108 protein-coding genes, 1 other RNA gene and 1 other annotated feature (2 of these 110 running past the window's edge) are annotated in these 115343 nt (G+C 53.8%); of the genes, 49 read left to right on the plus strand and 60 right to left on the minus strand.

What is annotated here, in order from left to right:
- The 4 genes from copA to ybaK form a co-directional block, all read left to right on the plus strand.
- Positions 1–737, plus strand: partial view of a copper-exporting P-type ATPase CopA gene (gene copA / locus F3J38_RS07645; RefSeq protein WP_167136498.1) — the 3' portion only. 1768 nt of this gene lie to the left of the window's left edge; only the last 737 of its 2505 coding nucleotides appear in the window; its start codon lies beyond the left edge, outside the window; the stop codon is at positions 735–737.
- Between the two features lie 71 nt (positions 738–808).
- Positions 809–1606 carry a TraB/GumN family protein gene (locus tag F3J38_RS07650; protein ID WP_167136499.1) on the plus strand — a complete coding sequence of 266 codons (798 nt, stop codon included), beginning with the start codon at positions 809–811 and terminating at the stop codon, positions 1604–1606.
- Positions 1607–1650: 44 nt separating this feature from the next.
- The gene (locus F3J38_RS07655) at positions 1651–1812 is read left to right on the plus strand and encodes a hypothetical protein (protein WP_167136501.1); all 162 of its coding nucleotides are present in this window, start codon (positions 1651–1653) and stop codon (positions 1810–1812) included.
- Positions 1813–1836: 24 nt separating this feature from the next.
- Positions 1837–2316: a Cys-tRNA(Pro)/Cys-tRNA(Cys) deacylase YbaK gene (gene ybaK / locus F3J38_RS07660; RefSeq protein ID WP_167136503.1), complete on the plus strand. Its 480-nt coding sequence runs from the start codon at positions 1837–1839 to the stop codon at positions 2314–2316.
- Here the strand turns inward: ybaK and F3J38_RS07665 are convergent.
- Complete coding sequence (locus tag F3J38_RS07665) at positions 2313–3182, minus strand: LysR family transcriptional regulator (RefSeq protein WP_167136505.1); 870 nt, start codon at positions 3180–3182, stop codon at positions 2313–2315. The genes ybaK and F3J38_RS07665 overlap by 4 nt on opposite strands.
- 90 nt (positions 3183–3272) lie before the next feature.
- On the opposite strand from F3J38_RS07665, the gene F3J38_RS07670 reads away from it, so the two are divergent.
- Positions 3273–3704: a multidrug/biocide efflux PACE transporter gene (locus tag F3J38_RS07670; RefSeq protein WP_167136507.1), complete on the plus strand. Its 432-nt coding sequence runs from the start codon at positions 3273–3275 to the stop codon at positions 3702–3704.
- An 84-nt stretch (positions 3705–3788) separates the two neighbouring features.
- On the opposite strand, the gene ushA is transcribed toward F3J38_RS07670, so the two are convergent.
- A complete protein-coding gene (gene ushA / locus F3J38_RS07675; protein ID WP_370661719.1) occupies positions 3789–5498 on the minus strand; it encodes a bifunctional UDP-sugar hydrolase/5'-nucleotidase UshA in 1710 nt (569 codons plus the stop codon).
- 204 nt (positions 5499–5702) lie between these two features.
- Here ushA and F3J38_RS07680 point away from each other — a divergent pair, with 204 nt between their 5' ends.
- Both F3J38_RS07680 and ybaL read left to right on the plus strand, forming a co-directional pair.
- Positions 5703–6899: an MFS transporter gene (locus F3J38_RS07680; RefSeq protein ID WP_167136511.1), complete on the plus strand. Its 1197-nt coding sequence runs from the start codon at positions 5703–5705 to the stop codon at positions 6897–6899.
- 221 nt (positions 6900–7120) lie between these two features.
- Complete coding sequence (ybaL, locus tag F3J38_RS07685; protein WP_167136512.1) at positions 7121–8809, plus strand: YbaL family putative K(+) efflux transporter; 1689 nt, start codon at positions 7121–7123, stop codon at positions 8807–8809.
- A gap of 50 nt (positions 8810–8859) precedes the next feature.
- Here ybaL and F3J38_RS07690 read toward each other — a convergent pair whose 3' ends face one another.
- The 4 genes from F3J38_RS07690 to F3J38_RS07705 form a co-directional block, all read right to left on the minus strand.
- Positions 8860–10161 carry an inosine/guanosine kinase gene (locus tag F3J38_RS07690; RefSeq protein WP_167136514.1) on the minus strand — a complete coding sequence of 434 codons (1302 nt, stop codon included), beginning with the start codon at positions 10159–10161 and terminating at the stop codon, positions 8860–8862.
- 57 nt (positions 10162–10218) lie between these two features.
- The gene (gene hemH / locus F3J38_RS07695) at positions 10219–11178 is read right to left on the minus strand and encodes a ferrochelatase (protein WP_167136516.1); all 960 of its coding nucleotides are present in this window, start codon (positions 11176–11178) and stop codon (positions 10219–10221) included.
- 192 nt (positions 11179–11370) lie between these two features.
- Positions 11371–12015, minus strand: a complete 645-nt coding sequence (gene adk / locus F3J38_RS07700; RefSeq protein ID WP_167136518.1) for an adenylate kinase — start codon at positions 12013–12015, stop codon at positions 11371–11373.
- A gap of 151 nt (positions 12016–12166) precedes the next feature.
- Complete coding sequence (locus tag F3J38_RS07705; RefSeq protein WP_167136519.1) at positions 12167–12997, minus strand: DUF6024 family protein; 831 nt, start codon at positions 12995–12997, stop codon at positions 12167–12169.
- A gap of 190 nt (positions 12998–13187) precedes the next feature.
- On the opposite strand from F3J38_RS07705, the gene F3J38_RS07710 reads away from it, so the two are divergent.
- The gene (locus tag F3J38_RS07710) at positions 13188–14057 is read left to right on the plus strand and encodes a LysR substrate-binding domain-containing protein (RefSeq protein WP_167136521.1); all 870 of its coding nucleotides are present in this window, start codon (positions 13188–13190) and stop codon (positions 14055–14057) included.
- Positions 14058–14163: 106 nt separating this feature from the next.
- On the opposite strand, the gene htpG is transcribed toward F3J38_RS07710, so the two are convergent.
- From htpG to F3J38_RS07740, 6 genes are all read right to left on the minus strand, one after another.
- On the minus strand, positions 14164–16032 hold the full coding sequence (gene htpG / locus F3J38_RS07715) for a molecular chaperone HtpG (RefSeq protein WP_205298186.1): 1869 nt from the start codon (positions 16030–16032) through the stop codon (positions 14164–14166).
- Positions 16033–16238: 206 nt separating this feature from the next.
- Positions 16239–16844 carry a recombination mediator RecR gene (gene recR / locus F3J38_RS07720; RefSeq protein WP_007886897.1) on the minus strand — a complete coding sequence of 202 codons (606 nt, stop codon included), beginning with the start codon at positions 16842–16844 and terminating at the stop codon, positions 16239–16241.
- Positions 16844–17173 carry a YbaB/EbfC family nucleoid-associated protein gene (locus F3J38_RS07725; protein ID WP_031377860.1) on the minus strand — a complete coding sequence of 110 codons (330 nt, stop codon included), beginning with the start codon at positions 17171–17173 and terminating at the stop codon, positions 16844–16846. The genes recR and F3J38_RS07725 overlap by 1 nt, the downstream gene beginning before the upstream one ends.
- 52 nt (positions 17174–17225) lie before the next feature.
- Positions 17226–19232, minus strand: coding sequence for a DNA polymerase III subunit gamma/tau (gene dnaX / locus F3J38_RS07730; protein ID WP_167136523.1), 2007 nt, complete (start codon positions 19230–19232; stop codon positions 17226–17228).
- Positions 17823–17884: a sequence feature (DnaX frameshifting element), on the minus strand. (Overlaps the previous gene by 62 nt.)
- Before the next feature lie 263 nt (positions 19233–19495).
- Positions 19496–20047 carry an adenine phosphoribosyltransferase gene (gene apt, locus F3J38_RS07735; RefSeq protein ID WP_167136525.1) on the minus strand — a complete coding sequence of 184 codons (552 nt, stop codon included), beginning with the start codon at positions 20045–20047 and terminating at the stop codon, positions 19496–19498.
- Between the two features lie 153 nt (positions 20048–20200).
- Positions 20201–20581 carry a DUF454 family protein gene (locus F3J38_RS07740; protein ID WP_167136527.1) on the minus strand — a complete coding sequence of 127 codons (381 nt, stop codon included), beginning with the start codon at positions 20579–20581 and terminating at the stop codon, positions 20201–20203.
- 57 nt (positions 20582–20638) lie between these two features.
- Here F3J38_RS07740 and priC point away from each other — a divergent pair, with 57 nt between their 5' ends.
- Genes priC through rsmS form a run of 3 tightly spaced genes read left to right on the plus strand, consistent with a single transcriptional unit; the run spans position 20639 to position 21612 of the window.
- A complete protein-coding gene (priC, locus tag F3J38_RS07745; protein ID WP_167136529.1) occupies positions 20639–21151 on the plus strand; it encodes a primosomal replication protein PriC in 513 nt (170 codons plus the stop codon).
- Positions 21152–21202: 51 nt separating this feature from the next.
- Positions 21203–21448: a GlsB/YeaQ/YmgE family stress response membrane protein gene (locus F3J38_RS07750; RefSeq protein ID WP_167136531.1), complete on the plus strand. Its 246-nt coding sequence runs from the start codon at positions 21203–21205 to the stop codon at positions 21446–21448.
- Positions 21449–21456: 8 nt separating this feature from the next.
- The gene (rsmS, locus tag F3J38_RS07755; RefSeq protein ID WP_167136533.1) at positions 21457–21612 is read left to right on the plus strand and encodes a pleiotropic regulatory protein RsmS; all 156 of its coding nucleotides are present in this window, start codon (positions 21457–21459) and stop codon (positions 21610–21612) included.
- Here rsmS and acrR read toward each other — a convergent pair.
- The gene (gene acrR, locus F3J38_RS07760; protein WP_167136535.1) at positions 21609–22247 is read right to left on the minus strand and encodes a multidrug efflux transporter transcriptional repressor AcrR; all 639 of its coding nucleotides are present in this window, start codon (positions 22245–22247) and stop codon (positions 21609–21611) included. The two genes, rsmS and acrR, sit on opposite strands and share 4 nt — an antisense overlap.
- Positions 22248–22389: 142 nt before the next feature.
- Between acrR and F3J38_RS07765 the strand changes: the two genes are divergently transcribed.
- The 4 genes from F3J38_RS07765 (at position 22390) to ykgO (ending at position 27310) form a co-directional block, all read left to right on the plus strand.
- Positions 22390–23580, plus strand: coding sequence for an efflux RND transporter periplasmic adaptor subunit (locus F3J38_RS07765; protein WP_167136537.1), 1191 nt, complete (start codon positions 22390–22392; stop codon positions 23578–23580).
- 17 nt (positions 23581–23597) lie between these two features.
- Positions 23598–26747 (plus strand): efflux RND transporter permease subunit, encoded by a 3150-nt coding sequence (locus F3J38_RS07770; RefSeq protein WP_167136539.1) that lies wholly within the window; start codon positions 23598–23600, stop codon positions 26745–26747.
- 151 nt (positions 26748–26898) lie between these two features.
- The gene (locus F3J38_RS07775; RefSeq protein ID WP_167136541.1) at positions 26899–27156 is read left to right on the plus strand and encodes a type B 50S ribosomal protein L31; all 258 of its coding nucleotides are present in this window, start codon (positions 26899–26901) and stop codon (positions 27154–27156) included.
- Between the two features lie 13 nt (positions 27157–27169).
- A complete protein-coding gene (gene ykgO / locus F3J38_RS07780) occupies positions 27170–27310 on the plus strand; it encodes a type B 50S ribosomal protein L36 (protein ID WP_008103894.1) in 141 nt (46 codons plus the stop codon).
- Positions 27311–27354: 44 nt separating this feature from the next.
- On the opposite strand, the gene F3J38_RS07785 is transcribed toward ykgO, so the two are convergent.
- From F3J38_RS07785 to F3J38_RS07795, 3 genes are read right to left on the minus strand one after another with little or no spacing between them, the layout of a single operon-like run.
- Positions 27355–28233 (minus strand): metal ABC transporter substrate-binding protein, encoded by an 879-nt coding sequence (locus F3J38_RS07785; protein ID WP_167136543.1) that lies wholly within the window; start codon positions 28231–28233, stop codon positions 27355–27357.
- Positions 28234–28254: 21 nt separating this feature from the next.
- The gene (locus F3J38_RS07790; RefSeq protein ID WP_167136544.1) at positions 28255–29094 is read right to left on the minus strand and encodes a metal ABC transporter permease; all 840 of its coding nucleotides are present in this window, start codon (positions 29092–29094) and stop codon (positions 28255–28257) included.
- Positions 29091–29747 (minus strand): metal ABC transporter ATP-binding protein, encoded by a 657-nt coding sequence (locus tag F3J38_RS07795; protein ID WP_167136547.1) that lies wholly within the window; start codon positions 29745–29747, stop codon positions 29091–29093. The genes F3J38_RS07790 and F3J38_RS07795 overlap by 4 nt, the downstream gene beginning before the upstream one ends.
- A gap of 342 nt (positions 29748–30089) precedes the next feature.
- On the opposite strand from F3J38_RS07795, the gene F3J38_RS07800 reads away from it, so the two are divergent.
- From F3J38_RS07800 to hha, 3 genes are all read left to right on the plus strand, one after another.
- Positions 30090–30443: a hypothetical protein gene (locus F3J38_RS07800; protein WP_167136548.1), complete on the plus strand. Its 354-nt coding sequence runs from the start codon at positions 30090–30092 to the stop codon at positions 30441–30443.
- A gap of 146 nt (positions 30444–30589) precedes the next feature.
- On the plus strand, positions 30590–30967 hold the full coding sequence (gene tomB, locus F3J38_RS07805) for an Hha toxicity modulator TomB (RefSeq protein WP_034828139.1): 378 nt from the start codon (positions 30590–30592) through the stop codon (positions 30965–30967).
- Positions 30968–30991: 24 nt separating this feature from the next.
- Positions 30992–31210, plus strand: a complete 219-nt coding sequence (hha, locus tag F3J38_RS07810; RefSeq protein ID WP_034828137.1) for a hemolysin expression-modulating protein Hha — start codon at positions 30992–30994, stop codon at positions 31208–31210.
- Positions 31211–31339: 129 nt separating this feature from the next.
- On the opposite strand, the gene ffs is transcribed toward hha, so the two are convergent.
- An RNA gene (gene ffs, locus F3J38_RS07815) (signal recognition particle sRNA small type) lies at positions 31340–31436 on the minus strand.
- Positions 31437–31612: 176 nt separating this feature from the next.
- Here ffs and F3J38_RS07820 point away from each other — a divergent pair.
- On the plus strand, positions 31613–31924 hold the full coding sequence (locus F3J38_RS07820; RefSeq protein ID WP_167136550.1) for an MGMT family protein: 312 nt from the start codon (positions 31613–31615) through the stop codon (positions 31922–31924).
- Positions 31925–32250: 326 nt separating this feature from the next.
- Here F3J38_RS07820 and F3J38_RS07825 read toward each other — a convergent pair whose 3' ends face one another.
- A complete protein-coding gene (locus F3J38_RS07825; protein ID WP_167136552.1) occupies positions 32251–32808 on the minus strand; it encodes a YbaY family lipoprotein in 558 nt (185 codons plus the stop codon).
- A 205-nt stretch (positions 32809–33013) separates the two neighbouring features.
- Between F3J38_RS07825 and tesB the strand changes: the two genes are divergently transcribed.
- Entirely contained in the window at positions 33014–33877 is an 864-nt protein-coding gene (gene tesB / locus F3J38_RS07830) for an acyl-CoA thioesterase II (RefSeq protein ID WP_167136554.1), read from the plus strand.
- A 70-nt stretch (positions 33878–33947) separates the two neighbouring features.
- Here the strand turns inward: tesB and amtB are convergent, their stop codons facing one another.
- From amtB to F3J38_RS07855, 5 genes are all read right to left on the minus strand, one after another.
- The gene (gene amtB, locus F3J38_RS07835) at positions 33948–35237 is read right to left on the minus strand and encodes an ammonium transporter AmtB (protein ID WP_167136556.1); all 1290 of its coding nucleotides are present in this window, start codon (positions 35235–35237) and stop codon (positions 33948–33950) included.
- 33 nt (positions 35238–35270) lie between these two features.
- On the minus strand, positions 35271–35609 hold the full coding sequence (gene glnK / locus F3J38_RS07840; RefSeq protein WP_007886947.1) for a P-II family nitrogen regulator: 339 nt from the start codon (positions 35607–35609) through the stop codon (positions 35271–35273).
- A 259-nt stretch (positions 35610–35868) separates the two neighbouring features.
- Complete coding sequence (locus F3J38_RS07845) at positions 35869–37644, minus strand: SmdB family multidrug efflux ABC transporter permease/ATP-binding protein (RefSeq protein ID WP_167136558.1); 1776 nt, start codon at positions 37642–37644, stop codon at positions 35869–35871.
- Positions 37637–39406, minus strand: coding sequence for a SmdA family multidrug ABC transporter permease/ATP-binding protein (locus F3J38_RS07850; RefSeq protein ID WP_167136560.1), 1770 nt, complete (start codon positions 39404–39406; stop codon positions 37637–37639). Before F3J38_RS07850 ends, F3J38_RS07845 begins: the two co-directional genes overlap by 8 nt.
- Positions 39407–39430: 24 nt before the next feature.
- Positions 39431–39892, minus strand: coding sequence for an Lrp/AsnC family transcriptional regulator (locus F3J38_RS07855; RefSeq protein ID WP_167136563.1), 462 nt, complete (start codon positions 39890–39892; stop codon positions 39431–39433).
- Between the two features lie 116 nt (positions 39893–40008).
- On the opposite strand from F3J38_RS07855, the gene F3J38_RS07860 reads away from it, so the two are divergent.
- A complete protein-coding gene (locus tag F3J38_RS07860; protein ID WP_167136565.1) occupies positions 40009–41040 on the plus strand; it encodes a PLP-dependent cysteine synthase family protein in 1032 nt (343 codons plus the stop codon).
- 238 nt (positions 41041–41278) lie between these two features.
- On the opposite strand, the gene cof is transcribed toward F3J38_RS07860, so the two are convergent.
- Entirely contained in the window at positions 41279–42100 is an 822-nt protein-coding gene (cof, locus tag F3J38_RS07865; RefSeq protein WP_167136567.1) for an HMP-PP phosphatase, read from the minus strand.
- Between the two features lie 93 nt (positions 42101–42193).
- On the opposite strand from cof, the gene F3J38_RS07870 reads away from it, so the two are divergent.
- Positions 42194–43909, plus strand: a complete 1716-nt coding sequence (locus F3J38_RS07870) for an SgrR family transcriptional regulator (protein ID WP_167136569.1) — start codon at positions 42194–42196, stop codon at positions 43907–43909.
- 26 nt (positions 43910–43935) lie between these two features.
- Complete coding sequence (gene queC, locus F3J38_RS07875; protein ID WP_167136572.1) at positions 43936–44631, plus strand: 7-cyano-7-deazaguanine synthase QueC; 696 nt, start codon at positions 43936–43938, stop codon at positions 44629–44631.
- A gap of 50 nt (positions 44632–44681) precedes the next feature.
- Here queC and F3J38_RS07880 read toward each other — a convergent pair whose 3' ends face one another.
- From F3J38_RS07880 to bolA, 9 genes are all read right to left on the minus strand, one after another.
- Entirely contained in the window at positions 44682–45089 is a 408-nt protein-coding gene (locus F3J38_RS07880) for an acyl-CoA thioesterase (RefSeq protein WP_167136576.1), read from the minus strand.
- 101 nt (positions 45090–45190) lie between these two features.
- Positions 45191–45514 carry a ComEA family DNA-binding protein gene (locus tag F3J38_RS07885; RefSeq protein ID WP_167136579.1) on the minus strand — a complete coding sequence of 108 codons (324 nt, stop codon included), beginning with the start codon at positions 45512–45514 and terminating at the stop codon, positions 45191–45193.
- Positions 45515–45654: 140 nt separating this feature from the next.
- A complete protein-coding gene (ppiD, locus tag F3J38_RS07890; protein WP_167137133.1) occupies positions 45655–47523 on the minus strand; it encodes a peptidylprolyl isomerase in 1869 nt (622 codons plus the stop codon).
- Positions 47524–47760: 237 nt separating this feature from the next.
- The gene (gene hupB / locus F3J38_RS07895; RefSeq protein ID WP_034828113.1) at positions 47761–48033 is read right to left on the minus strand and encodes a nucleoid-associated protein HU-beta; all 273 of its coding nucleotides are present in this window, start codon (positions 48031–48033) and stop codon (positions 47761–47763) included.
- 213 nt (positions 48034–48246) lie between these two features.
- A complete protein-coding gene (gene lon, locus F3J38_RS07900) occupies positions 48247–50601 on the minus strand; it encodes an endopeptidase La (protein ID WP_167136582.1) in 2355 nt (784 codons plus the stop codon).
- 188 nt (positions 50602–50789) lie between these two features.
- Positions 50790–52061, minus strand: coding sequence for an ATP-dependent protease ATP-binding subunit ClpX (clpX, locus tag F3J38_RS07905; protein WP_167136586.1), 1272 nt, complete (start codon positions 52059–52061; stop codon positions 50790–50792).
- A gap of 127 nt (positions 52062–52188) precedes the next feature.
- Positions 52189–52812 (minus strand): ATP-dependent Clp endopeptidase proteolytic subunit ClpP, encoded by a 624-nt coding sequence (clpP, locus tag F3J38_RS07910; RefSeq protein ID WP_013508134.1) that lies wholly within the window; start codon positions 52810–52812, stop codon positions 52189–52191.
- A 336-nt stretch (positions 52813–53148) separates the two neighbouring features.
- Positions 53149–54453 carry a trigger factor gene (tig, locus tag F3J38_RS07915; protein WP_167136588.1) on the minus strand — a complete coding sequence of 435 codons (1305 nt, stop codon included), beginning with the start codon at positions 54451–54453 and terminating at the stop codon, positions 53149–53151.
- 301 nt (positions 54454–54754) lie between these two features.
- On the minus strand, positions 54755–55069 hold the full coding sequence (bolA, locus tag F3J38_RS07920; protein ID WP_039330055.1) for a transcriptional regulator BolA: 315 nt from the start codon (positions 55067–55069) through the stop codon (positions 54755–54757).
- Positions 55070–55336: 267 nt separating this feature from the next.
- Between bolA and F3J38_RS07925 the strand changes: the two genes are divergently transcribed.
- The 8 genes from F3J38_RS07925 to F3J38_RS07960 all read left to right on the plus strand — a co-directional run bounded on the left by F3J38_RS07925 (position 55337) and on the right by F3J38_RS07960 (position 64277).
- Entirely contained in the window at positions 55337–55915 is a 579-nt protein-coding gene (locus F3J38_RS07925) for a lipoprotein (protein WP_034828101.1), read from the plus strand.
- Positions 55916–55969: 54 nt separating this feature from the next.
- Positions 55970–57457 (plus strand): muropeptide MFS transporter AmpG, encoded by a 1488-nt coding sequence (gene ampG, locus F3J38_RS07930; protein WP_167136591.1) that lies wholly within the window; start codon positions 55970–55972, stop codon positions 57455–57457.
- Between the two features lie 440 nt (positions 57458–57897).
- The gene (gene cyoA / locus F3J38_RS07935) at positions 57898–58824 is read left to right on the plus strand and encodes a cytochrome o ubiquinol oxidase subunit II (protein WP_167136594.1); all 927 of its coding nucleotides are present in this window, start codon (positions 57898–57900) and stop codon (positions 58822–58824) included.
- Between the two features lie 4 nt (positions 58825–58828).
- On the plus strand, positions 58829–60811 hold the full coding sequence (cyoB, locus tag F3J38_RS07940) for a cytochrome o ubiquinol oxidase subunit I (RefSeq protein WP_167136597.1): 1983 nt from the start codon (positions 58829–58831) through the stop codon (positions 60809–60811).
- Entirely contained in the window at positions 60811–61428 is a 618-nt protein-coding gene (locus F3J38_RS07945; RefSeq protein ID WP_167136600.1) for a cytochrome o ubiquinol oxidase subunit III, read from the plus strand. Before cyoB ends, F3J38_RS07945 begins: the two co-directional genes overlap by 1 nt.
- Positions 61428–61757 (plus strand): cytochrome o ubiquinol oxidase subunit IV, encoded by a 330-nt coding sequence (locus F3J38_RS07950; RefSeq protein WP_084935818.1) that lies wholly within the window; start codon positions 61428–61430, stop codon positions 61755–61757. The genes F3J38_RS07945 and F3J38_RS07950 overlap by 1 nt, the downstream gene beginning before the upstream one ends.
- A gap of 11 nt (positions 61758–61768) precedes the next feature.
- Positions 61769–62656, plus strand: coding sequence for a heme o synthase (gene cyoE / locus F3J38_RS07955; protein WP_084935819.1), 888 nt, complete (start codon positions 61769–61771; stop codon positions 62654–62656).
- A 256-nt stretch (positions 62657–62912) separates the two neighbouring features.
- A complete protein-coding gene (locus F3J38_RS07960) occupies positions 62913–64277 on the plus strand; it encodes an MFS transporter (RefSeq protein WP_167136602.1) in 1365 nt (454 codons plus the stop codon).
- A 61-nt stretch (positions 64278–64338) separates the two neighbouring features.
- Here F3J38_RS07960 and adhP read toward each other — a convergent pair whose 3' ends face one another.
- Positions 64339–65373, minus strand: coding sequence for an alcohol dehydrogenase AdhP (gene adhP, locus F3J38_RS07965; RefSeq protein ID WP_176505736.1), 1035 nt, complete (start codon positions 65371–65373; stop codon positions 64339–64341).
- A gap of 36 nt (positions 65374–65409) precedes the next feature.
- Positions 65410–66930 (minus strand): acetaldehyde dehydrogenase ExaC, encoded by a 1521-nt coding sequence (gene exaC, locus F3J38_RS07970; RefSeq protein ID WP_167136605.1) that lies wholly within the window; start codon positions 66928–66930, stop codon positions 65410–65412.
- Between the two features lie 291 nt (positions 66931–67221).
- Here exaC and F3J38_RS07975 point away from each other — a divergent pair, with 291 nt between their 5' ends.
- A complete protein-coding gene (locus F3J38_RS07975) occupies positions 67222–68994 on the plus strand; it encodes a sigma-54-dependent Fis family transcriptional regulator (RefSeq protein ID WP_167136608.1) in 1773 nt (590 codons plus the stop codon).
- On the opposite strand, the gene F3J38_RS07980 is transcribed toward F3J38_RS07975, so the two are convergent.
- Complete coding sequence (locus tag F3J38_RS07980; protein WP_167136611.1) at positions 68991–69482, minus strand: YajQ family cyclic di-GMP-binding protein; 492 nt, start codon at positions 69480–69482, stop codon at positions 68991–68993. The two genes, F3J38_RS07975 and F3J38_RS07980, sit on opposite strands and share 4 nt — an antisense overlap.
- Before the next feature lie 124 nt (positions 69483–69606).
- On the opposite strand from F3J38_RS07980, the gene panE reads away from it, so the two are divergent.
- Together panE and yajL are read left to right on the plus strand one after the other, a co-directional pair.
- Positions 69607–70527 carry a 2-dehydropantoate 2-reductase gene (gene panE, locus F3J38_RS07985; RefSeq protein WP_167136614.1) on the plus strand — a complete coding sequence of 307 codons (921 nt, stop codon included), beginning with the start codon at positions 69607–69609 and terminating at the stop codon, positions 70525–70527.
- Positions 70481–71092 carry a protein deglycase YajL gene (yajL, locus tag F3J38_RS07990; RefSeq protein WP_167136617.1) on the plus strand — a complete coding sequence of 204 codons (612 nt, stop codon included), beginning with the start codon at positions 70481–70483 and terminating at the stop codon, positions 71090–71092. The genes panE and yajL overlap by 47 nt, the downstream gene beginning before the upstream one ends.
- A gap of 742 nt (positions 71093–71834) precedes the next feature.
- Here yajL and thiI read toward each other — a convergent pair.
- Entirely contained in the window at positions 71835–73283 is a 1449-nt protein-coding gene (gene thiI / locus F3J38_RS07995; RefSeq protein ID WP_167136620.1) for a tRNA uracil 4-sulfurtransferase ThiI, read from the minus strand.
- A 233-nt stretch (positions 73284–73516) separates the two neighbouring features.
- On the opposite strand from thiI, the gene xseB reads away from it, so the two are divergent.
- The 4 genes from xseB (at position 73517) to F3J38_RS08015 (ending at position 77580) form a co-directional block, all read left to right on the plus strand.
- Positions 73517–73759 (plus strand): exodeoxyribonuclease VII small subunit, encoded by a 243-nt coding sequence (gene xseB / locus F3J38_RS08000; protein WP_167136623.1) that lies wholly within the window; start codon positions 73517–73519, stop codon positions 73757–73759.
- Positions 73759–74658 (plus strand): (2E,6E)-farnesyl diphosphate synthase, encoded by a 900-nt coding sequence (gene ispA / locus F3J38_RS08005; RefSeq protein WP_167136626.1) that lies wholly within the window; start codon positions 73759–73761, stop codon positions 74656–74658. The genes xseB and ispA overlap by 1 nt, the downstream gene beginning before the upstream one ends.
- A gap of 19 nt (positions 74659–74677) precedes the next feature.
- Positions 74678–76543, plus strand: a complete 1866-nt coding sequence (gene dxs / locus F3J38_RS08010; protein ID WP_167136629.1) for a 1-deoxy-D-xylulose-5-phosphate synthase — start codon at positions 74678–74680, stop codon at positions 76541–76543.
- 62 nt (positions 76544–76605) lie between these two features.
- Positions 76606–77580 carry an aldo/keto reductase gene (locus F3J38_RS08015; protein ID WP_167136632.1) on the plus strand — a complete coding sequence of 325 codons (975 nt, stop codon included), beginning with the start codon at positions 76606–76608 and terminating at the stop codon, positions 77578–77580.
- A gap of 96 nt (positions 77581–77676) precedes the next feature.
- On the opposite strand, the gene pgpA is transcribed toward F3J38_RS08015, so the two are convergent.
- The 6 genes from pgpA to nrdR form a co-directional block, all read right to left on the minus strand.
- A complete protein-coding gene (gene pgpA, locus F3J38_RS08020; RefSeq protein WP_058961442.1) occupies positions 77677–78165 on the minus strand; it encodes a phosphatidylglycerophosphatase A in 489 nt (162 codons plus the stop codon).
- The gene (gene thiL / locus F3J38_RS08025; protein WP_167136635.1) at positions 78155–79132 is read right to left on the minus strand and encodes a thiamine-phosphate kinase; all 978 of its coding nucleotides are present in this window, start codon (positions 79130–79132) and stop codon (positions 78155–78157) included. Before thiL ends, pgpA begins: the two co-directional genes overlap by 11 nt.
- A 45-nt stretch (positions 79133–79177) precedes the next feature.
- The gene (nusB, locus tag F3J38_RS08030) at positions 79178–79597 is read right to left on the minus strand and encodes a transcription antitermination factor NusB (RefSeq protein ID WP_039330019.1); all 420 of its coding nucleotides are present in this window, start codon (positions 79595–79597) and stop codon (positions 79178–79180) included.
- Positions 79598–79616: 19 nt separating this feature from the next.
- Positions 79617–80087 carry a 6,7-dimethyl-8-ribityllumazine synthase gene (ribH, locus tag F3J38_RS08035; RefSeq protein WP_034831031.1) on the minus strand — a complete coding sequence of 157 codons (471 nt, stop codon included), beginning with the start codon at positions 80085–80087 and terminating at the stop codon, positions 79617–79619.
- 93 nt (positions 80088–80180) lie between these two features.
- The gene (gene ribD, locus F3J38_RS08040; protein WP_167136638.1) at positions 80181–81284 is read right to left on the minus strand and encodes a bifunctional diaminohydroxyphosphoribosylaminopyrimidine deaminase/5-amino-6-(5-phosphoribosylamino)uracil reductase RibD; all 1104 of its coding nucleotides are present in this window, start codon (positions 81282–81284) and stop codon (positions 80181–80183) included.
- Between the two features lie 3 nt (positions 81285–81287).
- The gene (gene nrdR / locus F3J38_RS08045; protein ID WP_034831027.1) at positions 81288–81737 is read right to left on the minus strand and encodes a transcriptional regulator NrdR; all 450 of its coding nucleotides are present in this window, start codon (positions 81735–81737) and stop codon (positions 81288–81290) included.
- 172 nt (positions 81738–81909) lie between these two features.
- Between nrdR and lysM the strand changes: the two genes are divergently transcribed.
- A complete protein-coding gene (gene lysM / locus F3J38_RS08050) occupies positions 81910–82347 on the plus strand; it encodes a peptidoglycan-binding protein LysM (protein WP_034831025.1) in 438 nt (145 codons plus the stop codon).
- Between the two features lie 15 nt (positions 82348–82362).
- On the plus strand, positions 82363–82926 hold the full coding sequence (locus F3J38_RS08055) for a SadB/YajI family lipoprotein (RefSeq protein WP_167136641.1): 564 nt from the start codon (positions 82363–82365) through the stop codon (positions 82924–82926).
- A gap of 191 nt (positions 82927–83117) precedes the next feature.
- Here the strand turns inward: F3J38_RS08055 and secF are convergent, their stop codons facing one another.
- From secF to queA, 5 genes are read right to left on the minus strand one after another with little or no spacing between them, the layout of a single operon-like run.
- Positions 83118–84086 (minus strand): protein translocase subunit SecF, encoded by a 969-nt coding sequence (secF, locus tag F3J38_RS08060; RefSeq protein WP_167136643.1) that lies wholly within the window; start codon positions 84084–84086, stop codon positions 83118–83120.
- 10 nt (positions 84087–84096) lie between these two features.
- Complete coding sequence (gene secD / locus F3J38_RS08065; protein ID WP_167136646.1) at positions 84097–85944, minus strand: protein translocase subunit SecD; 1848 nt, start codon at positions 85942–85944, stop codon at positions 84097–84099.
- Positions 85945–85969: 25 nt separating this feature from the next.
- Positions 85970–86302 (minus strand): preprotein translocase subunit YajC, encoded by a 333-nt coding sequence (gene yajC, locus F3J38_RS08070; protein ID WP_034831018.1) that lies wholly within the window; start codon positions 86300–86302, stop codon positions 85970–85972.
- 25 nt (positions 86303–86327) lie between these two features.
- The gene (gene tgt / locus F3J38_RS08075; RefSeq protein ID WP_167136649.1) at positions 86328–87452 is read right to left on the minus strand and encodes a tRNA guanosine(34) transglycosylase Tgt; all 1125 of its coding nucleotides are present in this window, start codon (positions 87450–87452) and stop codon (positions 86328–86330) included.
- Between the two features lie 30 nt (positions 87453–87482).
- Positions 87483–88553 (minus strand): tRNA preQ1(34) S-adenosylmethionine ribosyltransferase-isomerase QueA, encoded by a 1071-nt coding sequence (queA, locus tag F3J38_RS08080; protein ID WP_167136652.1) that lies wholly within the window; start codon positions 88551–88553, stop codon positions 87483–87485.
- A gap of 287 nt (positions 88554–88840) precedes the next feature.
- On the opposite strand from queA, the gene F3J38_RS08085 reads away from it, so the two are divergent.
- The 4 genes from F3J38_RS08085 (at position 88841) to F3J38_RS08100 (ending at position 93851) form a co-directional block, all read left to right on the plus strand.
- Positions 88841–89422 carry an ACP phosphodiesterase gene (locus F3J38_RS08085; protein WP_167136655.1) on the plus strand — a complete coding sequence of 194 codons (582 nt, stop codon included), beginning with the start codon at positions 88841–88843 and terminating at the stop codon, positions 89420–89422.
- A gap of 160 nt (positions 89423–89582) precedes the next feature.
- Positions 89583–90392, plus strand: a complete 810-nt coding sequence (locus F3J38_RS08090) for an inositol monophosphatase family protein (RefSeq protein ID WP_167136658.1) — start codon at positions 89583–89585, stop codon at positions 90390–90392.
- A 41-nt stretch (positions 90393–90433) separates the two neighbouring features.
- Entirely contained in the window at positions 90434–91630 is a 1197-nt protein-coding gene (locus tag F3J38_RS08095; protein ID WP_240155917.1) for a histidine-type phosphatase, read from the plus strand.
- Positions 91631–91898: 268 nt separating this feature from the next.
- Positions 91899–93851 carry an acyltransferase family protein gene (locus tag F3J38_RS08100; RefSeq protein WP_167136664.1) on the plus strand — a complete coding sequence of 651 codons (1953 nt, stop codon included), beginning with the start codon at positions 91899–91901 and terminating at the stop codon, positions 93849–93851.
- Positions 93852–93995: 144 nt separating this feature from the next.
- Here F3J38_RS08100 and proY read toward each other — a convergent pair whose 3' ends face one another.
- The 6 genes from proY to phoB all read right to left on the minus strand — a co-directional run bounded on the left by proY (position 93996) and on the right by phoB (position 101443).
- Positions 93996–95351, minus strand: coding sequence for a proline-specific permease ProY (gene proY / locus F3J38_RS08105; protein ID WP_167136668.1), 1356 nt, complete (start codon positions 95349–95351; stop codon positions 93996–93998).
- A gap of 67 nt (positions 95352–95418) precedes the next feature.
- Positions 95419–96738 (minus strand): branched-chain amino acid transporter carrier protein BrnQ, encoded by a 1320-nt coding sequence (gene brnQ / locus F3J38_RS08110; protein ID WP_167136671.1) that lies wholly within the window; start codon positions 96736–96738, stop codon positions 95419–95421.
- 402 nt (positions 96739–97140) lie between these two features.
- Positions 97141–98244 (minus strand): cobalamin-independent methionine synthase II family protein, encoded by a 1104-nt coding sequence (locus F3J38_RS08115; RefSeq protein ID WP_167136674.1) that lies wholly within the window; start codon positions 98242–98244, stop codon positions 97141–97143.
- A 165-nt stretch (positions 98245–98409) separates the two neighbouring features.
- Positions 98410–99336, minus strand: a complete 927-nt coding sequence (locus F3J38_RS08120) for a PstS family phosphate ABC transporter substrate-binding protein (protein WP_167136678.1) — start codon at positions 99334–99336, stop codon at positions 98410–98412.
- 92 nt (positions 99337–99428) lie between these two features.
- The gene (phoR, locus tag F3J38_RS08125; protein ID WP_167136681.1) at positions 99429–100739 is read right to left on the minus strand and encodes a phosphate regulon sensor histidine kinase PhoR; all 1311 of its coding nucleotides are present in this window, start codon (positions 100737–100739) and stop codon (positions 99429–99431) included.
- Positions 100740–100753: 14 nt separating this feature from the next.
- Complete coding sequence (gene phoB, locus F3J38_RS08130) at positions 100754–101443, minus strand: phosphate response regulator transcription factor PhoB (RefSeq protein ID WP_034830536.1); 690 nt, start codon at positions 101441–101443, stop codon at positions 100754–100756.
- 197 nt (positions 101444–101640) lie between these two features.
- Between phoB and sbcD the strand changes: the two genes are divergently transcribed.
- The 3 genes from sbcD (at position 101641) to F3J38_RS08145 (ending at position 107129) form a co-directional block, all read left to right on the plus strand.
- Positions 101641–102852 carry an exonuclease subunit SbcD gene (sbcD, locus tag F3J38_RS08135; RefSeq protein WP_167136684.1) on the plus strand — a complete coding sequence of 404 codons (1212 nt, stop codon included), beginning with the start codon at positions 101641–101643 and terminating at the stop codon, positions 102850–102852.
- Positions 102849–106526 (plus strand): AAA family ATPase, encoded by a 3678-nt coding sequence (locus F3J38_RS08140; RefSeq protein WP_167136687.1) that lies wholly within the window; start codon positions 102849–102851, stop codon positions 106524–106526. Before sbcD ends, F3J38_RS08140 begins: the two co-directional genes overlap by 4 nt.
- Positions 106527–106709: 183 nt before the next feature.
- Positions 106710–107129 carry a cell envelope integrity TolA C-terminal domain-containing protein gene (locus F3J38_RS08145; RefSeq protein WP_167136690.1) on the plus strand — a complete coding sequence of 140 codons (420 nt, stop codon included), beginning with the start codon at positions 106710–106712 and terminating at the stop codon, positions 107127–107129.
- On the opposite strand, the gene qhpR is transcribed toward F3J38_RS08145, so the two are convergent.
- Together qhpR and F3J38_RS08155 are read right to left on the minus strand one after the other, a co-directional pair.
- Complete coding sequence (qhpR, locus tag F3J38_RS08150) at positions 107089–108150, minus strand: AraC-like transcriptional regulator QhpR (RefSeq protein ID WP_167136693.1); 1062 nt, start codon at positions 108148–108150, stop codon at positions 107089–107091. The genes F3J38_RS08145 and qhpR overlap by 41 nt on opposite strands.
- Before the next feature lie 239 nt (positions 108151–108389).
- Positions 108390–109394, minus strand: coding sequence for a phosphotransferase enzyme family protein (locus F3J38_RS08155; RefSeq protein ID WP_167136696.1), 1005 nt, complete (start codon positions 109392–109394; stop codon positions 108390–108392).
- Positions 109395–109664: 270 nt separating this feature from the next.
- On the opposite strand from F3J38_RS08155, the gene eat reads away from it, so the two are divergent.
- On the plus strand, positions 109665–111029 hold the full coding sequence (gene eat / locus F3J38_RS08160; RefSeq protein WP_167136699.1) for an ethanolamine permease: 1365 nt from the start codon (positions 109665–109667) through the stop codon (positions 111027–111029).
- A 154-nt stretch (positions 111030–111183) separates the two neighbouring features.
- Here the strand turns inward: eat and mak are convergent, their stop codons facing one another.
- Positions 111184–112095 carry a fructokinase gene (gene mak, locus F3J38_RS08165; RefSeq protein ID WP_167136702.1) on the minus strand — a complete coding sequence of 304 codons (912 nt, stop codon included), beginning with the start codon at positions 112093–112095 and terminating at the stop codon, positions 111184–111186.
- A 145-nt stretch (positions 112096–112240) separates the two neighbouring features.
- Between mak and rdgC the strand changes: the two genes are divergently transcribed.
- Positions 112241–113152: a recombination-associated protein RdgC gene (rdgC, locus tag F3J38_RS08170; RefSeq protein ID WP_167136705.1), complete on the plus strand. Its 912-nt coding sequence runs from the start codon at positions 112241–112243 to the stop codon at positions 113150–113152.
- Between the two features lie 642 nt (positions 113153–113794).
- On the opposite strand, the gene ppnP is transcribed toward rdgC, so the two are convergent.
- The 3 genes from ppnP to F3J38_RS08185 all read right to left on the minus strand — a co-directional run.
- Complete coding sequence (ppnP, locus tag F3J38_RS08175; RefSeq protein WP_167136708.1) at positions 113795–114079, minus strand: pyrimidine/purine nucleoside phosphorylase; 285 nt, start codon at positions 114077–114079, stop codon at positions 113795–113797.
- A 104-nt stretch (positions 114080–114183) separates the two neighbouring features.
- Entirely contained in the window at positions 114184–114861 is a 678-nt protein-coding gene (locus F3J38_RS08180; protein ID WP_167137135.1) for an AroM family protein, read from the minus strand.
- A 2-nt stretch (positions 114862–114863) separates the two neighbouring features.
- Positions 114864–115343, minus strand: partial view of a DUF1177 domain-containing protein gene (locus F3J38_RS08185; RefSeq protein WP_167136711.1) — the 3' portion only. 453 nt of this gene lie beyond the right edge of the window; the window shows 480 of its 933 coding nt (coding positions 454–933); the start codon falls outside the window, past its right edge; it ends in the stop codon at positions 114864–114866.

Here is a 115343-nt window from a genome sequence, read left to right on the forward strand (position 1 = left end):
TTAGCGCTAAAGTCGCAGGCAGAACACTGTGGCTGGGGAATCAGGCACTGCTGGATGAGCAGCATATCGATTACTCCGCCGCCCAGGCCGATATTGAACGCCTGGCGCAGCAAGGCGCCACACCCGTGCTGCTGGCAGACAATCGTCAACTGCTCGGTCTTATTGCCCTGCGCGACAGCTTGCGTCCTGAGAGTAAAGCCGCGCTACAGCGCCTACATCAGTCAGGCTATCGGCTGATTATGTTAACCGGCGATCATCAGCAAACGGCACAGGCCATTGCAGCTGAGGCGGGCATTGATGAGGTGATTGCTGGCGTGCTGCCAGAAGGCAAGGCACAGGCGATTATCCAACTCCAGCAGCAGGGCCGCAAAGTGGTGATGGTTGGCGATGGCATTAACGATGCACCGGCGCTGGCGCAAGCCGATGTGGGCATTGCGATGGGCGGTGGCAGTGATGTCGCGGTCGAAACCGCAGCCATGACGCTGATGCGCAGTGATTTACACTGCGTTGCCGATGCGCTGGCGATGGCAAGCGCTACGCTGCGCAATATGCGGCAGAATTTGCTCGGGGCCTTTATTTATAACAGCTTGGGGATTCCGATTGCTGCGGGCGTGCTTTATCCCTTCACCGGGCTGCTGTTAAGCCCGATTGTGGCAGGGGCCGCCATGGCGCTGTCATCGATTACCGTGGTGAGCAACGCTAACCGTTTGTTGCGCTTTATGCCCGTTCAGCGCTGATCGCCATCTCTGCCCTGTTTTTCGGCGAGTGAAATCGCTAGCATGGATTTTTGACTCAAAAAGGACAGGGCATGAGACGGAGTCTGTGGCAAAGCCTTCAGCAGTTGACCGCTACCCTCTTCCCGGCGCGTTACAGCTGGCCGGCTATGGATATTCAGTTGGGTAATCGTCGCCTGCATCTGGCCGGCAGTATTCATATGGGCACGCGCGATATGCAGCCGCTACCCGCGGGGTTATTACGCCAACTCAATAAAGCCGATGCGTTAATTGTCGAAGCGGACATCACCCAAGGCGCATCCCCCTTTACCAATGATGATGTACATCCACCGCTGGAAACGCGGCTGGATGCTGACGTCATACATCAGCTGAATGCGCTGTGCGATACACTCTCACTGTCGCCAGACATATTTGACACACTGCCGTTCTGGCAGATCGCCCTGATGCTGCAAGCGCAGCAGGCACAGCGTCTGGGATTAAGACCGCAATACGGCATCGATTATCAATTGCTGCTGGCAGCGAAGTCGGCCAATAAACGCATTATTGAGCTGGAAGGCCCAGACACGCAGATCGCGCTGTTGAAGTCTCTGCCGCAAGATGGCCTGCCGCTGCTGCTGGATACGCTGGAGCACTGGCACACCAATGCTCGCCTGCTGCAAACCATGATCAGTTGGTGGCTGGATGCGCCGCCCAAGCAGCAGCCGGTGGCACTTCCCACCACCTTCAGCAGCGAGCTGAATGACACGCTGATGCGCAACCGCAATCAACACTGGCGGGAGTTATTGCTGGCGCTGCCGAAAGGGCGTTATGTAGTCGCGGTAGGTGCGCTGCATCTGTATGGCGATGATAATTTGCCAGCGTTGTTGAAATAACAGAGTGAATCCGTAGCGTCTCAATTTCAGGCGGATGCGTTTTATTGGTCGTGATCGGTGGGGCAAAAAAAGAAGGCCAATATCGCTATTGGCCCGTCAAAGAGGAATTTGTTTATGATTTTGGTTATCGCCAGGGTTACTGGCGCGGGCCAATTTTCGCGCAAAGTTCAGAATTTCGCCAGTATTATTCGCTCAATCTGAAATAAGAATTTTCGTAGCAAGGATCGAACATGACACCCGCTGTAAAACTGCTGGAAAAACAAAAGGTCGCTTTTACTCTGCATCCGTACGACCACGACAGCCAAGAGACCCACTTTGGCGATGAGGCAGTACGCAAGCTCAATCTGGATGCCCGACAGGTGTTTAAAACGCTGCTAGTGGCGCTTAACGGCGATGCCAAAGCGTTGGCCGTGGCGGTGACGCCAGTTACTTGCCAACTCGATCTGAAAAAAGTGGCGAAAGCGCTAGGAGCCAAAAAAGCAGACATGGCTGACCCGCAGCTGGCACAGCGCGTAACCGGCTATCTGGTGGGCGGTATCAGCCCGCTCGGGCAGAAAAAACGCCTGCCCACCGTTATCGACCAGCAAGCCGCAGAGTTTGCCACCATCTTTATCTCTGGCGGCAAACGAGGATTAGATATCGAACTGGCAGCCCAGGATTTAGCACGACTGCTGGATGCCACGCTGGCGGATGTCGCGCGGCGTGATTAGTCCGGTTGCTGGGCGCAGAGTTGGTCAATCATCCAGCGACCTGCAGGTCCAGGTGGGTTACGGCGCGACCAGATAACGTCCACAGCAATATGCTGCGGCCATCCCGGTACGGGCAACTCCTTGAGTACCTGGTGACCAAACTGCTCCACCAGCCAGCGGGGTAATACGCTCCAGCCGAACCCCTGCTCCGCCATCTCCAGCAATAACAGATAAGAGGGTGCGGACCAGACGCGTCCCGCAGGCAGAGGTTCACGGTTTTGCACCCAGGTATTGAGGCGCAAATGGCGTAACTCACCCAACTGACCTTCACTCACCTGCGCTAACTGCGACAGCGCGTGATCTTGATGCAGATAGATTGCCATCTGCGCCCCCACCTGCAAACGCGCGACCGCCAAATCCGGTGGCAGCTGCGGCTGCGCACGCACAACACCCAGATGCACCCGCCCCGCCTGCAAGAGATCCAGCGCATCGGCATCTTCGGCAATCATGCATTCAAATTCGATGTCGGGATAACGCGCCTCAAATCGGTTGAGCAGATTTTCATGGTGGTCGGCCTGCCAGAAATCGGAAATAGCCAGACTCAAACGCGGCTCAACCCCCTGTGACAGGCGCACGGCCAGTTCATCGAGTCTCTGACTGGCGGCAAGAATCTGCTGCACCTGGGCCAGTGCGCGTTGGCCTTGTTCCGTTAACACCGGTTGACGACCACTGCGATCAAACAGGGTAAAGCCAAGATCGTCTTCCAAATTGGCCACCGCGCTGCTGATGGTCGACTGGCTTTTTGCCAAGGCGCGCGCCGCGGCTGAAAAGGATCCACTGGCCACGGTCTGCACAAAGGCCTCAAGGGATTCTGGGGAGTATTTCATGGTGAACCATCGCTTTTATCGATAGGTAATCATTTTATCTTAGCATTTCACGGTGAGAAAATACGCGGCGTTACCCAAAAGGAGGTTTATATGCGTACCCGTTCGCTGAAAGAACGTTTTTGTCATGCCGCAGGATTTGAAGTGTTGGCAATTGTGACCGTTGCCCCGCTGGCTGCCTGGGTTATGGATAAACCGCTGTTTCAGATGGGCGCGTTGGCTATCATGCTGTCAACGGTCGCGATGCTGTGGAACATGATCTACAACAGCGGCTTTGATCGTATCTGGCCACCGCAAGTCAAACGCGGTCTCGGTCTGCGCGCCATCCACGCGCTGGGCTTTGAGGGCGGTTTTATTGTAATCGGTTTGCCGATTGCCGCCTGGATGCTGAGCATCTCGCTGCTGGACGCATTTTTGTTGGAAGTGGCGTTCTTCTTGTTCTTTCTGCCCTACACCATGGCCTACAACTGGATGTGGGATAAATTGCGCCACCGCTGGGTAGCGCAAAAGTCCTGTCAGGCATAAATATCGGTGCGCACCATTGCGCACCCCACAAAACGCCTGATGTCATTGTAAGGCCGCCATTCATGGCGGTCTTCATGCATCTGCTTAATTATGCGCCGCTCGCGGCCAGATCCACGCCAGGATGCTTTGCGGGTAATAGCGCTTCTTTGGTTTTTCCTCGGCTTTACCCCGCTCCTGCACCTGCTGTTCCGTCAGATGAACAATCCCGCTGGGCACGTAGTCGGCGATTTTCAGTGGTGAATGCTGGCTGACGTAATCACGCAGCACATCAGCATCACGCAGCCCGCTATGAGTGAATCCCGCATGGGTCTCGATAGAAGGATAGCCATCGCCACCACTGGCATTAAAGCTATTGGTGGCCATGCGATAGGTTTTATCCTTCTGCAACGGCTCGCCGTTGATCTTCACCTCACTCACCGTTTTGCCATCCGCGACCAGGCTAATATTGCTGAACTGCGCATAGCCGCCAGAGTTGGTTTTGATATTGGCGACCGTGGCAAGATAGTTCAGCAATTCGTCACCCGTCAGCGTGACAGAAACCACCTGATTACCAAACGGCTGCACTTGCAGCAGGTCGCGCCAGCTCAGCTTGCCCTGAGCCAGTGACGTTCTAATCCCTCCGCCGCTCATCACGGCGAAATCGGCTTTTGTGGCTGCCATCTGCGCCCGCAGGATCAGCTGCCCCAGGTTGGTTTGCTCGAAGCGCACCTTGTCACGCTCACCGACAAATACCCCGTCACTGCTGCCCACATTCACATCCAGTTTTTTCGCTGCGCGCAGTTGATAGGGTGTTAATAGCTTCATCATCGCGCTGTTTGGCGGGATCGCTTCCTGCCAGGTCAGCCAGGAGGTGCTGCCGTCCAGATTTTTCACTTCATGCTTCAAATTCACCGGGATCAGTTGGTAGTTATCCAGCGTTAACTCGCCGTTGCGGAAGGTGAAATCACCGCGCCCGACATATTTACCCCACTCTTTCGCCTGCATGATCCACACGCCGTTTTGTTGATCCGGCTGGCAAGGCTGGCCTGGCTGATAATCTTTGACGCTGACGTTCTCTTTCGCCATGCAAACCGCGTCCTGCGAGTGGCCGCCAATAATAATATTGATGGTGCCTGGCGGCAGGCTGCGCGCCAACTCTACATCGCCTGGTGCATTGCTGCCGTGCTGACCATCGTCGTAATGCCCCATGTGGGTCAACGCCACAATCACATCAGGTTTTTCAGTGGCTCGCAGTTCGGCTACCGCTTTTTCTGTCTCTTTCACCGGATCGCGGATGTCGATCTCAGCGATATTTTCGGGATTGGAGATTTTCAGCGTGTCAGTGGTGGTCAAGCCAATCACCGCAATCTTCAGCCCCATACGATTGAAAATCGCCCAAGGTTTAAACAGGCGCTGATCGGTGCCTTTCTGATAAATATTGGCGGAGAGGAAGGGAAACTTGGCCCATTTCTGCTGCTTCTGCAGCACGCTGAGGGGTTTGTCGAATTCGTGATTGCCCAGCGCCATGGCATCGTAGCCAATCAGATTCATGCCGCGAATATCCGGCTCAGCATCCAGTAAATCCGATTCGGGTACGCCGGTATTCACGTCACCTGCCGAGAGTATCAGCGCACCGCCGCCTTTTGCCTGCACGTCATAACGCTGGCTATCCATCAGCGTTTTTTGCGCCGCCAGGCCATACTCGCCTTGTGCATCAGGCCAATAGCGACCGTGATGATCGTTAGTGTGCAGAATACTAAATCGATAACTGCGATCCGTTTGCCATGCCTGTGCCAACATCGGCAGCAATAGCATGATCAGCGCCAGCCAGCGCCCTCTCCGCGGTAATGACAACAAAGCCGATCTCCTTATTCTGCGTTTTCCCACTAACCAGTGGACTTAATGTGCTTTATCTCTCTTCTGTGTCGCACAGATGGCACTTTAACTCAAGACGAAAGGCTTATAGAGTCATTCAGGTATTAACAAATTGATAACGATAAACGCACTCTCAGGATTTTTATGGCAAGTGACATCGCAACCCCGGCACGCACTCCGGGACGGACCGCTTTTGGCATTTTAGGTGCTATTAGCCTCGCGCATCTGCTCAACGACATGCTGCAATCGCTGCTGTTAGCGATCTATCCCATGCTGCAGAAAGATTTTAGCCTTAACTTCGTTCAGATTGGTCTGATCACGCTGACATTCCAGGTGACGGCCTCCCTACTGCAACCGCTCATCGGCTATTACACCGATAAATACCCCAAGCCTTGGTCACTGCCGGTTGGCATGGGCTTTACCTTGTGCGGTCTACTGTTACTGACGTTCTCCAGCACTTATCCGCAAGTGCTGCTCGCCGCTGCGCTGGTGGGCAGTGGATCCTCGGTGTTTCACCCTGAATCCTCTCGCGTGGCACGTATGGCCTCGGGTGGACGTCATGGTCTGGCACAGTCGCTGTTTCAGGTCGGTGGTAATTTTGGTAGCGCGCTAGGACCATTGCTGGCGGCGATGATCGTGGCACCTTACGGTAAAGGCCATCTCGGCTGGTTTGTATTGGTGGCCATGCTGGGCATTATTGTGCTGTTGCAGGTGAGCCGCTGGTATAGCCACCAGCATCGCGCCAGCAAGACAAAGAGCAGCGTTGTGCCGGAAAGCTCGCTGCCGCGTAAAAAGGTCGCGTTGGCAATTACCATTTTGCTGCTGCTAATTTTCTCCAAATACTTCTACCTCACCAGCCTGAGCAGCTATTACACCTTCTATCTGATGCAGAAATTTGGGCTATCGGTGCAAGCCTCGCAGTTCCATCTGTTTGCATTCCTGGGTGCGGTAGCGGCGGGCACCATTATTGGCGGTCCGATTGGCGATAAAATTGGCCGTAAATATGTGATTTGGGTATCGATTCTCGGCGTTGCGCCTTTTACCTTGCTCTTGCCACACGCGTCATTAATGTGGACCAGCGTATTAAGCGTCATCATCGGACTGATTCTCGCGTCGGCGTTTTCCGCCATTTTAGTGTACGCGCAAGAATTGATGCCGGGACGTATCGGTATGGTTTCTGGGCTGTTTTTCGGTTTTGCCTTCGGTATGGGCGGGCTGGGTGCCGCTGTGCTCGGCGTGGTGGCTGACCACACCAGCATTGAAGGGGTATATCAAATCTGTGCCTGGCTGCCTTTGATTGGCCTTTTGACCGCTTTCCTGCCTGATAACCGTCACGCCTGAGCCGCTTTTGGGGGGCAACGTTTTTTCCTCGCCCCCCCTTCACTCTGCGGAAAATCTGCCGATAGTAAGAGATAACTGAGGAAAATGCGGCTTCAGCTGCGTTTTCTTCTTATTTTTTCAATTTATTCGCTTTTCACCGCTCAAATGTTTAAACGCGGTTAGCGAATGTGCATTACACTAGGTTGTTACAAGCGGATACATTTGCACACAAGGAGACAGGCATGCATCACACAACACCGTTGATCACTACCATTGTCGGGGGCCTGGTCCTCGCCTTTCTCCTTGGTATGCTGGCGAATCGTCTGCGTATTTCTCCGCTGGTCGGTTACCTGCTGGCTGGCGTGCTCGCCGGTCCCTTTACGCCCGGTTTTGTCGCGGATACCAACCTCGCCCCTGAACTGGCCGAATTAGGCGTTATCTTGCTGATGTTCGGCGTAGGTTTGCACTTCTCACTCAAGGATTTGATGTCGGTAAAGTCGATTGCCATTCCCGGGGCCGTTGCGCAAATCGCCGTGGCCACGTTGCTGGGAATGGGGCTTTCCTGGGCGATGGGCTGGTCGTGGATGACCGGCTTGGTGTTTGGACTCTGCCTCTCCACCGCCAGTACCGTGGTGTTACTGCGTGCGTTGGAAGAGCGACAGCTGATTGATAGCCAGCGTGGGCAAATTGCCATCGGCTGGCTGATTGTTGAAGATTTAGTGATGGTGCTGACGCTGGTGCTGCTGCCTGCCATCGCCGGAATGCTGGAAGAAGGCAACGCCAGCCCAACGCTGTTGCTGTGGGACCTGATGTTGACCATCGGTAAAGTCGTCGCCTTTATGGTGTTGATGATGGTGGTCGGTCGTCGCGTGGTTCCCTGGATCCTGGCAAAAAGCGCTGCTACCGGATCTCGCGAGCTGTTTACCCTGTCCGTGCTGGCGCTGGCACTGGGGATTGCCTTTGGTGCCGTCGAGTTCTTTGATGTCTCCTTCGCGCTGGGTGCCTTCTTCGCCGGTATGGTGCTGAATGAATCTGAACTGAGCCACCGTGCAGCACACGACACGCTGCCGCTGCGCGATGCTTTCGCCGTGTTGTTCTTTGTCTCGGTCGGGATGTTGTTCGACCCGATGATTTTAGTGGAGCAACCGCTGGCGGTACTGGGCGCGCTCGCCATCATCGTGCTGGGCAAGTCCATTGCCGCCTGGCTGTTGGTGACGCTACTCGGCCACTCGCGTCGAACGGCGATGACGATTTCTGTCAGCCTGGCGCAGATTGGTGAATTCGCCTTTATCCTTGCCGGATTGGGGATTTCACTCGGTATGCTAAGCGATGAAGGCCGCAACCTGGTGCTCGCCGCTGCCATTCTTTCGATCATGCTCAACCCTATTCTCTTTACGCTGCTGGAGCGTTATCTCGAAAAAACCGAGACCATTGAAGAGCAGACCCTCGAAGAAGCGATTGAAGAAGAGAAGCAGATCCCCGTCGATATCTGCAATCACGCCGTGATTGTCGGTTATGGCCGCGTTGGAAGCCTGCTGGGGCAGAAGCTGATGGAGGCCGACGTTCCCTTGGTGGTGGTGGAGAATTCTCGTCCGCGCGTCGAAGCCTTGCGCGAGCAAGGGATCAAAGCGGTGCTCGGCAACGCCGCACGCACCGATACCATGGATTTAGCCCGTCTGGACTGCGCACGCTGGCTGCTGCTCACCATTCCCAATGGTTATGAAGCGGGAGAGATTGTGACCTTTGCGCGTGAAAAACGCCCAGATATTGAGATTATTGCGCGCGCGCATTACGACGATGAAGTGAGTTACATTATGGAGCGCGGGGCAAATCGCGTGGTGATGGGGGAGCGTGAGATTGCCAACAGCATGTTGAACGTGTTGCAAGAAGAGATTGCGCAGAACCCGATTGTGCGTGAGTGTCCGATTTAACAACGTGCGGAGATGGGCCAGGCGCGCAATTATGCGCACCTGGCGACATATTACCTATCCCAATACGACTCTTCTAAGCTGTCTTCCCGCTCTGGCAGGCCGCGCGTCAGACGCGGAGAATGCTGGTTCAGCACCTGATAACTTACCCGGTTCGCATACTTACATACCTGCGCCAACGACGAATAGGTGAGATATCCTCGCGCATGCTTACTGGAATTCGGCACATTCTGGCGGTGGAAATTATTGGCGGTAATGTCGTGCAGTAACGCCGCCAGTGCGCCATCGCCTGCGCCATTGGTGTTCATGATCTTCTCAGGGCCACCCATGTAAGGTGCGATATGCGAGAAAATCCGCAGCGGCTGCTCGCAATCCTGATGGCGCATCGCACGACTGAATTCAAACTGATTAAACTCAGCAATCGCACCCGGCAGCAGAGGATGGTTGGTTTTACGCTTGAACGCCTCTTCGGTGAACCCGGCCATGTACAATCCGGTTGGCCCGGCGGTGCAGAGCACCAGGTCCACCCAATCCAGCGCCATATTCGAGGCCAGTAATGGATCCTGCTCCCCAGTCAGAGCAAACGCTTCTTCTTCGTTCATCGCGACAATCGAGACGTGATCGCGCAGGAAATCACGCCAGAACTGGGGATTATCCTGAATGACATATTTGGTGCCCAGTGTCAGTACCACCGGGACGTTGTGCTTTTTCGCGTATTCAATCGCGCGCAGCGTGGCGGCGGGCATCGGTTCGCCCGGCTGACAGCGAACCAAATAGGAAGTCAGTACCAGTGCTGACGCCCCCGCGATCACCTCTTCGGGAATGCTCTCGGCCTGTAACTGATTCATTAAACCAGGACTGATGGCGAAGGTACGTTCGCCCTGCTCGCCAATCAGCGTAAAGCAGCGCCCAATCGCCCCATCAACACCTTGCAGATAGTTGAGATCCATACGGCTGGAGGTGTTGCACAGATAGCGATAGGCATAACCGCCAATCTGGATGTTGTTGCACATCACACCCAGCAGCACCGAGCGGTCATCAGCCAGCACCGAGTAGTTGTGCAGCGTATTACCAATGGTGCCACCCGCAAACTGATGGCTGATCAGCGCGTCACGCATCAGCTCGTTATACAGCGCTTCCGCAGTGGCATCATCGATCACCAGCGAGTGACCCGCACTCAAGCCATAACGCTGCAGGAAAGCGTCATCCACTTTGGCTTCAATATCCACCAGCGTTTGGTCAATGCCGACCACCCAACTGCCCTCTTCCTGTTCCTGCTGAATAGCCTGCAAGAGCGGATCGCGCGCGTTGACGGGGAAATAGTGTTTGGATTTGCGTTTGCCGGGAAATTTCATGATGGATGCCGTAAGGGAAATCTGACAGAGAATGATATCACACTCTCTGTCACCACTTTACCGGCGTGCGTTGACCAGTTGCACCATCATCTCGATGTGCTCGTCGTCAGCATTGAGCGCAGGGATGTATTCGAACTTCTCACCACCCGCGTGCAGGAAGAATTCACAGTTCTGCTCGCTGATCTCTTCCAGCGTTTCCAGGCAGTCAGCGGCAAAGCCCGGACTCATGACCTGAACATGTTTGATGCCTTTAGCTGGTAAACCCTGCATGGTTTCGTCGGTATACGGCGTCAACCACGGCTCACGACCAAAACGTGACTGGAAGGTCATCATGATTTTATGCGGCGCGATACCCAATGCACTGGCCAGAGCATCGGTGGTGTCTTTGCAGCGCTGCGGATAATCATCACCTTCATCCGCAAAACGCTGCGGAATGCCATGATAGGACAGGACCAACAAATCCGGTTCACCGTGCAAGGCAAATGAGCGCTCAACGGAGGCTTTTAGCGCCGCAATATAGGCCGGATGCTCTGCATAATCGCGGATAAAGGCGACATCAGGCAGCGAGCGCAGCGGTTTAAAGCTCGCGGCCAAACCATCCCAGACAGCAGCCACGGTTGAACAAGAGAACTGCGGATAGAGCGGTAACACAATCAGTTTGGTCACGCCTTGTTCAAGCAGACGGTGTAACGCGCTATCCAGGCTCGGTTGGCCATAGCTCATGCCCAGCTCAACCGGCATATCCAGACGCTGTGCCAACGCCTCTCGCTGGCGTTTACTGAACACCATCAGCGGCGAACCTTCTTCCATCCACACCGACGCATACAGTTTGGACACGCGCGGCGAACGGAAAGGCAGAATGGCGAAATTGAGAATTGGCCACCATAACCAACGCGGTGTATCCACCACGCGTGGGTCGCCAAGGAATTGTTTCAGGTAGCGCTTAACGGCAGGTGTTGTAGGCGCATCAGGTGTGCCTAAATTGACCAGCAAAACCCCAGGCTTTTCTTGCCTCATTGGTATTTCCTTGATGTCAAAACGAATGGATCAAAATCAGGGGGAAATTGTAGCGGAAATCGCGGGAGGGGAAAGCAATTGCTGCAAAAGGGCCGGACAACCGGCCCTTAATAGCACAACCCTAAAACATTCAAATGCAGGAAGGCGGCAAACGAGAGCAGCCAACGCACCTGCAAATTGAAGTATGACGGGTTAACCGAGAATACCGGCCAGCTGCGTGCTAACTTCAGCAACCTTACGGGTGCCGTCAATTTTATGATATTGGGTGTTACCGGCTTCCGCTTCTTTGCTGTAGTAAGCAATCAGCGGTGCAGTCAGCTGATGGTATTCCACCAGACGTTTACGCACGGTTTCTTCCTGGTCATCTTTACGCGTGGTCAGCTCTTCGCCGGTCACATCGTCTTTACCTTCCACTTTTGGTGGATTGTAAGTGACGTGATAAACACGGCCAGATGGCGCATGCACGCGACGACCGACAATACGATCCACAATCAGTTCGTCCGGTACAGCAAACTCCAGTACGAAGTCCACATTGATGCCCGCCTCTTTCATGGCGTCAGCCTGCGGAATGGTGCGTGGGAAGCCATCGAGCAGAAAACCGTTTTTGCAGTCTTCCTGCGCGATACGCTCTTTAACCAGCGCAATCACCAGCTCATCAGTGACCAGTTTACCGGCATCCATGATAGCTTTCGCCTGTTGGCCCAGTTCGGTGCCTGCTTTTACTGCCGCACGCAACATGTCACCGGTGGAGATTTGCGGAATACCGTATTTCTCCATGATGAATTGAGCCTGAGTGCCTTTACCTGCGCCCGGTGCCCCGAGCAGAATAATACGCATTGCGTAATTCCCCTTGCGAATCGCATTGATCAATCTGAGAAGGCCAAGAACATACCATTATGACCCGCACACCACAAGGAAACGGGCGTGCTTCCGGTGAAAGGCTTACTTTGACCTGCTTTAGCCCCCAACGCCAGCAGAGTGCTTGTTTTTAGGAATTACAGCTAAGGGTTAATACTTCTTTCAGGCGTCTTTTCAGTGTCGGCGTGGCATTTTGGTTTTTATTGACGCCCCCACGGATATTGGCGTGCAGCCGTAAACGATGATGCCCAGGCAGCAACTGCACATCCTGCGGCAGCTCGCTAAAATGGACGCCCACAGGCAGAGGAAACAACGCGAAGGGCAAGCCATGTTGCTGAATCGATTGCAGCTCAAGCGGGGCGTCCAAGCTGATGTTTTCCACACTGGCGATGTTAAAGGGCCGCCAATCGCTGTTTTCCATCATCATCAGTGCGTGGTCCAGCGCCGCGCCGAAGTTGAGACCCTGCTCGAACAAACGTAACTCACTGCGCACCAGCGTACTGAAATCACTGGTTTTTAAGGCAATCAGGATCAGGCCACTACTCAGCGCGGCGTGTTTATCCAGACGCGCCACAAACAGGCGTGCATCGCTGATTAATCGTTTATGCAGCAGGGTGGCAAAGGACTCCGAAGCATCCGTTACCCCTTGGCTCTGGCACTCCGCCAGCGGCCGCACGCGTCCTTGGTGCATATCCACGTGTTCTACCAATGCGATGTTACCCGCCGACATTGGCACGGCGGGCAATACACTGAGTTCACTGACCGGATATTGCGAAGCATAACGCGTTTGATTGCGCGCCTGTTCCTGACGGAGAAACAGCTGTGACAGTAGCACCCGTGCAATATGCAGTGAGGGAGCAAAAAAGAGGTCGAAATTTTCCAGCCGATAATGACGGGATAGCAAGCCGCGAAGTTGATCGCGCGCCGCCGCCGCCCTGGCAGTAGCATGTTGGTGATCCATCGCGTGAGATTTCTCTATTATTATGATGCTGTGTGTGGTCGCGGGTCGAGGAGTACATTAGCCGCGTTAAACACAGAGATGCCCATCCGTCAACCCGCCAGAATCTGGGGTAGAGGTTAGGCCAATGCGGCTGGACATTAAAATGATATAAACTGACAATCCCTGTTAGGTTTTTACACAGGGGATGAGTATGACCGCGCTTCCGTCGTTACGTGCACTGCACTATTTTCACCAGGCGGCACTGCACAGCAGTTTTAGCGTTGCGGCCGAGCGTCTGCATGTGACTCATAGCGCCATTAGCCATCAGATTCGACAGCTGGAAAGCTGGATGGGCAAGCCTCTGTTCGTACGCACCAATGGGCGCGTCAAATTAACCTCACACGGTGAGCGATTACTGGTGAGTTGCCAAAAGGCGTTTAGTGAACTCTCCACCACCTGCGAAAGCATTCGCACCGGCATGCGCCATCACCTCAGCGTCTCGTGCGCACCGAGTTTTCTCTCGCAATGGCTGATTCCACGCATTAGCAGTTTTTATCAACGCTACCCGGATATTGAAGTGCAGTTTCAAGCGCTGGGTGAGATCGATCAGTTGCGCAGTGAACACACCGACGTATTGATTCTTAGCTATGAGCAGTCGCCGGATGACGATATCGACGGGACGTTAATCAGCGATGATTACATCGGCCCCTTGTGCGCGCCGCAATATGCCGCGCGTTTTCAAAGCGAGCAGGATTTGGCCTCACTGCCGCTGCTGCATGCCGATACACGACTACACGCCTGGGCCGAGTGGGCGAAAACCAGCGGAGCACGCGGTAATTTTTGGGTAGGTAAGCATTTCGATAATCTCACCTTGGGCATTCAGGCGGCGAGAAACGGCTTGGGTGTGATCATGGCACCACGTTTACTGGTACGACAAGAGTTGAGCGACGGCACACTGATTGCGCCATTGGGTTTTGTGCGGGTGGATCGCGCGACCTGGATGATGACGAAAATGTCGCGTCAGCATGATGCAGAGATTACCTTGTTCCGCGATTGGCTGCGGGATCAGGCGCTGCATTAAAAAGAAAGGTCGTCATAAATGACGACCTCACAATTAATTTCACACCGAGCGAATGGGATTACGTAGGGTCGGCATTCATGCCGACCGGGTTAATCACCGTGCAGGTTTACGCCGTCAGCAATTGGTTCATGCGACGGATAAACTGGTTTGGATCGTCCAGCGTGCCGCGTTCTGCCAACAGTGCCTGGTCCAGCAACAGCTCAACCCATTCAGCAAAATGCGTTTCATCGTGGGTATCCGCCACGCGTTTCACCAGCGTATGCTCCGGGTTGATCTCGAAGATGTACTTCACTTCCGGTACGTCCTGGCCTGCCGCAGCAAACAGCTTCGCCATCTGAGTGGTCATTTCGTTCGCATCAGTGGTGACAATCGCCGGGGTGTCGGTCAGACGGTGCGTTAAACGCACCTCTTTCACGCGCTCGCCCAACAGGGTTTTCACGCGCTCAACAAACGGCTCCAGCGCTTTTTCTGCTTCTTTCTGCTCTTCGGTCTCTTCATCCGCCAGCTTGCTCAGCGAATCGTCCGCTTTGCTCACGGACTGGAAGCTCTTACCGTCGAATTCAGTCAGGTAGCTCATCATCCATTCGTCGATGCGATCGGACAGCAGCAGAACCTCAATGCCTTTTTTGCGGAACAGCTCCAGATGTGGGCTGCTCTTCGCAGCGGCATAGCTGTCAGCCGTGATGTAGTAAATCTTCTCCTGCCCTTCGACCATGCGGCTCAGGTAGTCCTCGAGCGAAATGGTCTGCTCAGCACCTTCGCTCTGCGTGGTGGCGAAACGCAGCAGCTTGGCGATCGTTTGCTGATTGGTATTGTCTTCTGCTGGGCCTTCTTTCAGCGCCAGACCGAACTCTTTCCAGAACTGCTGATACTTTTCAGCATCATCTTTCGCCAGTTTTTCCAGCATCTGCAGGCTGCGTTTGGTCAGTGCGGCACGCAGGCTCTGCGTGACGCGGCTGTCCTGCAGGATTTCACGGGACACGTTGAGTGGCAGATCGTTGGAGTCTATCAGGCCACGCACGAAGCGCAGGTAGTTCGGCATGAACTGCTCGGCCTCGTCCATGATGAACACGCGCTGTACATAGAGCTTCAGTCCATGTTTGCTGTCACGGTTGAACATATCAAACGGGGCGCGCTGCGGGATGTACAGCAGGCTGGTGTACTCCTGCTTACCTTCTACGCGGTTATGGCTCCAGATCGCCGGATCGCTGTAATCATGGGCGATATGCTTGTAGAACTCGTTGTACTCTTCATCGCTGATTTCAGACTTGTTGCGCGTCCACAGCGCCTGGGCTTTGTTGATCTTTTCCCAGGTGGTGGTGTCGTTCTCTTCGTCTTTGGTCTCAATCTCTACCGGCAATGCGATGTGATCGGAGTACTTGCTGATGACATTACGCACGCGCCATGCGTCGAGGAAATCGTCTTCGCCTTCACGGAAGTGCAGCGTGATTTCGGTGCCGCGCTCGGCTTTCTCGATTTCGGCCAGGGTATATTCGCCCTCGCCCGCCGATTCCCAGAACACCGCTTCATCGGCTTTGGCACCGGCAGCACGGGTGCGCACGGTCACTTTGTCCGCCACGATAAAGGCTGAGTAGAAGCCCACACCAAACTGACCAATCAGCTGACTGTCTTTTGCTGAATCAGAGCCCATGGACTCAAGGAACGCTTTGGTGCCAGATTTCGCGATAGTGCCGAGGTTTTCAATCACCTCGTCGCGGCGCATACCAATACCGTTATCACTCAAGGTCAGCGTGCGATTGTCCTTATCGACCGAGATACGCACGCGCAGGTCGCCGTCGCCTTCATACAGATCCGGCGTGGACAGTGCACGGAAGCGCAACTTGTCAGCGGCATCGGAGGCGTTGGAAATCAACTCACGCAGGAAAATCTCTTTGTTTGAATAGAGAGAGTGAATCATCAGGTGCAGAAGTTGTTTTACTTCTGACTGGAAGCCACGCGTCTCTTGTCCTTTCATGGTCATTGCTACCTCAACTAAATCAGGGTTGATCATATCCCCTTCATACTTCAAGCCGCAGGTGCGTTGGCACTTAAGTCAGCTCATCGGGATGAACTCGTTTGCCGCCTTCCTGCAACTCGAATTATTTTGGGTAAAAGTTGAGAAAGAAATGGGGATGATGATGAGGATTTCAAGCCGATGTCCGTGAAGACATCGGCAAGTGATTAGAATTTAATCTTGTGACGTCCGGCAAGCGAATGCGACAGCGTGGTGCCATCGACCATTTCTAACTCACCGCCAACCGGTACACCATGTGCAATGCGGCTGGCATCAACGCCATATTGCCCGCACAGTTCAGCGATGTAGTTGGCTGTGGCTTCCCCTTCCACCGTCGGATTGGTGGCGAGGATCACTTCGGTCAGGGTTTCACGCTCGAGGCGCTGCTCCAAGCGATCCAAACCGATATCCTGCGGACCAATGCCATCCAGCGGTGACAAGTGGCCCATCAGCACAAAGTAGCGCCCGCCAAACTGGCCGGTCTGCTCAATGGCGTGGATATCTGCTGGGCTCTCCACCACGCAAATCTGGCCGTTTTGTTGACGACGTGGATTGGCGCAAATAGTGCAGATTTCCTGCTCGGTGAAGGTGCGGCAATCGGCACAGTGGCCGATTTCCGACATGGCACGGGTCAAAGCCTGTGCCAGACGCATGCCACCGCTACGATCGCGCTGCAACAGCTGAAAAGCCATGCGCTGCGCCGATTTCGGGCCGACGCCCGGCAGGCAACGCAGTGACTCCATCAAAGATTCAAGCAGTGGACTGGTTTGCATCAGAACGGCATCTTGAAGCCAGGTGGCAGCTGCATACCGGAAGACACAGACGCCATTTTCTCTTTCTGGGTTTCGTCGATACGACGTGCCGCATCGTTGAAGGCCGCAGCGATCAGGTCTTCCAGCATGTCTTTGTCATCTTCCAGCAAGCTTGGATCGACTTCGACACGACGGCAGTTGTGTGCGCCATTGATGGTCACTTTTACCAGGCCAGCGCCTGATTCACCGGTCACTTCCAGCGCGGCGATCTCTTCCTGAACCTTGGCCATTTTGTCTTGCATCTGCTGGGCCTGCTTCATCAGGTTGCCCAATCCGCCTTTACCAAACATAGTCTTCTCTCTCTGCTGGGGCTGCGCGCAATGAAGCTGCGACAGCGGGTGTTCATACGGGTCGAATACTCTCTTCATCCAGATCGGCATCGAAGAATCGACGCAATGTCTGAATATGAGTATCGCTTTCAATCGACTGGCGCGCCTGCACCAGTTTCTCTTCATAAATGGCCTGACGCCACTCCAGTGGCGTCAATACCGCAGGATTATCGTCTTCAACGATGGTCAGTTCAACTGGCTGACCGGCTGACTGACTGAGCGCCTCCGCTAGCGCCTGCTTGGCAGACGCCGAATTCAGGTGACGCTGACTGCTACGCAGATGCAGTGTCACGCTGTTTTCGCCCACCTCTTTCCACGCGTTTAATGCGACCTGTTGCACCAATTTGGGCAACGTCAGTGCCGCAATTTCTGCCGCCCAAGCATCACGCTGTTGCGCTTCTTCCGCGAGACGCAGCGCTAGCTCAGGCGTTTTCTCATGCTCCAGCGCGGAACGCAAGGCTTTTGGCGTGGCCACCGGTTCAGGCTTCACCTCGACCGTTTGCTGCGCTTTCCAGCGATAGGCTTCCGGTTTGGCGGGGGCTTTTACCGCAGGCTCAGACGCGCGCTGTTGCACGCGTTCAGTCACCGTCGCGAGGCGTTCCAGCGCCGGGTTTGCCGGCCGCGCGGAACGCGCTGCCGGCTCACTCTTTTTTGCTTTGCCGGCTCCCTGACGCAGCAACTGCGTTCGCGCTTGTAAGAGCTGGCTCGTAGAGTCTGACAAATGTTCGGGGGCCGATTGCATATCGGGATAATCATCGGCCATCGGCGGCGCATCCTGCATCGGCGGAGCCATCTGCGGCTGGGCAGCCGGTGCTGCTTTCGGTGCCGCAGCGGGTGCTGATGGCGCTGCAGCGGGGGCAGAGGACGCAGCAGGTATTTGCGGCACGGCCTGCGGAAGCAAGCTTGGTCGAGCAACCGGCTCCGCAATAGTGGCTTGCGGATGGAAGGCCAGCGCGCGCAGCAGCGTCATTTCGACGCCTAAACGCCGATCCGGTGCCAGCGGCAAGTCTTTACGTCCCATCAGCAAAGTCTGGTAATAGAGCTGAACATCGGCAGGCGGCAATACGCGGGCTAAATCGCGCAGGCGCTGCGCCTGATTCACATCATCTTCGCCCAGCGAACTCGGCAAGAGTTGCACCATCGCCACGCGATGCAGCAAACGCAGCATCTCGACTAACAGCGCTTCCCACTCAACGCCACGCGAAGCCGCTTGATTCAGTAACGCCATCACCTGCTCGCCCTGACCGTCCACCAGCGCTTCAATCAGCGCCAGCGGCTGCTCGTCATCCAGGGTACCCAGCATCTGCGCCACGGTTTCACGCGTCACGCTGCCCTGCCCCATGGCAATCGCTTGATCGGTCAGGCTCAGTGCATCACGCATGCTGCCGTCTGCTGCGCGCGCCAGCAAATGCAACGCACGCGGCTCAGAGACAATTTGCTCTTGCTGCAAGATATGCGCCAGCTGCTGCTGGATCTGTTCCACATCCAGGGCTTTGAGATGGAATTGCAGGCAGCGCGAGAGAATAGTGACCGGCAGTTTTTGCGGATCGGTGGTTGCCAGCAGGAATTTGACGTGCGAAGGCGGCTCTTCCAGCGTTTTCAACAGCGCATTGAAGCTGTGACGCGAGAGCATGTGCACTTCATCGATCAGGTAAACCTTGAAGCGTCCGCGCGCGGGCGCGTACTGCACGTTATCCAGCAGATCGCGCGTATCTTCAACTTTGGTGCGCGAGGCCGCATCAATCTCAATCAGATCGACAAAACGACCCTGTTCGATTTCACGACAGTTATCGCACTGACCACAAGGTGTGGAGGTGATGCCGGTTTCGCAGTTAAGGCCTTTCGCCAGCAAACGCGCGATCGAGGTTTTTCCTACGCCACGGGTGCCGGAAAAAAGATAAGCATGATGGATTCGTCCCAGTGACAACCCATTGGCCAGCGCAGTCAGCACATGTTCCTGACCGACTACGTCAGCGAAAGCCTGGGGACGCCATTTTCGCGCAAGTACCTGATAGCTCATGTGGATTCAATCACTGGATTTTATTGAATTGGCGCAGCGGTGCGGCTAAGTGAACCGGGTTCCGCCACAAGATAAAGGGGAAAAATGCAGCTTCGCAAACCCTGTTTATTTTGGCAGTAGTCTAACAGCCACAACAGGATATGCCTATACCCGTGATACTTCGCGCTAGCGGGGTGATGAATTTTCATTGCGCACGCTCTGTCGCGGCAGGAATGCGCAATAAATTGCGCCGCTTCGGGCGAACACCCGCGGCGCAGTAGCCTTTAGTGGCCGGGGAAATTAACGAGGCTGAAGCAGTCGATGCCGATAGCATTCAGACGCGCTTCACCGCTCAGGTCGAACAGGTTGATGACGAATGCCGCATCTTTGACTTCACCACCGGCACGGCGGATCAGTTTCACAGTGGCTTCCAGCGTGCCGCCGGTCGCCAGCAGATCGTCAACCACTAACACCACGTCACCTGGCTTGATTGCGTCTTTGTGCAACTCCAGCGCGTCGGTACCGTACTCCAGCTCATAGCTTTCGCTGAAAGTTTCGCGCGGCAACTTGCCTGGCTTACGCACCGGCACAAAACCCACGCCCAGACCCAGCGCCACGGGCGCACCAAACAAGAAGCCACGTGCCTCAGTACCCACGACTTTGGTGATGCCTTTGCCACGATAGCGCTCAACCAGAATAGCGATTGATGCCGCATAAGCCTCTGGATCTTCCATCAGGCTGGTGACGTCACGGAACAGGATGCCCGGCTTAGGGTAGTCAGGAATGCTTTTGATGCTGTTTTTGATGAGTTCAAGCTGCTGAGCAGTTGCGGTCATATGTGTTACGCCTGGAAAAATATCTAATACGCGCGGCTTCTGACAGCGCCAATACCCGGAAACCGGGTTAAGCGAAGACATTTAAACAGGGAAGCCACGCACGAAGATGCCCAAATCTATGCAAATACCCGGTTAAATGCAACCCTGACGCGCTTATTCGCCTGCGTCAGCATTTTCTTCCACCACCGGGATGCGCCACATAAACAACAACAGCACACTCAGCATCACACCCAACATTATCCGTACCCACAGCATATTCACCAAGTAGATAGACACGGCAAAGGTGATAACGATCAGCAACATGGCGCGCCCCTTCGCCCCCGGAGGCATAGCCCGGTGCTGTTGCCAATGACGGATATAGCGACCAAACGGCGAGCGCCAAAGCAGCCAATGATGAAAACGCGGCGACGAACGAGCAAAACACCAGGCCGCCAGCAACACAAATGGCGTGGTGGGTAATAAAGGTAATACAATGCCCAGCGTACCCAGCACAATGGCCAGCCAGCCGAGGCACAGAAGTAAAATTCGCTGCATGCCTGATGCCTAATGAAATCGGAACTGCGCTACGTTAACACAGTCGGAATCAGAGTGATGCCCCAACCGCCCGCACATCAACGCTTACTGCTTCTCGTCGATCAACTGCGCCAGCAGATTGCGCAGCAAAGCGATGGCGCCTGTCGCCAGCCACGTTTTGACGCGCAGCTGTTTCGCTGTAAAGGGACGCGCTTAGCTGACTATTTACGCGAGCTTGAGCAAAACCTGGCTCAACTTAGCGCCCCTGAAACCGATAGGATGCGTCGCCAGTGGCTGGCGGAAAAGGTGCTGGATCAGGTTGCCGCGCTGCAACGTGAATGCCAAAGCCAACAGCTACGTCCCGCTCGAGAACGGCCGCGCAGCGATCCGCGTCAACAAAAACGCGAAGAGTACCAAGGTTACGAAACACGACTGTTGGCGATGATTGTGCAGCGTGAAGCGCATTTGGCGCGGGCCGAGACGCTGAGTGTGCAGCAACAACTGATTCGCGAGGTGGCGGTGTTACACGAACGCCTGGCACGCTGCCGCAGTGCATTGCATAAGTTGGAATTGTCCATTCAGGCACGGTAAACCTCCGCCACTTTCCTCTATACTTCTCCGAACGAATTAAGGAGGAAAATCATGACCCTTATCTTATGGATAGCCATCGGCATCGCGGCAGGCTGGTTAAAGCGCATGATGTTTCCCGGCCGACCGGGCGGTTTTGTCCCGACGCTGGTGCTGGCTGTGATCGGCGCACTGATTGGGGGCTACATCGCGACCTATTTCACTACCGGCGATCTGGCCGCACTGCATCCCGCTGGCTTTGCCGTGGCGTTGCTCGGCGCAGTGCTGATGCTGTTAGTGGCCGCAAAATTACGCATTTAGGAGTAACCATGTCATTGGAAACAGCGTCAGATGAAATCAAACTGGCGGTTGATTTAATTCAACTGTTAGAAGAGAACCAGGTGCCGACCACTACCGTGCTGGCGGCACTGGCGATAGTTCAGCGCGATTACCTGCACAAACAGGCAGCAGAAGGCGCGAATTAACGCGCCGCAGAAAGAGTCGGACTGAGCCGCAGCATATCCAGGAATGCATCGACCAGTTGTGGTGCATCCGCCGCGAGATCAAATGCCTGCGGGTTAAACAACCAATTTTCCATCATGCCATTAATGTAACTGCACATGAGACGCGCCGACTGCAGTGTGTTCAGACTGGCGGGCAACTGCCCGACCTCAATGCATTCACGCAGCACTAATTCAATCCTGTCGTAACACTCCAACAGTAAACTTTGACGCATATCTTGTAATGTCGACATTTCGCCCACGAATTCACATTTATGGAAGATAATCTCCATTAGTGCGCGTCTTTGTGGATCCTTTGCTGTGGCGTCAAGGATATAGATCAGCATTGACCGAATAACAGAAAGTGGATCACCCGGGTATTTTGTCTGATACTCAAGTTCCACATCGTCAAGCCCAGCGTCACACCGAAGCCAGATTTCATGCAATACATCGGCTTTATTTTTGAAATGCCAGTAGATAGCACCGCGCGTCACGCCGGCTGCTGTCGCGATATCCGCCAGGGATGTGGCAGCCACACCGTGTTCGGAGAAGTGTGCTAGAGCGGCATCCAGAATTTGGTGTCGCGTTTCAAGTGCTTGCGCTTTGGTTTTTCGTGCCATAGAGGACTTTTTTTACAAACTGGCAAGTTTACATACATTTGTGAATGTATGTACCATAGCACGACCCGTGTTTTAACGCAGCAATGGGTTTATCGGTTTGTGATCCATTGATCATTTGATATCGGACACTAGAGGTTTATTTATGAATAAAAACAGAGGATTAGCGCCTCTGGCGGCCGTCCTGATGCTTTCAGGCAGCTTTTTGTTAACAGGATGTGATGATAATAAATCCCAGCAAGCCGCCCAGCAGCAGCCCCCTGAAGTGGGCGTTGTCACGTTAAAAAACGAGCCCCTGAAGATTACCACTGAACTACCTGGCCGTACCTCAGCCTTCCGTGTAGCCGAAGTGCGTCCTCAGGTGTCAGGTATCATTCTGAAGCGTAATTTTGTTGAAGGAACGGATATCAAAGCAGGCGTGTCCCTGTATCAGATCGATCCCGCGACCTATCAGGCCGCTTATGACACTGCGAAAGGCGACTTAGCGCAGGCGCAGGCCAACGCGCACGTGGCTCAGTTGACTATCAAACGTTATAAGCCACTGTTAGGCACCAAGTACATCAGTCAGCAGGATTACGACACCGCGGCAGCGACTGCGGCACAAACGGCGGCGGCAGTTCAGGCAGCGCAAGCTAACGTCGAAACCGCGCGTATTAATCTGGCCTATACCAAAGTGACCTCGCCGATCAGCGGTCGCATTGGTAAATCTGCGGTGACCGAAGGCGCACTGGTGTCCAGTGGACAAACCACGGCGCTGGCAACCGTCCAGCAGTTAGACCCGATGTATGTCGATGTGACCCAATCCAGTGACGATTTTCTGCGTTTGCGCGCAGAACTGGAATCCGGTCAGCTGAAACAGAATGACGGCAAAGCCAACGTCACCCTGCTGATGCAAAACGGTAGCGCATACACTCAGACAGGCACATTGGAATTCTCTGATGTGACCGTGGATGAAACCACTGGCTCCATCACACTGCGTGCCATCTTCCCAAATCCAGACAGCCGTCTGCTGCCAGGCATGTTCGTGCGTGCGCGTCTGGATGAAGGTACTAATCCAACCGCATTGCTGGTGCCACAGCAGGGTGTGACCCGTACTCCAACCGGTCAGGCAACAGCGATGGTCGTGGGTGCAGATAACAAAGTGGAAGTGCGCAATATCACCGCTAATCAGGCATTTGGTGACAAATGGCTGGTAACGGATGGCCTGAAAGAAGGCGATCGCGTGATCACCGTTGGTCTTCAGCGTGCCAAGCCAGGTGCGCAAGTGACACCACAAGAAGTCAAAGATGATGCCAAAGCAGCACCGGAATCACAGTCTGCAAAATCATCGTCCTAAACAGGAGCCACTGATACATGGCTAAGTTCTTTATCGATCGCCCCATTTTTGCCTGGGTGCTTGCCATCATTATTATGCTGGCGGGTGCACTTGCGATTATCAATCTGCCGATTGAGCAATATCCCAATGTTGCTCCGCCGGCCGTTGAAATTCAGGCAACCTACCCGGGTGCTGATGCGAAAACGCTGCAGGATTCGGTAACTCAGGTTATCGAACAAAACATGAACGGCATCGATGGCCTGATGTATATGGCCTCGAGCAGTGACTCGTCGGGTACCTTGACGCTGACGCTGACCTTCCAGTCCGGTACCAACGCCGATATCGCGCAGGTTCAGGTACAGAACAAGCTGCAGCTGGCGATGCCATTACTGCCGCAGGAAGTACAGCAACAAGGTATTCAGGTTAAAAAGTCATCCAGCAGCTTCCTGATGGTAGCGGGCTTTGTCAGTGATGACGGCAGCATGACGCAGAATGATATCTCTGACTATGTTGCTTCAAACATCAAAGACCCCATCAGCCGTACGCCTGGCGTCGGTGATACTCAGGTGTTTGGTGCGCAGTACGCGATGCGCATCTGGCTGGATCCGCACAAACTCAACAACTACCAGCTGACGCCGGTCGATGTGATCAGTGCATTAGGCACCCAGAACACCCAGGTTGCCGCCGGTCAGTTAGGTGGTACACCGCCAGTGCCAGGCCAGCAGTTGAACGCCTCGATTATTGCGCAGACCCGTCTGACCAATACCGAAGAGTTCGGCAACATTCTGTTGAAAGTCAACCAAGACGGTTCGCAAGTCCGCTTGCGTGACGTGGCGAAAATTGAACTCGGCGGTGAAAACTACGAGATCATCGCACGCTATAACGGCAAACCCGCTTCAGGTATCGGTATCAAGCTGGCGACTGGGGCTAACGCCCTGGATACCGCACAAGCCGTAAAAGATGAGCTGGCAAAATTGCAGCCCTTCTTCCCGGCTGGCATGAAAACCGTTTATCCGTACGACACCACGCCGTTCGTTAAGATCTCGATCTTCGAAGTGGTTAAAACGCTGTTTGAAGCGATCGTGCTGGTGTTCCTGGTGATGTATCTGTTCCTGCAGAACTTCCGCGCGACCTTGATTCCAACCATCGCGGTTCCGGTGGTGCTGTTGGGTACCTTTGCCATCATCAGTGCATTCGGTTACTCGATAAACACGCTAACGATGTTCGGCATGGTGCTTGCCATCGGCCTGCTGGTGGATGACGCCATCGTGGTGGTCGAGAACGTTGAGCGTGTTATGGCGGAAGAAGGTTTACCGCCAAAAGAAGCGACGAAACGTTCGATGGAGCAGATTCAGGGCGCGCTGGTCGGTATTGCCTTGGTGCTGTCTGCAGTATTTATTCCGATGGCCTTCTTCGGCGGGTCTACCGGGGTCATTTATCGTCAGTTCTCGATCACCATCGTTTCCGCGATGGCGCTGTCAGTGTTGGTTGCGTTGATTCTGACCCCAGCACTGTGTGCCACCATGCTGAAGCCGATCAAGAAAGGCGACCACGGTAAAACCACCGGCTTCTTCGGCTGGTTCAACCGTCTGTTCGACAAGAGCACTAACCATTACGTCGATAGCGTTGGCCACATCGTTCGCAGTACCGGCCGCTATTTAGTCATCTATCTGGTGATCGTGGTCGGTATGGCGTATCTGTTCCTGAAACTGCCGACCTCCTTCCTGCCGGAAGAGGACCAAGGTCTGTTACTGGCCCAGGCGCAGTTGCCTGCCGGTGCAACCCAGGAACGTACGCAGAAAGTGCTGGATCAGGTGACGGATTACTTCCTGAACAAAGAGAAAGACAGCGTTAACTCGGTATTTACCGTTAACGGCTTTGGCTTTGCGGGTCGTGGTCAGAACACCGGTATCGCGTTTGTCAGCCTCAAGCCGTGGGATGAGCGTGGCGATGCCAGCCTGAAAGTGCCGGCAATTGCCGGACGCGCCATGCAGGCGTTGGGTCAGATTAAAGATGCGATGGTCTTCCCGTTCAACCTGCCAGCGATTATCGAACTGGGTAACGCCACCGGCTTTGACTTCATGCTGACTGACCAGGGTAACCTGGGGCACGAGAAGTTGACCGCTGCGCGTAACCAGCTGTTTGGCATGATTGCTCAACACCCCGATACCTTAGTGGGTGTGCGTCCGAACGGTATGGAAGATACGCCTCAGTACAAACTGATCATCGATCAGGAAAAAGCGCAGGCACTGGGGGTGTCGCTGTCTGACATCAACACCACGCTGGGCGCTGGCTGGGGTGGCTCTTACGTCAATGACTTCATCGACCGCGGTCGTGTGAAGAAGGTGTACGTGATGGGCCAGGCTGACTCGCGTATGTTGCCAGACGACATCAGCAAATGGTTCGTACGTAACAGCTCGGGCACTATGGTTCCGTTCTCTGCCTTCTCTTCGGCGAAGTGGCAGTACGGTTCACCGCGCCTGGAACGTTACAACGGCTTACCCTCCATGGAGATCCTCGGACAGGCCGCGCCTGGTAAGAGCTCCGGTGATGCCATGAACCTGATGGAAGAACTGGCAGGTAAACTGCCTGCGGGTATCGGCTATGACTGGACGGGTATGTCCTACCAGGAACGTCTGTCCGGGAACCAGGCCCCTGCCCTGTACGCCATCTCACTGATTGTGGTGTTCCTGTGTCTGGCCGCGTTGTACGAGAGCTGGTCGATTCCGTTCTCCGTAATGCTGGTGGTCCCGCTCGGTGTGGTCGGTGCGTTGATCTTCACCACCTTACGCGGACTCAGTAACGACGTGTACTTCGTGGTGGGGCTGTTAACCACCATAGGCTTGTCGGCGAAGAACGCCATCCTGATCGTTGAATTCGCGAAGGATTTGATGGAGAAGGAAGGCAAAGGATTGGTGGAATCAACGCTGGAAGCAGCACGTATGCGTCTGCGCCCGATTCTGATGACCTCTCTCGCCTTTATCCTCGGTGTACTGCCGCTAGCGATCAGTACCGGTGCCGGCTCTGGCGCACAGAACGCCGTCGGTACGGGTGTAATGGGCGGTATGGTGACGGCAACAGCATTGGCTATCTTCTTCGTTCCGGTGTTCTTCGTGGTGGTTCGCCGCCGCTTTGGCAAGAACAAAGCCGAGATCGAACAAGGCCATCCGGTCGAACACAAGCACTAAGTTCTAACCTGTTGAAAAGGCCGCGTAAGCGGCCTTTTTTATTGCCGTAATCCCCCTCTCCAACCAATACCCGCACTGCAATCACGGTTGCAATCAATTCTCGGCAGGTTCATACTATTGTTATAGTATAACATTACATGAGAGTGCAGTTATGAAAGCGAATATCCATCCCCATTATCGTCCTGTGGTGTTCCATGACACCTCGGTAGATGAGTACTTCAAAATTGGTTCCACCATCAAAACCGAACGCACCATCGAGTTTGAAGGTGAAGTACTGCCTTACGTGACGCTGGATGTCTCTTCTAAATCCCACGTCCATTACACCGGTAAACAGAAAGATCTCACCAAAGAAGGCAGCGCCTCACGCTTCAACAAGCGTTTTGGTAGCTTCCTGACGCGCGGTAAATAACAGGAGTTCTGGCATGCAGGTTTTAAGTTCATTACGGTCAGCGAAGACCCGTCACAAAGATTGCAAAGTCGTGCGTCGTAAAGGTCGCATTTACGTGATCTGCAAAACGAATCCGCGCTTTAAGGCGGTTCAGGGAAGAAAGAAAAAAAGGTAGGAAAGTGTCGTGATAATTGGCCGGGATGCTCCCCGGCCTTTTTTTTACTTCATGCTTTGCAGCATGATCTCTACGTTGTGTTTGAAGGCAGCAACATAGGTTGCAGCAGGGCCATTGGCTTCGGACAGCGCTTCAGGATAGAGTTCACCACCCGGCTGTGCACCCGTTTCGCTGGCAATCTGTTTCACCAGACGTGGATCGGTCTGATTTTCCATGAAGTAAGTCTTAATGTGCTCTGCTTTCAATTGCTTGATAATTGAAGCCACATCACTGGCGCTGGCTTCCGCTTCAGTAGAGAATCCAACAGGTGCGAGGAAGCTCACGCCGTAGCGCTGGCCAAAGTATCCAAAGGCATCATGGCTGGTCAGCACTTTACGTTTGCTCTTCGGTACTGAGGCAAACTCGGTTTTCGCCCAGCTGTCCAGCTTCTGCAATTGCTGAATATAACTTTCGCCACTTTTACGGATATCTGCCGCATCTTCTGGATCGGCTTTGATCAGCGCATTCATGACGTTGGTGGCGTAGATCACCCCATTTTGCATGCTGTTCCATGCATGCGGGTCAGTAATGGTTTTCCCGTCATCCACCATTTTGCGGGTGTTAATGCCGTTTGATGCCACTACGACCGTCCCTTTGTAGCCCGATGCGCTGATTAAACGATCCATCCAGCCTTCAAGACCTAAGCCACTGACAAACACCACGTTAGCCTTAGCCAGAGATTCACTGTCCTGTGGGGTCGGCTCGAAAGTGTGTGGATCGCCGTTAGGCTGAACCAGCGATTTAACATTAACGTGATCGCCACCCACCTGTTTAACGATATCCGCCAATACGGTGAAACTCGCCACCACATCCACTGTTTTTGCCATGGTCAATGGGCTGATTAACATGGCGCTAATGGCCAGACCCAGCGGTAACTTTTTCATTTATATCCCCTAATCATTTAATTATCGACGACGCAGCAGGCCGCCACATGGTCCTGTCAAAACAGAAAGTAAAAACAGTACGGCAGCACTGAGCACCACCGCCGGTCCGGCGGGCAGTGAGAAGTGCCAGGAAAGAATCAGGCCGACCAGCGCCGAGATAACGGCCAGCAGCATGGCAATCCCCAGCATGCAGGCCAGATGACGACTCCAGAAACGCGCGCTGGTTGCGGGCAACATCATCAGCCCGACCGACATCAAGGTGCCAAGCACCTGGAAACCAGCGACCAGGTTGAGCACCACCAGCATCAGGAAGACGCCGTGTACAATGGGCGCGCTCCACTTTCCCTGCGCACGCAGGAAATCCGGGTCGAAGGCATCAATGACCAGCGGACGAAAAATCACCGCCAGCATGAGTAAAGTGAAGGCTGCAATACCGCCCACCAGCACAATGGCGGCGTTATCGACGGCGAGTAGTGAGCCAAACAGTACGTGCAGCAGATCGACACTCGATCCGCGCAACGAGACCAGGGTGACGCCTAAGGCCAACGATCCCAGATAAAAACCGGAGAAACTGGCATCTTCTTTAAGATGGGTATATCGACTGACTGCGCCTGAGAGCAGTGCAACGGCCAGGCCCGCAATTAAGCCACCGATGCCCATGGCCACCAAGGAGAGTCCTGATACCAGATAGCCAATTGCCGCGCCGGGTAATACCGCATGCGATAGCGCATCCCCAACCAGACTCATACGACGCAATGAAAGAAAGACGCCCAGCGGTGTTGCACTTAATGCCAGCGCCACACAGGCCACTAACGCGCGACGCATAAAACCAAATTCGATAAAGGGTTGAATCAAAGTCACGAAGCCACCCTGCGCAGCAGCGGCGTCTGAGTGGAGTCTGCATCGTCGAGCGACAACACATCGTTGAAGTAACGCGCCACTAGCGGGCGGTCATGTAACACCACCAGCAAGGTGGTGCCCGCCTGCTGTTGCTGCTCAAGGATTGACATCAATAAGGTGACCGTCTGGGTATCAATGCCGTTGAAAGGCTCATCAAGCAGCCAGACTTTGCTTTGTTGCAGCATCAAGCGAGCAAACAACACGCGTTGTAGCTGACCACCTGAGAGCGTCGAGGGTTGGGCATCAGCAAAATCGCGCATCTGCACCGCGTCCAGCGCGGCATCAATTTCAAGACGTAGTGCGCGGTTAATGCCACCAAACCAGCCACAGCGAGGCCAGCAGCCCATTGAGACAAGTTCATAAACTGTGAGGGGAAAGCGCGTCTCTAACTCGCTGCGCTGCGGCAACCAACCTAATGATTTGCGAGGCACTTGAACGTCGCAGGTTCCTGCAACAGGCGGCAACAGGCCGGCGATGGTTTTTAATAACGTGGATTTACCCGTACCGTTCGCGCCCACCAGTGCTGTCATACTTCCGGCTTCCAGCTCGCCAGTCACGATGGGGGTCACCGCTCGTCCTTGATAGCCTCCTTGTAGTCTATTGAAATGCATCATTTTTGCATTCCCCAATAGATAGCCACCGCAAGAAAAGCGATAAGTAACAGCGCCACCAAGAGGCGACCGCCGAGCGAGAAGAGTAATCCACTGTGATTCATGGCTTTCAACCAAAAACGTTATAACATAACAATTATATTATCCGATCTCCGCCTCTCTTTACCCGGCAGAAAGTGTTTCAAAAGTTAACCATGCCAGGTGATCACGACAGGTTTCAACGGGAGTAAACAGATTGAGTGGTAAATCCCATCGCAACGATTACCTTTTCTTTTTTATTGTTGTCTTGCAAAGTTAGCGCAGAAGCCCAATGATAGATTCATCTTCCTTTTTACCGGATGCAAAATGCAGTCTATTATTCATTGTGATATTGCTGTGGATGAGGACGATTGCGAGAAGTTACAGGCTATTATCCAGGGGAATATTCTCAAAATAGCCGAATCTCTGGCTGGGGATTTACAGTGGTATTCACAAAACGCGCAATTAGTTCCGGACAGTTTTAAGATTATTTCCATTCAACCGCTCGATAACAATCGATTTAAAATGCTTTACGATTTCACGTGGAATTTATTTAATCCTTGCCTGGATTTAAATGAATTTCGTACCCAACATGAAGAAGTGTTGTTCCACATAGCACCCGGTGCACTGGTGTTTTCAGTGATAGACAATACGCGCCCCTCTCCTTCCGACGAATTGTAATATTTGGTAATTGAGGTGAGCAAAATTAATGATTGTGGATTACATTTAAGGAGTCGCTGAATTCTTTTTATTCGTGATCGCTTCCTGATAGCTTTTCCAAATCACGCCGCGCTGCGGTAACAGTGCAAGCTCTGGAGGGGAAAAAGATGGACGAATACTCACCAAAACGGCATGATATTGCCCAGCTTAAATTCCTGTGTGAGAACCTGTTTGACGAAAGTATGGCGACACTAACTGACAGCCACCACGGCTGGGTTAATGATCCTACTGCGGAAAGCAATTTACAGCTCAACGATTTGATTGAGCATATCGCGTCTTTCACGATGAATTACAAAATTAAGCACGTTGAAGATGAAGCGCTGATTACGCAAATCGATGAATATCTTGACGATACCTTTATGCTGTTCAGCAGCTACGGAATCAATACTCAGGATCTTCAGCGGTGGCAACGTTCAGCAAGACGCTTATTTAACCTGTTTGCCGAAGAGTGCGCTTTTCTCCAACAACCCAGCCATTCCTTTTAGCATCAGAGTGAGACCGGTTTATTTATGAGCAACCAAGCCTTAACCAAAACAGATTATTTGATGCGACTTCGCCGTTGTCGCTCAATCGACACCCTCGAACGGGTGATCGAAAAAAACAAGTACGAATTATCTGACAACGAACTCGCGGTTTTTTATTCAGCAGCCGATCATCGCTTAGCCGAGCTAACGATGAATAAGCTTTACGATAAAGTGCCAGTTTCAGTCTGGAAGTTCGTCCGCTAACGTTTTACTGCCTACCGATTCGTTACGCCATCGTTTTAATCAGGGAAAGATCATCAGGCAAAGGAGTGCCAGCGTTCTGCTGTGTGCTGTATTGGTTGGGATTTTTTTGGAGAGTAGAAATGGTGGAGGCCCTGCCAGCTACATCCCGGCACACGCGTCGCCTGCTGCGGCTGCTTCCTTCCGGACCTGACCGAGTTCACAAGTTAGCGTTGCGGGAGAACCAACAGGGCCCCCATTGACGAGCTCTCTTTCGAGAGCGCAGGCATTATCAAGTAAGCCCCTGGCAATTGCAAGCGTAGGCCGGGTGACCGTTGTTTTCTTGAACAGCTATCCCTTAAAACCCTGATTCTCACCCTCTCTGCATGCTAAAGTCTGCGTTTACTCGCTGAATCAGGTGCGTGCATGAACGACACAAGCAATTTTTCCGAACGCGTCTGGCAAATTATTGCCGCAATCCCCGAAGGCAAAGTCACCACCTACGGCGATATCGCCCTGCTTGCCGGTTCACCGCGTGCCGCAAGACAAGTCGGCGGCGTATTACGTCGCTTACCCGAGGGCAGCAAATTGCCGTGGTTCCGCGTCATTAATCGTCATGGCCGCATTTCACTGCAAGGCGACGATCTCTTCCGCCAGCGTGATGCGCTGGAAGCAGAAGGCATCGAAGTCAGCGATGCCGGTGAGATTGAATTAGAGAAGTATCGCTGGGAGTATTGAGCTTCTCGGTGCATCCATACTCAAGTGTTGCCGCACCCATGCTGAAGAGTTGTCTTCGTACCCAAGCTGAAGCACTGCCTTAGCAACCATGCTGAAGCGCTGTCTTCGCACCTAAGCTGAAGTATTGCCTTAGGAACCATGGCTGAAGCGCTGTCTTCGCACCCAAGCTGAAGTGCGAACAGGCAACACTGTGGAGTAAAGCGTCACACGCCAGGGATGGCGTGTGCCGAGCGATCAGGGACGAGACAGCGACTTTACGCAACAGTGTTGCCTGTTCGCACACTCCCCGCCCTGTTTTAGTCGTACACTCCCCCACCCTGCTTTTATCACATACTCGTCGGCGCAGGCACCGACGCTGAAGGCACAACCTGCGTTGGCGAGGTTGACGTCACCGTCGTCGCCGCACCCGGTTGAGTTGGCATTGCCATATTGGTGACTGGCACCAGCAACAATTCCGCTTTTGTTCCGCCCTGATTGATTACCGGCTTAACGGTGTCCGTGATAAACGCCAGCTTGCCATCAATCGCAATCGCTGCGCTCAGCAAAATTCGTGCGTTTGGCTGAATATCAGCAGGATTAAACGGCAGCACGAACTGGAACGGCGCCTGTTTCCCTTCGGTGCGCACGACATGCTGCGCCAATACTTTCGATGGCGCATCGGCGAGGGAGGCGTCGGACAGCGTCACGGTTAATACCGCATCCGGCGGCAACGCAATGCGCTGGCGAATATACACCGAACCACTAACGTTAGGCTGCGTAATCGCGGCCTGTTGCCCAGCAACGGCGGAGCCTAACGTTGGGGTGGCTACCGGCTTACCGTGATCGGCACAGCCAACCATTGCTGCCGCCAGCGTCACACCACTTATAACATGCCAGAGTTTCATCGATGTCGTCTCCTTATGAGCACTATGATTGTCGGCGGTTAATTTATTGGGTAGCTTTTCAACCGCCGATTGACCTTAATTCTGGCACAAAAATCCGGATTGCGCCCAAAAGCACTGCCAGCCCGCTGAAATCACGGCAAAATCATTGACGGAAACTGGTCGGATCTTTCAAACTGACGCGATCGGAATCATTGAGGAATCGGCTATGAGCCAGGCACTACACAACCTGCTTAACTTATTAAATCTGGAAAAACTCGAAGAGGGCCTGTTTCGCGGCCAGAGTGAAGACCTCGGTCTGCGTCAGGTGTTTGGTGGGCAAGTCGTGGGACAAGCGCTGTACGCGGCAAAGCAGACCGTGCCGGAAGATCGCATCATCCACTCGTTCCACAGCTACTTCCTGCGTCCCGGTGATAGCGAAAAAGCCATAATCTATGATGTTGAAACCCTGCGCGATGGTAAAAGTTTCAGTGCGCGTCGCGTCAGTGCCGTACAAAATGGCCATCCCATCTTCTACATGACCGCCTCATTCCAGGCACCCGAAAACGGTTTTGAGCATCAAAACACCATGCCGCAAGTGCCAGGTCCAGACAATCTCCCCTCGGAGCAAGATTTAGCACAAAAGCTCGCGGCGCATTTGCCGCTCAAACTTAAAGAGAAGTTTCTCGCTGAGCGCCCACTGGATATTCGTCCGGTGCAAATTCATAACCCGCTAAAAGGCCGGGTTGATGAACCGCTGCGCCAGGTGTGGGTACGGGCGAATGGTCAGATGCCCGACGACCGCCGCATCCACCAATATGTGCTGGGTTACGCTTCAGATCTCAACTTCCTGCCTGTAGCGTTACAACCGCACGGCAAAGGTTTTCTTGAGCCAGATATGCAGGTGGCAACCATCGATCACTCCATGTGGTTCCATCGTCCGTTTGACCTCTCAGAATGGCTACTGTACAGCGTGGTCAGCACATCGGCTTCTGGTGCACGTGGTTTTGTGCGCGGAGAGTTTTACACCCAGGATGGCACGCTGGTCGCGACCACCGTGCAGGAAGGTGTCATGCGTCAACGCGAGGCATAAAAAAGGGGCGATATCATCGCCCCTTCACATTTTTATTGTTTTAGCGCACTGCTCTTCAGCAGCCCGGCACTTACTGGTTGTAAGCGTTTTCGCCGTGGCTGTTGACATCCAGACCTTCACGTTCCTGATCTTCTGGAACACGCAGGCCAACAATCATATCTGCCAGTTTGAAGCCGATGAAGGCGACAACACCTGACCAGATGATGGTCACACCGCAGCTGAACAGTTGAACCCAAACCTGATGACCCATGGTCACGCCTTCTGCGTAGCCTACGCCACCCAGTGAAGATGACGCGAACACACCGGTCAGGATACAACCCAAGATACCGCACACGCCGTGCACACCGAACACATCACATGGGTCATCAACGCGCAGCCATTTCTTCAGCGTGGTCACACCCCAGATACCTGCCAAGCCACCGGCCAGACCGATAATCAGCGCACCACCCACACCGACATAACCACAGGCTGGGGTAATGGCCACCAGACCGGCAATGAAACCTGAGCATGCACCCAGCAGAGAAGGTTTGCCACGCATCGCCCACTCACCGAACACCCATGACAGCACCGCACCCGCAGTCGCCACAACAGTATTCAGGAAGGCCAACGCGGCGATTTCATTTGCAGAAGAAGCAGAACCGGCGTTGAAGCCAAACCAGCCCACATACAGAATCGCTGTACCGGTAAAGACCATTGGCAAGTTGTGTGGTTTGAACGCTTCTTTACCGAAGCCCGCACGTTTACCCACCAGGTAAGCACCCACCAAGCCAGCAACCGCCGCGTTGATGTGTACAACAGTACCGCCCGCGAAGTCCAGCGCGCCGTCCTGAGCCAGCAGACCGCCTGCCCACACCATGTGTGCGATTGGCAGATAAGAAAGCGTCAGCCAGACCACCACAAAGATCAGTACCGCAGAGAAGCGAATACGTTCTGCGATAGCTCCAACAATCAGACCCACAGTGATACAGGCAAAGGAAGCCTGGAACGCAACGTGAATATACTGATAGAAGCTGCCCATTACGGCTTTCAGCTCAATGTTCTTCAGCATCGCCCACTGGAAGTTACCGAAGAAAGCGTTGCCTTCGCTGAAGGCCAGGGAATAACCGTAAACCACCCACAGCACGCACACTAAGGCAAAAGTCACTGCGACTTGCGTCAGCATGGAGAGCACGTTCTTTCCACGGATGAGACCGCCGTAAAACAGGGCAATGCCCGGGATTGTCATGAACAATACCAGTGCGGTACAGATCATCATAAAGGCGTTATCGGCTTTATCCGCAACGGCAGGTGCTGCCGCCATGGCCAGAGACGGTAACAGCGCCAGGCTGGTGAGGCCCAACTTGGTCATTAGTTTATTCATTTCTTTCCATCCCATCACAATTCAGAGCCCCAGTTACAGTGCTGCTTCGTCGGTCTCGCCAGTACGAATACGAATAACGCGCTGCAGTTCTGCGACGAAGATTTTGCCGTCGCCAATTTTGCCGGTATAAGCGGCTTTGCTGATGACATCCACCACTTCATCGAGTTGATCGTCCGCTATCGCGATATCAATTTTTACTTTCGGCAGGAAGTTGACGCTGTACTCGGCACCGCGATAAAGCTCTGCGTGACCTTTCTGGCGACCAAAACCCTTCACTTCGGTAACAGTCAGTCCCTGAATGCCAATGGAGGATAAAGCTTCACGCACGTCCTCCAGCTTAAATGGTTTGATTACCACGGTAACCAGCTTCATACGTTCCCCTCCGGATAATAAATTGAGTGAGTCTCGCGGACACGTAGGGATATAAGCAAACGCTGTGCCACAAATTAAAAAAGGGGAGAAGTCAGTTGGATAGACGCGCTAAATCGCGCTTCGTTATGTGATCGAAGGCGCAGTCTGAAGATTGGGTAAAAGAATGGTGTTGCAATATTGCACTTCTTTGGTGCTTTAAGCCTCAAAGAAGTGCATCAATACAGAACAATCCGATAAATCTGCGCAAAAAAGGTGCAAATCACCCTTCAGCTTGTACAGGGATGCTCGCCGCGAGTTCATCTCCTGCTTGCTGCAGCTGATACATTTGCCAATAACGCCCTTGCGCCGCCAGCAATTCGGCATGCGTGCCGCGCTCTGCCACCTGACCACGATGTAGCACCAATATTTGATCCGCTTCGGTGATAGTCGAAAGGCGGTGTGCAATCACCACCAGCGTGCTGTGCTGGCGGAGTGCGCGCAAGGCGTGTTGAATCGCCTGTTCGGTCCCTGAATCAATGTTGGCAGTCGCTTCATCAAGTATCAGAATTTGGGGTAACGACACCAATACGCGTGCCAGCGCCAGCAGCTGCTTCTGCCCCACAGACAGATTGTTGCCCTGCTCACCCAACCGCGTATGAATACCCTCTGACATTGAGCGTGCCAGTGTGGCAAGTTGTACGGTTTCCAGCGCCTGCCACACCTGCTCTTCCGGGATATCGCGTCCCAGCCGCACATTCGCTAATAGGGTATCGGCCAGCACCACCGGATCTTGCTGCACCATCGCGACGCTTTGGCGTAACGCGTTGTGCGTTAACTGCGGTAATGGACGATCATCCAGCTCAATGCTGCCGCGCGTCACCGGGTAATAGCCCATCAACAAGTTAGCTAATGTGCTCTTTCCACTGCCGGTATGCCCTACCAGCGCCACAAAACCGCGCGCGGGCACCTCCAGATTGATATGGCTCAGAACATCGCGATTATCGCGATAGGCAAAGCTGACATCACGCAATGTAATACGCCCGGAGGCCAGAGGCTGATTATCAGCGCCATAGTCTTGTTGAGTCGCATCCATTAATTCAAAAATGCGCTCACCCGATACGACGGCCTGTTGCAGCATGGACTGCTGGGTGGTCAACTCAATCAGCGGTTCATTCAGGCGACCAAGGTAGGTAATAAAGGCATACAGCACCCCTACCTCAAAGATACCTGGGGTAGCAAAACTGAACAGCATCAGCAAACCACACAGAATCATGGCGGAAAACAGGCTAAGCAGCGGCCGCAGCAGGAAGCCGTCCAGACGTAGCGTTTCCATACGCGCCAGATAGTGTGAACGGCTGGCTTCACCCATACGCTCCCCAAAACGCGCCTGTTGGCGAAACTGTTGGATTACGCTCATGCCGTTGATCACTTCGTTGAAGCCGTTGTTAATATCCGCGAGATAGCTGCGCACACGACGGGCAATCGGCGTACTGTAGCGCTGATAAATCAGCATCACCGTTAAGACCAACGGGAAGATGACAATCGCCACCAGCGCCATGCGCCAGTCAAGTGAAAACATCGCCACCAGCATCGCACCAATCAGCGCGGCACTGCGCAGCACCGTAGCCACGACGGTCACGTAGAGATCTTTGATCACTTCGGTGTCGTTAGTCACACGCGAGATAATCTGCCCAACCGGTTGCGTGTCAAAGGCACTGAGCGGCTGACGCAACGCCGCGTTCATCACATCCACGCGCAGCTGTTGCACGACGCCAATCGCCGCCCGGTTAAACAACAGCGCCTGAAAATAGTGCAATCCTGCTGCGAGCAGCTGCAGCAGGATAAAGCACACCAATAGGCCGATAGCGATGGCCCAAGGCATCTGATGTTTCGCCACCAGGTTGTCAATAAAGTAGCTCACCAGAACTGGACCGGTGACTTCAGCCGCTGCGGCAATCCATAACATGCCGACTGCCAGCCACAATGATTTACGCCAAGGTTTGCCATAAGCCAACAGGCGTTTCAGCGTGGGCCATAACCGTTGCGATTTAGCCATAGTTTGCGCCCTCTGCCGCTTCATCTTCATCCAGTGCGGCTTCCAACTGTTGATAACGGTACATATCGCGATACCAGCCCTCTTGCGCGGCGAGGGTGTCATGATCGCCACGTTGTGTTACCGCACCTTGTTGAAGTACCAGAATTTCGTTGGCCTCAGTCAGCGCTGACAAACGGTGTGCGCTGATGATTAAGGTGCGTCCTTTACCCCACTGGCGTAGGTTATGCAGGATTTCATACTCCGTGCGGCCATCAACCGCCGAGAGGGCATCATCCAGGATCAGGATTTCGGCATTCAGTAGCAACGCGCGCGCAATCGCAATACGCTGTTTCTGGCCGCCAGAGAGCATCACGCCGCGCTCACCAACCTCAGTGTCATAGCCCTGTGGCAGACGCAAAATGTCATCGTGCACACAGGCCATCTGCGCTACGTGTTCAATCTCCTGCTGTGTGGCGTTTGGGCGCCCCAGTGCCAGGTTGTTTGCCACGGTATCGGAGAACAGGAACGGGGTCTGACTCACCACGGCCAATTTGCTGCGCCAGCTATCAAGCCTTAACTGACTGAGCGGCAGATTGTGATAACGAATGTCACCCTGATCGATATCAAAGTGGCGCTGAATTAAGCTCAGCAGCGTACTTTTGCCGCAGCCTGTTGGGCCACACAGGCCCAGCATCTGCCCTGGCTTGAGCTGGAAGTTGAGATGGCTGAGTACCGCGCCCGCATTAGCCGGATAACGAAACTCGCGGATGGCGACCTGCAATACGCCCGGTTCTGCGGGCAACACTTTTTGTCCATCTTCCACCGCTGGCGCTTCCGCCAGCAGCGCGCGGATGCGGCTCCACGCTGCACTTCCGCGCTCGACGATATTGATCATCCACGCCAAGGCCAGCATCGGCCAAATCATTAATCCGAGGTACATGACAAAACTGGTGAGTTGCCCCAGGGTAAGGCTACCGTGCCACACCATCCAGCCGCCGCCCGCAATCGCCAGTAGATTCGAGAAGCCCACGGCGATGTAAATAATGGGATCAAAACGCGCATCAACCCGCGCCACATGCAGGTTCTTTTTCCCGGTATCGCTGGCGATATCAGCGAACTGCTGAGATTGATGATCTTCCAGACCAAAGGCTTTGATCATGCGAATACTGGTGAGGCTTTCTTGGGTCTGATCGTTCAGGCTCGAGAACGCCGCCTGCGCCACTTTAAAGCGCTGGTGCAGGCGCGCGCCGTCTTTTTGAATCGCAATCGCCATCAGTGGCATCGGAATCAATGCCAGTAGCGTCAACTCCCAGCTAATTTGCGTACTCATGACGGCCAACACAACCAGCCCCATCACCAGCGAATCCACCAGCGTCAGGACGCCTTCGCCCGCAGCGAACACCACACGATCGACGTCGTTGGTGGCGCGCGCAATCAAATCACCCGTACGATGGCGCAAATAGAAAGCGGGATGTTGTCGGCTGAGCTGGCGATAGAAATCCTCACGTAACTCAACGGCTAGCTGGTAGGATGCGCCGAATAGCAGCACGCGCCAGACGTAGCGCAGCAGATAAACAATAACCGCTGTCAACAACATCACGCCGATCCACATAAAGATTTTGCTGCCGCTCAAGGTATGCTGCGTCACACCGTCAACAATGATACCTACAACATGCGGCGGCAGTAATTGCAGCAGAGCAATGACAATGAGCAAGCTGACGGCGCCCAGATATCGCCGCCACTCGCGCAGGAAATACCAACTTAACTGGCTGAATAATCGCACAAGAAACTCTCTTTCTGTGCCCGCTTAGGGCGCTACCGGCAACGCGGTGGTATATTTAATCTCTTCCATGGCGAAACTTGACGTCACATCAATCAGGCCTGGCACGCCATTCACCAGACGTTTATAAAACGCATCATAACTTTTCATGTCGGCGACCTGGATGCGCATCAAATAATCGTACTCGCCTGCCATGCGATAAAACGCCATCACTTCAGGCATCTGCTGCACTACAGCAACAAATTGATGAAACCAGTCACTGCTGTGTTGTTGAGTCTTCACAAACATAAAAGCCGTGAGCGAAAGCCCGATCTTCTCCCCATCCAGCAGTGCCACGCGCGCACGAATAATGCCATCATCTTCCAGCTTTTTCAGGCGTTTCCAGCAAGGTGTGGTGGTGAGGTTAACCGCGTCCGCCAGAGCTTGAAGCGACAGCGTGCAATCCTGTTGCAGCATCGACAGCAAAGTGCGGTCAGTTTTATCTAGCATTTGGCACTCCGGGAGAAAATTTTTCTCTTATTCGGGCATTATAACCGGATTAAAGCAACTTAATTTTCCTGCTCGTGCCTTACACTGTGCAAAATAATGATTCTGGAAATGCCGCTATGCAAACGCCTTGGGTTCGTCACGCCATCAATGAAATTAACGCTGATTTTCAACGTTCTGCGGATACCCATTTGATCCGCTTTACGCTGAATGACTTTCCCGGCATTCGCTTTTACTTAAAAGATGAAAGCACCCACCCTAGCGGGAGTTTGAAACACCGCCTGGCGCGATCGCTGTTTCTGTATGGGTTAGCGAATGGCTGGATCCGCGAAAATACGCCGATCATTGAAGCCTCTTCCGGCAGTACCGCGGTATCCGAAGCCTATTTCGCCCGTTTGCTTGGCCTGCCCTTTATCGCGGTCATGCCTGCCAGCACGGCAAAACGTAAAATCGAACTCATCCGTTTTTATGGAGGGGAGTGCCATTTCATTACCGATCCTTGCCAGCTTTACAGCGAATCAGAACGTCTGGCGCGTGAGCTCAACGGCCACTTTATGGATCAATTTACCTATGCTGAGCGCGCCACCGACTGGCGTGGCAACAACAACATCGCGGAAAGTATTTTCCGCCAGATGGCGCATGAACCTTTTCCGGTGCCACACACCGTCATTATGAGTGCTGGGACCGGGGGCACATCAGCCACCCTGGGCCGCTATATCCGCTATCAGGGGCATGACACACGTCTGTTAGTGGTTGATCCGCAACATTCGGTGTTCTTCGACTACTGGCACAGCCGCGATACCTCACTGCTTAGCGAACGCGGCAGCCTGATTGAAGGTATTGGGCGCCCGCGGGTAGAACCGTCATTTTTACCCGACGTGATAGATGAGATGATAAAAGTGCCGGATGGCGCCACGGTGGCAGCGATGTTGCAACTGGAGAAGATTCTTGGTCGTCGTCCTGGCGCCTCAACCGGCACCAACTTCTGGGGGATGATGCAGGTGGCAAAACGTATGCGTGAGAACGGCGAACAGGGTTCGCTGGTGACGCTGCTGTGTGACAGTGGCGAACGCTATCCTGATACCTACTACAATCCGGAATGGGTGGCGCAGAATATTGGTGACATTCAATCGTGGCAACGTGACATATAACCCATACCCAAAATAATTCGAATTGCAGGACAAAAGAGTCAGGTGACACTTTTGAACAGCGCTTGCGCTGGCCCGAAGGGTGAGGCCACAGGCCGAATCACGCGGCAAACGAGAGAATCCCGATGAGCTTACTGAAGTAAGTGATTCGGGTGAGCGAGTGTAGCCAACGCACCTGCAATTCGAAGTATGACGGGTATGAAATAAAAAACCGGACATCCTGTCCGGCTCACTGTAATCCTCAGCATTCGGGGGAATAATCGAGGTGTGGTGTGGCCATCCAGTGATTTAAGTAGTGAGACACTGCCTGTGTCTCGCAATGTCCAATGATCGGTAAATGGGGTAATGACGCTTTGAGCTGGTTCATGGCGTTACCCATGATGAACCCGTTACCCACCCGCTCCAACATTTCGCGGTCGTTCATCGCGTCACCAAACGCCATACAATCTGCCATCGACAAGGATAAATGCTGGCATAAGTGCGCCAGCGCCGCGCCTTTGTGGCAGTCCAGCGGCAAAACTTCCAGACAATCCCACGCTGAAAAACAGATATTGGCGCGCTCGCCTAACGCTTGCTGCAATTCTACTTTGAGCGCCAGTAGAAGCTCATGGGGCGCGATAAAGCAGATCTTAGTGACTTCATGTGCCGGCATCTGACGTAAGTCGCGCAGCTGGTAGTGAAAACCGCTCATCACATGCGCTTCCATCACACTCAACAAGGGCTTATCGGTAAACCAGCCTTCATCGTTAAAAATGTGAATCGATGCAGGAGTTTGCCAGTGAGTGTGAATCACCTCTTCTGCCACGGAAGGAGACAAATCGCAGCCAAACAGCTGTTGACCCTCCAGATCGTGAATACGTGTACCGTTACCTGAGATAAGCCAGGCAGGTAAGGTGATTTGTTCGCGCACAGCCTGAATATCCATGAGATGGCGGCCGGTAGCAAAAGCAATGGTGACATCACGCTGATGCAAAGCATGCAGGGTGTCGATAGTTTCTTTTCCGAGCCGATGCGTTGGCAGCAACAGCGTTCCGTCCATATCAAATGCCGCGAGGCGGGCCATGCGAATTCTCCTGTCTGAATGAGGAATCTACTATCGCCTGGTAATTACGGAACTAATAGTGAATACTTTTATAAAACTGTTCCGGGTTTATCTATGCGCGAACTCCATCGGGTTAATCAATTTCAACGCCTGTGGCAATTAAGTCAGGGTGAACCACAACGTTTAAGCGTTGTGGCCATGGCGCAACACTGCTTCTGTAGCGAACGCCATGTGCGAACCTTGCTTCGCCAGTGGCAAGAGGCGGGTTGGCTCAACTGGCACGGCGAGTCTGGGCGCGGCAAACAAGGCGAACTGACGTTTTTGGTCTCACCTGAACAACTGCGTCAGCAGCTTTTAACCCAACAACTTGCGGCAGGTGAAGCGGTTCAGGCACTACAGGTGCTGGACTTGCACCCCGAGAGACTGGTGAAAATGCTGCGCCCGCTAATGGGCGGTCAGTGGCAAAACCAGGCGCCAGTGCTGCGTATTCCCTATTATCGTGCCATGGAGCCGCTGCGTCCGTTGAGCCTTACCGGACGTGCCGAACAGCATTTACTACGGCAAATTTTTTCAGGCTTAACGCGCTTCCGTGGCAATGACGTGGAAGGTGACCTTGCCCACCACTGGCAGCATGATGGCAGCGGAAAAGAGTGGTATTTCTGGCTGCGCCCGCAGCTCAGCTGGCATAACGATGAACCGATACACGCGGCGCAATTAGCCACTCAGCTGCAGCAGATTATGCAAACCGTCCGTGGAGGCCGCTTACTGGCCTCCATTGAACGCATTGAAGCCCCACATCCCTTAGCTCTACGTATTCAGTTGCGTCAGAGCGATTACTGGCTCCCCCAGCGACTGGCGCATCAATTCTGTCTCCTCCCCCACCCTGACTCGCCAGAGACAGGATGCGGCCCCTGGAAACTCACGCATTTTACGCCTGAACTGGTTCGCCTTGAGAGCCATGCCCGTTGGCACCTGCAACGCCCATTAATTCAGGTGGTGGAATATTGGATCACCCCGCAGTTATTTGCGCATGGCTTGGGCACCAGCTGTCGCCATCCGGTGCAGATTGCGATTGGGGATCCCGATGAACTGGATGCGCTGCGCCCGGTGGACCACAGCATTAGCCTCGGTTTTTGCTACCTTGCGCCACGCATTTCACACCGTCTCAGTGCTGCTCAAGCCAAAACCCTGATCGCTTTAATCCAGCTCAGCGGTGTGATTCAGCAGCTCCCCCTGGATGAGGGGCTGATTACTCCGAGCCAAGAACTGCTTCCCGGCTGGCCCGTGCCGCCGATGAAAATGACCGGCGTAACACTGCCGGAAAAACTAACGCTGCACTATCATTTGCCGATTGAGTTGCACGTTATGGCCCAAGCGCTGGTGCCCTTGCTGGCTCAACATGGATGTGAACTGACCTGTGTTTTCCATGATGTGAAAAGCTGGCGCGATGATACCGACCTGAGCGAAGCCGATGTGGTGATGGGCGATCGCCTGATCGGTGATGCCCCGTTGTTCACCTTAGTGAACTGGCTGGAAAATGATCCGCTATGGCATCCGCTACGCGCCTCGGTGCTGCAAGCGCCACTCGGTGCCATCGCACAACAACAGAGCCCAGAACGACGCACCGCACTGACGCATAAACTGTTTCAGCACTTAATGAATGAAGGTCATCTTCTCCCACTGTTTAACTACCGCTATCAGGTGTTTGCCCCACCGGGTGTTGAAGGTATTCAACTCAATACGCTGGGCTGGTTTGATTTCACCCGCGCCTGGATTCCGCCACCTGCCGCAGCCGGCACTGTTCAGCCCGCGCCTGAGCCAGTACCATAGGCGCACTGATTTATGGGGAAAATAAGATGAAACGAGCCGTTGTCGTATTCAGTGGCGGGCAAGACTCCACCACCTGTTTGATTCAGGCACTGCAACAATATGATGAAGTCCACTGCGTCACCTTCGATTATGGTCAGCGCCATCGCGAAGAGATTGAAGTCGCGGCGGAACTGTCACAAAAGTTGGGTGCCAGGGCACACAAAGTATTGGATGTCACGCTGCTTAACGAACTCGCGGTCAGCAGCCTGACACGCGATAACATTCCGGTGCCCACCTACGATCCTAACGCCAGCGGTTTACCCAGCACCTTTGTGCCGGGTCGTAATATCCTGTTCCTGACGCTTGCGGCCATTTACGCTTACCAGGTAGAAGCTGAAGCGGTGATCACTGGGGTCTGTGAGACCGATTTCTCTGGCTACCCTGATTGCCGCGATGAGTTTGTCAAAGCGCTTAACCACGCCGTGAGTTTGGGTATGGCGCGCGATATTCGCTTTGAGACGCCACTGATGTGGCTGAACAAGGCCGAAACTTGGGCACTGGCGGATTACTGGCAGCAGCTCCCCCTGGTTCGCGCAGAAACGCTAACCTGTTATAACGGCGTTAAAGGTGACGGCTGTGGCGAGTGTGCTGCCTGTCATTTGCGCGCGCGTGGATTAGCTGATTATCAAGCCAACGCCTCAGCCGTGATGGCGGTAATGAAACAAAAAAGCGGCCTGAACTGATTCAGGCCGCTTCAAAGGTTGGCGTGACAAACGCCAACTTGTTATAACCCTTAATGGCTTTCCACCATCAACGCCGACAGACGGTCGCGTAACTCCCCTTCCATCGGCACTGCTCGTTGGGTGCGCAAATCAATGCAGACAAAGGTCAATGCCGCGTCAGCGACCACTGAGTTATCACTCGCTAACAGCACGCGCTGAGAAATGATGCCGCTTTTACCACTGAGCTGCGACACTTCACTCTCAATATGCAGCACGTCTCCCAGCACCGCTGGACGCCGATAGTTAATGTTGATATTCACCACCACAAATGCCAACTGCTGCTCCATCAGCCAATGAAAGGCATCAACATCTTCCAACCACTGCCAGCGTGCCTCTTCAAGAAACTCCAGATAGCGCGCGTTATTCACGTGCTGATAAACGTCGAGATGATAACCGCGCACTTTAATGGTGGTTTGCATTATTGCTCCTGTTCAGGCTGAGAATAACAACTGGTATGACCTGTTGAGCATAGCACAGCCCGAATCGGTGGCAGATTAATCCTTTAAAGTCGCGAGCCGTCTCACAGTTTCAACCGGGCAAGATTGCGCTCAACCAGTGCATTGCCAATGCCAGGAATCTCTTTGAGTTGCTCAATGGCGCTAAAGGGGCCGTACTGCTCGCGGTAATTCACAATCGCCTGGGCTTTCTTCAAACCAATGCCGTTCATGCCCGCAGCGAGTTGTTCGGCCGTAGCCTGATTGATGCTGATTTGTCCCTCTTGTGGTGTGGAAACCTGTGTCGCCTGCGTCTCACTGGGACTCTCTGCCGCAGCCAGGCCGCTGGTATAAAGCGCGCCACCCAGCGCCAGTGTGATACATAAAGCGCGAAAAGTTGATTTCACCATGCTGTGTTTCTCCTTGTGTTTGACAGCCACAGCAGAGTGTCACAGCGCCTTTCAAGGCTCAAAAGGGCAATTCCAGAAATGGAAAAGGCCGCAGAAGCGGCCTTTAGGTTATTGCAGTAGATACACTTTTTTTGTGAGGCTTACTGGTTTTGTGCTGACGCGCCGTACTTGATCTTCGCGTCTTTACGCAGATTTTCCAGCAGCGCTTCAAACGCGATCTGTGCGTTGTTCTGCGTCACGCCTTTCACCATCTCATCAATCTGCGCTTGCGGCATGTTGCCCGGGCTGACTTTATCCAGCGCCACCAGCACCACATTGCCTTGCATATCTTCACTCACGCCCCAAGACGGTTTGTTGTCCGCTGGCTGTGGCAGATTGAAGGCCGACTGTGCGATAGGATCCTGCGCGTTGCGGTCAAAGGATTTGCTGGCGCTCAGTGTTAAGCCTGCGGCTTTCAGCACTTCTTCTTTACCGGCTTTGAGATCGACCAGTAATTTGTCGGCCTGTGCTTTCGCCTGCTGGGTCGCTTTGTCGTGCTTAATGCTATCGGCGATCTGCGCTTTAACCTGATCCAACGGCTTCACTGCTTCCGGTTTATGTTCGCTAATACGCAACACGAAGGCACGATCGCCATCCACGCTGATGATGTCAGAGTTATTACCCGGCGCACCATTTTGTCCTACCAGACCACCGTTGAAAATCGCCTGCTTAACCTGATCAAAATCGAGGTCAGCCGGTACGTTATCATGGGTGAACCAATCGCTTTCAACGACTTTCAGACCAGAAGCCTGCGCTGCACCCGCCAACGATTCATTGTCATTGCTGGCCGCTTCGCTGACTTTCTGCTGCATCTTATAGAATGCATCAACCGCTTTTTCCTGCTTCACTTTTTCCGCGACAGCATCATGGATCTCGGCGAGCGGTTTAACTTGCTCAGGTTGGATGTCATCCAGGCGGACCACCAAGTAGCCAACAGAGGATTTAATCACGCCAGAGAGTTGCCCCTTCTGCGTCAGGTTGGCATTTTTCAGCTCATCAGGTGTGGTGCTCGGCTCCAGCCAGCCCATATCACCGCCCTTGCGCGATGAAATCGGGTCAATGGATTTGGTTTTTGCCAGGGTGGCAAAATCCTCGCCCTTTTTCAGTGCATCCAGTACGGCGTTAGCGTCAGCTTCAGTCTTGGTCTGAATCACGCTGTAGCGGTTATGCTGCGGCTGTGAGTAATCCGCTTTATGCTGATCGTACCAACTCTGAACATCGGCATCGCTGACAGCTTGCTGCATGCTTGCCGCGTCCATCTTGATATAGCTGACGCGGAACTGCTCTGGCGCCATAAAGCTATTCTGATGCTGCTGGTAATACTGTTTGATTTCATCGTCGCTTGCGGTTTGCTTCGCCGCCAGGGCATTGACATCAATCACAGCCTGTCGCACTTCACGCTGTTGTGACACCAGGTCTACTAACTTGCTGGTTTCGCCTTTCAGCATGAAATCGGTGTTTGCCACGGCATTAATCAGTTGCTGAGTGGCTAACTGCTTACGCAGTGCCTCAGCGTATTGGTCGGCGGTAAAGCCCATGCTGGTGATCATGCCGCTGTATTTAGCGTTGTCAAACTGACCATTGGTCTGGAAAGCTTTCTGATTAAAGATTGCCTGCTTAACCTGCTCATCGCTGATGCCAATGTTCAGATCTTTGATGTACTGATCGAGTAGCGCTTGATCAATCAGCTGAGACAACGCCTGCTGACGCATCTGCTGCATATAGCCTTCGTTGCTGGCTAACTGTGAGAACTGATCGCCCAGCATTTGCTGTTGACGGTTGCGCTCATTGTTATAAGCCTGCTCTAACTCGCCACGGCTAATTTCATGACCGTTAACTTTAGCAGCGTAGTCGCTGCCACCGCCGATCAGGTAGTTGCCCACCCCGGTCAGTACGAATGACAGGATGATCAATCCTAGAATGATCTTGAGCACGACATGATTCGACGCCGCGCGTAAATTGTCCATCATGGTATGACAACACTCCGCTGTAGTGTGAATGTAAAGCTCTAACACGATGCCATCATCGTGCAACTGCTGTTCAGGCTGGCAGTTGGCAACCATGCGGAGACAACAACCTTAGGCTATCGTCGCGCATCAAGAATAAAAAAGGCACATCAAAAATGATGTGCCCGTATGTTACATGAGAACGGCTTTTTCGTCCTCAATCCATAGAAGAAAATGCTTCAATGGATGTGTCAGCGGTCATTAATTGACGGAGTCTTTCAGTGCTTTACCTGCACGGAAGCCCGGTACTTTACCCGCTGGGATAGTAATTTCTTTGCCCGTTTGTGGGTTACGGCCAGTACGAGCAGCACGCTCACGTACAGAGAAAGTACCGAAACCAACCAGCGCGACTTCATCGCCGCCTTTCAGCGCGTCAGAAACGGAACCCATGAATGCATCTAATACACGTCCCGCTGCTGCTTTAGAAATGTCAGCGTCTGCAGCAATTTTGTCGATCAACTGTGACTTATTCACTCTATTCATCCCCTCTTTTATTATTCACATCGCACCCGCGCTTCCCGCCCGGTGCGAACGCGCAGCAAGTTATATCAAGCCTGTGGAGCTGAAACAACGGTATTCATCTTAATCGTTGATCCAACAGCCACCTAAATTAACGGCACAAAAAAAAGCTGGCAAGCACCATTTGGTCTGCCAGCTTCGCTTTTTAACGCTTTTTGCCGTTAATCACTATTTTACCGTCTCAACCTGCATACCATAAGGCGCATTTTCCAGTGCCAGGGTCAGCACTTCTTCAATACGCTTCACAGGATGAATGGTCAGATCGGCAATCACGTTCTGTGGAATTTCTTCCAGATCACGCTTGTTCTCATCCGGGATCAACACCGTTTTGATGCCGCCACGATGCGCTGCCAGCAGTTTTTCTTTCAAGCCACCGATTGGCAGTACCTGACCACGTAAGGTGATTTCACCGGTCATGGCCACGTCAGAACGTACTGGGTTACCCGTCAAACAGGAAACCAGCGCGGTACACATCGCGATACCCGCACTTGGACCATCTTTCGGTGTAGCCCCTTCCGGCACGTGGACGTGGATATCACGTTTCTCGTGGAAATCACCGTTAATGCCGAGTTTATCCGCACGCGCGCGAACCACTGTCAGCGCCGCCTGGATAGACTCTTGCATCACTTCGCCCAGCGAGCCGGTGTAAGTCAGTTTGCCTTTACCCGGTACGCAGGCGGTTTCGATGGTCAGCAGATCGCCACCCACTTCCGTCCACGCCAGACCGGTCACCTGACCTACGCGGTTTTCGGTATCTGCGCGACCATAGTCAAAGCGCTGCACACCCAAGAAGTCGTGAAGGTTTTCACCGTTAATCTTGATGCTCTTCTTGGTTTTATCCATTAACAGCGTTTTCACTGCTTTACGGCACAGCTTGGAGAGTTCACGTTCCAGACTACGCACGCCCGCTTCACGGGTGTAGTAGCGGATAATGCCGATGATGGCGCTATCGTCAACGCTGATCTCTTTCTCTTTCAGCGCATTACGCTCAATCTGTTTCGGCAGTAAATGCTGTTTAGCGATATTCAGTTTTTCATCTTCGGTATAACCCGAGAGACGAATCACTTCCATACGATCAAGCAGCGGTGCCGGGATGTTCATGGAGTTTGAAGTCGCCACGAACATCACATCAGAGAGATCGTAATCCACTTCCAGATAGTGATCGTTGAACGCAATGTTCTGTTCTGGATCCAGCACTTCCAGCAATGCTGATGCCGGATCGCCGCGCATATCGGACGACATCTTATCGATCTCATCCAACAGGAACAGCGGGTTCTTCACGCCGACTTTTGCCATTTTCTGGATCAGTTTGCCCGGCATAGAACCGATGTAAGTACGGCGGTGTCCGCGGATTTCCGCTTCATCGCGCACGCCACCCAGTGCCATACGTACATACTTACGGCCAGTGGCCTTCGCGATTGACTGACCGAGTGAGGTTTTACCTACACCTGGCGGTCCAACGAGACACAGAATCGGCCCTTTGATTTTGCTGACGCGACTTTGCACCGCAAGATACTCAAGAATGCGATCTTTCACGCGTTCCAGACCGTAATGGTCGGTATCCAGCGTTTCCTGCGCTTTCAGCAGGTCTTTTTTCACCTTGCTGCGCGCAACCCACGGCACCTGAACCATCCAATCGATGTAGCCGCGAACCACCGTCGCTTCTGCAGACATAGGCGACATCATCTTCAGCTTCTGCAACTCAGCTTCCGCTTTTTCGCGCGCTTCTGTCGGCATTTTCGCCGCATCAATTTTACGTTTCAGCGCTTCGTATTCGTCCGGCGCATCATCCATTTCGCCCAGCTCTTTCTGAATGGCCTTCATCTGCTCATTCAGGTAGTACTCGCGCTGGCTTTTTTCCATCTGCTTTTTAACGCGGTTGCGAATGCGTTTCTCTACCTGCAGCAGATCGATTTCTGATTCCATCATCGCCATCAGATATTCCAGACGTTCATTCACGTCGGACATCTCCAGCACGGACTGTTTATCAGCCAGTTTCAGCGGCATGTGCGCTGCTACGGTGTCGGCGAGACGCGCCGCATCGTCGATGCTGTTGAGCGAGGTTAACACCTCTGGCGGGATTTTTTTATTAAGCTTGATGTAGCCTTCAAACTGATTGATGGCAGTACGCACCAGCACTTCCTGCTCACGCTCTTCAATTTCAGGCGAAATCAGGTACTCGGCTTGGGCAACAAAATGGTCGCCATTATCGGCCAGCGTGGTGATATGCGCGCGCTGTAAGCCTTCGACCAGCACTTTAACGGTGCCATCGGGCAGCTTAAGCATCTGCAATACGGAAGCGACGGTCCCTACTGAGAAGAGATCGTTAATACCAGGTTCATCCGTTGAAGCCTCTTTCTGGGCAACCAGCATGATCTTCTTGTCATGATCCATCGCCGCTTCGAGGCAACGGATCGATTTTTCCCGACCAACAAACAACGGAATTACCATGTGCGGATAAACCACCACGTCGCGCAATGGCAACACGGGGATTTCAATGCGTTCAGAACGCTCAGGATTCATAGAGCTCTCTCTTAGTTTAATGTCCGCCAGGTGTATGGGTACAGCGCAATAGAAGTTTTGCAGTTAAACCCACAGGATATTGAGTATATGGGGATGCTTGGTCGACATTCAATGTCACGGGTGAGAGAAAAACAAAAGGGGAAAACATTTTCCCCTTTTTAAGATAACCACATGGTGCGATTGCTTATTTATTCGCCAGAAGCCTGAGCTTCATGCTTGCCATAAATCAGCATCGGCTCTGATTGACCGTCAATCACTGACTCATCAATCACCACCTTCTCAACGTCTTCCATTGAAGGTAGGTCGTACATGGTTTCCAGCAGTGCGCCTTCAACGATAGAGCGCAGACCACGTGCACCGGTTTTACGTGACATCGCTTTCTTGGCGATCGCCGTCAGCGCTTCATCACGGAATTCCAGCTCAACACCTTCCAGATTAAACAACGCCTGGTACTGTTTCGTCAGCGCATTCTTCGGCTCACGCAGAATTTGAATCAGCGCTTCTTCGCTCAATTCATTCAGTGTCGCCACGACGGGCAGACGACCAATAAATTCAGGAATTAAACCGAACTTGATCAAATCTTCAGGTTCAACCTGCGACAGCAACTCGCCTTCGCTGGCTTTCTGCGATTTACCTTTTACCGTTGCACCGAAACCAATACCCGATCCGGTTTCAACACGCTGGGAAATCACTTTATCGAGGCCAGCAAATGCACCACCACAGATAAACAGAATCTTAGAGGTATCAACCTGCAAGAATTCCTGCTGCGGATGTTTACGTCCGCCCTGCGGAGGAACAGCAGCCACAGTCCCTTCGATCAGTTTCAACAGAGCCTGCTGTACGCCTTCACCGGAAACGTCACGGGTGATTGACGGGTTGTCTGACTTACGAGAAATCTTGTCGATTTCATCGATGTAGACGATACCGCGCTGTGCTTTCTGCACGTCGTAATCACACTTTTGCAGCAGTTTCTGGATGATGTTTTCCACATCCTCACCCACATAACCCGCTTCGGTCAGGGTGGTGGCATCCGCCATGGTAAACGGAACATCCAGTAGACGTGCCAGCGTTTCAGCCAACAACGTTTTACCGCTACCGGTTGGACCGATCAGCAGAATGTTACTTTTGCCCAGCTCGATACCATTGCTGGTATCGCCATTGCGCAGACGTTTGTAGTGATTGTACACCGCTACCGCCAGCACTTTTTTAGCCTTTTCCTGACCGATGACGTAATCATCTAAATGATGACGAATTTCATGCGGCGTCGGCAGAGCACTGCGCTCGCGATGCGGGGCAACTTCTTTAATCTCTTCGCGAATGATGTCATTGCACAAATCAACACATTCGTCGCAAATATACACTGACGGCCCGGCAATCAGCTTACGGACTTCATGCTGGCTTTTGCCGCAGAAAGAGCAGTACAGCAACTTACCTGAACCGTCTTTGCGCTTATCTGTCATCAGCTAACCTCTTTTCGTTCTCAGACCCAATTTGGTGTACGGCACTGGCCGCACATCAACGGCCGATATTCATTCAACTCACCTGCCTACGCCCTTAACTATAGCGTAAGGGGCAGGCAGATGTGTCTTATTGGCGATGCGTCAGGATGGAATCTACCAAGCCATACTCTACCGCTTCGCTGGCGGAGAGGAAACGATCGCGCTCAGTGTCGCGTTCGATCTGCTCCAACGATTTGCCGGTATGTTCAGCCATCAATTCATTCATACGCTGTTTCACTTTCAGGATTTCACGCGCATGGATTTCGATATCCGTCGCCTGGCCCTGATAACCGCCCAGCGGCTGGTGAATCATCACACGGGAATTAGGCAGACAGAAGCGTTTGCCCTTCGTACCTGCGGTCAGCAGGAACGCACCCATCGAGCAAGCCTGACCCATACAGATAGTGCTGACGTCCGGCTTGATGAATTTCATTGTGTCATAAATCGACATCCCGGCAGTAATCACGCCGCCTGGCGAGTTAATGTAGAGATAAATGTCTTTTTCAGGATTCTCAGCTTCCAGAAACAGCATCTGCGCCACGATCAGGTTAGCCATATGATCTTCAACCTGGCCGGTCAGGAAGATCACACGCTCTTTGAGCAGGCGGGAGTAGATGTCGTAAGAACGCTCGCCACGCGAGGTTTGTTCGACCACCATTGGCACCAGCGCCATGTGCGGTGCAGTAAATTCACGATCGCCACTGTATGACATTACCGTCTCCTGATAAATTTCATTGGCAACATTCTGTACCGATATTACGTGAGGCGCGTCGGGAAAACTATGCGCTGCCCCCTCACTCCGACATAACAGGACGGTTAATCAGCCAGTCTCACTGTTTTCATGCATTCTCCCTGTATCTGGGGATGCTGCCCAGTTGTTTCAAGCATAACAACCTTTTGCTCAATCGCTAACACGGAAAAAGAGCTTAGCGAACAATTTGCCGATTAATTAAGCAAATAGAGGACAAATCTGTGTGCTTAGCCCCTAAAAAAGAAAAAGCCCGCGACTTTTCAGTCACGGGCTTAGCACTTTCGGTTAACTAAAGGATCAAGCCGCTGAGGTCTGGTTCATCAGCTCCTGGAAGTTAGTTGCTTTGTCGGTCACTTTAGCTTTCGCCAGTACCGCTTCAACAGCCTGCTCTTCCAGTGCGACGTTGCGCATGTTGTTCATCAGCTCGTTGTTCTTGCTGTAGAACTCGATCACTTCTTGCGGATCTTCGTACGCAGAAGCCATCTCTTCGATCAGCGCTTTAACGCGGTCTTCGTCAGCTTTCAGCTCGTTGATGCGAATCACTTCGCCCAGCAGCAAGCCAACAACAACGCGACGTTTTGCCTGCTCTTCGAACAGTTCACGCGGCAGCTCGAAAGCTTGCTTCTCGTTGCCACCAAAACGCTGAGCAGCCTGACGACGCAGAACGTCGATTTCGCTGTCGATCAACGCAACAGGTACGTCGATTTCGTTGGCTTCAACCAGACCATCAATCGCCTGAGTTTTCACGCGATTACGGATAGCGCCTTTCAGCTCACGGTCCATGTTCTTAAGCACTTCTGCACGCAGACCAGCAACGGAACCATCTTCAACGCCAAAGCGTTTGATGAATTCTTCAGTCAGTTCTGGCAGCTCGCGAGTTTCTACTTTCTTCAGCACGATTTCGAACTTCGCGTCTTTCCCTTTCAGGGTTTCAGCGTGGTAATCGTCTGGGAATTTCACGTCGATAGTGAAGGTTTCGCCCGCTTTGTGGCCAACAACACCTTCTTCGAAGCCTGGGATCATACGACCCTGGCCCATCGCCAGTACGAAGTCAGACGCTTTGCCGCCTTCGAACTCTTCGCCGTCTACTGAACCAGAGAAGTCGATGGTTGCGCGATCTTCAGCAGTCGCTGCAGCTTCGCTCTCTTTCCAGGTCGCCTGCTGCTTCTGCAGGGTTTCCAGCATGGTGTCGACATCAGCGTCGGTAACTTCAACAACTGGCTTCTCAACTTCGATTGCGTCCAGGCCTTTCAGCTCAACTTCTGGATACACTTCGAACTCGACCGCGTAGGTGAAATCTTCACCTTCTTTATACTCACCCGGCACGTAGTTAGGTGCGCCAGCTGGGTTGATTTTCTCTTTGATGATGGCGTCAACGAAGTTGCGCGTCATCAGCTCGCCCAGCACGTCCTGGCGAACAGAAGCACCGTAGCGCTGAGAAATGATGTTCGCTGGCACTTTGCCTTTACGGAAACCGTCGATACGGACTTTCTTAGCCACTTCCACCAGTTCTTTCTTCACTGCGCTTTCGATGCTGTCCGCTGGAACAGTAATCGAAATGCGACGGCCCAGACCCTGAGTGGTTTCTACTGAAACTGTCATCTTGTTACCTCAAAAAATCACGTGCTCGGTCAACTTCAGACACCACACATTAAATGCGCCGTATCCAACAATCGGGACAGCCTCTGCAGGCAGAACCTAATCCCTGTCACCAGAAGCGTCCCGAAGACATTCCGGAAAAATAGACGCCGCATTATAGCGGCATCGCTGGAATGAGTCGAGGCTGCAAACTCACCACTTTTTAGCGGTTTTGCTGCTTTTTTGCGCCATGGATCGCGTTTAAGGGTAATAAATGAAAAGAAAACGGCCCGCAGGCCGTTTTAAAGAAAGGATTTTGGCAGGTTTAGGCGAGGGTGCCCGCACCACGACAGTTTGGGGATGCCAGTACAGTGTCTTGCAATCCATCCCACTCTTTTTGTGTGTAGGTATGCAATGCCAGCGCGTGCACGCTTCCTGCCAACTCTTCCGTCAATTCGCCATAAATGGCGCGATGACGCTGCAGGAATCGTTGGCCGGTAAACAGGTCGCTGACAATCACGACTTTAAAGTGACTTTCAGAACCAGCGGGCACGTTATGACGGTAGCTCTCATCATGCACTTCGAGATGTGCAGGTTCGAACGCCTTACGCAGCTTTTCTTCTATTTGTTCGCGAATCATTGTTAACTCTCCTCAACGGCGAGCGCTGTGCCCATCTGTTTAAATATTAGTAGGTTTTTTGCCCATCCCGCAGGCGCACCGGAAATAATTCCAGATCTGCTGCGCATCTTAACGGGCTCATTCTTCAGGTCAACGCTGTTACGTGACCGTCTGTCCGAAAAAAGCCTTTACAATCAATTTCCACTGGCACGGGGCTTTTTTCGCCGTCGCGCAATGCTATGATGGCCGCAGTTTTGCAAACCAACCCATATGCTAACGAGAATGAGTATGTTGAAAAAACTGTTATTCCCTCTGCTGGCTGCTTTTATTTTGGCCGGCTGCGCCAGCAATAACACTACCCTGAACATTCAGCCTAAGATCCAGCTGCCACAGCAAGATCCTGGCTTAATGGGCGCGACCATCAGCGTTAACGGTGCCGATCAGCGTTCCGATCAGGCACTGGCAAAAGTGAATCGTGACGGTCAGTTAGTCACTTTAACGCCATCTCGCGATCTGCGTTTCCTGCTACAGGAAGTGCTGGAGAAGCAGATGACTGCACGCGGTTATATGATCGGACCTAACGGTGCGGTTGACCTGCAGATTGTGGTGAATGGTCTTTACGCTGATGTGACACAAGGTAACGTGCGTTACAGCATTACGACCAAAGCTGACATTTCCATCATTGCGACCGCGAAAAACGGTAACAAGCAGGTGAAAAATTACCGTCAGACTTACAGCGTAGAAGGCGCGTTTACCGCCACTAACGCGAAGATCACCAACGCGGTTAACTCAACCCTGAGTGACGTGATTGCTGATATGGCGCAGGACACCAGCGTTCACGAGTTTATCAAACAGAACGCCCGCTAATTCCTCAGCTATTCTGCCCGGCTATCTTTGGCCGGGCATCATTTCAGGTTGGTTATGACTTCTCATTATCTGCGTATTTTTACCCAACGTAATGCGGCCGTTTTGCTGCTATTGGGTTTTGCTTCAGGACTGCCGTTGGCCTTAACAGCAGGCACCTTACAGGCGTGGATGACCGTCGAGAATGTTGACCTGAAAACCATTGGTTTTTTCTCCCTTGTCGGCCAAGCATATGTGTTCAAGTTCCTGTGGTCGCCGATGATGGATCGTTATACCCCGCCGTTTCTCGGACGCCGCCGGGGCTGGTTGCTGGTCACACAACTGGCGCTCATTGCGGGCATCATCGCCATGGGTTTCATGCAACCTTCGCGTGACCTGACGCTGCTTGCCGCTCTGGCGGTGATCGTCGCCTTCTGCTCGGCTTCGCAGGATATTGTCTTTGATGCCTGGAAAACGGATGTGTTGCCGCCTGAAGAACGCGGCAGCGGTGCGGCTATTACCGTGCTCGGATACCGTCTGGCGATGCTGATTTCAGGGGGGCTTGCGCTTTGGCTGGCGGATCGCTATTTAGGCTGGCAAGCCACTTATTGGCTCATGGCCCTGTTGATGGTGCCAGGATTGATCGCCACCCTCTTGGCAAAAGAACCCGCAGCGCCCGCACGCGAACCCCACTCGCTTCGCCAGGCGGTATCACTCCCGTTAAAAGACTTCTTCCTGCGTAACAATGCCTGGCTTCTGATCACCTTAATCATCCTCTATAAGCTGGGCGATGCGTTTGCCGCCTCGCTGACCACCACCTTCCTGATTCGTGGCGTTGGATTCAGCGCTGGGGATGTCGGTTTAGTTAATAAAACACTCGGACTGCTCGCAACGATTGTCGGTGCGCTTTACGGCGGCGTGCTGATGCAGCGCCTGAGTCTGTTCCGCGCCTTGATGATCTTCGGCATCTTACAGGCCGTCTCTAACTTTGCTTATTGGCTGTTGGCCGTCACCCCTCCACATTTATGGAGTATGGCGAGCGCGGTGTTCATCGAAAACCTGTGTGGTGGCATGGGCACCGCGGCCTTCGTTGCCCTGTTAATGACGTTGTGCAACAAGTCTTTCTCCGCCACACAGTTCGCCCTACTTTCTGCGCTCTCTGCTGTCGGTCGCGTTTATGTCGGGCCTGCTGCGGGTTGGCTGGTGGATCTATGGGGATGGCCGACCTTTTATGCCTTTACGGTATTCGCCGGTGTGCCGGGGTTGTTACTACTCTGGGTTTGTCGCGGCACGCTGCTGGCCCTTCAGCAAAGCGGTGAGTTTGTGATGCGCAGCCTCTGGCCAGAGGGCTATCGCTGGACAGTGCGCTTATTTAGCGTCGGCTGTAGCCTGCTGGTGTTATGGTTGCTGGCGTTGGCGCTCAATGCCGCTGGCATTGCACAGATAGCGCACTGGCTTGCGCCGCTTTTTGAGGCTGGCATGGTGCTGGCACTGGTCGCTGTTGCGTTAGGGGTCATGCTGGACTGTTTGGCTTTGCGAAAGATGGCAAGTAACAATCTGAGTTAAGTATTCGTAATTTGCCAATCACTCAATATTTGGCTAAAAAAATAACGATGCACTCATTTTAACGAATAGCATTTTTTTCATCGCGAAAAAGAAACATTTAATTAACACCCGTAGATAATATTAAAATCCGGTGAGCAATTACTTTGTAGGAAATTCATCACCCAAATGCTACATAATTGTTAAATAAATGAGCATTAAAAGTACGGTTTATGCTTTCCCTGATTTTTCTACGGTTTCTGTCATCTGTTTTTGTTATATTGCCGCCAACTGCTTGTCGTAATTAATAATTTGTCACCCTGCGCAACATCTGTGACACCCTTAGCAAAAGGTGTCAACAGCCATCTGACACATCCTTAAGCTGGTTTACACTGCATAAACCTTCCCGTAAAATGCGCGCACACTTAAACGACAATAGAGCCCTTTGTCATTGAGGTCGTTAAATGAGACTCAGGAAATACAATAAAAGTTTGGGGATTTTGTCATTAATTGCAGGCGCTGTATTACTCAGTGGCTGTGATAGTGCGTTGTTAAATCCCAAAGGACAGATTGCACTGGAGCAACGTTCGTTGATTCTGACAGCTTTCGGCTTGATGATGATCGTCGTAATCCCAGCAGTCTTCATGGCGGTATTCTTTGCCTGGAAATATCGGGCATCAAATACTAATGCAACATATAGCCCTAACTGGTCACACTCTAATAAAGTAGAAGCTGTGGTTTGGACCATTCCGATCCTGATCATTATCTTCCTCGGTGTGCTGACCTGGAAATCGACTCACGCTCTGGAGCCAAGCAAACCGCTCGTCTCTGACGTGAAACCGATTGAGATTGATGTTGTCGCGCTGGACTGGAAATGGCTGTTTATCTACCCTGAACAGGGTATTGCAACCGTTAACCAGATTGCCTTCCCGGCAAATACTCCGGTGAACTTCAAGATCACCTCCAACTCCGTAATGAACTCCTTCTTTATTCCTACGCTCGGTAGCCAGATCTACGCCATGGCGGGCATGCAGACTAAACTGCACCTGATCGCCAATGAGCCAGGAACATTCGACGGTATCTCTGCGAACTTCAGTGGTCGCGGTTTCTCTGGCATGAAGTTCAAAGCCATTGCCACCAAAGACGATGCTGAATTCCAGCAGTGGGTTGATAAAGTTAAAGCGGCACCTAACGCGCTGACCAACATGGATGATTTCGAGAAACTGGCTGCGCCAAGCGAAAATCACCCAGTGGAATATTTCTCAACTGCGAATCCAGAACTGTTCAAGCAGGTTATTGATAAGTTCATGATGAGCCACGGGAAGATGGACATGCCAGAGCACAAAGGTATGGACATGAATCACGCCGCTGCTGCGGGAGCCGAGGAATAATACGATGTTCGGAAAATTAACACTGGATGCAGTGCCGTACCACGAACCCATTATCGTGGTCACTGTTGCTGCTATCATCTTGGGTGGTCTGGCACTGGTTGCCGCGATTACCTATTTTGGTAAGTGGCAATATCTGTGGTCAGAATGGTTCACCTCCATCGACCATAAAAAACTGGGTATTATGTATTGCATCATGGCATTCGTGATGCTGCTGCGCGGCTTTGCCGATGCGGTAATGATGCGTACCCAACAAGTTATGGCTTCCGCAGGCGAAGCCGGCATATTACCACCGCACCACTATGACCAGATCTTCACCGCTCACGGCGTGATCATGATCTTCTTCGTGGCGATGCCTTTCGTGGTAGGTCTGATGAACATCGCGGTACCGCTGCAAATCGGTGCTCGTGACGTTGCGTTCCCGTTCCTGAACAACCTGAGCTTCTGGTTTACTGCGATCGGTGTGGTCCTGGTGAACATCTCTCTGGGTGTGGGCGAGTTCGCACAGACTGGCTGGTTGGCTTATCCACCGCTTTCGGGCGCGGAATACAGTCCTGGCGTCGGGGTCGATTATTGGATCTGGAGTCTCCAGCTGTCCGGTATCGGTACGACACTGACCGGTATCAACTTCTTCGTGACCATTCTGAAGATGCGTGCGCCGGGCATGGACTTGTTCAAGATGCCTGTATTTACCTGGGCTGCACTTTGCACCAACGTCCTGATCATCGCTGCGTTCCCGGTACTGACCGTTACGCTGGCACTGTTGACGCTTGACCGTTACCTCGGCTTCCATTTCTTCACCAATGAAATGGGCGGTAACATGATGATGTACGTCAACCTGATTTGGGTTTGGGGTCACCCGGAAGTATACATCCTTGTATTGCCGGTGTTTGGTGTCTTCGCTGAAGTCACTGCGACCTTCTCTAAAAAGCGTCTGTTTGGTTACACCTCACTGGTGTGGGCAACCATCGCGATTACCGTACTGTCGTTCATCGTTTGGCTGCACCACTTCTTCACCATGGGTGCCGGTGCGAACGTTAACGCCTTCTTCGGTATTATGACGATGATCATCGCCATTCCAACCGGCGTGAAAATCTTCAACTGGCTGTTCACCATGTATCAGGGTCGCGTTGAGTTCCACTCAGCGATGCTGTGGACTATCGGCTTCCTGGTCACCTTCTCTATTGGTGGTATGACAGGTGTTCTGCTGGCGGTTCCAGGTGCGGACTTCATTCTGCACAACAGCCTGTTCCTGATTGCACACTTCCATAACGTTATTATCGGTGGTGTGGTGTTCGGTTGTATGGCTGGCGTGACCTACTGGTTCCCGAAAGCATTCGGCTTCACCCTGAACGAAAAATGGGGTATCCGTGCATTCTGGTTCTGGATCATTGGTTTCTTCGTTGCCTTTATGCCGCTGTACGCGCTGGGCTTCATGGGTATGACCCGTCGTATCAGCCAGGACATCGATCCTCAGTTCCACCCACTGCTGGTTGTTGCAGCAGGCGGTGCGGCACTGATTGCATGCGGTATCCTGTGCCAGGTTATCCAGTTCTGGGTCTCTGTACGTGACCGCGATCAGAACCGTGACCTGACCGGTGACCCGTGGGGCGGTCGTACGCTTGAGTGGGCAACCTCTTCACCTCCTCCGTTCTATAACTTTGCTGTGATCCCACATATCCACGAGCGTGATGCGTTCTGGGAAATGAAAGAAAAAGGCGAAGCGTACAAGCAACCAGAAAAATATGAAGAAATTCATATGCCGAAAAACAGCGGCGCAGCTCTGATTATCGCAGCGTTTATGACCGTATTTGGTTTCGCGATGATCTGGCACATCTGGTGGCTGGCTGGCCTTACCTTCCTGGCCACAATTGTGACCTGGATTGTGAAGAGCTTCGACGAAGACGTGGATTACTACGTACCCGTTGCTCAGATTGAGGAGCTGGAGAAGAAGCACTTTGATGAAATCAGCAAAGCAGGTCTGAAATAATGGCAACTGAAACTGTGACTAATCACCACCACGACGCCCATGCGGAGCATGGGCATCACGATGCAGGAGCCAATAAAGTCTTTGGCTTCTGGATCTACCTGATGAGTGACTGCATTATCTTCGCAACCCTGTTTGCGACCTATGCAGTTATGGTCAATAACACTGCCGGTGGTCCGGCAGGTAAAGACATCTTTGAACTGCCGTTTGTGCTGGTTGAAACCGCGCTCCTGCTGCTCAGCTCCATTACTTATGGAATGGCAGTGATTGCGATGAACAACCAGAACAAGGGTTCGGTCATCAGCTGGTTGGCATTGACCTTCCTGTTTGGTGCCGGCTTCATCGGTATGGAAATCTATGAATTCCATCACCTGATCATGGAAGGCTTCGGTCCTGACCGCAGCGGCTTCCTGTCAGCGTTCTTTACGCTGGTCGGTACCCACGGTCTGCACGTGACCTCGGGCCTGATCTGGATGGCAGTGATGATGTTCCAGGTTTCTAAACGTGGTCTGACTGCCACTAACCGCACCCGTATTATGTGCCTCAGCTTGTTCTGGCACTTCCTGGATGTGGTGTGGATCTGCGTATTCACCGTTGTCTATCTGATGGGAGCCATGTAATGAGTCATTCTGCTAACGAACATGGCGCTTCTCACGGTAGTGTGAAGTCTTACATGATCGGCTTCATCCTCTCTATCATCCTGACCGGTATTCCGTTCTGGATGGTAATGGATGGCGGCGCATCTCACGGTACCATTCTGGGTGTGGTTCTGGTGTGTGCAGTGGTTCAGGTGTTAGTACACTTGGTCTACTTCCTGCACTTAGACAGCAAATCAGAAGGTGGCTGGAACATGGTGGCCATTGTCTTCTCAGCACTCATCATTCTGATTGTTGTTGTAGGCTCACTGTGGATTATGTGGAACCTGAACTACAACATGATGGTTCACTAAAGAGTCGCGTAATGATTAAGCAATACCTGCAAGTAACAAAACCAGGAATTATTTTCGGCAATTTAATTTCTGTGATCGGTGGATTCCTGTTGGCTTCTAAAGGCAGCATTGATTACACCCTGTTCCTCTACGCACTGGTGGGTGTATCGCTGGTTGTCGCATCAGGTTGTGTTTTCAACAACGTGATTGACCGCGATATCGATATCAAGATGGAGAGGACGCGGAACCGTGTTCTGGTCAAAGGCCTGATCTCGGCGAAAGTAAGCCTGGTTTATGCAACCGCATTGGGTATTGCTGGCTTTGCGCTGCTGTATTTCGGTGCTAACCCGCTGGCCATGTGGCTGGCGGTGATGGGCTTCGTCGTATATGTAGGCGTTTATAGCCTCTATATGAAGCGTAATTCAGTCTACGGCACACTGATTGGTAGCCTTTCTGGTGCAGCGCCACCGGTCATTGGCTACTGCGCAGTCACCAACCAGTTTGATGCTGGCGCCCTGATCTTATTGGCTATCTTTAGCCTGTGGCAGATGCCGCATTCGTACGCGATTGCCATCTTCCGCTTTAAGGATTATCAGGCGGCCAACATCCCGGTTCTGCCAGTGGTGAAAGGTATCTCGGTAGCAAAAAATCATATTACGCTCTACATCCTGGCGTTTATGATTGCCACTCTGATGCTGACACTCGGCGGATATGCGGGTTACAAGTATCTGGTGGTTGCTGCGGCAGTGAGTGTGTGGTGGCTTGGGATGGCACTTTCAGGTTACAAAACCTCAAATGATAAAGTTTGGGCGCGTAAACTGTTTGTGTTCTCGATTGTCGCTATCACTGCATTGAGCGTGATGATGTCGGTTGATTTCATGACGCCGGCATCAAAAGACCTGCTGACTTACGTTTGGTAATACAGCTCCGCAACTCCAGAAAGGGCGCGAATTTCGCGCCCTTTCTTTTTGTTACCACTGCTTAATAACAAATGTTTTACCCGCCCTGCCCTGCTCCCTAAAATGAGAGCTAAATGCCCAAAATAATTCGAGATGCAGGCAGGCGGCAAGTATGTGAATCCCTGAGAGCTGACTAATGTCAGTGACCAGGGTGAACGTGCGCAGCCAACGCATCTGCGGCTTGAAGTATGAAGGGCATAAACTTACAGAGGTTGGAATGAACGACAATAAAATGACTCCAGTAGAGCTTAGGGCTACATGGGGTTTAGGCACTGTTTTTTCCCTGCGCATGCTGGGAATGTTTATGGTCCTGCCGGTGCTTACCACGTACGGTATGGCGTTACAGGGTGCCAGTGAAACCTTAATTGGTCTGGCAATTGGTATCTATGGTCTGGCACAAGCTGTATTCCAGATCCCTTTCGGTTTGCTTTCCGATCGCGTCGGTCGCAAGCCTCTTATTGTCGGTGGATTATTAATCTTTGTTCTCGGTAGCGTGATAGCCGCAATGACCACCTCCATCTGGGGTGTGATTCTGGGTCGTGCGCTGCAAGGTTCAGGTGCGATTGCCGCTGCTGTTATGGCGCTATTATCCGATCTCACTCGTGAGCAGAACCGTACAAAAGCGATGGCGTTTATCGGTATCAGCTTTGGCGTGACCTTTGCGATTGCAATGGTGGTCGGACCGATCGTGACCCATGCATTAGGTCTGCACGCCCTGTTCTGGATGATCGCTATCCTTGCCAGCCTCGGTATTGTCATCACGCTGCTGGTGGTGCCAAACGCGCCTAATCACTTACTCAATCGTGAGTCTGGCATCGTAAAAGGCAGCATTCGTGCGGTGCTCACCAATCCGAAGCTGTTAAAACTCAACATTGGTATTCTCTGCCTGCACATTTTGCTGATGTCGAGCTTTGTCGCACTGCCCGGCCAGTTTGAACAAGCAGGATTTCCCGCGTCTGAGCACTGGAAAGTCTATCTGGTGACTATGCTGGTCGCTTTTGTCGCCGTGGTCCCCTTTATCATCTACGCCGAGGTGAAGCGCCGCATGAAGCGCGTGTTCGTCACCTGCGTGGCACTGATCATCATCGCGGAGATCGTACTGTGGGGTGCGGCTGGGCATTTCTGGACCTTAGTGATTGGCGTACAACTGTTCTTCCTCGCCTTCAACCTGATGGAAGCGATTCTGCCTTCGCTGATCAGTAAAGAATCACCGCCGGGCTACAAAGGCACAGCGATGGGCATTTACTCCACCAGCCAGTTTATTGGCGTGGCGATTGGCGGCAGTTTAGGCGGTTGGATTTTCGGTCACTTTGACGCGCAAACCGTGTTCCTGGTCGGCGCGATTGTCGCAGCTGCATGGCTGTTTGTGGCGATGTCGATGCAGGAGCCGCCTTACGTCAGCAGCCTGCGTATGGTACTTAGTGATACCGTATTGGCGGTACCTAACCTTGAGAAACGTTTAAAAGCGCAACCGGGTGTCTCTTCGGTCTTTATCGTGCCGGAAGAGAAAAGTGCCTACATCAAAATAGACAGTAAAGTGACGAGCCGCGTCGAAATCGAAGCACTGCTCGCCAGCTGTTAGTTAGCAGTCATACACTCTGTGGCGGAGCGATTAACCGCACCGCCACAAACCATCACGCTAATTAAAGCGACATATCCACCACGATACGCCCTTCAATCTTACCTGCGTGCATACGTGCGAAGATGTCGTTGATGTTGGTTAACGGCTCAACCGCCACGTTGGCTTTCACTTTATGGCGACCGGCAAAATCCAACGCTTCCTGCAGATCTTTACGCGTGCCGACAATCGAACCGCGCACCGTTATCCCGTCCAGCACCATATCGAAAATCGACAGATCAAATTTACCCGGTGGCAAACCGTTCAGCACCATAGTGCCACCACGACGCATGGTGCCAATCGCCTGTTCAAAGGCTTTAGGAGAGACAGCCGTCACCAGCACGCCATGTGCTCCGCCGAAGCTTTCCTGGAAAACTTTGGCCGGATCGACATTCTTCGCATTCGCCACCACGCTCGCACCAAGGCGCTTAGCAAATGCCAGCTTTTCATCATCAATATCTACTGCCGCCACGTTCAGCCCCATGGCTACGGCGTACTGCACCGCCATATGCCCTAAGCCGCCAATGCCTGACACCACAACCCAGTCACCGGGTTTGGTATCCGTCATTTTTAGCCCTTTATACACGGTGACGCCTGCACAAAGGATCGGCGCGATTTCGTTGTAATCGATATTTTCCGGGATAATCCCGACATAGTTCGCATCCGCCAGGCAATATTCCGCGAAACTGCCGTTGACTGAATAGCCCGCATTTTGTTGTGAAAGACACAGTGTTTCCCAACTATCAAGGCAGTGCTCACAATGCCCACAGGCAGAATAGAGCCATGGCACCCCCACGCGATCGCCCAGCTTGAGGTGTTTCACGCCCTCACCCAGCGCCACAACCTGTCCGACACCTTCATGGCCGGGAATAAACGGGGGATTCGGCTTAATTGGCCAGTCGCCTTCAGCCGCGTGGAGATCCGTATGACACACGCCAGTCGCGGCGATTTTTACCAGAATCTGCCCCGGCCCGACTTGCGGTACCGGCACTTGCTCAATCACTAAGGGTTCGCCAAACGCTTTTACAACGGCGGCTTTCATGGTGGTTTTGATTTGCATATTCATCTTTCACTCTCCATTTGATCGGATGCGGACTCAGAACAGGCCCAAAGGCGCAGTGCCATAGCTGACCAGCAGATTTTTGGTTTGTTGATAGGCGCTCAGCGCCATTTTGTGCGTCTCGCGTCCCACACCCGATTGCTTATAGCCACCGAAGGCCGCGTGTGCGGGATAGATGTGATAGCAGTTAGTCCAAACGCGACCCGCCTTGATACCCCTGCCCATCCGGTATGCCAGGTTAGTGTCTCGCGTCCACACCCCCGCGCCGAGGCCAAACTGCGTTTCGTTGGCGATAGCCAAAGCTTCGGCTTCATCTTTAAAGGTGGTGATGCCAATGACGGGCCCAAAAATCTCTTCCTGGAAACAACGCATCTGGTTTGTGCCTTTGATCAGGGTTGGCTGGATATAGAATCCGTTATCCAGTTCAGCAGCGACGCTGGCGCGATCGCCCCCTGTAAGAATTTGCCCGCCTTCATCACGTGCAATGTTGATATAAGACAGGATTTTGTCGAATTGCTGGCGTGATGCCTGAGCACCAATCATGGTGTCGGTATCCAGCGGATCACCACGGCGGATATTCGCCACCTTATCCATCACGCGCGCCATGAAGGCGTCGTAAATGGATTCATGAATCAACGCTCGCGAAGGGCAAGTACAGACTTCGCCCTGATTGAAGAAACCGAGCACCAGCCCTTCCACCGCTTTATCGATAAAGTCAGCTTCGCCGTCCATCACATCGGCAAAGTAGATATTCGGCGATTTGCCACCCAGCTCAACCGTGCAAGGAATGATGTTTTCAGCGGCACACGCCATGATATGACGCCCGACCGGCGTTGAACCGGTAAACGCGATTTTGGCAATACGTTTGCTGGTCGCCAGTGCTTCACCGGCTTCGCGACCAAACCCCTGCACCACATTCAGCACACCGGCCGGGAACAGGTCGCCAATCAACTCCATCAGCAGCGTAATCGCGAGCGGCGTTTGTTCAGCCGGTTTCAGCACCACGCAGTTACCTGCAGCCAGAGCAGGAGCCAGTTTCCACGCCGCCATTAACAGCGGGAAGTTCCACGGGATGATCTGCCCGACCACGCCCAGCGGTTCATGGAAGTGATACGCGACGGTGGTTTCATCAATCTCAGCGGTACTGCCTTCCTGCGCACGCAGACAACCGGCGAAGTAGCGGAAATGATCCACCGCCAGCGGCAGGTCAGCATTCAGTGTTTCACGGATAGGTTTACCGTTGTCCCAGCTCTCTGCCACGGACAACATTTCGAGATTTTTTTCAATGCAGTCGGCCACCTGAAGCAGCAGATTGGCACGCTGTTGTACGCTGGTTTTTCCCCAGGCGTCAGCGGCCTGATGAGCAGCGTCCAATGCCAAATCGATATCGCGCGCATCCGAACGAGGGAACTGGGCAATATCGCTGCCATCAACTGGCGAGGTGTTAGTGAAATATTGGCCGCTGAGCGGCTCTATGAATTTGCCCGCAATAAAATTGCCGTAGGTCGCTTTAAAGCTGACCAAAGCGCCGGGCGTGCCGGGATGTGCATAACGCATCGCAAACTCCTTAATGTAGGGTCGTTTATTGTTAGCTGGCAGCGGCAACCTGTGGGTCAACAGATTGAACAGCCCGCTGCCATACAGACTATTGCAGCGGACGTGCCAGTTTTTTTAAGCTTGCGAATTTTCGAAAAATCGTTTTATCTATCATCAATTTATAAAACCAATAGCCCTTTTAATCGCGTGGGTTCGGTCATAAAAACTTCTCATCTGTGTTGCGTATCGCAACACAGCAGAAACCGAGCCGCTACAATGCTGCAACACTTTCGCTTAGGCATGAGGTTACCAATGCAGGGAAATTCAGCCGCGTTTGCCGTTCATTCCAATCCGCTGTTAAGCGACTCCTGGTTCCGTAGCCAGCTGTATGGTCTCGACCGCACCGCCGATGATTTTCCTCGCGTTCGCCAGGGTGAGCTGGCAGATGTACTCGCCAGCAATGCCGGCTTACAGCAGTTTGCGCAACCAGTGATCAAACATCTGGCGCAGAAACTGGCCGAAAAGCAGTCGGTGGTGATCCTCTCTGATGCCACCGGTCTGGTGCTGAATACCTTCGGCGATATGCAGTCGATGGAAAAAGCGCAGCGCTTTGCACTGGCGCCCGGTAATTTGTGGAGCGAATGCGGGCGCGGCACCAATGCCATTGGCACCGCACTGGCCATTGATGACGGCTGTGAGATTGAGGGACAGCAACATTTCCTGACGCTCAATCAAGGGCTGTATTGCGCCGCAATGCCGTTGCAAATGCCGAACGGTCAGATTGCCGGTGTGTTGGACATTTCAGGCCCAGCACACTTTCCGCATCCAAACACCTTCCAGTGGGTAAAAGCGGCAGCTAAGCAGATTGAATATTTGTGGGTTAAGCAGAGCCTGCATCCACAACAATGGCTGATGAGCCTGCACGGTGAGCCACAGGGTATTGATACCAGCGACGAGCTGCTGCTGGTGTTTTCGGATAACGTGCTGACAGCTGCCAATCGCCTGGCCATGAAAGAACTGCAGCTGAGCGCCGAACAGCTGGGCACCCTGACCTTCCAGCAGCTGTTTTTTCAGCTGGAGCAGCAAGCCAACACCCTTCCCTTACCGATTGACTATGCTCAGCAGCGCTACTATTTCCGCCTGCGCGCGCCCCATCGCGCGCACTTTGCCACGCCGAGTGAACCGGCCGTTGACTTACCTTTCTCATTGCGCCGTGATGGCGAAAAAATGGTTCGTCTGATGAATGCGGGCGTATCTCTGTGCATTCACGGTGAAACGGGCAGCGGTAAAGAGTATGTGAGTCGCGCACTGCATCAACAAAGCCGCTGGCGCGATGGCAAGTTCGTTGCCATCAACTGTGCTGCCATTCCGGAAGCACTGATTGAATCCGAGCTTTTTGGTTATCAGCCTGGTGCCTTTACCGGGGCCAGTAAAAATGGCTATATCGGTAAAATTCGTGAGGCCGATGGCGGCGTGCTGTTTTTGGATGAGATCGGCGATATGCCGTTGGCGCTACAAACCCGTTTGCTACGGGTATTGCAGGAGAAAGAGGTGGCTCCGCTGGGTTCCAGCCGTAGCTGGCCGGTGAATTTTGCCGTGGTTTGCGCGACGCATCGCGATTTGGCGCTGCGGGTTGCAGAAGGCGAGTTCCGCGAGGACCTGCTGTATCGACTGCAAGAGTTTTCCATGACTATTCCACCGTTGCGTGCCTGGCCTGATGTGCAAGGCTTTATTCATCGCTTATGGTGTGAATTGGGCGGAGCTGAACGCGATATCCAGCTTTCACCTGCCCTGCTGGAATCATTAGCACAGCTGCCGTGGCCCGGCAACGTGCGCCAACTGCGCAGTTTACTCCGAGTGCTATTAGCTCTCGCCGATGAAGGCGAAGAAGTCACTGATGTGCATTTGCCAGCCGAATATCGCCGAGCGGCGGCAGTGCCAGCGGAAGATAAGCACAGTCATGATGAGCGGCTGATCAGCGAAACGCTGCAGCGTTTTAACGGTAATATCAGTAAAACGGCAGAGGCATTAGGGGTGGCGCGCAGCACGCTCTATCGTCGTGCCGCACGCGACAAACGCGATTAATCGCGGAAGTTTTTGAACTGGAAAGGTTGTCCCAGGTTGCCGCCGCGCACCAGCGCCATGGCACCTTGCAGATCATCACGTGATTTACCTGTGACGCGCAGCTCTTCACCCTGAATCTGCGTCTGCACTTTCAGTTTGCTGTCTTTGATCAGTTTTACGATCTTTTTCGCGACATCGCTCTCAATGCCCTTCTTCAGCTTGGCTTCGACGCTCCAGCTTTTACCGCTGTGCACGATCTCCTCTGGCACTTCAATCGCTGCGCCTTCGATGCCGCGCTTCAGCAGCTTTTCACGCACAATATCCACCAGCTGTTTAACCTGGAAATCAGATTCGCTGGTGATTTTGATGGTCTCATTCTTTTCGTTGAGCTCAATGCTTGCACTCACGTTGCGGAAATCGAAACGGGTTGAGATTTCACGGTTGGCATTCTCCACCGCATTACGCACTTCCGGCAGTTCGACTTCGGAAACGATATCGAAAGATGGCATCTTTTCTTCTCCTGATACTAAAGTGACATGCATAATACGCATCTTACGGCGCTAATAAAACACGATACGCGGAAAGCTATACTTACCGGTGTGGTGAATTTGAGAACCCCTCAGCGGAGGCGAAATGAAAATTACCGTGTTGGGTTGCGGCGCCCTGGGCCAAATTTGGCTCGCCGCCCTTGCACGTCAGGGACATGAGGTTCAAGGCTGGTTGCGCGTGCCACAGCCTTACTGCTCGGTAAACGTGATTGATCCGCAGGGTCATGCCAGCAATCACACGTTTATCGCCAACGACCCACTGTTTCTTGCCGAAAGCCAACTGTTGCTAGTCACACTGAAAGCGCCTCAGGTTTCTCCAGCGGTGAAAAATTTGCAAAGCGTGCTTCCCGCCCATGTGCCGATCCTGTTACTGCATAACGGTATGGGAACGCTGGAAGAACTCAAAGAGCTTTCACAGCCACTGCTGCGCGGTATTACCACGCACGCCGCGATGCGCGATGGCACTGTGATCAAACACGTGGCGCACGGCATCACCCATATCGGTCCAACCAGCCGGGAAAGCGCCGCGCTGAGCGACATCGCCGATATTCTGCACCAGGCGCTGCCGGACGTCGCCTGGCACGACAACATTGCTTCTGCCAGCTGGCGCAAACTGGCGGTGAACTGCGTGATCAATCCGCTCACCGTCGAACATGATTGCCAGAACGGTGCGCTACGCGCCTGGCCGCAACAAATCGCGACGTTGTGTGAAGAGATAGCCTGGGTAATGGAGCGAGAAGGACAGCATATTGCGGTCGATAACTTGCGTGACATCATTTATGACGTGATCGAAAACACGGCCGCCAATACCTCCTCGATGCTGCAGGACGTCCGCGCGCAGAGACAGACAGAGATTGATTACATCACCGGCTACCTGCTGCGCCGAGCCCGCGCGCAGGGTATTTCACTGCCGGAGAACACCCGTATGTACGATTTGATTAAACGCAAGGAGTCCCAATATGAGCGCGAACGCATCGGTTCTGGTTTGCCTGGCACATGGCAGTGAAGAGATCGAAGCGGTCACCACGATCGACCTGCTGGTGCGCGCGGGGTTGAGCGTCACCACCGCCAGTGTAGAAAGTGACGGGACACGTGAGATTGTCTGCTCGCGTGGCGTACGCCTGCTGGCAGATGCCCCCTTAGTGGAAGTGGCGGATAATGATTACGACGCAATCGTACTGCCAGGAGGGCTGAAAGGTGCAGAAACGTTCCGGGACAGCCCACTACTGGTGGAAACCGTGCGCCAATTTCATCTGGCTAGCAAAATTGTTGCCGCAATTTGCGCAGCACCGGGCACGGTTCTGATACCGCACGACCTGTTCCCGGTCGGTAATATGACCGGTTTTCCGGGCTTACGTGACACCATTCCCGATAAACACTGGATGGAGCGCCGCGTTGTCTGGGATCCACGCGTCAATCTGCTGACCAGCCAAGGGCCGGGTACTTCAATGGATTTTGCGCTGAAGCTGATCGACCTGCTGGTGGATAAAGATAAAGCGCGTGAAGTCGCGTCACAGTTGGTGCTTGCGGCAGGGATTTATAATTATCAGGAATTTGAAGAGCGTGAATAAGAAAGGTCGCCAATAGGCGTAATACTTGTCAGTTAAGCATGTGATGGTAACGCAGTCTGGTGCCGCTCAGGGGCTGGCGGTCCTCGCGCCGCTGACGCGGTACCTTCACTTCACTCGTCAGCCTGACGGACCGGCGCAGACGGGACTTTCCCTGTCCCGGCTGCACCTTTCACCAGCATCCATGCTGGCTCTCCTGGCTTCCTCATTCCGTTCAGCGCTGCGAAATGCCATCCCCTGAGCGGCACCAGCCTGCTTGCTGACTTCCGTTTACGCTGTTGGAAAGGGCACGATGACACAGGCTATAGCGCTTTTACTTCCACAAAGGGCACAGTGTTTGAGGCCACAGCGCCTCTGATGCTGCAAGGGCTATTCGCAGCGCTGAGGCAGAGACGTTGTGCCAGGAGCCAGTCGCAGGGATGCGACAGGCAGTTCGGGTAGGCCAGGACGGCCGTACCCGAACGTTCCGGCCGGCACGACGTTGCAGCCGAAGGCACCGCGAAGCGGCGCGAGGACGGCCCGGCAGTAGCAGAGGTGCTGGGGCCCGCCCCAAAATGCTAAATAGTGCAAAAGAAAAGGCAGCCATTCCTAAAATGGCGACCTCATTCGTACAGGACCTTAACTGACAGGCATTACGCCAATAGGCGACCTGAGGATTTGCCCGGTGTTTTGGTCGCCATAAATGGCGACCCTACGGTGACTGAGTGCCGTTTTCGTAGGGTGCACATTCATGCGCACCGGGTATTTACGGGCGATAAACCTTCACGTTTTTAAAGCCCTGCTCATGCAGATACAGCGCCTGCAAGCGGCTCATCACACCACGGTCGCAATACAGCAGCCAGGTTTTGCCCTGATCCAGATCGCCAAACTGCGTGCTCAGCTTATAGAACGGCAGCGATTTCACTTCCACGCCTTCCAGTGCCAGCGGCTTATCTTCCTGCTCATCGACAGAGCGGATATCCAACACCACGTCATTACTGGTGAATGAGGCCACAGTCTCAACTTCAACCACTTCCTCTTGCGCCTGTGCAGCGATTTCGCGGATATCCACGTTAGTCGCTTCCTGCACCATGCGATTGAGAATCTCGAAATCGAAGTTCTGTTCTTCCGCTTCGATCTTCGCCTTCACCGCTTTCACCGTTGGACTTTTCGAAATCACACCACAATATTCAGGCATGGTTTTCGCGAAGTCTTCGGTGCCGATATGGCGCGCCAAATCGATGATGTGCTCTTTATCATGCGAGATTAACGGACGGAGAATCAGGGTATCCGATGCGTTATCGATCAAGCGCAGGTTGGTCAGCGTTTGGCTTGATACCTGACCCAAGGCTTCACCGGTCACCAGCGCCTGCACGCCGTAACGTTCTGCAACCATAGAAGCCGCACGCACCATCATGCGCTTCAGCACTACACCCATCTGGCCATCATCCACTTTTTCGAGGATCTCGCCGACCACAGGTTCAAAGTTGATCGCCACAAAACGTACGCGGTGCGAACGACCAAAACGCTGCCACAGGTAGTGCGCGACCTGACGCACGCCAATTTCGTGTGCCGCACCGCCCAGGTTGAAGAAGCAGTAGTGCACACGACAGCCGCGACGCATCAGCATGTAGCTCGAAACACCGGAGTCGAAACCACCGGAGATCAGCGACAGCACATCTTCCTGCGTGCCAATTGGGAAACCGCCCAGCCCTTCATAACGACCGGTGATCAGCAGCAGACGATCGTCTTCGATCTCCAGGTTCACCGTGACATCCGGGTGATTCAACTGCACGCGAGCCGTTTCAATATGCTGATTAAGGCCGCCACCGACGTAACGCTCAACATCAATTGAGCTGAAGCTGTGCTTACCACGACGCTTCACGCGTACGCAGAAACTCTTCCCTTCCAGACGCTCGCGGTTCAACGCCAATGTCTGCTCGAAGATATCGTGCATGTCGGTATAAGGATGATCTTCTACCGCCAAGACATGATGGATACCGGGAATGCGCGTCAGCTCATCGGTCACCACAGCGCGCAACGCTTCTTTCTTTGCGCGCACTTCGATGTGATCCCAGTGACGTACCACGGCGATCTCGTCATCGAGGGTTCGCAAGGTATTGCGGATGTTGCCTGTCAGGATTTTGATAAAGCGCAAACGCACCGACTGACTTTTGATGGTGATTTCAGGGAAGAGCTTAATGATAAACTTCATGGCGACACAGCTTCGTTGGGCAAATAAGTGCTAAAAGCATCGGCACTTAACTGGTAAAATCATATAATTACGGGTATCGCAGAGGCGCCCGCATCCGAGGCGCAAAAGTATACCACCTTTGTCAGGTGACTGCTTCTGCTACCGCAATCACATTCATTATTTTGCTAATTAATCCTCGTCGGCTACCATGACCGATTGCAAGATGATTCCCAACCTGTGAGTTGACACTGATTATGCCGAAAAAAGCCGAAGCGCCAGCCAGTTTTGAAAGCGCACTACAGCAGCTGGAACAGATTGTCAGCCGTCTGGAGAGTGGTGAACTACCACTGGAAGAGGCGCTGAACGAATTCGAACGCGGCGTACAGCTGGCACGCACCGGCCAACAAACTCTGCAACAGGCTGAGCAGCGGGTACAAATCCTGCTCAATGATGATAAAGCTGCCGACCTTGCGCCTTTCACGCCGGAAAATGAGTAATGGATTTCGTTAACTTACTGAACGCGTACCATGAACGCGTCAATCTGGCGTTGACGCGTTTAATAGATCCACTTCCTTTTCAGAGTTCTCCTCTGGTGCAAGCCATGCAATATGGGGCACTATTAGGCGGTAAGCGTCTGCGCCCCTTTTTGGTGTATGCCACGGGCGAGATGTTAAAGGCCGATGCGGCCAGCCTGGATGCACCGGCAGCGGCCGTAGAGTGCATTCATGCTTACTCTCTGATTCATGACGATCTGCCGGCGATGGATGACGATGCGTTACGCCGCGGGCAGCCAACCTGCCATATTAAGTATGGCGAAGACACGGCGATTCTCGCCGGTGACGCGTTACAAACCTTGGCGTTCTCGATTCTAGCCGATCAGCCAATGCCGGGCGTTGGCCCGCAAGCCCGTATTGCGATGATCTCTGAGCTGGCACAAGCCAGTGGCGTAGCTGGTATGTGTGGCGGTCAGGCACTGGATTTGGCGGCAGAAGGCAAAAGTATCGACCTCGCGCAACTGGAGCAGATCCACCGTCATAAAACCGGTGCGTTGATTCGTGCCGCCGTGCGCCTTGGCGCCTTGGCGGCGGGCGAACAGGGGCGTGCTGCTTTACCGATACTGGATACCTATGCCAACGCCATCGGACTGGCGTTTCAGGTACAAGATGACATTCTTGATGTGATTGGTGATACCGCCGTGTTGGGCAAAACCCAGGGTGCCGATCAGGCGCTGGGTAAGAGTACCTATCCCGCATTGATGGGCCTGGATAATGCCCGCACTAAAGCCGCGGATCTGTATCAGGAAGCGCTGGGCGCACTGGAAATTCTGGCGGCACAGTCTTATAACACCACCGCCTTACAAGCACTGGCAAGCTTCATAATTGAACGCGATAAATAACTTTCATAATGAGTCTCTGATGAGTTTTGATATTGCAAAATACCCGACACTGGCGTTAGCAAGCACGGTTCAGGAATTACGTTTACTGCCGAAAGAGAAACTTCCGGCCCTGTGTGACGAGCTGCGTCAGTATCTGCTGGATAGTGTGAGCCGTTCTTCCGGCCACTTTGCTTCGGGTCTGGGCGTCGTCGAACTAACAGTCGCGCTGCATTATGTCTATAACACCCCGTTTGACCATCTGGTGTGGGACGTTGGCCATCAGGCTTACCCGCACAAGATTCTGACCGGACGCCGCGATCGTATTGGCACCATCCGTCAGAAAAATGGCCTGCATCCGTTCCCGTGGCGCGGCGAGAGTGAATATGACGTGCTGAGCGTCGGTCACTCTTCGACCTCAATCAGCGCCGGTCTGGGCATGGCGGTTGCCGCCGAGCGTGAAGGTAAAGGCCGTCGTACTGCCTGTATCATCGGCGATGGTGCCATCACCGCAGGCATGGCGTTCGAAGCCATGAACCACGCGGGTGACATCAAACCGGATATGCTGGTGATCCTCAACGATAACGAGATGTCGATTTCGGAAAACGTTGGCGCCCTCAACAATCGTCTGGCACAGATTCTTTCGGGCAAAACCTACTCACGTCTGCGCGAAGGCGGCAAGCGCGTGTTGGGTGGCCTGCCCCCGATTAAAGAGCTGGTGAAGCGCACCGAAGAACACCTGAAAGGTATGGTGGTGCCAGGTACACTGTTTGAAGAGCTGGGCTTCAACTACATCGGTCCGGTAGATGGACACGATGTACTGACGCTGGTGAGTACGCTGAAGAACATGCGCGACCTGAAAGGCCCGCAGTTCCTGCACATCATGACCAAAAAGGGCAAAGGCTACGCGCCCGCCGAGCAAGATCCGATCGCCTGGCATGCGGTACCGAAATTCGACCCCGCCAGCGGTTCTCTGCCCAAGAGCGCGCCAGGTTTACCGAGCTATTCCAAAATTTTCGGCAACTGGCTGAGCGAAATGGCCGCTGACGATCCGCGTTTAATGGCGGTCACTCCAGCGATGCGTGAAGGCTCGGGTATGGTGAGCTATTCCCGTGACTATCCGCAGCAATATTTCGATGTGGCGATTGCCGAGCAGCACGCGGTGACATTTGCCGCAGGCATGGCGATCGGTGGTTATAAGCCGGTGGTGGCGATCTACTCGACCTTCCTGCAACGTGCCTACGATCAGCTTATTCACGACGTCGCGATTCAAAAACTGCCGGTGCTGTTTGCTATCGATCGCGGCGGCATTGTCGGCGCTGACGGTCAGACACACCAAGGTGCCTTTGATATCGCCTTCCTGCGCTGTGTACCCGAGATGGTGATCATGACGCCAAGCGACGAAAACGAATGTCGTCAGATGCTCTATACCGGTTATCACTATCAGGACGGTCCGAGCGCCGTACGTTACCCGCGCGGCACGGGCACCGGTGCCACGCTGGAGCCGCTGGCCAGCTTGCCGCTGGGCAAAGGCATTGTGAAACGTCGCGGCGAAAAACTGGCGATCCTTAACTTCGGTACGCTGTTGCCGGAAGCCCAGGCTGCCGCTGAAGCGCTCAATGCCACGCTGGTGGATATGCGTTTTGTGAAGCCACTGGATGAAGCCTTGATTGCCGAACTGGCCACCAGCCATGATTCGCTGGTGACGCTGGAAGAAGGTGCCATCAAAGGCGGAGCCGGTAGCGGCGTCAATGAATACGTGATGGCGAAACGCCTGCGTGTTCATGTGCTGAACCTGGGTCTGCCAGACGAGTTTATTCCGCAAGGCACTCAGGAAGAAGTTCGTCAGGATTATCAGCTGGATGCCGCCGGTATTCAGCAACAAATCACTGACTGGCTGGCGCAGTAATCCCCTCCCCGCTCCTGCTGCTATGCTTAGGGCATTCCTAACGCATAAGAGCAGGAGCTCCAATGAAAACCATTCGTTTAGGCCAAACCGACTTACAGGTTTCGCGTCTCTGTCTAGGCTGCATGACTTACGGCGATCCGATGCGCGGCAACCACGCATGGACACTGCCCGAAGAGAGTAGTCGCCCGCTGATCAAGCAGGCACTGGACGCTGGGATTAACTTTTTCGACACCGCCAACAGTTACTCCGATGGCAGCAGCGAAGAGATTGTCGGACGTGCTCTGAAAGATTTTGCCCAACGCGATCGCGTGGTGGTGGCGACCAAGGTCTATTTCCCGCTCAGCAACCTCTCTCAAGGCCTGTCCCGTCAAAACATCCTGCAATCCATCGATGACAGCCTGACGCGTCTCGGCATGGACTACGTCGATCTGTTGCAGATTCACCGCTGGGATTACAACACGCCGATTGAAGAGACGCTGGAGGCGCTGAATGAGGTGGTGAAAGCCGGTAAAGCGCGCTACATCGGCGCTTCTTCCATGCATGCTGCGCAGTTCGCCCAGGCACTGGATCTGCAAAAGCAGAATGGCTGGGCACGTTTTGTCAGCATGCAGGATCAGTACAACCTGATTCAGCGTGAAGAAGAGAACGAAATGCACCCGCTGTGTGAACGTGAAGGCATTGCCGTGCTGCCGTGGAGTCCACTGGCGCGCGGCAAGTTGACGCGTCCTTGGGGGGAAACCACCGCGCGTTCGGTATCGGATAACGTGATGGATAAGCTTTATACCGGCACCGAGGAGAACGATGCCGCGATTGCAGAACGTCTGGCGACCATTGCCGCCGATAAGGGGGTAACCCGTGCCCAGGTTGCGCTGGCGTGGTTACTGCATAAACCGGTGGTGACCGCACCGATAATCGGTGCATCGCGCGAGCAGCAGTTTGCCGAGTTGGTCAAAGCGGTGGATGTCGAGCTGAGTTCAACGGATATTGCCGAGCTGGAAACGGTGTATCAACCGCATCCGGTGGTAGGATTTGAGTAGTAATGAAAAACCAGGTCGCCATAAAGGGCGACCCTAGGATGTTAGGTTTGCTGCTTGGGTAACCCGTAGGGTGCGCATTCATGCGCACCTGCCGCATTAAAGCACCAGCCCCAATCCATACAAAATCACTGCGGAAATCACGCCCGCGATAATGTCATCGACCATGATACCCATTCCGCCATGCACATTCTGATCGAACCAGCGAATCGGCCAGGGTTTCCACATATCGAAAATACGGAAGATCACAAAGCCCGCCAATACCCACTGCCAGCTCATCGCCGGAATCGCCATCAGCGTGATCCACATACCGATAAACTCATCCCAGACAATGCTGCCGTGGTCGTGCACGCCCATGTCTTTGGCCGTACGATGACAGAGATAAACACCGACGCTAATGCCGATCAGCACCAGCAGCGAATAGATCTGCAACGGCAGAAACGTCATCAACCACCAGAAGGGGATTGCCGCAATCGAACCCGCGGTGCCTGGCATAATTGGGCTTAGCCCGCTGCCAAAACCAATCGCCAGCAAATGCCATGGATTACTCAGGCGCAGGCGGCTTTTTGCCACATCTTTACTTCGCATCAAAGTGATCAAATCCCTTGAGATTTAAACGGCGCGGTTTGCCATTTTCCAGCAGCGTCAGGCCATCGGCTTCCGGTGCAATTTGCCCGATACAGGTATAAGGCACGCCCAAATGACCAAGCGCCACATCCAGTGCTCCACGGTTGACTTCTGGCACGGTAAAGCACAACTCATAATCTTCGCCCCCGCTCAGCGCCCAGTTCAACACCTGTTCCGGCTCAAAATGGTCACGCAGTGCCGCTGAGAGTGGCAAGGCCTCCAGATTGAGGCGCGCGCCCACGCGGCTGGCCGTGAGAATATGGCCGAGATCGGAAATTAAACCGTCAGACACATCAATCGCAGATGTCGCCAAATTACGCAGCGCCTGGCCCTGCAACACACGTGGCATTGGGCGCAAATGGCGTTTAATTAGAGCTTCATGCACCGCCGGATCGCTTAAACGATGATGATGCTGCAGCAACGAAAGACCTGCCGCACTGTCACCCAGCGTACCAGTGACAAAGATCCAGTCCCCTGGTTTTGCGCCAGAGCGTTTCAGAGCCCGTCCCACGGGCACCAGGCCGTGAATACCCAGCGTCAGGCTGAGCGGCCCGCGCGTCGTATCGCCGCCTATCAGCTGCATGTCGTAGTAATCCAGCAGCTCAAACAGGCTATCGCTAAACGCTGCAAGCCAGCTTTCGTCGACTTCAGGCAGCGTGATCGCCAGTGTCAGCCACGCCGGATCGGCGCCCATCGCCGCCAAATCACTGAGATTGACGGCCAGTGCTTTATAGCCGAGATCGGCAGGATGGATATCACGTAAGAAATGCACGCCCGCCACCAGCGTATCGGTGCTAATGGCCAACGTCTGTTTTTCGGGCACGTTGAGTAACGCGCAGTCGTCACCAATTCCTTTCTCCACATCGCGGCGGGAGCTGGTGACGCGGTTAAAGTAACGTGCGATCAGTTCGAATTCACCACAGGACATAAGTCAGGTCTCAATGAAAAAAGGCCGGTGAACCGGCCTTTAGCATTATTTTTTGTTGGGTCGAATTTGCGGGGCGGCTTTATCCAGCACACCGTTGACAAACTTGTGGCTGTCTTCAGCGCCAAACACCTTAGCCAGCTCGATGCCTTCGTTGATGGCCACTTTATAAGGCACATCAGAACGTTTGCTCAGCTCATACAGCGAAATACGCAGAATGGCTTTTTCTACCTGACCCAGCTCTTCCAGCTGGCGTGACAGGTAAGGCTTCATCAGACCGTCCAGGTACGCGCTGTTAGTCGCCACACCGGCCAGCAATTCGCGGAAATAGCTAATATCGACGTCTTTGACGTCTTGTTCCGCCAGAAACTGGTATTCCACATCGGCAATGTCGTTGTTCGACAGCTGCCAGGAGTAAAGCGCCTGGACAGCGCACTCACGGGCGCGACGACGAGCAGCAGGTTTCACAAAATTCCCCTTCCAAAAATCAGGCTTTGATGGCTTTCAATACGTTAATCATTTCGAGTGCAGTCAGGGCCGCTTCGGCGCCTTTATTACCTGCTTTAGTGCCGGCGCGTTCAATCGCCTGCTCGATGTTTTCGGTGGTTAACACGCCGAAAGTCACCGGAATTTCGCTGGTCATCGCCACGTTGGCAATGCCAGAACTGGCTTCACCTGCCACATATTCGAAGTGGGCGGTGCCGCCACGGATCACGGTTCCCAGCGCAACGATCGCGTCGTGCTTACCGGCTTTCGCCAGCGCACGTGCTGCCAGAGGCAGTTCGTAAGCGCCTGGAACCCAGACCACAGTGATGTTTTCTGCTTTAACCTGGCCAATACGCTTCAGCGCATCGACCGCGCCATCCAGCAGGCTGTCATTAATGAAGTTGTTAAAACGCGCAATAACGATGGCAATGTGAGCATCAGGCGTGGCAACAGGAGCTTCGATAACTTTCATACATATCCTTTGGGTGTTTGATTTATGGCCCCGCAGAAGGGGGCGGATTCTATCATACTCTTCGGCGACGCGCTCAGGCTTTTCAGTTGTTGCTCAAGCCGGTGTCAGGGTCAGTCGCAGGTCCGCGCCAACCCGGCGCACATCGCTGAACTTCAGCTCTGGCGCATCAGCCAATTGTTCCAGTCCAGGCAGTTCACACAGGCCGCGCGCAGCGTTGCCCAGCAGCTTCGGTGCCATATAGACAATCAGTTCATCAACCAATCCCGCCTGCAACAGCGCACCGGCCAAGCTGGCCCCTGCCTCAACCCACAGGGTGTTGATCTGACGTTGCCCGAGTAGCATCATCATCGCCACCAAATCCAGCTGTTCACCGCGCAAAGGCACGGCAATCTGGCTAACGCTTTGCGGCCAGGACTGCTGGTCAATGTCACTGCGCATCAGCCAGGTTTCGCCAGGCTGCCTCATCACGCGATGTTGTGGCGTCACGCGCTGCTGGCTATCAATGATCACGCGTACCGGCTGGCGCAGTGCGTTTTCGTCCAACTGCTGGCGCACATCCTCGCCTAATTCGTTCCAGCGCACGGTCAATGAGGGATCATCTGCCAGTACGGTGGCACTGGAGCTAAGGATAGCCGAACTCTGGGCACGAAAACGTTGCACATCGCGCCTTGCGGCAGCCGAGGTGATCCACTGACTTTCGCCACTGGCCATCGCGGTACGCCCATCAAGGGATGCGCCGAGTTTAAGTTGAATCCACGGGAAGCCAGTGCGCATGCGTTTCAGAAAACCACGATTCAATGCTTCAGCTTCGCTCATCATTAAACCGTGGCTGACTTCAATGCCGGCCTGCTGCAAGCGATACAATCCGCGCCCCGCCACTTGCGGGTTTGGGTCTTGCATCGCTGCCACCACGCGGCTGACGCCTGCGGCAATCAACGCATCGCAGCATGGCGGTGTCCGGCCATGATGACTACAGGGCTCAAGCGTCACGTACGCCGTGGCGCCTTTGGCTTTTTCTCCGGCCATGCGCAGCGCATGCACTTCCGCATGCGGCTCACCGGCACGGTGATGCCAGCCTTCGCCGACAATCTCGCCGCCACGCACAATCACGCAGCCAACATTAGGATTGGGTGTGGTGGTAAAACGTCCGCGACGCGCCAGTTCCAGCGCGCGCGCCATGTAGCGTTCGTCAGTCATGGCTTAGTCCTGTAAGCGGGCGATCTCTTCGCCAAAATCACGGATATCTTCGAAACTGCGGTATACAGAAGCAAAACGGATATAGGCGACCTTATCGAGCTTCTTCAGCTCTTCCATCACCAGATTACCGACCAGCTTGCTGGGAATTTCGCGCTCGCCAGTGGCCCGCAGTTGCGTTTTGATGTGGTTGACGGCGTTATCCACCGCATCGGCGCTCACCGGGCGCTTCTCCAGCGCCTTCATCATGCCGCTGGCGAGCTTATCTTCGTTAAAGGGTTCACGCACATCGTTGCTTTTCACCACGCGCGGCATCACCAGCTCAGCCACTTCAAAGGTGGTAAAACGCTCATGGCACACCAGACACTGGCGGCGGCGACGCACCGATGAACCTTCACTGACCAGGCGAGAATCAATCACTTTGGTGTCCACAGCGGAGCAGAAGGGGCAATGCATGACGTTTCCTGTCGCGAGATAAATAGGCCACACAGTGTAGCGCGATCTTCAAAGCAACTGAATACACGCGACCGAATCACCGCCCGGCTCACAGACGCAGGATGTCACGCTCTGTAAACAAGAAAAGCCACTAAGCTTAAACAGCCAATCCGGCACATTTGCAGGAGGTCACATGGGTCTGTTCAATTTCGTGAAAGAAGCAGGTGAAAAGTTATGGGATGCCGTCACCGGCGCTGACGATCCCAGCAAAAAACTACAGGATCATATTAATCAACTCGGCTTACCGGACAGCGATAAAGTCAAAGTCGATGTGCAAGGCGACACCGTTACCGTGAGCGGTGACGGCATTTCACAGGAGCTGAAGGAGAAAATCCTGGTGGCCGCCGGTAACGTGGCAGGGATTACCAAAGTCGATGACAAGGTCACCGTGACCGACAGTGCACCGGAAGCGGAATTCTATACGGTGAAAAAAGGCGATACGCTCAGCGCGATTTCCAAGCAGGTTTATGGGAATTCCAATGAATACAATAAGATTTTTGAAGCAAACAAGCCAATGCTGACGCATCCTGATAAGATCTATCCTGGCCAGGTATTACGAATTCCGAAATAACAGAAAGGACAATGCATGACGATCAGGACGTTTTGGGCACCTGCAGCACTCTCGCTGCTGGTTCTCAGTGGTTGCAGTTCAACGCCGACTTCACCGCAGGTCAAAGAGTTACATCAGGAAGTCAGTCAGCTTAATCAGCAGATGCGTAAGTTAACTAATCAGGCAACGGCCCTGGAAATTCAGGGTCAGCTTAATGGACAGTCAACCCAAGGCGCATGGCTGTTACCGCAGGCCAACACGCCAGTGGAGCTTCAGACCCAGTTAGGCAAATTGCGCTTATCGCTGTCCCGAGTGGTGGGTGAAGCCGGTGGCAGTCATGCGGACCTGAATATCCGTTCCACAGATGATCAGCCGATTCCAGCGCTTAGCGCTACTGTCGTGTGGGGAGAATTGGACCCAGCCAGCGGTAAACCGCTGAATGCGGAGAGTCTGAGCCAGACGATCCAGGTTGAAGCGAGTTTGATGCCACGCAGTTCCGTAACGGTGCCTCTGCGCTTGAGTGGACTGACGCCGGAGCAACTCGGCTATGTGCGCGTGCATGATGTGTTGCCTGCACCGGAAAAATCGAAAGCGCCCTGATCGTCGAGAATATGGCGCACTCACCATGGATGGTGACCCTATGGAGATGTAGCATTGTTCTGTTGTGGAACGCTCATCACATGAGGTAAACGTGCAGAGATACCGTTGCACGTTAGAGTTCACATGAATGCGCACCAAACAAAAAAAAACGGGCTACCCATGGGCAGCCCGTTTTCATATCACTCAGCGTATCAAGGCAGGATTGAAGGCTGATCTGCGCCCTCTTTCTCGACTTTCTGCACCAGCATATGTTCACGTTTCATACCCAGTTTCAGCGCCAGAGCAGAAGAAACATAGATAGAAGAAACGGTACCGATGGTGACGCCGATCAGCATGGTCAACGAGAAGCCTTTCAGCAGCGCGCCACCAAAGATGAACAGGATCAGGATCATCGCTAACGTCGTCAGCGAGGTGATCAAGGTACGGCTCAACGTCTGGGTCAGCGACACGTTGGTGATATCGTAAGAAGAGCCGCGACGGATTTTGCGGAAGTTCTCACGAATACGGTCAGAGACCACGATCTTATCGTTAAGCGAGTAACCGATCACCGACATCAGTGAGGCCACAATCGTCAGATCGATCTCAACGTGTGCCAGTGACAGAATGCCGCAGGTAATGATCACGTCATGCGCCAGTGCCAGCACAGTACCCAGCGCCAAGCGCCACTCAAAGCGGAAACCGATGTAGATCAGAATCGCAATCAGTGCCGACAGCAGCGCCATCGCACCGGCCTGCGCCAGATCGCTACCCACGCTAGGGCCAACGAACTCAATGCGCTTCACGGTCGCGTTCTGCTGCGTCGTCTCATTAATTGAGGTCACGACTTTGTTGCCAAGTTCCTGACCTGCTGCGCCCGTGGCAGGTGGCATACGCACCATCACGTCACGGCTGCTGCCGAAATTCTGCACCAGCGGCTCCTGGAAACCGGCTTTGACCAATCCTTCGCGTAAGGCATCCAGATCGGCTGGTTTTTCCAGGTTAATCTCAATCACCGTTCCGCCGGTAAAGTCGAGGCCCCAGTTGAAGCCTCGCACACCGATCATGGCGACAGAAGCCACGATCAGCAAACCAGAGATGATGAAGGCCAGCGTATCCCAGCGCATAAAGTCAACGACCTTACGCCCATGGTTTAGCTGTTCAATACTATATTCCTGTGCCACAACGCACTCCTCAGATAGACAGCTTGTTGATGCGTTTGCCGCCGTACACCAGGTTAACGATGGCACGGGTGCCGACGATAGCGGTAAACATTGACGTCGCGATACCGATAGCGGTGGTGATCGCAAAGCCTTTGATAGAACCGGTACCGACCGCATAAAGAATGATAACTTTGATCAGCGTCGTTACGTTGGCGTCGACGATACTGGAGAAGGCGCCTTTATAACCTTCATGTATCGCCTGCTGTACCGAGCGTCCATTACGCAGTTCTTCTTTAATACGTTCGTTAATCAACACGTTGGCATCGACAGCAACCGCCAGCGTCAACACGATACCGGCAATACCCGGCATGGTGAGGGTCGCACCTGGCAGCAGTGACATGATGCCGACAATCAGCACCAGGTTACACAGCAGCGCACTGGTCGCAATCAAACCAAACTTCTTGTAGAACACCACCATAAAGATGATGGACGCGATCAGACCCCACAAGCAGGCTTCGAGACCCTGAGTGATGTTCTGCTGGCCCATGGTTGGACCAATGGTACGCTCTTCCACAATCTGAATGGGCGCAATCAACGCACCGGCACGCAGCAGCAGCGACAGCTGACGTGCTTCGTTCGGATTGTTGATGCCGGTGATACGGAAACTGTTACCGAGGCGTGACTGAATGTTCGCCACGTTAATCACTTGTTCCTGCTTCACCAGAATCGCACGGCCGTTGGCGTCTTTCTTGCCGCTGTCCTTGTACTCCACAAACAGGGTCGCCATCGCTTTACCGATGTTGTCCTTAGTGAAGTTCGACATGATGTTACCGCCCGCGCCATCCAGTGAAATGTTCACCTGTGGCTGGTTATACTCATCCATGCTGGACGTAGAATCCGTGATGTGGTCACCGGTCAGAATCACACGTTTGTACAGCACCACTGGCTGGCCATCTTGCGATTGCTTCACTTCCGAATCACCCGGCACACGGCCGCTAGCGGCGGCGCTTGGATCAACGGTGGTGTTCACCAGACGGAATTCCAGGGTCGCGGTCGCGCCAAGAATCTCTTTCGCACGGGCGGTGTCCTGAATACCTGGCAACTCAACCACAATGCGGTCAGAACCCTGACGCTGCACCAGTGGCTCGGCGACACCCAGTTGGTTCACACGGTTACGCAGGATGTTGATGTTCTGCTGAACCGCATACTCGCGCGCTTCGCTCAGACGTGCATCGGTCATCACCGCACGCAGCGTATCGCTGCCCACACTGGAGATCACCAAATCCTGGTGACGTGGTGACAAGTAGCTGATCGCCGCATCACGGCTTGCTGCATCGCGGAAGCGGACTTCTACACCGTAGTTATCAATTTTGTTGACGGTGGTATACGGGATGCTTTTGTCGCGCAGATCGCTGCGCAGGCCGTCAGCATTCTGCTCTTGCAGTTTGCCCAGCGCCGTATCCATATCCACTTCCATCAAGAAGTGTACGCCGCCACGCAGATCGAGACCGAGTTTCATCGGCTGTGCAGCAAGCATCGTCAGCCAGCGCGGAGTGGCCGGTGCGAGGTTGAGTGCTACAACGTAGCCATCGCCTAACGCGCTGGTCAGGGCATCGCGCGCGCGCAGCTGCACATCCTGATTGCTAAAACGGGCCAGGATGGCACCATTTTCCAGAGCGAGGGATTTGCTCTGAATGTTGTCTTGTTTCAGTACATTCTGGATCTGATCCAACGTTTGCTCACTGGCGGCGCCACCGCGCGCACCAGTGATTTGAACGGCCGGATCCTCACCATAAAGGTTAGGAAGCGCATAGAGCAGGCCGACGAGAATCACGACGACCAGCATGATGTACTTCCACAAAGGATAACGGTTTAACACGGCAGTTCCCTTCGGGAAGAAAAAATTACAGCGCCTTCATAGTACCTTTCGGCAGAACGGCGGCCACGAAATCACGTTTAACAACTACTTCAGTGGTGTCGTTCAGGGCGATAGAAACATAGCCATTGTCAGCAACTTTGGTCACACGACCCACTAAGCCACCGCTGGTCAACACTTCATCACCTTTAGAGATGGAATCCATCAGCTTCTTGTGATCTTTTGAACGCTTCTGCTGCGGGCGCAGAATCATGAAGTAGAAGATCAGACCAAACACCACCAGCATGATCACCAGAGAATAAGGACTTCCCTGAGACGGAGCGCCAGCTGCGGCAACGGCGTCAGAAATGAAAAAGCTCATTAATTTTCCCTCATTGATAGAATTATCAGACGTTTAACGGTGGAACCGCTTTGCCCGTCCGTGTGTAGAACTCACTAACAAAGTGCTCTAATTTACCCTCTTCAATGGCCTTACGTAAACCCGCCATCAGACGCTGGTAATAGCGCAGATTGTGAATCGTATTCAGACGTGCACCCAGTATTTCGTTACAGCGATCAAGATGATACAAGTAGGCGCGGCTGTAATTGCGACAGGTGTAGCAATCACACTCCGCATCCAACGTGCTGGTGTCATCTTTATACTTGGCATTACGAATTTTCACCACGCCATCGGTCACAAACAAATGACCGTTACGTGCGTTACGCGTCGGCATAACACAGTCAAACATATCGATACCGCGGCGAACGCCTTCCACCAGATCTTCTGGTTTGCCGACGCCCATCAAATAACGCGGTTTGTCTTGCGGAATTTGCGGACAGACGTGTTCCAGGATACGGTGCATGTCCTCTTTAGGTTCACCCACCGCCAGGCCGCCCACAGCGTACCCATCAAAGCCGATATCTACCAGACCTTTAACCGAGACATCTCGTAAATCTTCGTAAACACCGCCCTGAATAATGCCGAACAGCGCATTTTTATTGCCAAGCGAATCAAAGCGATCACGGCTACGTTGCGCCCAGCGCAGTGACATCTCCATCGAACGTTTGGCGTAGTCCCAGTCTGCCGGGTACGGTGTGCATTCGTCGAAGATCATCACCACGTCAGAACCGAGATCGTATTGAATTTCCATCGATTTTTCTGGATCGAGGAAAATGGGATCGCCGTTGATCGGGTTACGGAAATGAACGCCTGCTTCGGTGATCTTACGGATGTCACCCAGGCTAAACACCTGGAAGCCGCCGGAATCAGTGAGGATCGGTCCCTGCCAGTTCATGAAATCATGCAGGTCACCGTGCAGTTTCATGATCTCCTGGCCCGGACGCAGCCACAGGTGGAAAGTGTTACCGAGCAGGATCTGTGCGCCGGTCTCTTTCACCTCTTCGGGGGTCATGCCTTTTACGGTGCCGTAGGTGCCCACTGGCATGAATGCCGGCGTTTCCACCACACCACGATCGAAGACCAAACGGCCACGACGCGCGCGGCCGTCGGTGGTATCTAATTCAAATTTCAAAGTAACCTCATCAGAAAGACAGTCTGACTTTTATGCCCCAACGATTTCGTCAGGAGCTTGTGGATTACGGGTGATGTACATCGCATCCCCGTAGCTAAAGAAACGGTACTGCTCTGCCACCGCGCTCTGATAAGCCGCCATGGTGTGTTTATAACCGGCAAACGCCGACACCAGCATAATCAGGGTGGATTCTGGCAGGTGGAAATTGGTGATCAGGGCATCAATCACCTGATAGTGATAACCCGGATAGATAAAGATTTGCGTGTCGTCGAAGAACGGGGCAATCAGAGCATCCTGGCTCGCTTTCGCGGCACTTTCGAGTGAGCGCACGGAAGTCGTGCCCACGGCCACCACTTTATTGCCACGTGCTTTACACGCCAGCACGGCATCCACTACATCCTGCGGCACTTCCGCATACTCAGAGTGCATGATGTGATCGTTAATGTTCTCTACTCGCACTGGTTGGAAGGTGCCCGCGCCAACATGCAGCGTCACGAACGCCATCTCAATCCCTTTGGCACGCAGTGCATCCAACAGCGGTTCATCAAAGTGCAAGCCAGCCGTTGGGGCCGCAACGGCACCTGGACGGGCGCTGTACACCGTTTGATACAGTTCGCGGTCGGCTTCTTCGTCTGGGCGATCGATATAGGGCGGCAGCGGCATATGGCCAACGCTGTTAAGGATATCCAGCACCGCGCGATCGTCGGCAAACTCGATCTCAAACAGCGTATCGTGACGCGCCACCATGGTGGCTTTTACGCTCTCATCATCACCCAGCAGCAATTCAGCACCCGGTTTTGGGGCTTTAGAAGCGCGAACATGAGCGAGTACGCGCTTATCGTCCAGCATGCGCTCAACCAACATTTCGATTTTTCCGCCGCTGGCTTTACGGCCATACACGCGTGCAGGAATGACTCGGGTATTGTTAAACACCAGCAGGTCGCCCGGATTGAGTTTATCCAGTACGTCGGTAAACACTTCATGGCTTAACGCCCCACTTGGGCCATCCAGCGCCAGCAAGCGGCAACCGCTGCGCTGCGCCTGTGGATAGTGGGCGATCAAAGATTCCGGCAACTCAAAAGCAAAATCGGCTACACGCATGCATCACTTCTTTCAGGACTCAAAAAACAGGCGGCATAGTTTAGCGGAAAAGCGGGAAATTCTGAACAACTGGCTGCATTTCTGCGATTCGGCTTTTACATAAAATCATTTGAGACGCAGGACAAAAACAACGGGTGCTGGTGAACCGCGTTCGCGCTGGAACGGAAGGGGTGAGAATCATGCGGCAAACGAGAGCAGCACGGTGAGCTTATTCTCGTCAGTGATTCAGGTGAGCGAGAGCAGCCAATGCGCATGTAACTTAAAGTATGACGTGTATATAATGCGCCATGAACTTTCTTGCTCACCTCCACCTCGCACAGCTGGCAAACAGCTCCCTGCTGGGCAATTTGATGGCCGACTTCGTGCGCGGCAATGTGCAGTCACAATGGCCGGAACCGGTTGTGGCGGGTATCGCCATGCATCGCCGCGTCGATGTTTTGACCGACAGCCTGCCAGAAGTGCGTCAAGCACGGCAATTTTTCCGCGCCGAAACGCGCCGCGTGGCACCTATTACCCTGGACGTCATCTGGGATCACTTCCTGGCCCTGCACTGGGATAGATTGCATCCCGCGCAATCGCTGGTGGACTTCACCGCAGCGGCTGAGCGTGAAATCATGCCGCAACTGCCGGGCACCCCCGAAGGGTTCGTTGAACTCAATGCCGTGATGTGGCGCGAGCGCTGGTTTGAGCACTATGCTGAACCCGCGCGATTGGCTCGCGTGCTTAATGGTATGGCGCATCGTCGCCCACGCCTCGCTGCACTGCGCGATTCCTATCAGGATTTTGTTGAACACTATCAACAACTCGAACCCTTATTCTTCCAATTCTATCCGCGTCTGATGGATGCCGCCCGCTCTCAGCAGCTCTAGACTTTTTTTCACAATCCCTGCATTTACGCCTCTTGCCAGCCGCAGCCATCTGCGGCTTAATGAAACCTTTCTTAACTTTTGTTAAGTGGGTCACACCGCCAGGTCGCCTTTTTCGGCGTTTTTTGTCACTTCGTTTGCCAGAAAATGATAAGAGGGAAAGATGTCATCAGCCACGCTAACCGAACTTGACGCGCGTTATCACTTTGCCTGTGATGTCGCAAAGACTGCCGCCAGCCGCGCTTTATCCTGGTATCAGCAGCGTCACCAACTGGTGATTGAGCATAAAAAGGATTTACAGGATGTGGTCAGCGAAGCGGATCGCAACGTTGAAGAACTGGTTAAACACCTGATTAGTGAACGCTTTCCCGAAGATGCCGTGCTCGGTGAAGAGAGCGGCGGAGAAACCGCAGGTGCGCGATTTATCTGGGTGATAGATCCTATTGATGGCACCAGCAGCTTCCTTAACGGGCTGCATAACTGGTGTGTCTCCCTCGCGATTGTCTGTGAAGATGAGCCGGTGATCGGCGTAGTGTGCGATCCCAATCATCATGAAACCTTCCACGCCTGCCGCGGCAAAGGGGCCTGGGTCAATGAAAAACGTATTCAGGCCCACAGCGCGCAGCATCTGAATCAAGGTGTGCTCGGCTTGAGCAGCTCGAACAGTCAGCCAGTTGAACCTTTGACTGCCTTTATCGGTGGCTTGCTCTCACAGGGCGGCATGTTTATCCGCAATGGTTCCGGCGCGTTAATGAGCGCATGGGCGGCGGCAGGCCGGCTGATAGGCTATTACGAAGCCCACATGAATCCCTGGGATGGTTTACCGGGTATCGTGTTGATGCGTGAGGCAGGTGGCCGCACCAATGACTACCTCAGCAATAACGGTCTGCAAAGGGGGAATCCGGTGCTGCTGGCGAATACCGTGATTTATCCGCAGCTCAAAGCCCTGTTACCCGACCATCTTCCCCTGTGAAAACATGGCTCTCGCTCCTGATGCTGCTGGCATGCACAGCTATGCCAGCCCATGCAGAAGATCAGTATCAGCTGGAAAAAGTGGTGGAAATCAGCCGTCATGGTGTACGTCCGCCAACGCCGGGTAACCGTAAAGAGATAGAAGCGGCCACTGAACGCCCCTGGCCGCGCTGGCATACCGCCGATGGAGAACTCACCGCTCATGGCTACGCGGCCGTGGTCAATAAAGGTCGCTGGGAGGGGGAGCACTATCGTCAACTCGGCCTACTTTCGCCTGGCTGCCCAGATAAGCAACAGATTTATGTGCGCGCCAGCCCAATGCAACGGACGCGGGCGACGGCGGATGCACTGGTGACCGGTGCTTTTGCTGGCTGTAACGTGACGATTCATCACGTTGCAGACGAAAAGGATCCCCTGTTCCAGAGTGAAAAATTCGCTTTTGCTCAAGTCGATCCGGCTAAAGAGTATGCTGCAATTGCCCATAAAGCGGGCGATCTCGCCGCACTGCAGCAACGTTTGCAACCTGCCATCCAGCAGTTGAAGCAAGCCGTTTGCACCACTCATTGTCCCTTTTTTGATCGCCCATGGCAGCTAAAGCAAACGAAAGGCGGCAGCACCTATGTGCAGGGATTAAGCGTACTGGCGAGTATGGTGGAAACACTGCGCCTTGGCTGGAACGAACACCTGCCCTCCCCTCAACTTGCCTGGGGCAATATCACATCATCCGCGCAAATTAGCGCACTGCTGCCGCTGCTGACGGCCAATTACGATCTCAGCAACGATGTTTTTTATATCGCCCAGAAGCGCGGCTCCATTTTGCTGGATGCCGTGGTGAAAAGCCTGCAAGACAGCCCTGACACGCCGAACACTCGCTGGTTACTGTTGGTGGCGCATGACACCAACATCGCGATGGTTCGTACACTGATGCCGTTCAACTGGCAATTGCCAGGCTACGCACGAGGGAACATTCCGCCAGGCAGCAGTCTTGTGTTTGAGCGCTGGCGCGATACGCAAACCGGAACGCGTTACCTGCACATCTACTTTCAGGCGCAAAGTCTCGATGAATTACGTTTGTTGACGCCCATCACTGACACGCACCCGCTGCTGCGCGAGGAGTGGCATCAGAAAGATTGTCGATCGACCTCGGTAGGTATGCTTTGCCCTTATCATTCGACCTTGCAGCAATTCAGTGCCGCCATTGATCACACCGCGCTTAGCCAGGTTAGCTACCCACAATAACAATAGACTGATTCATTATTGATGCTAAATCCTTTGGCTTGAACGATTCAGCGATACAACACTTATTTCCTGCCGAACCTGCGATTATTCTAATTTTTACTGGTCATGATGTTTCTGCGCTAAAAACGCGTATCCTGACAGCGTCAATCATCCCTTAGAAATACCCCATTTCTCCTTTGTAACTTTTTTCGGCGACAGGACGCGCCGATTTATTTTTAGCACCAGACATAACTGGAAAAAAATAAACATTCACTTTTGGGTTTTAATTATGACTGCGAATATTCCCCACCGCTATCGCGCGGATATAGATGGCCTGCGCGCCGTTGCTATTCTCTTGGTTGTGTTGTTCCATTCAGGTGTGACCTCGCTGCAAGGTGGCTTTATTGGTGTTGACCTGTTCTTCGTGATATCCGGCTTCCTGATCGGTGGCATTATTAGCAAGGAAATCGCCGAGAAGCGCTTCTCATTTTATCAATTCTATCTACGCCGTATTCGTCGCATTGCTCCCGCACTCTTTTTCATGATGGCGATATTATTGGCGCTCGGTTTTATTCTGTTATCGCCTTTAGAATTCAGCCAGTTGGCAAAATACAGCGTGGCAGTATTTATTTCTGTTCCCAATATGTTACTGCTGAAAAGCGGCGACTATTTCAGTACCGATTCCGATCTCAATCCACTGTTGATGACCTGGTCATTAGGCATTGAGGAGCAGTTCTATATTGTGCTGCCTTTTATATTGCTGCTGGCTGTGCGATTGCGGCAATCCATGGTGAGTGTGGTGCTGACCATCAGCCTGATTTCATTCGCTGCCTGTATCTGGCTGACCTCAGTTGACAGCACGCAAGCTTTTTATCTGCTGCCCACGCGTGCGTGGGAACTTGGCGCGGGTGTGTTGCTGGCGTTATGGAGACCGCAGCCCGTTACGGGTCGGGCTGCCAGTCTGATGAACCTCTTGGGCTGGATGTTGATCCTCGCCTCCAGCGTGCTGATCAGCAGTGACGACCGTTTTCCTGGCTGGGTGGCCATCATCCCGGTTCTGGCTGGCTGCTTAATGATCGGCGCGCGCAGTGAACTCAACCAGTTACTGCTGGAAAATCCGCTGATGCGCTTTATCGGCAAAATCTCTTACTCATGGTATCTGTGGCACTGGCCGCTGTTAAGTCTTGCCCGTATTTGTAGTGACAATCCACTGTCCGTTTGGCAAGGGCTGATGATTAGCACCCTGGCGCTTGGCATCGCGTGGATCTCATGGCGATTCGTAGAACAGCCGTTCCGCCAGACACGTGCGGGCACGCGTTGGGTCATTCCCGGTTACTGCGCCTCGTCATTGTTGGCGGCTGGCGCGATGGTATTGCTGTGGCAAACAGGGGGAATGAAATCACGGGTGAGTGAGCTGGTGGTCAATGCCGATAGCTGGAAAATCTCGGCGCAGCGTAATCCCTGCCTTCTCAGCTACGGTGCCAACCTCCCTTCACGGGATACCGAGTGCCAACCCAACACCAACCGTCCAGGCATTGCCTTGATTGGGGACAGCCACGCTGCCGCACTCCGCGCGTCGGTGTCCGGTTACGCCCTACGACAAGATAAACCGCTGTATCAACTCACCAAAGCGTCTTGCCCCTTCCTGATTGGCGCAACCCGCGTGGTGAACCAGGTGCCCAATCACGCGCAGCAGTGCATCACCTTTAATGAGAAAGTGTTGCAGATGGTGATGAGCGACAAGATTGATGAAGTGGTCATTAGCGCCTATTGGGCCTCTGGCATGAGCTTGTTACCCGGGGCGGGCTACCGTGAAATCGGCCATCCTGAGAAGAGCAACCTGGAAGCGCTGCAAGCGGGGATGGATCGCGTGATCGCGCAGTTAAAACAGGCAGGGAAAAAAGTGACGGTCATTGAGGATGCGCCCTCAGTGGATGTGGATCCACTGCGTTACAGCAATAACCGCAATATCCCTGTTCGCCGTGAACTGAGTGCATGGCTAGGCGAATGGAAATCGCCGCCATTGCTTAGTGAGCGCACCAAACTGTTCCAGTTCCCAGAAGAAGCCGTGGAGAAGTTGCTGCAAGCCTATAAGCAGCAAGGCGTACGCGTGCTGTCCCTGAAGGAAAACCTGTGTAATGCGCAAGGATGTATGATCACCAGCGGCGGATTGCCACTTTACTACGACAATAACCACTTGAGCCCGGCGGGCGGTGATATTGCGTTAGGGAAGAATTGGTAAGCGCATGAAACAAGCAGCGCGTTGCGCCGGGGCATCACAAGGCTAAAGGGTAGCAAGCGCCTTGCACGTCAAATGTTGTAGGGTGCGACAAAGTTCGCCCCTACAACATCCCTTGAGCCGCGCGACCGAACGCGCGGTGCGCAATTACCCTTTACGCTTTTTCGCCAGCGGCCATGCCAGCAACAGCAGCAGGATCCACGCGAAGCCCGCGTACAGTGACACACGCGTATCCGGGAAATAACCAATCAGCGCAATGATAAACACCAGAAACGCCACGCCAACCCAAGCCGTTGCACTGCCACCTGGCAAAGCAAATTGCAGCTTCCCGGCTTCCTGTGGGCCAATTTTGCGGCGGAAGGCAATCTGCGATAGCAGGATCATAATCCATACCCAAACGGTGGCGAAGGTGGCCAGTGAGGCAATGACCAGGAACACTTTTTCCGGCATCAGGTAGTTGAGATACACCGCCATCAACAGCGCGACCATCATGACAACCACGGTCACCCAAGGTGCACCGCGTTCGCTGGTATTGGTGAAGACTTTCGGCGCATGGCCCTGCTGCGCCATACCGTGCAGCATACGGCCCACACCAAACACATCGCTGTTAATCGCTGACAGTGAGGCGGTAATCACCACAAAGTTGAGAATCGAGGCCGCAGCGGCAATGCCGAGGTGCTGGAAGGTCAAGACAAACGGACTGCCCTGCGTGCCGACCTGGTTCCATGGATAGATCGACATGATTACGAACAGCGTGCCCACATAGAACACCAGAATACGTAACGGGACGGAGTTGATAGCGCGAGGAATCGACTTCGCCGGATCTTCCGCTTCCCCTGCGGTGATACCGATAATTTCAATACCGCCGTAAGCAAACATCACCATCTGCAGTGACAGCAGCATCCCCACGATGCCATGGGCAAAGAAACCGCCGTTAGTCCACAGGTTGTGGATACCGGTTGGCTGACCACCGTTGCCAATGCCCCAGAAAATGATGCCGAATCCAGCGAGGATCATGATGATGATGGTGGCGACTTTGAAGAAGGAGAACCAAAACTCCACCTCACCAAACACCTTGACGCTCATCAGGTTAATGCCGCCGATGATCAGCACCACACTCAATACCCAAATCCAGTGCGGCACTTCGGGGAACCATACACCCATGTAAATACCAAACGCGGTCACGTCGGCAATCGCCACAATCAGGATTTCAAAACAGTAGGTCCAACCGGTGATGTATCCCGCCAATGGGCCGAGATAGTCCTGCGCATAACGCGAGAATGAACTGGCCTGCGGGTTGTTGACTGACATCTCACCCAGCGCACGCATAATAATATATGCCACAGCACCACCGATAATGTAGGCCAGTAGCACACTGGGCCCCGCCATTTTGATGGCATCAGCTGAGCCGTAAAACAACCCAGTGCCAATTGCCGATCCCAGCGCCATAAAACGGATGTGGCGCGTGCTCAGTCCGCGTTTGAGCTTGTTGGTTTCTTGCATAACCGCCTGTACCTTGAAAATGAAAAACCACGGGCAAGCCCGTGGTTGAAATTAACAGCAATGTTGCTTACTGATGGACGGCGACCTGCTCGCGTCCTTTAGCTCGATCAACTACCGCAGCAATCACCAACATCACCAGCGATGGCGGCAACCAGGAGAGACCCTGATCGGCCAGTGGCAGATGCTGACTGAACAGCGGGAGAACCTCTTTAAAGCTGGTGGTTTTAATGGCATCAACAATACCAAACAGCAGGCTCACCAGCATGGTCGGCGCGATGATGCGGGTGCTTTTGTTCCACCACTTCAGAGTGAAGCTCAGCACCACCAGCACGATGCACGGCGGATAAATTGCCGTCAGCACCGGAATTGAAATCTGAATCAGATGGCTCAGGCCGAGATTCGACACCACCATCGAGAACAGACCCAAAATGAATACCAGCGTTTTATAGGACAATGGCAGGTATTGCGCAAAGAATTCCGCACAGGCACAGGTCAGGCCAACCGCCGTCACCATACAGGCGACAAAGATCAGTGCCGCAAGGAAGAAGCTGCCCATACCGCCAAAGGTCTGCTGCACATAGGCATGCAGAATCGCGGCACCATTGGCATTCTGATCAACCAGACCCGCACTGCCAGAACCCAGTTTGAACAGACTCAGGTAAACCAGCGTCAGACCGACACCGGCAATAATACCGGCCAGCATGGTATAGCGTGTCAACAGCTTCGCATCTTGCACGCCGCGAGAACGGGCAGCGTTAACGATGACGATGCCGAACACCAGCGCACCCAGCGTATCCATGGTCAGATAGCCATTCACGAAACCGCTGGAGAATGCCGCGCGCTGATAATCCGCCGTCGCAGGCGCAATACCGCCTGCAGGCCACAACAGCGCAGCAACACCCAGAATGGTCAGCGCAACGATCTTCAGCGGTGCCAGGAAGTGGCCGACGGTATCCAGCAATTTGCCCGGATACAGCGAAATGCCAATCACCAGCGCGAAGTAAATCAGGCTGTAAATGAACAGCGGCAGCGCGCCATCACCGGTCAATGGGGCAATACCCACTTCGAAGGAGACTGTCGCAGTACGCGGCGTGGCGAACAGCGGGCCAACGGCTAAGTAGCAAACGGTCGCTAACAACAGCCCCGCCGCTTTACCAATCGGTGAACTGAGTGCATCAATGCCACCGCCCACGCGCGCCAAGGCGATAACGGTCATCACCGGCAAGCCTACAGCCGTGATCAGGAAGCCAAAAGCGGCAACCCAGACGTGTTCACCAGACTGAATACCCACCATCGGTGGAAAGATAATGTTTCCTGCGCCAACGAACAGGGCAAACGTCATGAAGCCCAGCGCCAGGATATCCTTGGAGGTTAAACGATGTGTCATAAACTTCTGTACTGCCTGTAGCTGATGTTGCGGTGGAAGTTGAGTTCGTGTTGTCCTCTGGATGCGCGTAAACAAGGGCTTTTCTGATGGAATCAGAGCGTTATGCGGGCCTAATCGTTAAAGCGCAGGTGATTTAAACTACTTTTCTTCTGTTCGCAGAGGGATAAATCGACAACGGCGCAAATTAAAACGTTTATAGCGAAGAAAGGCAATACGGGATCGGAAAACCAGAAGGATATAACAATAAAGTGACACAAAGCAGTGTATCAGCGGGGAATAGCGCTAAAACACCTCAGATGATTTGCTTAAAGTTTCCGCATTGCGCGAGTTCTCCTTGCAAAAACCCGCCAGAAGATGCACAAAAGGCGCGATTTACGCGCCTGTTTGCACAAGTTTACAGCATCACCACACTTGTTTAGCGATATCCACCACCAGACGAATCTTCTGCCACTGCTGATCTTCGCTCAGGCTGTTACCTTCCTCGGTTGAGGCAAAGCCACACTGTGGACTCAGGCAGATTTGATCGAGACTGACATACTGTGACGCCTCTTGCAGACGCGCTTTAACCTGCGCCGGATCTTCCAGCTCACCGTTTTTGGTGGTGATCAGACCGAGAACAACCTGCTGGTGGCCTGGCTTGATAAAGCGCAGTGGCTCGAAGCCGCCGGAGCGTTCGTTGTCATACTCCAGGAAGTAAGCATCGATATTCACCTGACCGAACAGAATCTCTGCGACCGGCTCATACCCGCCTTCGGAAATCCAGGTCGAGCGGAAGTTACCGCGACACACATGCAGACCTATGGTGAGGTCAGCCGGTTTATCTTCCAGCGCTTTGTTCAGCACGTCCGCGTAGATTCGCGCCAGTTCCTGCGGATCTTCACCGCGTTCACGAATTTGTTGCTGCTGATCAGATGAACACAGGTAAGCCCACACGGTGTCATCCAACTGCAGGAAACGGCAGCCTTCCGCGTAAAACGCAGCAATCGCATCTTTGTAAGTCTGTGCCAGATCGGCGAAGTACTCTTTTAAGTCAGGATAAACCGTCGCATCGATCACCTTACGTCCGCCGCGGAAATGCAGCACGCTCGGGCTAGGAATGGTCATCTTCGCCACCGCATCGCCAGCAATGCTTTTCAGGAAACGGAAGTGATCCAGCATCGGGTGGTTAGGGTTGAAGCCCACTTTTCCTGTGACTTTCACACCGTGCGCTTTAGTCTGCACGCCATTGAATTGAATGCCCTGCTCGGCTTCAAACAGTTCAACGCCCTGTAGATCGCCAAAGAAATCGAAATGCCACCATGCACGACGGAATTCACCGTCTGTCACCACCTGCAAACCGTTAGCACGTTGCTGTTCAACCACATGACGGATTTCGCTGTCTTCAACCTGACGCAGCTGATCAGCAGTGATTTCGCCGTTAGCAAACTGTACACGCGCCTGCTTGATCGCGGCAGGGCGTAAGAAACTGCCGACGGTATCGGCACGGAACGGTTGATGAGATGGCATATTCACTCCTGGCTAAACGCATAATTGCGTCAGGGTATAATTTCGCGTGGTTATTTTTAGCCATCTGGATGGCTATATGTCCACAGAGTGACACGCCGCTGCCCATAGAGCAATGGAAGAAAATTCAGGTGACATGAAGAAAATTCACGTTCAGATGTTCGTTCTTCAATTCCCTTCAATCGCCGCCCGCGCCTGCGCCATCTGCTGCTCCGACAACGGCAGATAACCCGCTTCGGTCACTCGGCGCTGCCCTTCAGGGGAGAGCACCTGATGCAGGAAAGCGTCAACCAAGGGTGGTAAGGGTTTGCCCGGCGCTTTGTTGACATAGATATAGAGCGGGCGTGACCAGGGATAGCGGCCACTGCGAATCGACTCGGCATCCGGCATCACCGTGTCGCCGCTGGCCGTGACAATCGGCAGCATTTTTACCCCGCTCAGGTGGAAGCCAAAACTGGCATAACCAATGCTGTTTGGCGTTGCCGCCACGGCTTGAACCACCGCAGCCGAACCGGGAAATTCCGCCACGTCAGAACGGAAGTCACCCTTGCACAGCGCCTGTTGTTTGAAGAATCCCCAGGTGCCCGATGCGGAGTTGCGGCCAAAACGCTGAATACTGCGTTTCGCCCAGCCATCCTGCTCAAGACCCAGATCACCCCAGTGCAGTGGCACGCTGTGTGCACCGCACAGGCGAGTGACGGAGAAAAGGGCATCGAGCTGGGGTTGATCGATATGTGACAGCGGATTGTCCTGGTTTACGACAACCACCAGCGCGTCCATTGCCACCGGTACGGCCAACGGCGGATAACCATAGCGCGTGGTAAACAGCTGACGTTCGTCGATTTGCATGGGACGGCTCATCGCGCCGAGCTGCGCTGCGCCGGCCGCCAATGCGGTGGGTGCCGTTGACGATCCCGCCGCCTGCACCTGAACGTTAACGCCCGGTGACTGGCGGCTAAAATCCTCGCCCCATAAGGTCATCAGATAGCCGAGGGTGTCGGAACCGACGCTGCTCAAATTGCCGGTGAGCATGGTTTGTTGGCCTTGCGCCAGCGCAGAGCACAACAGCAAAGTGAACAGCAACAGCGATTTCATCAGGTCTTCCGCAAATCAGGTCGTTAACAGTGAAGTGCACATTCTGGAGCGGTGCGATTCATCACGCAATAAATTGCGCCGCTGCGTCGTGTTTAACTCACTTTCTCCTGCACCCCTTTTGCCACAATCAAGCGTGGCGGCAGAAGAAAACTGAAGCAGGTTTCCTGATGCGGAATACTGGTGATCTCGAGACGCGCATTGTGGTGGCTCAAGGCATGCTTGACGATAGCCAGCCCCAAACCACTGCCGCCGGTGGCGCGAGAGCGGGCTTTGTCCACGCGATAGAATCGCTCGGTGAGGCGCGGTATGTGCTCTTCGCTGATACCCGGCCCGTTATCGCACACCTTGAACTGCGCGCCCTCTTTGGTGCGAAGCCAACTGATATCGAGACGCGTGCCTTCTGGCGTATGGTTCACCGCGTTGTACACCAAATTGGAAATCGCGCTGCGCAGTTGCTCATCGTTGCCAAACACTTTCAAGTGCGGGTCGGTATGGAAATGGATACTGTGACGGCCCTGACTGAGCGTTTCGGCTTCGCGCTGCAACAACATCAGCATGCCGGGCACATCCACCGTCTCTTTCAAGTCGATAGCGGGAGCCGCTTCAATGCGCGACAGCGTCAGCAGCTGTTTCACCAAACTGTCCATGCGCCGTGTTTGCTCCTGCATGGTGTGCAGCGCTTTGCTCCGGGTGCGCTCGTTCATCGCTGCGTCGTCCATCATCTCCAGATAACCCTGCAACACCGTTAGCGGCGTACGCAGCTCATGGCTAACGTTGGCGAAGAAGTTGCGCCGGGCACCTTCCAGTTGGTGCATCTGCGTGACATCACGCGCCACCATGAGCCACTGACCTTCGCTGTAGGGCATCACGCGAAATTCCATATGATGCTGATTGTTCAGCACCAGCGTCAGCGGCTTGTCAAAGTCGCGTTGGCGGATATAGCGGGAAAATTCAGGATAGCGCAGCAAGTTGAGGATGTTCTGACCATTATCTTCCGGCCAGCGCAGACCCAAATGCTGTTGTGCCAAACCGTTACACCAGAAAATGGTGCCCTCTTCCGTGGTGAGGATCACTGCATCCGGCAGGGATTCCGCGCCGCTACGAAAGCGTTTGATCAGATTCCCCAGTTCACGACGGCGACGACGGTTGCGCAGTTGCATCTGGTACAGACCGTAAAACAGAGGTTCCCAGCTGCCACGTCCGGCGGGTGGCGTCATAGAACGATCGACCCACAGCCAGTGCGACAGACGCATCAGGTTTCTAAAGTGCCAAAACATCACGCCGGATACTGCAATCAGCAGCAGCCAGGGCAGATAACCGAACAACAGACCGAGGATCAGCGCGGGCAGACAGACCAGCGCCAACTCGGTCAACAATCTCTTCCAGGAGAGTCGTTCCAGCACGGTAAAGACTCCGTTTAGTAGCGGGCAGAGAAACGATACCCTGTTCCGCGAACGGTTTGAACCATGCGATCGTGACCAGACACTTCCAGTGCTTTACGTAAACGACGGATATGCACATCAACTGTACGATCTTCAACGTAGACGTTGGTGCCCCACACGTGGTTTAACAGCTGTTCGCGGCTGTAAACACGTTCAGGGTGGGTCATAAAGAAGTGCAGTAACTTATATTCAGTCGGGCCCATTTCCAGCGGCGTGCTTTCCGACATCACGCGATGTGAAGAAGGATCCAGGCTCAGCCCCTGCATCTCAATGACTTCTTCCACCGCCATCGGAGAAATACGACGCATCACCGCTTTGATACGTGCCATCAACTCTTTCGGGGAGAAAGGCTTGGTGATGTAATCATCCGCGCCCACTTCCAGACCGCGTACACGATCCTCTTCTTCACCGCGCGCGGTCAACATCATCACTGGGATGTCGCGCGTCATCGCTTCACGTTTCAAATGTTTAATAAACTGAATACCGCTGCCACCCGGCAACATCCAGTCCAGCAGAATCAAGTCAGGCCAGGGTTCGATCAGCTTACCAATCGCGCTGTCGTAGTCTTCTGCCTCAATAGGCTGGTAATCATTCTGTTCCAGCACGAAACATAACATTTCACGGATGGGAGCTTCGTCTTCCACAACCAAAATGCGCTTAGCCATTATAACTCCTGCTGTTGTGACGGCTTGTCACTGGGATTTGCGGCGCCATTATGCGTCACTTTTATGACACTTTTATGAAAAACCCGACCTATGATAAATAGTTAAAAAACAGAAATGTGACAACGATTATCGCTTTTTTTTCTTTGTGATCTGAAGAGGTTATAATTCGTCTTCGCTTAACTAAGCACGGAGTTTTCATGCGCATCATTCACACGGCGGATTGGCATCTCGGCCAGTTCTTTTACAGCAAAAGCCGAGCGGCAGAGCATCAGGCGTTTCTTGACTGGTTATTGGCCCAGATTATCCAGCACCAGGTAGACGCGCTGATCGTCGCCGGAGACCTGTTTGATACCGGTTCGCCCCCGAGCTATGCGCGCGAAATGTTTAACCGCTTTGTGGTGGCGCTGCAACCCAGTGGCTGCCAGCTCGTGGTGTTGGCGGGGAATCATGACTCCGTTGCTACCCTTAACGAATCCCGCGAGCTGCTCGCCTGTTTGAACACGCGTGTGATCACCAGCGCCACGCCGCAAGGTGAACAGCAAGTACTCACACTAAAGCAACGCGATGGCACGCCAGGCGCGCTGCTGTGCGCGATTCCTTATCTGCGCCCGCGTGACATTCTGCGCAGCCAGGCGGGCCAGTCTGGACGTGAAAAACAGGTCTCACTGCTGGAGGCGATAGAGCAGCATTATCAGCAGTGTTATGCCGCGGCGCTGGCCGAACGGGCCGAGCGCGAGCTTCCCATCATTGCCACTGGCCATCTCACAACCGTCGGTGTAACGAAAAGTGATTCCGTGCGCGATATTTATATCGGCACACTGGATGCCTTCCCGGCGCAGGCGTTTCCCCCAGCCGATTACATCGCGCTCGGCCATATTCACCGGGCGCAGCGCATCGCTGATAGCGAGCATATTCGCTACAGCGGTTCACCGATCCCACTCAGCTTTGACGAGTTGGGCAGAGAAAAAAGCGTGTTCCTGCTGGATTTCAGCCACCAGCTCGATGTGGTTACGCCACTGACGATTCCGCTGTTTCAGCCGATGCAGATGCTGAAAGGCTCTATGGCAGAAATCGAACAGTTGCTCACGCAATTCACGGACAGCGACAGCGAACTGCCGGTCTGGCTCGACATTGAAATCACCACGCAAGAGTATCTCAGTGATTTGCAACGCCGTATCGAACAGCTCACTGAAGCGCTGCCAGTAGAGGTGCTGCTGGTGCGTCGCAGCCGTGAGCAGCGCCAGCGCAGCCTGGCGCGTATGGATAACGAAACCTTGAGTGAGTTGAAAGTGGAAGAAGTGTTCGCCCGCCGTCTGGTTCAGGAAGAACAACTGGATGCCGAACAAGCTGAGCAACTCACCCAACTGTTCCGTACCACGCTTGCCGCGCTGGAGAATCCCTCAGCATGAAAATTCTGACGCTACGTTTTAAAAACCTCAATGCGCTACGCGGTGAGTGGTTTATCGATTTTCGTCGCGAGCCTTTTGCCAGTAATGGTCTATTTGCCATTACCGGCGCCACGGGCGCAGGCAAGACCACCCTGTTGGATGCCATCTGTCTGGCGCTTTATCACCAAACGCCACGTCTTGGCGTGCTATCGCAAACGCAAAACGAATTAATCACGCGTGATACGGCAGAATGTCTGGCTGAAGTTGAGTTTGAGATTAAAGGTGAGGCCTGGCGCGCCTTCTGGAGTCAAAACCGCGCTCGCGGTCAGGCGGACGGCAAGTTACAAGCACCACGCGTTGAACTGGCGCGCGTGGCCGATAACCAGATTGTTGCCGATAAAGTGGGCGACAAACTTAAAGCGATTGAAACGCTCTCCGGTCTGGATTTCGCGCGTTTTACCCGTTCGATGATGCTGTCTCAAGGCCAGTTTGCCGCCTTTCTCAACGCGAAACCCGGCGAGCGAGCTGAACTACTGGAAGAACTCACCGGCACGGAAATTTACGGGCAAATTTCTATGCAGGTCTACGAGCGTTGGCGCACCGCACGCAGCGAGTTGGACCAGCTGCGCGCCCGCGCAGGCGGCATGATGCTGCTGGATGAAGCGCGACGCGCGGAACTCGGCCAACAGTTACAAAGCCTGGTTGCCGAAGAAAAAGCTCTGAGTGAACAGTTGGAACTCGCACAACAACAGCAACAGTGGTTGACTCAATCCCAGCAGCTTGCGCAAGAGCAACTGCACGCTGAACAGGCGCGGCTGGACGCAGAACAGCACTGGCAGCAGGCCGAGCCAGATCGTCAACGCCTGGCGCGCGCCGAACCGGCAGAAAAGCTGCGCGACAAGCTTCAGCAACGCGAGCAGTTACAACGCGATCAACAGGCGCTCGCCACCCAGGCACAGCAGCTGCAAACACAACAGCAGCAGGCGCAAACGGCACTGCAGCAAGGAGAGAATCACTACCAAGCGGCGCAACAGGCACGGGAACAAGCCGTGGCCGACCAGCAGCAGTTGGAGACGCTGCTGACTGAACAGGTTATCCCGCTTGATCAACAGCTTGCCCACGGTGCGCAGCAATTAACTGAACAGCAGCGTCTGCACAGCCAGCAGCAACAAGCATTGCAGCAAAGCCAGAGCGCACTCAGCCTGCAACAACAGGCGAGTGAACGCTTACAGCAGCAGCTCGCCCAGCAACAGGCATACCGTGAACGTGAAGCCGCAGTGGCGCACTGGGGAGCGGAGCTACCACGCTGGCAGGCTGAAGTGGCACGCGTAGATGAGCGTGAGCATGTGCTGTCACAGTTGGTTGCTCAGCAGCAGCAACTGCAAGCGCAATTCACACAGCAACAGCAGGCTATTGCCGAGCGCGAACGGGCACTGCGACCTTTGCAGCAAGCGGAAACCGATGCCAGCCAGCAACGCCAGCAAGCGGAGCAGGCACTTACTTCGCTGGAAGCTGAGATCAGCACAGCGCAATTGCGTGACGCGCTGGCACTGTACCCACAACAGCGTGCAGCCCGTCAGCAGCTCAGTTTGTTAGCGGCGCGCTGGCAGTCACTGCAACCACAGCGTCAACAGCGCCAGCAGAAACTGGCAGCGCTGCAACAGCAGCATCAGCAAGATGAATCCGCCTTGCAGACGCTGCGTGAAGCATACAAACGTGAAAACCAGACGTTGCTTGATATCCGCAAAATCTGCGACATGGAACGCACCATTGTGCAATTAGCGGACGAGCGTGCCAGGCTGCAGGCCGATCAACCCTGCCCGCTCTGCGGTTCCTGTCAGCATCCTGCTATTGAGCAGTACCAGCAGTTACAACCGGGTGAAAATCAGCTGCGGCTGAGTACCCAAGAAGCCCTGGTCGCCAGGTTAAGGGAGGACGGCACCGCCAAAGGTGAGCAGCAGAAGTTATCACTGCAACAGCAGCAGGTTTTACAGCAGGAAATCGCTGAATACGATCAACAAATTGCGGCCACTCATCAGCAATGGCAAAGCCTGAGCAGTGAGGTGGCACTTACCTTCACGCTGGAACAACAGGATGACTTCAGCGCCTGGCAACAGCAGCAGGACGCACAGGAAAGCGCCCAACAGCTGCTACTCCAGCAGCGGGAACAGGCTGCGCGCACGCTGCAACAGGCAAAAGATGCCCATCAGCTTCAGCAGCAGCAGTTACAACAATTGCAGAATGCACAACAGCTGGCGCAACAGCAGAGTCATAGCGCTCAGCAAACGCTGGACGAACTCACGCAGCGCGAAAGCCACGAACGCAGCGGCTGGCAACAGCTCGCGCAGCAGCTCGAACAGCAACTTGCCGCGCATCAGTTCGCTTTGCCTGAACGCGCTGCGCGCGCCGAATGGCTGGAGACGCTGCAACAGCGCTGGCACGCCTGGCAACAGAGTGAGCGACTGCTGAGCGAATTGCAGCCTCAGTTGGCGAAAGCAGAGAGCGATGCGGCTAACCTACAACTCAATCTGACCCGTGAACAGCAGCAATGGGATGCCTTGCAACACGCGCTCCTCAGTTTGCAGCAGCAGCTAGCCGCACATCAGCAGCAGCGTCAGCAATTGTTTGGCGAGCGGCGCGTCACTGACGCGCGTCAGCAGCACCATACTCTGCTTCAACAATGTGAGCAGGCGCTGGCGCACCAGCTGCAACAGTGGCAGCAGGCGCAAAGTCAACTACACAGCCTCAACGGCCAGTGCGAACAGATTGTCAGCCAGCAGCAGGCTCAGCAAAGTCGGCTGCAAACCGCTGAAACAGCCTTCCTCACCGCATTGCAGCAGAGTGATTTTGCCGATGAAGATGCCCTGCGTACCGCGCTGCTGGACGAGCAGGAAGTCCAGCGGTTACGCCAGCACTTACAGGCACTGGAGCAGCAGCGCCAACAGCACATCACCCTGAACCAGCAGCTATTGCAGCGCGTGGCCGTCCATCATCAACAGCGTCCTGCGGCACTCACTGAGGAGGTCGCAGCGGGCATCAACGAGCAAGTCGCCTCTTTACGTCTTGTGTTGCGCGACAATGCACGACAGCAGGGAGAAGCGCAGCAACAGCTACACAGTGATACGCAATTGCGCCAGCAGCAGCAATCGTTACTGATGCAGATTGATGAGGATGAGATCTCACTGACGCACCTCGGCCGCCTGAATGATCTTATCGGTTCTGCCAAAGGCGATAAATTCCGTCGTTTTGCCCAAGGATTAACCTTGGATCATTTGGTATGGCTGGCGAACCGTCAGTTGGACCGCTTGCATGGCCGTTATTTGCTGCAACGGCGCGCGACGGAAGAGCTGGAGCTGGAAGTGGTGGATACCTGGCAAGCCGACGCCACACGTGATACTCGCACGCTGTCAGGCGGCGAGAGCTTCCTGGTGAGTCTGGCACTGGCCTTAGCCTTATCCGACCTGGTCAGCCACAAAACCCGTATTGAGTCCCTTTTCCTGGATGAAGGCTTCGGTACGCTAGATGCCGAAACGCTGGACACCGCGCTGGATGCCTTGGATGCGCTGAACGCCAGCGGTAAAACCATCGGTGTCATCAGCCACGTCGAAGCGATGAAGGAGCGGATTCCAGTGCAAATCAAAGTGCGCAAGATGAATGGCTTAGGCTACAGCAAGCTTGAGTTGCCGGGAGATTAATACCCGTAGCGCGGGGGGATCGCGCCATATTTTGTAGGGTGCGCCAAGGCCCATCCCTACAGCTTAACCCTGACGGCGCAATTCAGTTTGCCATCTCTTTCCCTCAGAGTCAGAGTAATGCCATAGCATTCCCCTTCTCTCTCGGTAAACTGGTGGCAGACTTTTGTACAACCAGGCCAATCAATGAATTCACTGATCCGCACCGCTGGTTTACTGGCGTTGGCTATGTTGCTCAGCGCTTGTCAGCATCCGTCGGCACCGTCATCCACATCTGTCGCCAATCTGTGCCAGCCACAAAGCGAACCTGGCAGTGCATCCTGTAAATGGACCGATGCGATGCAGCACCAGTTGAATCAACAATTTAAGGACGCGGCGCGCTATGCTGGGCAGCAGTGTAGGGTGCGACTGGAATGGCAGAACAGCGGACGCTATGACGTGACGCAGACGCAAGGCGACGAAACCTTATGCCTGCGTGCCTGGCAGCTGATTGGTCAGTCGAAAGGTTTACCGCCGCCGCCCGATCGCACGCAGCCCGCGTGGTTTGGCTTTGCGCCACATCGGGCTAGTTCACCTGCCCATCCTGACGCCACTGGCGCGGGCTGATACCGAACCAACGCCGAAATGCACGTGAAAACGCGCTGACTTCGGAATAGCCCAGCAGTAGCGCCATCTCCGAAATGGGTAGCTGCTTCTGTTGCAGGTAGTGCGTCGCCATCTCGCAACGCACTTTATCCACCAACGCAGTGAAACTGATGCCCTCTTCACGTAGCCTCCGTTGCAGAGACCAACTCGACAGGCCCATCTTCTCGGCAATATCCTCCAACACGGGTTCCCCCTGGATCAGCGACAAATTCACCTGCGATCGCGCCTGTTCCACCACACTTTGTAGCGATGTACTGCTGTTCAAACGGCGGATGGCATCCTGCATCACCATCAGCAGCATCGGATCTTGCTCTGGCATTGTACGCAGCAGATCGCGCTTCGGGATCAGCAGCGAGTTGAATGGCTGATCGAACCACACCGGCGCATCAAACACTTTGCAGTGCTCATGCCACTGCTCAGGACGCGGATGCTCAAAATGCACTTCGCGCGGTGCCCAGTTTTTCCCGGCAACGTGTCGGATCAGATTCAGGAACATGCCCAACGTTAATTCCGCATCCTGACGACGCGACAGAATTGCCCCGTGCCGCACTTGGTAATCCAGTCGCCAGCAGTCGCCTTTATCCACTAACCGCGTGAGCGTATCGTGCTGATGCCAAGGGAAGGCATTCACCACGTTATGCAGTGCCTGCTCCAGTGTGGGAGAACACAAGCCGATGTAGCCAATCAAGCCTAATGACTGCGGTTTGAACTGCCTGCCGTAGTGCAAACCGAAGTTATCAAAGCCCGAATGGCGCGCCGCTTCCTCCATCACACGGCAATAGTTGACCAGCCCGAGGCTGAGGGTGGGACTGGCCAGCAGCTCGGAATCAATGCCGCTGATACCAAAAATACGATCAACATCGCCGCCTTTGTCGGTAATGAAAGTGCTTAAGCCGGTGGCCGCTGCCGCCAGCACGCCACGGTTGTTGGCCTGAGCCGAGAGCGAGCTGTACGCTTCAGAAGGAGTCATCAGTGATTGCATCGGAACCTCACAGGGATCGCGCGAGTGAAACTAATAGGGAGATCCAGCAAGATTCGTACCATTCCATGAGGTCGTCATCAATGACGCCCCTATAGCGTCCTGCGATAAGCCGTAGAGTGTGCCTTTGTACGCCGCAATAACCCGTAGGGTGCGCATTTATGCGCACCTGGTGAAAATCTGAGGGAAAGGTTGAGGGCACTGCGCTGTTTCGACGCAGTGCTGCTCACTACTGGTGCAATTCAAACGCCCACTGGCAGCAAACTGGTTTCCAGATAGCGACGGCACAGACGCACGGAGTGATCAGCCCAGCGCGGCCCCAGGCTCAGCGCCATCTCGGTGTCTGCATGCGTGCCCATCCATGCGGTCATCTGGATGCGACGTTGAATCAGCAGCGTCGGCACCAGCGCCATCTCCTCATCGCTGATGTGCGCGACTTGCTCGTAGCCTTGGATCCAGTTATCCACCCACTCGGCGGCACGTGGATGATGCTCGACAAAACTGATCGCCGCCGCCAGATCGTGCAGATACCAGCCCATGCCGCAGTCATCAAAGTCGATCACCCGGGTTTCGCCTTTGTGCAGCAGCAAATTGGTGAGACGCAGATCGGCGTGGATCAAACCATAGCGATCGGTACCTTTACCAAAGCCCTGCAGCTCTTGCCCGACCCGCGCCACCGCTTCAGCGACAATGCCATGATCGGCCGGATTGAGATTTGGCGCATCCTGCCAGCGACCCCAATGGCTTTGATCGCTGACCATGGTGTGATGATCCCAGATAATGCGCTGGAAACCGGCGGGCTTCTGCCAGTTGCGGCTGTGCTGATGCAGGCGCGCGGTGATGTGCCCGAGTTGCCTGAAAGCTTTGGGATCAACCTCGGTGGTGGGCATCTCGCCTTCAATCCAGTGGAACAGTACCGCGTGCCGCACGCCGCCATCAGGCATGCCGAGCGTGAGTACCGTTTCGCCATCGTTAGCCGGGATCGCCTGCGGCACCATGATGCCAATCTCGCGCAGTGCGTCCAGCCACAGTAACTCGCTCTGAATATCGGCTTTGCTGTGATAGTCAGGGCGATGCAGGCGCAACGCATAGCGTTTGCCACCCGCCAGCAGCAAAAAGGTGGCGTTCTCAGAGCGGCACAGTAGCTTCAATTCACCGTGAAAAGGCGTGGGGTAGCAGGACAGCGCCCGCTGGGCGAGCACGGTCATTTCAGCATCAGATAAGGTATCGGACTGTTTAGCGCTCATTCATCAATCTCCAGCATCAATCTTATGGGAAACAAGTGTTATCAGCATGGGATGACCTCGTCCTGACTGCTTGACCGCAGGCAACCTAAAGTTGACCGCAGCGTGCAACTGGCACTTTTCTTGCCTCTGAGTTGACCGTGGAGGACAAAACTCACTGCGCCCGCGTCAAGTTTTCCCGCTGCGGGCGGCGGCATTATCACTTCACTGTAGTGCATAGAACAAAACAGCGCGGTGCAACCGCCGCACAACAATCACGACGGGGAGACGATTATGACGAGTAAGCTCAAACCCACGCTGGGCACTCTGCATTTGTGGGGTATCGCAGTTGGTCTGGTAATTTCCGGGGAATATTTTGGCTGGAGTTATGGCTGGGGCGTGGCGGGCACGTTGGGGTTCCTGATCACCACCGCGCTGATTGCCACCATGTATACCTGTTTCATCTTTAGCTTTACCGAACTCACGACAGCCATCCCGCACGCCGGTGGCCCTTTTGCGTATAGCCGTCGCGCCTTTGGTGAAACCGGTGGTTTGATTGCCGGACTGGCCACGCTGATTGAGTTTGTGTTCGCCCCACCGGCAATTGCCATGGCGATCGGTGCCTATCTCAACGTGCAATACCCGGATCTCAACCCAAAAACCGCTGCGGTCGGAGCTTATCTGGTGTTCATGACGCTCAACATCCTCGGCGTGAAGCTGGCCGCGATGTTTGAATTGGTAGTGACGGTGTTAGCCGTGCTGGAACTGCTGGTGTTTATGGGCGTGGTCTCACCGGGCTTCAGTATCGCTAACTTTGCGGCTAACGGTTGGGCGGGAAGCGATCACTTCGGCATGCCTGCGCTCTCTGGCATTTTTGCCGCCATTCCTTTTGCCATCTGGTTCTTCCTCGCGATTGAAGGTGCTGCCATGGCCGCCGAAGAGGCCAAAGATCCGAAGCGCACCATTCCCAAAGCCTATATCACCGGGATTTTGACGCTGGTGGTGCTGGCGATCGGTGTGATGCTGCTGGCGGGTGGCGCAGGTGACTGGCGTAAACTGTCTGACATCAACGATCCGTTGCCGCAGGCGATGAAGATGATCGTCGGCGAGCACTCCAACTGGATGCATATGCTGGTGTGGATTGGCTTGTTTGGTTTGGTCGCCAGTTTCCACGGCATTATTCTTGGCTATTCGCGTCAGTTTTTTGCGCTGGCTCGCGCCGGTTACCTGCCACAGGGATTGGCCAAACTGTCACGCTTCCAGACCCCGCACCGCGCGATTATTGCGGGTGGTGTGATTGGCATCGCAGCGATTTACAGTGATGGTCTGATTAACCTGCAAGGTATGACGCTGACCGCAGCGATGATCACCATGGCCGTGTTTGGCGCCATTGTGATGTATCTGATGAGCATGCTGAGCCTGTTTAAACTGCGTCGTACTGCGCCAGACCTGGAACGCAGCTTCCGCGCGCCGGGTTATCCCATTATTCCAGGTATCGCGCTGGTGCTGTCGCTGGTGTGTTTGATTGCCATGCTGTGGTTTAACCCGGTGATTGGCGGGCTGTTCGTGGCGATTATGGTGGTGGGATATATTTACTTCCTCGCGACTAAAACCCAGCGTCAAAATGCACCGCAGGATGCAATGCTGATGGGAGAATAATCACGGAATTGCCTCACGCGCAAAAATACACATGCGCTGTCAGGGTCCTTTTATTCAACAACACGCACAATAGGTAAATAGCAGGCTGGCGGCCAGCCTGCGTTATCGTCTGGTGCTTCATTGACGAACTTACGCTATCAAAGCGACCTTTTTATTACCCTTTCAGCGGCCACAGCCACGCCGCACCGCGTACACCGCTGGAATCGCCGTGCACCGCTTTCAACACCGGCGTTTCACATTCGCGACCAAACACCCACTGCTTCATCAGCGCGGGCACGGTCTGATACAAGCGGTCGTTGTTGCTCATGCCACCACCCAACACGATCACATCCGGATCGAGCAAATTCACCACCTGCGCCAGCGATTTGGCTAAGCGCATTTCGTAACGGCTCATCGCCAGTTCTGCCACCGGATCCTGCTGCTCAATCAGCTTAATGATCTCCGCCCCCTTCAACGCTTTGCCGCTCAATCGCTGATAATCGATGGCAAACCCCGTGCCAGAGACAAAAGTCTCAATACAGCCCTGTAAACCGCAATAGCAGGGGACTTCTTCGCGGTGCCTTAACTCATCTGCGTCCATCCAGGGTAACGGATTGTGCCCCCACTCGCCGGCGTTACCGTTCCCCCCAATGCGCGACTCACCACCAATGGCCACGCCCGCGCCTGAACCGGTGCCAATAATGACGGCAAACACCAGCGGCTGCCCGGCGCCTGCACCATCCACCGCTTCAGACACCGCCAAACAATTCGCGTCATTGGCAATGCGCACGTCACGATTCAGCGCCTGGGCCAAATCCTTGTCCAAGGGTTGTCCATTCAGCCAGGTCGAGTTGGCGTTTTTCACCCGCTGGGTGTACGGCGAAATCGTACCGGGAATGCCGATCCCCACGGTGCCCTTTTCCCCGGTTTTCTCCTCTGCCAGCAGCACTAAATCCACAATCGCCTGGACTGTGGCAGCATAGTCATCGCGCGGGGTATTGACGCGGTGACGGAACAGCTCTTGCCCCTGATCGGAGAGCGCAATCACTTCAATCTTGGTACCGCCTAAATCAATCCCAATACGCACGATTTATTCCTCATTATTCGTTCAGGTGACAGATACAGTAGAAGGCTGAATCGGGAAAGGCAATGAAACCCATCCGATGTTTCGCTATCATGCGCGCTGACTTTGAGACTTGTGCGCCCGATCGCACCCACGGTAAGGAATCCCGATGTTGTGGTTTAAAAATATGATGGTTTATCGTCTGAATCGTGACATCCCACTGTCCGCAGACGATCTGGAAAAACAGCTCGACGCCTTCACGTTTTCGCCGTGCGGCAGTCAGGATATGGCAAAAACCGGTTGGGTATCGCCGATGGGCAACCGCGGCGAAGCGCTGACGCATGAAATCAACGGTCAAATCGTGATTTGCGCGCGCACCGAGCAGAAGATCCTGCCTTCACCCGTGGTGAAACAGGCGCTGGAAGCGAAGATCGACAAGCTGGAAGCGGAACAGAGCCGCAAGCTGAAAAAGACCGAGAAAGACTCGTTGAAAGATGAAGTGCTGCATAGCCTGTTGCCGCGCGCGTTTAGCCGTTTCAGCCAGACATTCATGTGGATCGACACCGTTAATAACCTGATCATCGTCGATTGTGCCAGTGCCAAGAAAGCGGAAGACACCTTAGCGCTGCTGCGTAAGAGCCTCGGTTCACTGCCTGTCGTCCCGCTGACGCTGGAGAATCCGATTGAGCTGACGCTGACCGAATGGGTGCGTTCCGGTGAGCTGCCTGCCGGTTTCACGCTGATGGATGAAGCCGAGTTGAAAGCGATTCTGGAAGATGGCGGCGTGATCCGCTGTAAGAAACAGGATCTGATCTCCGATGAGATCGCCACCCACATCGAAGCTGGCAAAGTGGTGACCAAACTGGCTCTGGACTGGCAGGAGCGTATTCAGCTGGTGATTGCCGACGATGCCTCGATCAAGCGTCTGAAGTTCAGCGACACGTTGCGTGAGCAGAATGACGACATCGACCGCGATGATTTTGCCCAGCGTTTTGATGCCGATTTCACCCTGATGACCGGCGAACTGGCCGCGTTGATCAGTAATCTGGTGGAAGCGTTAGGCGGCGAAGCTAAGCGCTAAGTCACGCATAACTCAACCCCCGCAAAAGGCGTAATGCCTGTTAGTTAAGCATTTGGTGATAACGCAGTCTGGTGCCGCTCAGGGGCTGGCTGTCCTCGCGCCGCTGACGCGGTACCTTCACTTCACTCGTCCGCCTGACGGACCGGCGCAGACGGGACTTTCCCTGTCCCGGCTGCACCTTTCGCCAGCATCCATGCTGGCTCTCCTGGCTTCCTCATTCCGTTCAGCGCTGCGAAATGCCATCCCCAGAGCGGCACCAGCCTGCTTGCTAACTTCCGTTTACGCTGTTGGAGAGGGCTCGATGGTGAAGACTTTAGCGTTTTTACTGCCACAAAGGGCACAGTATCTGAGGCCATAGCACCTCTGCTGCTGCAACGGGCTATTCGCAGCGCTGAGACGGAGACGTTGTGCCAGGAGCCAGGCGCAGGGATGCGACAGGCAGTTCGGGTAGGCCAGGACGGCCGTACCCGAACGTTCCGGCCGGTACAATGTTGCAGCCGAAGGCACCGCGAAGCGGCGCGAGGACGGCCCGGCAGCAGCAGAGGTGCTGTGGCCCGCACTCTTTTTTTACTACGACCAAAAAGAAACCGGGAATGCTGACAGCATTCCCGGTTTGATAAAACTCATGCTGAAAGTCAGCGTTTACAGGTAGCGGCACAGATAAGACGTTGGCTCAGCCACCTGCAGATGGAATTCGCTGTTGCCGGGCACGTTGAAAACCGAACCCGCTTCGTACCATTTCCACTCGGCTTCGCCTGGCAGCAGCACTTTCAATGCGCCGCTCACGACCGTCATCTCTTCCGGCTGTCCTGTACCGAAGGTGTATTCACCTTCTGCCATCACGCCAACGCTGGCACGGCCAATGGTTACGCTGTCGAAACCAATGGATTTCACTTTCCCGTCGAAATACTCACTTACGTTGAGCATGTTACTTCCTCACAGCACATTATGGTGTCTGGCAGATTACAAGGGAACTCGCTGATCTGTCACGCGAAAAAGCAATACAGATCGCGACTTGTGATCGGCCTCAGTCAGACGATCAACTCTGCTGCTAACTTCGCCACCAGCACGTTGGATAACAGTACCGGAATGCCCAGCATTTTCTGCAGGAAATCCCGGTGCTTCTGGTGATAGCCAATACAGTCGAGCACCACCACATCCGCACCCTGCTCTTGCAGCGACAGGCCCGCCTCGATCAAATCATTCTGCTGTGCCAGATAAGGGCTGGCGACGGCAAAGCATGGCGCGCTGTTCAGATTCCGCCATTTACTGGCCTGCTCAGCGATCTGCTCTTCTACCGGCACCACAATCCCCACTTTATGCTCCTGCACGATGGCCTTTACCAACGGTGGGATAATGCGGTCTGGCTCCAGCAGCAGCGCCTTTTCGGTTTTCAGTGTGCCAAACTCACCGGTGCACAGCAGCAAAATCGTATCGTATCCCTGCTGTTCCAGCGCCGTGATCTTGCGCTGCAGTCCCTGCTCAACTTTTGGCCCCGACAGGCGCACCTGCTCGCCGGTGGTCATACGCGAAACCAGCACTTTCTCACCCGCTTCAGGCGAGAAGAATTGCTCCACCTCAGCGAGTGTCAGGCCGTCGAGTAATCCGGCGTGAGCGACTTGCTCTTCCGGTAAGTGATCCTTTAGCAGCGGCAGAATGTCACTACGTGGAGATTGACCAATCGTTAAGGTCACCAGGGACTGTTTCATCATTAGGCTTTCCGCGTACGCAGGTGGCTGAGACTACCATACAAAGAGTGTAGTAATGCATACTCTTGTTTGTCATAGAACTGACAGGTTTCACGGCCAAACTCTTTCGCCACTTCCACCGCAAACTTCACGGTAGCCGCGATATCGACTTCATGGCTGGCTCCGGTGCCGCAGCCTGGCACCACAGACTCCGCGCAAATTGCCACACCCACCACAGGAACATCGGTGGCGGTTGACGGCTGCAGGATGCTGTTAAGGTGATAGACACCGTTGCCGTATGGCGTGATGTCTTGCGTGGTGATCGGGAAGGTCACAGCAGGAAGACCGCTGGTCATCTCCATAATGCGCAGCAGATCTTCTGATACGCGCAGGATGTAACCCTCTTTCACCGTAGGAGAAATCGCATAGCCTTTATGATTCAGGATACGGTTACCTTTGGTGGTATCGATGGAGAGAATCGCGTCCACGCCGTCGATCACTTC

The organism is Candidatus Pantoea formicae, assembly GCF_011752625.1.
GTDB lineage: Bacteria > Pseudomonadota > Gammaproteobacteria > Enterobacterales > Enterobacteriaceae > Pantoea > Pantoea formicae.

What these genes read in the sequence shown, in the direction of transcription:
- F3J38_RS07650 (WP_167136499.1), top strand. Translation starts at nt 809, where the DNA reads ATGAGACGGAGTCTGTGGCAAAGCCTTCAGCAGTTGACCGCTACCCTC.
- ybaK (WP_167136503.1), top strand. Translation starts at nt 1,837, where the DNA reads ATGACACCCGCTGTAAAACTGCTGGAAAAACAAAAGGTCGCTTTTACT.
- F3J38_RS07665 (WP_167136505.1), bottom strand. Translation starts at nt 3,182, where the DNA reads ATGAAATACTCCCCAGAATCCCTTGAGGCCTTTGTGCAGACCGTGGCC.
- F3J38_RS07670 (WP_167136507.1), top strand. Translation starts at nt 3,273, where the DNA reads ATGCGTACCCGTTCGCTGAAAGAACGTTTTTGTCATGCCGCAGGATTT.
- ushA (WP_370661719.1), bottom strand. Translation starts at nt 5,498, where the DNA reads ATGCTATTGCTGCCGATGTTGGCACAGGCATGGCAAACGGATCGCAGT.
- F3J38_RS07680 (WP_167136511.1), top strand. Translation starts at nt 5,703, where the DNA reads ATGGCAAGTGACATCGCAACCCCGGCACGCACTCCGGGACGGACCGCT.
- ybaL (WP_167136512.1), top strand. Translation starts at nt 7,121, where the DNA reads ATGCATCACACAACACCGTTGATCACTACCATTGTCGGGGGCCTGGTC.
- F3J38_RS07690 (WP_167136514.1), bottom strand. Translation starts at nt 10,161, where the DNA reads ATGAAATTTCCCGGCAAACGCAAATCCAAACACTATTTCCCCGTCAAC.
- hemH (WP_167136516.1), bottom strand. Translation starts at nt 11,178, where the DNA reads ATGAGGCAAGAAAAGCCTGGGGTTTTGCTGGTCAATTTAGGCACACCT.
- adk (WP_167136518.1), bottom strand. Translation starts at nt 12,015, where the DNA reads ATGCGTATTATTCTGCTCGGGGCACCGGGCGCAGGTAAAGGCACTCAG.
- F3J38_RS07705 (WP_167136519.1), bottom strand. Translation starts at nt 12,997, where the DNA reads ATGGATCACCAACATGCTACTGCCAGGGCGGCGGCGGCGCGCGATCAA.
- F3J38_RS07710 (WP_167136521.1), top strand. Translation starts at nt 13,188, where the DNA reads ATGACCGCGCTTCCGTCGTTACGTGCACTGCACTATTTTCACCAGGCG.
- htpG (WP_205298186.1), bottom strand. Translation starts at nt 16,032, where the DNA reads ATGAAAGGACAAGAGACGCGTGGCTTCCAGTCAGAAGTAAAACAACTT.
- recR (WP_007886897.1), bottom strand. Translation starts at nt 16,844, where the DNA reads ATGCAAACCAGTCCACTGCTTGAATCTTTGATGGAGTCACTGCGTTGC.
- F3J38_RS07725 (WP_031377860.1), bottom strand. Translation starts at nt 17,173, where the DNA reads ATGTTTGGTAAAGGCGGATTGGGCAACCTGATGAAGCAGGCCCAGCAG.
- dnaX (WP_167136523.1), bottom strand. Translation starts at nt 19,232, where the DNA reads ATGAGCTATCAGGTACTTGCGCGAAAATGGCGTCCCCAGGCTTTCGCT.
- apt (WP_167136525.1), bottom strand. Translation starts at nt 20,047, where the DNA reads ATGACCGCAACTGCTCAGCAGCTTGAACTCATCAAAAACAGCATCAAA.
- F3J38_RS07740 (WP_167136527.1), bottom strand. Translation starts at nt 20,581, where the DNA reads ATGCAGCGAATTTTACTTCTGTGCCTCGGCTGGCTGGCCATTGTGCTG.
- priC (WP_167136529.1), top strand. Translation starts at nt 20,639, where the DNA reads ATGCCCCAACCGCCCGCACATCAACGCTTACTGCTTCTCGTCGATCAA.
- F3J38_RS07750 (WP_167136531.1), top strand. Translation starts at nt 21,203, where the DNA reads ATGACCCTTATCTTATGGATAGCCATCGGCATCGCGGCAGGCTGGTTA.
- rsmS (WP_167136533.1), top strand. Translation starts at nt 21,457, where the DNA reads ATGTCATTGGAAACAGCGTCAGATGAAATCAAACTGGCGGTTGATTTA.
- acrR (WP_167136535.1), bottom strand. Translation starts at nt 22,247, where the DNA reads ATGGCACGAAAAACCAAAGCGCAAGCACTTGAAACGCGACACCAAATT.
- F3J38_RS07765 (WP_167136537.1), top strand. Translation starts at nt 22,390, where the DNA reads ATGAATAAAAACAGAGGATTAGCGCCTCTGGCGGCCGTCCTGATGCTT.
- F3J38_RS07770 (WP_167136539.1), top strand. Translation starts at nt 23,598, where the DNA reads ATGGCTAAGTTCTTTATCGATCGCCCCATTTTTGCCTGGGTGCTTGCC.
- F3J38_RS07775 (WP_167136541.1), top strand. Translation starts at nt 26,899, where the DNA reads ATGAAAGCGAATATCCATCCCCATTATCGTCCTGTGGTGTTCCATGAC.
- ykgO (WP_008103894.1), top strand. Translation starts at nt 27,170, where the DNA reads ATGCAGGTTTTAAGTTCATTACGGTCAGCGAAGACCCGTCACAAAGAT.
- F3J38_RS07785 (WP_167136543.1), bottom strand. Translation starts at nt 28,233, where the DNA reads ATGAAAAAGTTACCGCTGGGTCTGGCCATTAGCGCCATGTTAATCAGC.
- F3J38_RS07795 (WP_167136547.1), bottom strand. Translation starts at nt 29,747, where the DNA reads ATGATGCATTTCAATAGACTACAAGGAGGCTATCAAGGACGAGCGGTG.
- F3J38_RS07800 (WP_167136548.1), top strand. Translation starts at nt 30,090, where the DNA reads ATGCAGTCTATTATTCATTGTGATATTGCTGTGGATGAGGACGATTGC.
- tomB (WP_034828139.1), top strand. Translation starts at nt 30,590, where the DNA reads ATGGACGAATACTCACCAAAACGGCATGATATTGCCCAGCTTAAATTC.
- hha (WP_034828137.1), top strand. Translation starts at nt 30,992, where the DNA reads ATGAGCAACCAAGCCTTAACCAAAACAGATTATTTGATGCGACTTCGC.
- F3J38_RS07820 (WP_167136550.1), top strand. Translation starts at nt 31,613, where the DNA reads ATGAACGACACAAGCAATTTTTCCGAACGCGTCTGGCAAATTATTGCC.
- F3J38_RS07825 (WP_167136552.1), bottom strand. Translation starts at nt 32,808, where the DNA reads ATGAAACTCTGGCATGTTATAAGTGGTGTGACGCTGGCGGCAGCAATG.
- tesB (WP_167136554.1), top strand. Translation starts at nt 33,014, where the DNA reads ATGAGCCAGGCACTACACAACCTGCTTAACTTATTAAATCTGGAAAAA.
- amtB (WP_167136556.1), bottom strand. Translation starts at nt 35,237, where the DNA reads ATGAATAAACTAATGACCAAGTTGGGCCTCACCAGCCTGGCGCTGTTA.
- glnK (WP_007886947.1), bottom strand. Translation starts at nt 35,609, where the DNA reads ATGAAGCTGGTTACCGTGGTAATCAAACCATTTAAGCTGGAGGACGTG.
- F3J38_RS07845 (WP_167136558.1), bottom strand. Translation starts at nt 37,644, where the DNA reads ATGGCTAAATCGCAACGGTTATGGCCCACGCTGAAACGCCTGTTGGCT.
- F3J38_RS07855 (WP_167136563.1), bottom strand. Translation starts at nt 39,892, where the DNA reads ATGCTAGATAAAACTGACCGCACTTTGCTGTCGATGCTGCAACAGGAT.
- F3J38_RS07860 (WP_167136565.1), top strand. Translation starts at nt 40,009, where the DNA reads ATGCAAACGCCTTGGGTTCGTCACGCCATCAATGAAATTAACGCTGAT.
- cof (WP_167136567.1), bottom strand. Translation starts at nt 42,100, where the DNA reads ATGGCCCGCCTCGCGGCATTTGATATGGACGGAACGCTGTTGCTGCCA.
- F3J38_RS07870 (WP_167136569.1), top strand. Translation starts at nt 42,194, where the DNA reads ATGCGCGAACTCCATCGGGTTAATCAATTTCAACGCCTGTGGCAATTA.
- queC (WP_167136572.1), top strand. Translation starts at nt 43,936, where the DNA reads ATGAAACGAGCCGTTGTCGTATTCAGTGGCGGGCAAGACTCCACCACC.
- F3J38_RS07880 (WP_167136576.1), bottom strand. Translation starts at nt 45,089, where the DNA reads ATGCAAACCACCATTAAAGTGCGCGGTTATCATCTCGACGTTTATCAG.
- F3J38_RS07885 (WP_167136579.1), bottom strand. Translation starts at nt 45,514, where the DNA reads ATGGTGAAATCAACTTTTCGCGCTTTATGTATCACACTGGCGCTGGGT.
- ppiD (WP_167137133.1), bottom strand. Translation starts at nt 47,523, where the DNA reads ATGATGGACAATTTACGCGCGGCGTCGAATCATGTCGTGCTCAAGATC.
- lon (WP_167136582.1), bottom strand. Translation starts at nt 50,601, where the DNA reads ATGAATCCTGAGCGTTCTGAACGCATTGAAATCCCCGTGTTGCCATTG.
- clpX (WP_167136586.1), bottom strand. Translation starts at nt 52,061, where the DNA reads ATGACAGATAAGCGCAAAGACGGTTCAGGTAAGTTGCTGTACTGCTCT.
- clpP (WP_013508134.1), bottom strand. Translation starts at nt 52,812, where the DNA reads ATGTCATACAGTGGCGATCGTGAATTTACTGCACCGCACATGGCGCTG.
- tig (WP_167136588.1), bottom strand. Translation starts at nt 54,453, where the DNA reads ATGACAGTTTCAGTAGAAACCACTCAGGGTCTGGGCCGTCGCATTTCG.
- bolA (WP_039330055.1), bottom strand. Translation starts at nt 55,069, where the DNA reads ATGATTCGCGAACAAATAGAAGAAAAGCTGCGTAAGGCGTTCGAACCT.
- F3J38_RS07925 (WP_034828101.1), top strand. Translation starts at nt 55,337, where the DNA reads ATGTTGAAAAAACTGTTATTCCCTCTGCTGGCTGCTTTTATTTTGGCC.
- ampG (WP_167136591.1), top strand. Translation starts at nt 55,970, where the DNA reads ATGACTTCTCATTATCTGCGTATTTTTACCCAACGTAATGCGGCCGTT.
- cyoA (WP_167136594.1), top strand. Translation starts at nt 57,898, where the DNA reads ATGAGACTCAGGAAATACAATAAAAGTTTGGGGATTTTGTCATTAATT.
- cyoB (WP_167136597.1), top strand. Translation starts at nt 58,829, where the DNA reads ATGTTCGGAAAATTAACACTGGATGCAGTGCCGTACCACGAACCCATT.
- F3J38_RS07945 (WP_167136600.1), top strand. Translation starts at nt 60,811, where the DNA reads ATGGCAACTGAAACTGTGACTAATCACCACCACGACGCCCATGCGGAG.
- F3J38_RS07950 (WP_084935818.1), top strand. Translation starts at nt 61,428, where the DNA reads ATGAGTCATTCTGCTAACGAACATGGCGCTTCTCACGGTAGTGTGAAG.
- cyoE (WP_084935819.1), top strand. Translation starts at nt 61,769, where the DNA reads ATGATTAAGCAATACCTGCAAGTAACAAAACCAGGAATTATTTTCGGC.
- F3J38_RS07960 (WP_167136602.1), top strand. Translation starts at nt 62,913, where the DNA reads ATGAACGACAATAAAATGACTCCAGTAGAGCTTAGGGCTACATGGGGT.
- adhP (WP_176505736.1), bottom strand. Translation starts at nt 65,373, where the DNA reads ATGCAAATCAAAACCACCATGAAAGCCGCCGTTGTAAAAGCGTTTGGC.
- exaC (WP_167136605.1), bottom strand. Translation starts at nt 66,930, where the DNA reads ATGCGTTATGCACATCCCGGCACGCCCGGCGCTTTGGTCAGCTTTAAA.
- F3J38_RS07975 (WP_167136608.1), top strand. Translation starts at nt 67,222, where the DNA reads ATGCAGGGAAATTCAGCCGCGTTTGCCGTTCATTCCAATCCGCTGTTA.
- F3J38_RS07980 (WP_167136611.1), bottom strand. Translation starts at nt 69,482, where the DNA reads ATGCCATCTTTCGATATCGTTTCCGAAGTCGAACTGCCGGAAGTGCGT.
- panE (WP_167136614.1), top strand. Translation starts at nt 69,607, where the DNA reads ATGAAAATTACCGTGTTGGGTTGCGGCGCCCTGGGCCAAATTTGGCTC.
- yajL (WP_167136617.1), top strand. Translation starts at nt 70,481, where the DNA reads ATGAGCGCGAACGCATCGGTTCTGGTTTGCCTGGCACATGGCAGTGAA.
- thiI (WP_167136620.1), bottom strand. Translation starts at nt 73,283, where the DNA reads ATGAAGTTTATCATTAAGCTCTTCCCTGAAATCACCATCAAAAGTCAG.
- xseB (WP_167136623.1), top strand. Translation starts at nt 73,517, where the DNA reads ATGCCGAAAAAAGCCGAAGCGCCAGCCAGTTTTGAAAGCGCACTACAG.
- ispA (WP_167136626.1), top strand. Translation starts at nt 73,759, where the DNA reads ATGGATTTCGTTAACTTACTGAACGCGTACCATGAACGCGTCAATCTG.
- dxs (WP_167136629.1), top strand. Translation starts at nt 74,678, where the DNA reads ATGAGTTTTGATATTGCAAAATACCCGACACTGGCGTTAGCAAGCACG.
- F3J38_RS08015 (WP_167136632.1), top strand. Translation starts at nt 76,606, where the DNA reads ATGAAAACCATTCGTTTAGGCCAAACCGACTTACAGGTTTCGCGTCTC.
- pgpA (WP_058961442.1), bottom strand. Translation starts at nt 78,165, where the DNA reads ATGCGAAGTAAAGATGTGGCAAAAAGCCGCCTGCGCCTGAGTAATCCA.
- thiL (WP_167136635.1), bottom strand. Translation starts at nt 79,132, where the DNA reads ATGTCCTGTGGTGAATTCGAACTGATCGCACGTTACTTTAACCGCGTC.
- ribH (WP_034831031.1), bottom strand. Translation starts at nt 80,087, where the DNA reads ATGAAAGTTATCGAAGCTCCTGTTGCCACGCCTGATGCTCACATTGCC.
- ribD (WP_167136638.1), bottom strand. Translation starts at nt 81,284, where the DNA reads ATGACTGACGAACGCTACATGGCGCGCGCGCTGGAACTGGCGCGTCGC.
- nrdR (WP_034831027.1), bottom strand. Translation starts at nt 81,737, where the DNA reads ATGCATTGCCCCTTCTGCTCCGCTGTGGACACCAAAGTGATTGATTCT.
- lysM (WP_034831025.1), top strand. Translation starts at nt 81,910, where the DNA reads ATGGGTCTGTTCAATTTCGTGAAAGAAGCAGGTGAAAAGTTATGGGAT.
- F3J38_RS08055 (WP_167136641.1), top strand. Translation starts at nt 82,363, where the DNA reads ATGACGATCAGGACGTTTTGGGCACCTGCAGCACTCTCGCTGCTGGTT.
- yajC (WP_034831018.1), bottom strand. Translation starts at nt 86,302, where the DNA reads ATGAGCTTTTTCATTTCTGACGCCGTTGCCGCAGCTGGCGCTCCGTCT.
- queA (WP_167136652.1), bottom strand. Translation starts at nt 88,553, where the DNA reads ATGCGTGTAGCCGATTTTGCTTTTGAGTTGCCGGAATCTTTGATCGCC.
- F3J38_RS08085 (WP_167136655.1), top strand. Translation starts at nt 88,841, where the DNA reads ATGAACTTTCTTGCTCACCTCCACCTCGCACAGCTGGCAAACAGCTCC.
- F3J38_RS08090 (WP_167136658.1), top strand. Translation starts at nt 89,583, where the DNA reads ATGTCATCAGCCACGCTAACCGAACTTGACGCGCGTTATCACTTTGCC.
- F3J38_RS08095 (WP_240155917.1), top strand. Translation starts at nt 90,434, where the DNA reads ATGCCAGCCCATGCAGAAGATCAGTATCAGCTGGAAAAAGTGGTGGAA.
- F3J38_RS08100 (WP_167136664.1), top strand. Translation starts at nt 91,899, where the DNA reads ATGACTGCGAATATTCCCCACCGCTATCGCGCGGATATAGATGGCCTG.
- proY (WP_167136668.1), bottom strand. Translation starts at nt 95,351, where the DNA reads ATGCAAGAAACCAACAAGCTCAAACGCGGACTGAGCACGCGCCACATC.
- brnQ (WP_167136671.1), bottom strand. Translation starts at nt 96,738, where the DNA reads ATGACACATCGTTTAACCTCCAAGGATATCCTGGCGCTGGGCTTCATG.
- F3J38_RS08115 (WP_167136674.1), bottom strand. Translation starts at nt 98,244, where the DNA reads ATGCCATCTCATCAACCGTTCCGTGCCGATACCGTCGGCAGTTTCTTA.
- F3J38_RS08120 (WP_167136678.1), bottom strand. Translation starts at nt 99,336, where the DNA reads ATGAAATCGCTGTTGCTGTTCACTTTGCTGTTGTGCTCTGCGCTGGCG.
- phoB (WP_034830536.1), bottom strand. Translation starts at nt 101,443, where the DNA reads ATGGCTAAGCGCATTTTGGTTGTGGAAGACGAAGCTCCCATCCGTGAA.
- sbcD (WP_167136684.1), top strand. Translation starts at nt 101,641, where the DNA reads ATGCGCATCATTCACACGGCGGATTGGCATCTCGGCCAGTTCTTTTAC.
- F3J38_RS08140 (WP_167136687.1), top strand. Translation starts at nt 102,849, where the DNA reads ATGAAAATTCTGACGCTACGTTTTAAAAACCTCAATGCGCTACGCGGT.
- F3J38_RS08145 (WP_167136690.1), top strand. Translation starts at nt 106,710, where the DNA reads ATGAATTCACTGATCCGCACCGCTGGTTTACTGGCGTTGGCTATGTTG.
- qhpR (WP_167136693.1), bottom strand. Translation starts at nt 108,150, where the DNA reads ATGCAATCACTGATGACTCCTTCTGAAGCGTACAGCTCGCTCTCGGCT.
- F3J38_RS08155 (WP_167136696.1), bottom strand. Translation starts at nt 109,394, where the DNA reads ATGAGCGCTAAACAGTCCGATACCTTATCTGATGCTGAAATGACCGTG.
- eat (WP_167136699.1), top strand. Translation starts at nt 109,665, where the DNA reads ATGACGAGTAAGCTCAAACCCACGCTGGGCACTCTGCATTTGTGGGGT.
- rdgC (WP_167136705.1), top strand. Translation starts at nt 112,241, where the DNA reads ATGTTGTGGTTTAAAAATATGATGGTTTATCGTCTGAATCGTGACATC.
- ppnP (WP_167136708.1), bottom strand. Translation starts at nt 114,079, where the DNA reads ATGCTCAACGTAAGTGAGTATTTCGACGGGAAAGTGAAATCCATTGGT.
- F3J38_RS08180 (WP_167137135.1), bottom strand. Translation starts at nt 114,861, where the DNA reads ATGAAACAGTCCCTGGTGACCTTAACGATTGGTCAATCTCCACGTAGT.